The organism is Micromonospora sp. NPDC047548 (assembly GCF_040642975.1).
In the GTDB taxonomy this organism is placed as follows: Bacteria; Actinomycetota; Actinomycetes; order Mycobacteriales; family Micromonosporaceae; genus Micromonospora.
This window is the reverse complement of record NZ_JBEYTI010000020.1, coordinates 1-108,791: the sequence shown is the minus strand read 5'-3', so window position 1 is coordinate 108,791 and position 108,791 is coordinate 1. Positions and strand designations below refer to the sequence as shown.

General features: G+C 73.4%; 109 protein-coding genes, 1 rRNA gene, 1 pseudogene and 1 riboswitch. Of the genes and pseudogenes, 40 read left to right on the top strand and 71 right to left on the bottom strand.

Annotated features, from left to right (window positions below):
- Positions 1-202: 202 nt before the first annotated feature.
- On the bottom strand, positions 203-394 hold the full coding sequence (locus tag ABZ807_RS20890) for a DUF397 domain-containing protein (protein ID WP_357160278.1): 192 nt from the start codon (positions 392-394) through the stop codon (positions 203-205).
- On the bottom strand, positions 385-1,188 hold the full coding sequence (locus tag ABZ807_RS20885) for a helix-turn-helix transcriptional regulator (protein ID WP_357160275.1): 804 nt from the start codon (positions 1,186-1,188) through the stop codon (positions 385-387). Before ABZ807_RS20885 ends, ABZ807_RS20890 begins: the two co-directional genes overlap by 10 nt.
- Before the next feature lie 214 nt (positions 1,189-1,402).
- Between ABZ807_RS20885 and ABZ807_RS20880 the strand changes: the two genes are divergently transcribed.
- From ABZ807_RS20880 to ABZ807_RS20865, 4 genes are all read left to right on the top strand, one after another.
- Positions 1,403-1,621 carry a hypothetical protein gene (locus tag ABZ807_RS20880; protein WP_357160272.1) on the top strand — a complete coding sequence of 73 codons (219 nt, stop codon included), beginning with the start codon at positions 1,403-1,405 and terminating at the stop codon, positions 1,619-1,621.
- Positions 1,621-1,866: a flavin reductase gene (locus ABZ807_RS20875; RefSeq protein WP_357160269.1), complete on the top strand. Its 246-nt coding sequence runs from the start codon at positions 1,621-1,623 to the stop codon at positions 1,864-1,866. Before ABZ807_RS20880 ends, ABZ807_RS20875 begins: the two co-directional genes overlap by 1 nt.
- Before the next feature lie 228 nt (positions 1,867-2,094).
- Complete coding sequence (locus ABZ807_RS20870) at positions 2,095-2,619, top strand: SigE family RNA polymerase sigma factor (RefSeq protein WP_357160308.1); 525 nt, start codon at positions 2,095-2,097, stop codon at positions 2,617-2,619.
- The gene (locus ABZ807_RS20865) at positions 2,616-3,527 is read left to right on the top strand and encodes a hypothetical protein (RefSeq protein WP_357160266.1); all 912 of its coding nucleotides are present in this window, start codon (positions 2,616-2,618) and stop codon (positions 3,525-3,527) included. The genes ABZ807_RS20870 and ABZ807_RS20865 overlap by 4 nt, the downstream gene beginning before the upstream one ends.
- A gap of 111 nt (positions 3,528-3,638) precedes the next feature.
- Here the strand turns inward: ABZ807_RS20865 and ABZ807_RS20860 are convergent, their stop codons facing one another.
- Positions 3,639-4,571 (bottom strand): ABC transporter ATP-binding protein, encoded by a 933-nt coding sequence (locus ABZ807_RS20860; protein WP_357160264.1) that lies wholly within the window; start codon positions 4,569-4,571, stop codon positions 3,639-3,641.
- 363 nt (positions 4,572-4,934) lie between these two features.
- On the opposite strand from ABZ807_RS20860, the gene ABZ807_RS20855 reads away from it, so the two are divergent.
- The 4 genes from ABZ807_RS20855 (at position 4,935) to ABZ807_RS20840 (ending at position 8,991) form a co-directional block, all read left to right on the top strand.
- A complete protein-coding gene (locus ABZ807_RS20855) occupies positions 4,935-5,138 on the top strand; it encodes a hypothetical protein (protein WP_357160261.1) in 204 nt (67 codons plus the stop codon).
- Positions 5,139-5,201: 63 nt separating this feature from the next.
- On the top strand, positions 5,202-7,637 hold the full coding sequence (locus tag ABZ807_RS20850; protein WP_357160257.1) for a nitrate- and nitrite sensing domain-containing protein: 2,436 nt from the start codon (positions 5,202-5,204) through the stop codon (positions 7,635-7,637).
- Positions 7,634-8,026, top strand: a complete 393-nt coding sequence (locus tag ABZ807_RS20845; RefSeq protein ID WP_357160254.1) for a roadblock/LC7 domain-containing protein — start codon at positions 7,634-7,636, stop codon at positions 8,024-8,026. Before ABZ807_RS20850 ends, ABZ807_RS20845 begins: the two co-directional genes overlap by 4 nt.
- Positions 8,023-8,991, top strand: coding sequence for a TAXI family TRAP transporter solute-binding subunit (locus ABZ807_RS20840; protein WP_357160252.1), 969 nt, complete (start codon positions 8,023-8,025; stop codon positions 8,989-8,991). The genes ABZ807_RS20845 and ABZ807_RS20840 overlap by 4 nt, the downstream gene beginning before the upstream one ends.
- Before the next feature lie 12 nt (positions 8,992-9,003).
- Here the strand turns inward: ABZ807_RS20840 and ABZ807_RS20835 are convergent, their stop codons facing one another.
- From ABZ807_RS20835 to ABZ807_RS20815, 5 genes are all read right to left on the bottom strand, one after another.
- Positions 9,004-9,540 carry a hypothetical protein gene (locus tag ABZ807_RS20835; protein WP_357160249.1) on the bottom strand — a complete coding sequence of 179 codons (537 nt, stop codon included), beginning with the start codon at positions 9,538-9,540 and terminating at the stop codon, positions 9,004-9,006.
- Positions 9,540-11,414, bottom strand: a complete 1,875-nt coding sequence (dnaG, locus tag ABZ807_RS20830; RefSeq protein ID WP_357160246.1) for a DNA primase — start codon at positions 11,412-11,414, stop codon at positions 9,540-9,542. Before dnaG ends, ABZ807_RS20835 begins: the two co-directional genes overlap by 1 nt.
- A 263-nt stretch (positions 11,415-11,677) precedes the next feature.
- A complete protein-coding gene (locus tag ABZ807_RS20825) occupies positions 11,678-12,511 on the bottom strand; it encodes a siderophore-interacting protein (protein WP_357160243.1) in 834 nt (277 codons plus the stop codon).
- Positions 12,512-12,564: 53 nt separating this feature from the next.
- A complete protein-coding gene (locus ABZ807_RS20820; protein ID WP_357160240.1) occupies positions 12,565-13,857 on the bottom strand; it encodes a deoxyguanosinetriphosphate triphosphohydrolase in 1,293 nt (430 codons plus the stop codon).
- 3 nt (positions 13,858-13,860) lie between these two features.
- Positions 13,861-14,211, bottom strand: a complete 351-nt coding sequence (locus ABZ807_RS20815; RefSeq protein ID WP_357160237.1) for a VOC family protein — start codon at positions 14,209-14,211, stop codon at positions 13,861-13,863.
- 248 nt (positions 14,212-14,459) lie between these two features.
- Between ABZ807_RS20815 and ABZ807_RS20810 the strand changes: the two genes are divergently transcribed.
- Entirely contained in the window at positions 14,460-14,933 is a 474-nt protein-coding gene (locus ABZ807_RS20810; RefSeq protein ID WP_357160234.1) for a roadblock/LC7 domain-containing protein, read from the top strand.
- A 94-nt stretch (positions 14,934-15,027) separates the two neighbouring features.
- On the opposite strand, the gene ppdK is transcribed toward ABZ807_RS20810, so the two are convergent.
- Entirely contained in the window at positions 15,028-17,736 is a 2,709-nt protein-coding gene (gene ppdK, locus ABZ807_RS20805) for a pyruvate, phosphate dikinase (RefSeq protein WP_357160231.1), read from the bottom strand.
- Positions 17,737-18,129: 393 nt separating this feature from the next.
- Between ppdK and ABZ807_RS20800 the strand changes: the two genes are divergently transcribed.
- Both ABZ807_RS20800 and ABZ807_RS20795 read left to right on the top strand, forming a co-directional pair.
- Positions 18,130-19,968, top strand: coding sequence for a family 20 glycosylhydrolase (locus ABZ807_RS20800; RefSeq protein ID WP_357160305.1), 1,839 nt, complete (start codon positions 18,130-18,132; stop codon positions 19,966-19,968).
- 882 nt (positions 19,969-20,850) lie between these two features.
- Positions 20,851-21,513 carry a C39 family peptidase gene (locus tag ABZ807_RS20795; RefSeq protein WP_357160228.1) on the top strand — a complete coding sequence of 221 codons (663 nt, stop codon included), beginning with the start codon at positions 20,851-20,853 and terminating at the stop codon, positions 21,511-21,513.
- Positions 21,514-21,580: 67 nt separating this feature from the next.
- Here ABZ807_RS20795 and dusB read toward each other — a convergent pair whose 3' ends face one another.
- From dusB to ABZ807_RS20760, 7 genes are all read right to left on the bottom strand, one after another.
- Complete coding sequence (gene dusB / locus ABZ807_RS20790; protein ID WP_357160225.1) at positions 21,581-22,756, bottom strand: tRNA dihydrouridine synthase DusB; 1,176 nt, start codon at positions 22,754-22,756, stop codon at positions 21,581-21,583.
- Positions 22,757-22,860: 104 nt separating this feature from the next.
- A complete protein-coding gene (locus ABZ807_RS20785) occupies positions 22,861-23,688 on the bottom strand; it encodes a hypothetical protein (protein WP_357160222.1) in 828 nt (275 codons plus the stop codon).
- On the bottom strand, positions 23,681-24,604 hold the full coding sequence (locus tag ABZ807_RS20780) for a hypothetical protein (protein WP_357160219.1): 924 nt from the start codon (positions 24,602-24,604) through the stop codon (positions 23,681-23,683). The genes ABZ807_RS20785 and ABZ807_RS20780 overlap by 8 nt, the downstream gene beginning before the upstream one ends.
- Before the next feature lie 74 nt (positions 24,605-24,678).
- Positions 24,679-25,506 (bottom strand): hypothetical protein, encoded by an 828-nt coding sequence (locus tag ABZ807_RS20775; RefSeq protein ID WP_357160216.1) that lies wholly within the window; start codon positions 25,504-25,506, stop codon positions 24,679-24,681.
- Between the two features lie 161 nt (positions 25,507-25,667).
- Positions 25,668-27,047 (bottom strand): glycine--tRNA ligase, encoded by a 1,380-nt coding sequence (locus tag ABZ807_RS20770; protein ID WP_357160213.1) that lies wholly within the window; start codon positions 27,045-27,047, stop codon positions 25,668-25,670.
- Between the two features lie 114 nt (positions 27,048-27,161).
- Entirely contained in the window at positions 27,162-27,635 is a 474-nt protein-coding gene (locus ABZ807_RS20765) for a hypothetical protein (protein ID WP_357160302.1), read from the bottom strand.
- A gap of 117 nt (positions 27,636-27,752) precedes the next feature.
- Positions 27,753-28,094 carry an antibiotic biosynthesis monooxygenase gene (locus ABZ807_RS20760; protein ID WP_357160210.1) on the bottom strand — a complete coding sequence of 114 codons (342 nt, stop codon included), beginning with the start codon at positions 28,092-28,094 and terminating at the stop codon, positions 27,753-27,755.
- Positions 28,095-28,121: 27 nt separating this feature from the next.
- Between ABZ807_RS20760 and ABZ807_RS20755 the strand changes: the two genes are divergently transcribed.
- From ABZ807_RS20755 to ABZ807_RS20720, 8 genes are read left to right on the top strand one after another with little or no spacing between them, the layout of a single operon-like run.
- Positions 28,122-28,379 (top strand): DUF6703 family protein, encoded by a 258-nt coding sequence (locus tag ABZ807_RS20755; RefSeq protein ID WP_357160207.1) that lies wholly within the window; start codon positions 28,122-28,124, stop codon positions 28,377-28,379.
- A 54-nt stretch (positions 28,380-28,433) separates the two neighbouring features.
- Positions 28,434-29,378: a metal ABC transporter substrate-binding protein gene (locus ABZ807_RS20750; protein WP_357160204.1), complete on the top strand. Its 945-nt coding sequence runs from the start codon at positions 28,434-28,436 to the stop codon at positions 29,376-29,378.
- Positions 29,375-30,136: an ABC transporter ATP-binding protein gene (locus ABZ807_RS20745; protein ID WP_357160201.1), complete on the top strand. Its 762-nt coding sequence runs from the start codon at positions 29,375-29,377 to the stop codon at positions 30,134-30,136. Before ABZ807_RS20750 ends, ABZ807_RS20745 begins: the two co-directional genes overlap by 4 nt.
- 2 nt (positions 30,137-30,138) lie before the next feature.
- Positions 30,139-31,005: a metal ABC transporter permease gene (locus ABZ807_RS20740; RefSeq protein ID WP_357160198.1), complete on the top strand. Its 867-nt coding sequence runs from the start codon at positions 30,139-30,141 to the stop codon at positions 31,003-31,005.
- Between the two features lie 43 nt (positions 31,006-31,048).
- Positions 31,049-31,348 (top strand): metalloregulator ArsR/SmtB family transcription factor, encoded by a 300-nt coding sequence (locus ABZ807_RS20735; protein WP_357160195.1) that lies wholly within the window; start codon positions 31,049-31,051, stop codon positions 31,346-31,348.
- A 53-nt stretch (positions 31,349-31,401) separates the two neighbouring features.
- Positions 31,402-31,794, top strand: a complete 393-nt coding sequence (locus ABZ807_RS20730; protein WP_357160299.1) for a Fur family transcriptional regulator — start codon at positions 31,402-31,404, stop codon at positions 31,792-31,794.
- Between the two features lie 51 nt (positions 31,795-31,845).
- Positions 31,846-32,451 (top strand): hypothetical protein, encoded by a 606-nt coding sequence (locus tag ABZ807_RS20725; RefSeq protein ID WP_357160192.1) that lies wholly within the window; start codon positions 31,846-31,848, stop codon positions 32,449-32,451.
- Positions 32,452-32,460: 9 nt separating this feature from the next.
- Entirely contained in the window at positions 32,461-32,628 is a 168-nt protein-coding gene (locus ABZ807_RS20720) for a hypothetical protein (protein ID WP_357160189.1), read from the top strand.
- 133 nt (positions 32,629-32,761) lie between these two features.
- On the opposite strand, the gene ABZ807_RS20715 is transcribed toward ABZ807_RS20720, so the two are convergent.
- The 3 genes from ABZ807_RS20715 to ABZ807_RS20705 all read right to left on the bottom strand — a co-directional run bounded on the left by ABZ807_RS20715 (position 32,762) and on the right by ABZ807_RS20705 (position 36,740).
- Positions 32,762-34,732 (bottom strand): acyl-CoA dehydrogenase family protein, encoded by a 1,971-nt coding sequence (locus ABZ807_RS20715; RefSeq protein WP_357160186.1) that lies wholly within the window; start codon positions 34,730-34,732, stop codon positions 32,762-32,764.
- A gap of 317 nt (positions 34,733-35,049) precedes the next feature.
- Complete coding sequence (locus ABZ807_RS20710; RefSeq protein ID WP_357160183.1) at positions 35,050-35,799, bottom strand: SIS domain-containing protein; 750 nt, start codon at positions 35,797-35,799, stop codon at positions 35,050-35,052.
- Between the two features lie 110 nt (positions 35,800-35,909).
- On the bottom strand, positions 35,910-36,740 hold the full coding sequence (locus ABZ807_RS20705; RefSeq protein ID WP_357160180.1) for an alpha/beta hydrolase: 831 nt from the start codon (positions 36,738-36,740) through the stop codon (positions 35,910-35,912).
- An 84-nt stretch (positions 36,741-36,824) separates the two neighbouring features.
- Positions 36,825-36,930: riboswitch (TPP riboswitch) on the top strand.
- 73 nt (positions 36,931-37,003) lie between these two features.
- Between ABZ807_RS20705 and ABZ807_RS20700 the strand changes: the two genes are divergently transcribed.
- From ABZ807_RS20700 to ABZ807_RS20690, 3 genes are all read left to right on the top strand, one after another.
- The gene (locus ABZ807_RS20700) at positions 37,004-37,588 is read left to right on the top strand and encodes an ECF transporter S component (protein WP_357160177.1); all 585 of its coding nucleotides are present in this window, start codon (positions 37,004-37,006) and stop codon (positions 37,586-37,588) included.
- Between the two features lie 120 nt (positions 37,589-37,708).
- Positions 37,709-39,124 (top strand): ABC transporter ATP-binding protein, encoded by a 1,416-nt coding sequence (locus ABZ807_RS20695; protein WP_357160296.1) that lies wholly within the window; start codon positions 37,709-37,711, stop codon positions 39,122-39,124.
- 132 nt (positions 39,125-39,256) lie between these two features.
- Positions 39,257-40,057, top strand: a complete 801-nt coding sequence (locus ABZ807_RS20690; RefSeq protein WP_357160174.1) for an energy-coupling factor transporter transmembrane component T — start codon at positions 39,257-39,259, stop codon at positions 40,055-40,057.
- Positions 40,058-40,144: 87 nt separating this feature from the next.
- Here ABZ807_RS20690 and ABZ807_RS20685 read toward each other — a convergent pair.
- Together ABZ807_RS20685 and ABZ807_RS20680 are read right to left on the bottom strand one after the other, a co-directional pair.
- Positions 40,145-40,477: pseudogene (locus ABZ807_RS20685) on the bottom strand (response regulator transcription factor); the annotation flags it as partial.
- Positions 40,474-41,376, bottom strand: a complete 903-nt coding sequence (locus tag ABZ807_RS20680; protein ID WP_357160171.1) for a sensor histidine kinase — start codon at positions 41,374-41,376, stop codon at positions 40,474-40,476. The pseudogene ABZ807_RS20685 and the gene ABZ807_RS20680, both read right to left, overlap by 4 nt.
- Before the next feature lie 71 nt (positions 41,377-41,447).
- On the opposite strand from ABZ807_RS20680, the gene ABZ807_RS20675 reads away from it, so the two are divergent.
- Complete coding sequence (locus ABZ807_RS20675) at positions 41,448-41,645, top strand: hypothetical protein (protein ID WP_357160168.1); 198 nt, start codon at positions 41,448-41,450, stop codon at positions 41,643-41,645.
- A gap of 120 nt (positions 41,646-41,765) precedes the next feature.
- Here ABZ807_RS20675 and ABZ807_RS20670 read toward each other — a convergent pair whose 3' ends face one another.
- Positions 41,766-42,014, bottom strand: coding sequence for a hypothetical protein (locus tag ABZ807_RS20670; protein WP_357160165.1), 249 nt, complete (start codon positions 42,012-42,014; stop codon positions 41,766-41,768).
- Between the two features lie 237 nt (positions 42,015-42,251).
- On the opposite strand from ABZ807_RS20670, the gene ABZ807_RS20665 reads away from it, so the two are divergent.
- On the top strand, positions 42,252-42,566 hold the full coding sequence (locus ABZ807_RS20665; RefSeq protein WP_357160162.1) for a hypothetical protein: 315 nt from the start codon (positions 42,252-42,254) through the stop codon (positions 42,564-42,566).
- Entirely contained in the window at positions 42,533-43,975 is a 1,443-nt protein-coding gene (gene gndA, locus ABZ807_RS20660; protein WP_357160159.1) for an NADP-dependent phosphogluconate dehydrogenase, read from the top strand. Before ABZ807_RS20665 ends, gndA begins: the two co-directional genes overlap by 34 nt.
- 215 nt (positions 43,976-44,190) lie before the next feature.
- Here gndA and ABZ807_RS20655 read toward each other — a convergent pair whose 3' ends face one another.
- The 3 genes from ABZ807_RS20655 to recO all read right to left on the bottom strand — a co-directional run bounded on the left by ABZ807_RS20655 (position 44,191) and on the right by recO (position 46,302).
- Entirely contained in the window at positions 44,191-44,385 is a 195-nt protein-coding gene (locus ABZ807_RS20655; RefSeq protein ID WP_357160156.1) for a thioredoxin reductase, read from the bottom strand.
- Positions 44,386-44,617: 232 nt separating this feature from the next.
- The gene (locus ABZ807_RS20650; RefSeq protein ID WP_357160153.1) at positions 44,618-45,430 is read right to left on the bottom strand and encodes an isoprenyl transferase; all 813 of its coding nucleotides are present in this window, start codon (positions 45,428-45,430) and stop codon (positions 44,618-44,620) included.
- A complete protein-coding gene (gene recO / locus ABZ807_RS20645) occupies positions 45,427-46,302 on the bottom strand; it encodes a DNA repair protein RecO (RefSeq protein ID WP_357160150.1) in 876 nt (291 codons plus the stop codon). The genes ABZ807_RS20650 and recO overlap by 4 nt, the downstream gene beginning before the upstream one ends.
- 102 nt (positions 46,303-46,404) lie before the next feature.
- Between recO and ABZ807_RS20640 the strand changes: the two genes are divergently transcribed.
- Positions 46,405-47,181: a DUF4097 family beta strand repeat-containing protein gene (locus ABZ807_RS20640; protein ID WP_357160147.1), complete on the top strand. Its 777-nt coding sequence runs from the start codon at positions 46,405-46,407 to the stop codon at positions 47,179-47,181.
- Here the strand turns inward: ABZ807_RS20640 and ABZ807_RS20635 are convergent.
- From ABZ807_RS20635 to ABZ807_RS20600, 8 genes are all read right to left on the bottom strand, one after another.
- Entirely contained in the window at positions 47,168-48,307 is a 1,140-nt protein-coding gene (locus tag ABZ807_RS20635) for an acyltransferase (protein WP_357160144.1), read from the bottom strand. The two genes, ABZ807_RS20640 and ABZ807_RS20635, sit on opposite strands and share 14 nt — an antisense overlap.
- 161 nt (positions 48,308-48,468) lie before the next feature.
- The gene (gene era / locus ABZ807_RS20630) at positions 48,469-49,365 is read right to left on the bottom strand and encodes a GTPase Era (RefSeq protein WP_357160141.1); all 897 of its coding nucleotides are present in this window, start codon (positions 49,363-49,365) and stop codon (positions 48,469-48,471) included.
- Positions 49,362-49,748 (bottom strand): cytidine deaminase, encoded by a 387-nt coding sequence (locus ABZ807_RS20625; protein ID WP_357160138.1) that lies wholly within the window; start codon positions 49,746-49,748, stop codon positions 49,362-49,364. The genes era and ABZ807_RS20625 overlap by 4 nt, the downstream gene beginning before the upstream one ends.
- Entirely contained in the window at positions 49,741-51,147 is a 1,407-nt protein-coding gene (locus ABZ807_RS20620) for a hemolysin family protein (protein ID WP_357160293.1), read from the bottom strand. Before ABZ807_RS20620 ends, ABZ807_RS20625 begins: the two co-directional genes overlap by 8 nt.
- Positions 51,123-51,596 (bottom strand): rRNA maturation RNase YbeY, encoded by a 474-nt coding sequence (gene ybeY / locus ABZ807_RS20615; RefSeq protein ID WP_357160135.1) that lies wholly within the window; start codon positions 51,594-51,596, stop codon positions 51,123-51,125. The genes ABZ807_RS20620 and ybeY overlap by 25 nt, the downstream gene beginning before the upstream one ends.
- A gap of 15 nt (positions 51,597-51,611) precedes the next feature.
- Entirely contained in the window at positions 51,612-52,670 is a 1,059-nt protein-coding gene (locus ABZ807_RS20610) for a PhoH family protein (protein WP_357160132.1), read from the bottom strand.
- Between the two features lie 217 nt (positions 52,671-52,887).
- Positions 52,888-54,261, bottom strand: coding sequence for a serine hydrolase domain-containing protein (locus tag ABZ807_RS20605; protein WP_357160129.1), 1,374 nt, complete (start codon positions 54,259-54,261; stop codon positions 52,888-52,890).
- Positions 54,258-54,617: a histidine triad nucleotide-binding protein gene (locus tag ABZ807_RS20600; RefSeq protein WP_357160126.1), complete on the bottom strand. Its 360-nt coding sequence runs from the start codon at positions 54,615-54,617 to the stop codon at positions 54,258-54,260. The genes ABZ807_RS20605 and ABZ807_RS20600 overlap by 4 nt, the downstream gene beginning before the upstream one ends.
- 46 nt (positions 54,618-54,663) lie before the next feature.
- Between ABZ807_RS20600 and ABZ807_RS20595 the strand changes: the two genes are divergently transcribed.
- Positions 54,664-55,425, top strand: coding sequence for an SDR family oxidoreductase (locus tag ABZ807_RS20595; protein WP_357160123.1), 762 nt, complete (start codon positions 54,664-54,666; stop codon positions 55,423-55,425).
- A 51-nt stretch (positions 55,426-55,476) separates the two neighbouring features.
- On the opposite strand, the gene ABZ807_RS20590 is transcribed toward ABZ807_RS20595, so the two are convergent.
- The 3 genes from ABZ807_RS20590 to hrcA form a co-directional block, all read right to left on the bottom strand.
- Complete coding sequence (locus ABZ807_RS20590) at positions 55,477-56,211, bottom strand: 16S rRNA (uracil(1498)-N(3))-methyltransferase (protein ID WP_357160120.1); 735 nt, start codon at positions 56,209-56,211, stop codon at positions 55,477-55,479.
- Between the two features lies 1 nt (position 56,212).
- A complete protein-coding gene (gene dnaJ / locus ABZ807_RS20585) occupies positions 56,213-57,355 on the bottom strand; it encodes a molecular chaperone DnaJ (RefSeq protein WP_357160290.1) in 1,143 nt (380 codons plus the stop codon).
- A gap of 75 nt (positions 57,356-57,430) precedes the next feature.
- The gene (hrcA, locus tag ABZ807_RS20580; protein WP_154942492.1) at positions 57,431-58,453 is read right to left on the bottom strand and encodes a heat-inducible transcriptional repressor HrcA; all 1,023 of its coding nucleotides are present in this window, start codon (positions 58,451-58,453) and stop codon (positions 57,431-57,433) included.
- A 214-nt stretch (positions 58,454-58,667) separates the two neighbouring features.
- Between hrcA and ABZ807_RS20575 the strand changes: the two genes are divergently transcribed.
- Positions 58,668-59,282, top strand: coding sequence for a DUF4870 domain-containing protein (locus ABZ807_RS20575; protein WP_357160117.1), 615 nt, complete (start codon positions 58,668-58,670; stop codon positions 59,280-59,282).
- 43 nt (positions 59,283-59,325) lie between these two features.
- Here the strand turns inward: ABZ807_RS20575 and hemW are convergent, their stop codons facing one another.
- Positions 59,326-60,549, bottom strand: a complete 1,224-nt coding sequence (gene hemW / locus ABZ807_RS20570) for a radical SAM family heme chaperone HemW (RefSeq protein ID WP_357160287.1) — start codon at positions 60,547-60,549, stop codon at positions 59,326-59,328.
- A gap of 19 nt (positions 60,550-60,568) precedes the next feature.
- On the opposite strand from hemW, the gene ABZ807_RS20565 reads away from it, so the two are divergent.
- Both ABZ807_RS20565 and ABZ807_RS20560 read left to right on the top strand, forming a co-directional pair.
- Positions 60,569-61,378: an enoyl-CoA hydratase-related protein gene (locus tag ABZ807_RS20565; protein WP_357160114.1), complete on the top strand. Its 810-nt coding sequence runs from the start codon at positions 60,569-60,571 to the stop codon at positions 61,376-61,378.
- Between the two features lie 107 nt (positions 61,379-61,485).
- Positions 61,486-62,349 carry a hypothetical protein gene (locus ABZ807_RS20560; RefSeq protein WP_357160285.1) on the top strand — a complete coding sequence of 288 codons (864 nt, stop codon included), beginning with the start codon at positions 61,486-61,488 and terminating at the stop codon, positions 62,347-62,349.
- Between the two features lie 33 nt (positions 62,350-62,382).
- Here ABZ807_RS20560 and ABZ807_RS20555 read toward each other — a convergent pair whose 3' ends face one another.
- Entirely contained in the window at positions 62,383-63,027 is a 645-nt protein-coding gene (locus tag ABZ807_RS20555; RefSeq protein WP_357160111.1) for an MOSC domain-containing protein, read from the bottom strand.
- 121 nt (positions 63,028-63,148) lie between these two features.
- Between ABZ807_RS20555 and ABZ807_RS20550 the strand changes: the two genes are divergently transcribed.
- Positions 63,149-63,628 carry a hypothetical protein gene (locus ABZ807_RS20550; RefSeq protein ID WP_357160108.1) on the top strand — a complete coding sequence of 160 codons (480 nt, stop codon included), beginning with the start codon at positions 63,149-63,151 and terminating at the stop codon, positions 63,626-63,628.
- Positions 63,625-63,933 (top strand): transcriptional regulator, encoded by a 309-nt coding sequence (locus tag ABZ807_RS20545; RefSeq protein ID WP_357160105.1) that lies wholly within the window; start codon positions 63,625-63,627, stop codon positions 63,931-63,933. Before ABZ807_RS20550 ends, ABZ807_RS20545 begins: the two co-directional genes overlap by 4 nt.
- A gap of 124 nt (positions 63,934-64,057) precedes the next feature.
- Here the strand turns inward: ABZ807_RS20545 and ABZ807_RS20540 are convergent, their stop codons facing one another.
- The 3 genes from ABZ807_RS20540 to ABZ807_RS20530 form a co-directional block, all read right to left on the bottom strand.
- Positions 64,058-64,345 (bottom strand): GlsB/YeaQ/YmgE family stress response membrane protein, encoded by a 288-nt coding sequence (locus ABZ807_RS20540; protein WP_357160102.1) that lies wholly within the window; start codon positions 64,343-64,345, stop codon positions 64,058-64,060.
- A gap of 303 nt (positions 64,346-64,648) precedes the next feature.
- Positions 64,649-66,526 carry a translation elongation factor 4 gene (lepA, locus tag ABZ807_RS20535; protein WP_357160099.1) on the bottom strand — a complete coding sequence of 626 codons (1,878 nt, stop codon included), beginning with the start codon at positions 66,524-66,526 and terminating at the stop codon, positions 64,649-64,651.
- A gap of 150 nt (positions 66,527-66,676) precedes the next feature.
- Positions 66,677-67,213 (bottom strand): DUF4240 domain-containing protein, encoded by a 537-nt coding sequence (locus tag ABZ807_RS20530; protein WP_357160097.1) that lies wholly within the window; start codon positions 67,211-67,213, stop codon positions 66,677-66,679.
- Positions 67,214-67,333: 120 nt separating this feature from the next.
- Between ABZ807_RS20530 and ABZ807_RS20525 the strand changes: the two genes are divergently transcribed.
- Positions 67,334-68,386 (top strand): phosphotransferase, encoded by a 1,053-nt coding sequence (locus ABZ807_RS20525; protein WP_357160095.1) that lies wholly within the window; start codon positions 67,334-67,336, stop codon positions 68,384-68,386.
- A 113-nt stretch (positions 68,387-68,499) separates the two neighbouring features.
- Positions 68,500-68,766 (top strand): 30S ribosomal protein S20, encoded by a 267-nt coding sequence (gene rpsT / locus ABZ807_RS20520; protein WP_357160093.1) that lies wholly within the window; start codon positions 68,500-68,502, stop codon positions 68,764-68,766.
- A 180-nt stretch (positions 68,767-68,946) separates the two neighbouring features.
- Here rpsT and ABZ807_RS20515 read toward each other — a convergent pair whose 3' ends face one another.
- The 12 genes from ABZ807_RS20515 to pepN all read right to left on the bottom strand — a co-directional run bounded on the left by ABZ807_RS20515 (position 68,947) and on the right by pepN (position 81,556).
- Positions 68,947-69,429 (bottom strand): hypothetical protein, encoded by a 483-nt coding sequence (locus ABZ807_RS20515; protein ID WP_357160090.1) that lies wholly within the window; start codon positions 69,427-69,429, stop codon positions 68,947-68,949.
- Positions 69,426-70,406, bottom strand: a complete 981-nt coding sequence (gene holA, locus ABZ807_RS20510; RefSeq protein WP_357160282.1) for a DNA polymerase III subunit delta — start codon at positions 70,404-70,406, stop codon at positions 69,426-69,428. The genes ABZ807_RS20515 and holA overlap by 4 nt, the downstream gene beginning before the upstream one ends.
- 143 nt (positions 70,407-70,549) lie before the next feature.
- On the bottom strand, positions 70,550-72,913 hold the full coding sequence (locus ABZ807_RS20505; protein ID WP_357160087.1) for a ComEC/Rec2 family competence protein: 2,364 nt from the start codon (positions 72,911-72,913) through the stop codon (positions 70,550-70,552).
- A gap of 185 nt (positions 72,914-73,098) precedes the next feature.
- Positions 73,099-74,019, bottom strand: coding sequence for a helix-hairpin-helix domain-containing protein (locus tag ABZ807_RS20500; RefSeq protein WP_357160084.1), 921 nt, complete (start codon positions 74,017-74,019; stop codon positions 73,099-73,101).
- Between the two features lie 137 nt (positions 74,020-74,156).
- Complete coding sequence (locus ABZ807_RS20495; RefSeq protein ID WP_357160081.1) at positions 74,157-74,282, bottom strand: hypothetical protein; 126 nt, start codon at positions 74,280-74,282, stop codon at positions 74,157-74,159.
- A 708-nt stretch (positions 74,283-74,990) separates the two neighbouring features.
- Positions 74,991-75,629 carry a methyltransferase domain-containing protein gene (locus ABZ807_RS20490; protein ID WP_357160078.1) on the bottom strand — a complete coding sequence of 213 codons (639 nt, stop codon included), beginning with the start codon at positions 75,627-75,629 and terminating at the stop codon, positions 74,991-74,993.
- 144 nt (positions 75,630-75,773) lie between these two features.
- Positions 75,774-76,118 carry a hypothetical protein gene (locus ABZ807_RS20485; RefSeq protein ID WP_357160075.1) on the bottom strand — a complete coding sequence of 115 codons (345 nt, stop codon included), beginning with the start codon at positions 76,116-76,118 and terminating at the stop codon, positions 75,774-75,776.
- Positions 76,119-76,273: 155 nt separating this feature from the next.
- Entirely contained in the window at positions 76,274-77,122 is an 849-nt protein-coding gene (locus ABZ807_RS20480; protein ID WP_357160072.1) for a DegV family protein, read from the bottom strand.
- 48 nt (positions 77,123-77,170) lie between these two features.
- The gene (locus tag ABZ807_RS20475; protein ID WP_357160069.1) at positions 77,171-77,800 is read right to left on the bottom strand and encodes a histidine phosphatase family protein; all 630 of its coding nucleotides are present in this window, start codon (positions 77,798-77,800) and stop codon (positions 77,171-77,173) included.
- Positions 77,797-78,207, bottom strand: a complete 411-nt coding sequence (gene rsfS, locus ABZ807_RS20470) for a ribosome silencing factor (RefSeq protein ID WP_357160066.1) — start codon at positions 78,205-78,207, stop codon at positions 77,797-77,799. Before rsfS ends, ABZ807_RS20475 begins: the two co-directional genes overlap by 4 nt.
- A 110-nt stretch (positions 78,208-78,317) precedes the next feature.
- Positions 78,318-78,914, bottom strand: a complete 597-nt coding sequence (nadD, locus tag ABZ807_RS20465; RefSeq protein ID WP_357160063.1) for a nicotinate-nucleotide adenylyltransferase — start codon at positions 78,912-78,914, stop codon at positions 78,318-78,320.
- A gap of 71 nt (positions 78,915-78,985) precedes the next feature.
- Positions 78,986-81,556, bottom strand: a complete 2,571-nt coding sequence (gene pepN, locus ABZ807_RS20460) for an aminopeptidase N (RefSeq protein ID WP_357160060.1) — start codon at positions 81,554-81,556, stop codon at positions 78,986-78,988.
- A gap of 66 nt (positions 81,557-81,622) precedes the next feature.
- Here pepN and ABZ807_RS20455 point away from each other — a divergent pair, with 66 nt between their 5' ends.
- On the top strand, positions 81,623-81,841 hold the full coding sequence (locus ABZ807_RS20455) for a DUF397 domain-containing protein (RefSeq protein ID WP_357160057.1): 219 nt from the start codon (positions 81,623-81,625) through the stop codon (positions 81,839-81,841).
- A 103-nt stretch (positions 81,842-81,944) separates the two neighbouring features.
- On the opposite strand, the gene ABZ807_RS20450 is transcribed toward ABZ807_RS20455, so the two are convergent.
- The 3 genes from ABZ807_RS20450 to ABZ807_RS20440 form a co-directional block, all read right to left on the bottom strand.
- Positions 81,945-82,346 (bottom strand): hypothetical protein, encoded by a 402-nt coding sequence (locus tag ABZ807_RS20450; RefSeq protein WP_357160054.1) that lies wholly within the window; start codon positions 82,344-82,346, stop codon positions 81,945-81,947.
- A gap of 216 nt (positions 82,347-82,562) precedes the next feature.
- Positions 82,563-83,741, bottom strand: coding sequence for a zinc-dependent alcohol dehydrogenase (locus tag ABZ807_RS20445; RefSeq protein ID WP_357160051.1), 1,179 nt, complete (start codon positions 83,739-83,741; stop codon positions 82,563-82,565).
- Positions 83,738-84,379, bottom strand: a complete 642-nt coding sequence (locus ABZ807_RS20440; protein ID WP_357160048.1) for a cyclase — start codon at positions 84,377-84,379, stop codon at positions 83,738-83,740. The genes ABZ807_RS20445 and ABZ807_RS20440 overlap by 4 nt, the downstream gene beginning before the upstream one ends.
- Positions 84,380-84,663: 284 nt before the next feature.
- Here ABZ807_RS20440 and ABZ807_RS20435 point away from each other — a divergent pair, with 284 nt between their 5' ends.
- Positions 84,664-85,149, top strand: coding sequence for a DUF4383 domain-containing protein (locus ABZ807_RS20435; RefSeq protein WP_357160046.1), 486 nt, complete (start codon positions 84,664-84,666; stop codon positions 85,147-85,149).
- 125 nt (positions 85,150-85,274) lie between these two features.
- Here ABZ807_RS20435 and ABZ807_RS20430 read toward each other — a convergent pair whose 3' ends face one another.
- The 8 genes from ABZ807_RS20430 to ABZ807_RS20395 form a co-directional block, all read right to left on the bottom strand.
- Positions 85,275-85,724: a GNAT family N-acetyltransferase gene (locus ABZ807_RS20430; RefSeq protein WP_357160043.1), complete on the bottom strand. Its 450-nt coding sequence runs from the start codon at positions 85,722-85,724 to the stop codon at positions 85,275-85,277.
- Positions 85,725-85,794: 70 nt separating this feature from the next.
- Positions 85,795-87,279 carry a GTPase ObgE gene (gene obgE, locus ABZ807_RS20425; RefSeq protein WP_357160040.1) on the bottom strand — a complete coding sequence of 495 codons (1,485 nt, stop codon included), beginning with the start codon at positions 87,277-87,279 and terminating at the stop codon, positions 85,795-85,797.
- Positions 87,280-87,369: 90 nt separating this feature from the next.
- Positions 87,370-87,624: a 50S ribosomal protein L27 gene (gene rpmA / locus ABZ807_RS20420; RefSeq protein WP_013288010.1), complete on the bottom strand. Its 255-nt coding sequence runs from the start codon at positions 87,622-87,624 to the stop codon at positions 87,370-87,372.
- Between the two features lie 11 nt (positions 87,625-87,635).
- Entirely contained in the window at positions 87,636-87,950 is a 315-nt protein-coding gene (gene rplU / locus ABZ807_RS20415) for a 50S ribosomal protein L21 (protein ID WP_088975625.1), read from the bottom strand.
- Positions 87,951-88,117: 167 nt separating this feature from the next.
- Positions 88,118-88,594, bottom strand: a complete 477-nt coding sequence (locus ABZ807_RS20410; RefSeq protein WP_357160037.1) for a hypothetical protein — start codon at positions 88,592-88,594, stop codon at positions 88,118-88,120.
- 118 nt (positions 88,595-88,712) lie between these two features.
- Complete coding sequence (locus ABZ807_RS20405; RefSeq protein ID WP_357160034.1) at positions 88,713-91,724, bottom strand: Rne/Rng family ribonuclease; 3,012 nt, start codon at positions 91,722-91,724, stop codon at positions 88,713-88,715.
- Positions 91,725-91,855: 131 nt separating this feature from the next.
- Entirely contained in the window at positions 91,856-92,575 is a 720-nt protein-coding gene (locus ABZ807_RS20400) for a TIGR03936 family radical SAM-associated protein (protein ID WP_357160280.1), read from the bottom strand.
- A gap of 189 nt (positions 92,576-92,764) precedes the next feature.
- Positions 92,765-94,750 (bottom strand): TIGR03960 family B12-binding radical SAM protein, encoded by a 1,986-nt coding sequence (locus ABZ807_RS20395; RefSeq protein WP_357160033.1) that lies wholly within the window; start codon positions 94,748-94,750, stop codon positions 92,765-92,767.
- Between the two features lie 125 nt (positions 94,751-94,875).
- On the opposite strand from ABZ807_RS20395, the gene ABZ807_RS20390 reads away from it, so the two are divergent.
- A complete protein-coding gene (locus ABZ807_RS20390) occupies positions 94,876-96,222 on the top strand; it encodes a hypothetical protein (protein ID WP_357160030.1) in 1,347 nt (448 codons plus the stop codon).
- 60 nt (positions 96,223-96,282) lie between these two features.
- On the opposite strand, the gene ABZ807_RS20385 is transcribed toward ABZ807_RS20390, so the two are convergent.
- Both ABZ807_RS20385 and ileS read right to left on the bottom strand, forming a co-directional pair.
- Positions 96,283-96,972: a lysophospholipid acyltransferase family protein gene (locus ABZ807_RS20385; protein WP_357160027.1), complete on the bottom strand. Its 690-nt coding sequence runs from the start codon at positions 96,970-96,972 to the stop codon at positions 96,283-96,285.
- A 171-nt stretch (positions 96,973-97,143) separates the two neighbouring features.
- Positions 97,144-100,314 (bottom strand): isoleucine--tRNA ligase, encoded by a 3,171-nt coding sequence (gene ileS / locus ABZ807_RS20380; protein ID WP_357160025.1) that lies wholly within the window; start codon positions 100,312-100,314, stop codon positions 97,144-97,146.
- A gap of 684 nt (positions 100,315-100,998) precedes the next feature.
- Here ileS and ABZ807_RS20375 point away from each other — a divergent pair.
- Positions 100,999-101,439, top strand: a complete 441-nt coding sequence (locus ABZ807_RS20375; RefSeq protein ID WP_357160022.1) for a carboxymuconolactone decarboxylase family protein — start codon at positions 100,999-101,001, stop codon at positions 101,437-101,439.
- 121 nt (positions 101,440-101,560) lie between these two features.
- On the opposite strand, the gene ndk is transcribed toward ABZ807_RS20375, so the two are convergent.
- Positions 101,561-101,986, bottom strand: coding sequence for a nucleoside-diphosphate kinase (gene ndk / locus ABZ807_RS20370; protein ID WP_357160019.1), 426 nt, complete (start codon positions 101,984-101,986; stop codon positions 101,561-101,563).
- Between the two features lie 142 nt (positions 101,987-102,128).
- Between ndk and ABZ807_RS20365 the strand changes: the two genes are divergently transcribed.
- On the top strand, positions 102,129-103,400 hold the full coding sequence (locus ABZ807_RS20365) for a VOC family protein (RefSeq protein WP_357160016.1): 1,272 nt from the start codon (positions 102,129-102,131) through the stop codon (positions 103,398-103,400).
- A 9-nt stretch (positions 103,401-103,409) separates the two neighbouring features.
- Here the strand turns inward: ABZ807_RS20365 and ABZ807_RS20360 are convergent, their stop codons facing one another.
- The 3 genes from ABZ807_RS20360 to ABZ807_RS20350 are packed head-to-tail and all read right to left on the bottom strand — an operon-like array spanning position 103,410 to position 107,757.
- Complete coding sequence (locus tag ABZ807_RS20360) at positions 103,410-103,811, bottom strand: DUF4233 domain-containing protein (RefSeq protein ID WP_357160013.1); 402 nt, start codon at positions 103,809-103,811, stop codon at positions 103,410-103,412.
- Complete coding sequence (locus ABZ807_RS20355; RefSeq protein ID WP_357160010.1) at positions 103,808-105,142, bottom strand: folylpolyglutamate synthase/dihydrofolate synthase family protein; 1,335 nt, start codon at positions 105,140-105,142, stop codon at positions 103,808-103,810. Before ABZ807_RS20355 ends, ABZ807_RS20360 begins: the two co-directional genes overlap by 4 nt.
- Entirely contained in the window at positions 105,139-107,757 is a 2,619-nt protein-coding gene (locus tag ABZ807_RS20350) for a valine--tRNA ligase (RefSeq protein ID WP_357160007.1), read from the bottom strand. Before ABZ807_RS20350 ends, ABZ807_RS20355 begins: the two co-directional genes overlap by 4 nt.
- A 69-nt stretch (positions 107,758-107,826) precedes the next feature.
- Here ABZ807_RS20350 and ABZ807_RS20345 point away from each other — a divergent pair, with 69 nt between their 5' ends.
- Complete coding sequence (locus ABZ807_RS20345; protein WP_357160004.1) at positions 107,827-108,510, top strand: hypothetical protein; 684 nt, start codon at positions 107,827-107,829, stop codon at positions 108,508-108,510.
- A 188-nt stretch (positions 108,511-108,698) separates the two neighbouring features.
- Here the strand turns inward: ABZ807_RS20345 and rrf are convergent.
- Positions 108,699-108,791 (bottom strand): 5S ribosomal RNA (gene rrf / locus ABZ807_RS20340); the annotation flags it as partial.

Here is a 108,791-nt window from a genome sequence, read left to right as displayed (position 1 = left end):
CGGCCGAAACCACCCCACCACGCCGAACACTGGACCGACTGGCGCCGCCGCCACCAAGCCCGCTCACGCTGGTTCCACCAACGCACCCGACTCGGGCGCGAATACACCCTGGTCAACTAGCCAATGGCGGCTGCCGTACTAGAACAACGAAAGCGCGCTCCAAGCACGCTTGGGAGCGTGCGCTTTCGTATGGGAGGAACGGCTACGGGCGCTCGGCAACCCGCGCGACGAACGCGCGCCAGGCGTCGGGGCCGAAGGTCAGCACCGGACCACTCGGGTCCTTGGAATCACGCACGGCGACCACGCCGGGGAGGTTGTCGGCCACCTCCACACAGGCGCCGCCGCTGCCGTTGCTGCGGGTGCTCTTGCGCCACCGGGCGCCGCTCAGGTCCATGTCTCCGCCACTTCCGCTATCAGGTCGAGGGACTGCTGCTGCGATAGTGCCTCACCCCGGATCGACTCCCAAACCTCGACCATCTGCCGCATGTACTCGGCCCGGTCGATCACCTGCCCGTGGCGCTGCCCCTCCAGGTAGACGACGTCCTCCCCGGCGGGCGAGGTGGCGATCACGAAGGGGCCGTCGAGGCCAGGGTACGCACCCGCGGAGAGCGGCACGACCTGGATTCGGACCCGGGGCAGGGTCGAGCCGAGCTTCACCAGCTGCTGCAACTGCTCGCGCATCACCTCCGGCCCGCCGATCCGGCAGCGCAGCACGTACTCGTCGATGACGGCGGTGAGCAGCGGCGGCCGGTCGCGGGTGAGCACGGCTTGACGGTCGAGCCGCGCGGTCACCTGCTGCTCGATCTCGTCCACGCCGAACAGCCCGGCGCCGACCAGGATGGCCCGGGCATACCCCTCGGTCTGCAGCAGGCCCGGCACGTAGAGCGGTTCGAACCAGCGCAGCGCCGTCGCCTCCGCCTCGATCCCGGTCCAGTCGCGGACCCACGGCACCACGGTCTCCCGGCTGATCCGCCGCTGGATGCGCTCGAACCGCCCGTCCGTCCCGAGCACGGTGTCACACCGGCGCGCGAAGTCGAGGCTCGGGCGGCGCTCGCACGTCTCCACCTTGGCGACCAGGGCACCCGAATAGCTCAGCGCCTCGGCCAGTGCGGTCTGGGACATGCCGCTGACGGCCCGGGCAAGCCGCAACTCCTCGGCGAAGTGGTCCAGCATGGACGCGTTTTCCACGGGCAGCCTCCGTACATCTTCGTACCGCCTGGAAGGTGTCTCCATACGCGCTGGTCGTCGGCGCGCGGAATCTCCCACCGTAGTCGGGTCCTCACCAGACTGTCACGCAGCGGAACCGCTCACGGGATCGGACGGCGGGCGGAACCAGGCCGGAGGCGTCCTGCGACAACGAGGTCCGGGACGCCTCCTTCCCACCTTTACGGAGGCTCACCGCATGCGACTCAGGTTCTGGCGCTGCCGGCGCCCGACGCCACCCGCCACGCTCCCCCGGCGTACGCCCAACGAACGCCCGGCGTGGGCCACCGCGCCGACGGAGGTCTTCCCGACCGACGGCCCGGGACGCCCGGGGCGGCTGACCCGGGCGCAGGAATGGCGTGCGAACGGCGGCCACTGGCTGCCGTCGCCGCGCCGGGCCGGGGAGGGCACCCGCTGATGCCGCGCTACCGCCCGCACGTCGCGGCGCGCCCGTCGTGGCGCTGCCGGGTCTGCGGCGCCGCGTGGCCCTGCTCCCCGGCCCGGCTGGCGCTGCTCGGCGAGTACCGCGAGAACCGGACGGGCCTGTTGATCTACCTCGGCACGCTGATGCACGAAGCCATGACCGACCTCGCCGTGCTGAACGGGCAGGACGCGCCGGAGGTGCTGGCCGATCGCTTCCTGACCTGGGCAAGGACGCGTTGACCAGCACGGCCGACCGGTTCAGCTCGCGTGGCACCGCATGGCCGGACGCGGGCGGCTCAGCCGCGGACCGCCCGGACCAGCGACCGGAGCGCGTAGCCGAGCAGCAGCGGGCAAACGCCTCGTGGTCCCAGGCGGGCAGCTCCGCACCCGACTGGTTTGCTGTTGGCCGGCTGCTGCCGGTTGGCCCACGGTGTAGACCATTTCGAGGATCCCAGGCGTGTGAGAGGCATGACCAAGGAAGTTGCCGATCCGGCGTCGAGCAACGCCAGCTACGCGAGCTTCGTCGCCGAAGCATGGCCCCGTCACCTGCAGTTCGCCACGTTGCTCATCGGTGACCGGCAACGGGCTGAGGATCTGCTGCAGGAATGTCTGGTCAAGCTGTATGTCCGCTGGCGAAAGGTCGGCCACGGCGACCCGCACGCATACCTGCGCCGGATGCTGATCAACGGCAACGTCAGCTGGTGGCGGCGTTTCCGTCGAGAAACGCTGACGGCGGACCTGCCCGACCGGGTCGACCCGCACGCGGGGTTGGACGGGGCACGCCAGGACCTACGCGATGCCCTGATGACGCTGTCGCACCAACAGCGGGCGGTGATCGTGCTGCGGTACTACGTCGACCTGACCGAGCGGCAAGCGGCTACCGAGCTGGGTTGTTCGTTCAGCGCAGTCAAGACGCAGCACAGCCGCGCCATGGCGAAGTTGCGTGACCTCATCCCCCATCCCCGCGCGTCCACCTTGGAGGCAGTGCAGTGAACATCGACGAAAGGGACCTCTCCATGGCACTTCGAGATCTGGCCGACGCACAGCCGCCGAACGAAGCGCCGACCGCCGACCTGATCACCCGGGGCCGGCGGGCGCGACGGAGCCGGACGGTGGCTACCACCGGCGGTGCGCTCGCGCTCCTCGGCATCGTGGCCGTAGCCACCGTCGGCCTGGTCGGCCCGGGCGGCGATCCGGCCAGTACCTCTGCTCAGCCGGGCCCCGCCGCCGCCGCCGTAACCCCGGAACTTCGGCTGGTCGCGGCGGCACAGGCAACCGCAAAGAGCAGCTTCCGGTTCCGCGTCTCCACCAGCCGCAACTGGGTCGACGTCGGCAAGACGGGTTCCGCCAAGGAGTCCTTCGAAGGGGAGTTCGATCCGAACGGGCCCACCGGGCGGGTGACCAAAGAGTTCAAGGGGCGGATCCCGCCCAATGGGGAGGAGCGGATCGTTGACGGCGATCTCTACCGCCCGAAGGGCGGCAGGTGGCGAAACTACGGTAAGCCAGCCATCTTCCGCAGCCTCGACGACATCTACGTCCCCTTCGCCGACCCGGCCACCACGGTCAATCCGGCGTCCCAACTCGAGGCCCTGAGAAGCGTTGGCACGGTCACCGCGCTCGGCACGGCTGGTAGCGGTGAATCGGCCGTCGAACGCTACGCGTTCAGCTACGTCAGCACGCCCAGCGACCCCGACCGGCCGAAGAGAGTTCCCGGCAAGGGGATCATCGAGATCGGCGTGAAGTCGCAGAAGATCACCAAGATCTCCTTCAACACCACCATCGAATATCCGAACTATCACGGGGGTGACCAGCCGAGCTACCACGAGGAGATTGAGGTGACCTGGCTGTACTCGGACTACGGGCTCGACGTCGACGTCAAGGTCCCTCCCGTCGCCCGCTGACCGAGTTCGATAGGTCAAGTCAGGCCCGGGTGTCCGGCCAGCCCCCGCGGCAACCCCCGTCGGCAGGATGGGGGTTGCCGCGATCATCGCTTCGCGCGAGGAACCCGCTGATCAGTCGACCAGGGTGCGCCCGGTGAGGTGCAGGAAGACGTCCTCCAGGCTGCTGCGCCGGACCAGGACACTGGCCGGCGTCAACCCGCGCGCCTCCACCTGGCCGAGGGCGGCGTCCCCGTCGGTCACGTAGAGCAGGATCCGGTCGGGCAGCACCTCGACCCGCTCCCCCAGGCCGTCGAGCTTGCCGGCGAACGCCTCCTGTGACTCGGCGGCGAAGCGCAGCTCCACCACCTCCCGGGTGGAGTGTCGCTCGATCAGCGCCCGGGGCGAGCCCTCGGCGACGATCCGCCCGCCGTCCATCACCACCAGGCGGTCGCAGAGCTGCTCGGCCTCGTCCATGTAGTGGGTGGTCAGCACCAGGGTCACGCCCTGCTGCTTGAGCCGGAACAGCCGCTCCCAGACCAGGTGCCGGGCCTGCGGGTCGAGCCCGGTGGTCGGCTCGTCGAGCAGCACGATCTCCGGCTCGTTGACCAAGGCGCGGGCGATGGTCAGCCGGCGCTTCATGCCGCCGGAGAGCGGCTCGACCTTGCTGTCGGCTCGCTCGGTGAGCTGCACGAAGTCGAGCAGCTCGGCGGCGCGCGCCCGGGCCACCGCGCGGGGGACGCCGAAGTATCGGGCGTAGGTGGTGAGGTTTTCCCGGACGGTCAACTCGGGGTCGAGATTGTCCAGCTGGGGGCAGACGCCGAGCCGCGCGCGGATGGCGGGGCCGTCGCGCACCGGGTCCATGCCGAGGATGCGCAGCTCGCCCCCGCCCGGCGGGGAGATGCAGCCGATCATGCGCATGGTGGAGGACTTGCCGGCGCCGTTGGGCCCGAGGAAACCGAACGCCTCGCCGGGGCGCACCTCGACGTCGATGCCGTCGACCGCGGTGAAGTCGCCGAACCGCTTCACCAACCCCCGCGCCTGGATGAGTGGTTGAGCAGTGGTCACCGGCCGACCCTACCGGCGGCCTCCGACAGCCTCGACGGATTTCCATATCCGGCACAACGGGCGCGGATCACGCGACGCAGAGTAGTTGACACTACGGACAGTCATTGGTCGCCCCGGCTGGGCGGCCCTCCCTGTTGGAGCGGTCCGCGGGGCAGGCGGAGGGCGATGCCCATCATATTGGACAGATCGTTTTCGGACCGGACCCGATAGCCCATGATTGTCAACCGTTCCGCCCCATGTGGTTGTTTAATCCGTCCTTTATCCAGCTGTCTCTGCATAATTGGCAACCGGCCACCATTACCGACCGCAATCGTATTCGGCAATATTTCCATGGCGTACGTCATTCGCGTATCGTGCCCCCTCATGTCATCCGTACGCTCCTCCAACGGTCCCACCCCGCAGGCGCCGCACGACGGCTCCGCCGGGGCGGGAGCCGTCATGGAGGACGCCCTGGCCCAGGCCAACCCGGCCGCGAAGGGCATCAGCCTGGACAACGCCCGCAGGACCGACCCCGTACCGCTGCACCGCGGCGCGGCCAAGGCCCTGCAGGACCTCGGCGCGAGCTGACCCACGACGCCGGGTCCGGGCCACCGCCCGGGCCCGGCGTCCCCGACCACCCCGGGAGACCCCGTGCCGCTCCCCCGCCCCGCCCGCGTGCGCCGGCACAACCGGCCGACGGACCGTCCCGACCGGCTCTGGTCGGTCCGTACCCAACTGCTCGCGCCCATCCTGGTGGCCACCGTGGGCCTGGTGGTGCTGGGCGCCACCCAGACCAGCACCGCGCTGGACGCCTCCGCCGACGCCGACCGGGCCCGGGTCCTCGCCGGCACCGCCACCGCCACCGTGCGGCTGGTGCACGAGCTGGAGCGGGAGCTCGGCGAGACGGCCGCCCTGCGGCAGCGGGGCGGCTCGACGGGCCGGCCGCTGGTGGACGCCCAGCGGCGGCGGGTGGACACGGCCGTCGACCGGTACCGCACCGCCAGCCGGGAGGCCCACCGGGCCGCCCCGGACCTCGGGCGGGTGCTCGACACCGCCGACGAGCAGCTCCACCAGCTCGACCCGGCCCGCCGGTCGGCGCCCGAGTCGGAGCGAGCGGACCCCACCTACCTGGCGCTGGTCGAGTCGCTGCTCACCGTCGCCGACGCGCTGCCGGCGCAGCTGCGCGACGCCGAGCTGGCCAACGCGGCGCGGGAGGTGGCCACGGTCGCCAGCCAGGAACACCTGGCCTCGCTGGAACGCGACCTGCTCCGGGCGGTCTTCGTCCGGGGCACGCTGGCCCAGGGGGAACTGGTCCGGCTCGGCGAGCTCCGGGGCGCGCGGGAGCAGCGCCAGGCCGAGTTCTCCCGGATCGCCGACGGCGCGGCGCAAGCCGCGTACGCCCGGCTGGTCGCCGGCACGGACGTCGCGACCGCGCAGCGGATGCGGGACAGCGCGGTCAAGGGCGAGACTCTGCCCGCCGCGCTGAAGATCGACGGCGACGCCTGGTACGTGGCCCAGAGCGGGACGATCCGGCGGTACAACCTCCTCGGCCGGGAACTCTCCGAGAACCTGGACCAGCGGGCCACCAGCCTGGCCCGGGACGCCCGGCGGCGGGCCCTGGTCACCGGCGGGGCCACCACCGCCGTCGCGGCGTCCGCGCTGCTCGCCGCCGCGCTGCTCGCCGTACGCACCAGCCGCCGGCTGCGCCGGCTGCGGGTGGCGGCGCTCACCATGGCCAACTCGGAGCTGCCCGAGCGGATCACCGCGATCGCGGCCGGCGAGGGCGCGCCGGCCGAGGGCGCGGCCACCCGGCTCACCGCCCGTATCCGGCAGGGGCGTGACGAGGTCGCGCAGGTGGCGGAGGCGTTCGACACGGTCAACCGGGCGGCGCTGCGGCTCGCCGGCGAGCAGGCCGAGCTGCGGCTGGACGTGACCCGGATGGCCGAGGCGCTGGCCCGCCGAATCCGCACGCTGATCACCCGGCAGCTGCGGCTGCTCGACGAGTTCGAACAAGAGGAGACCGACCCGGACGCGCTGGAACGGCTCTTCGCGCTGGACCATCTCGCCGCCCGGATGCGCCGCAACGGGGAGAACCTGCTGGTCCTCGCCGGCGGCGAGCCCGGCCGGGCGTACGAGGGGGACCACCTGCTGGCCGACGTGGTCGGCGCGGCCTCCTCGGAGATCGAGGACTACGCCCGGGTGGAGATCGACGTACCGGCCGCCGCGGTGCGCGGCTCGGCGGTCGGCTACCTGGTCCACCTCCTCGCCGAGCTGCTGGAGAACGCCACCACCTACTCGCCGCCGCAGGCTGCCGTGCAGGTCGACGGCCGGCGTACCATCGACGGGCTCACGGTGCGCGTGCACGACCACGGCATCGGGATCAGCGAGGCCCGGCTCGCCGCGATCAACGAACGGCTCCTCGCCCCGGCGGTGCTCTCCAGCGCCGCGGCCGGCAGCATGGGCCTGCACGTGGTGGCCCACCTGGCCGCCCGGCACGGGATCCGGGTGCAGCTGCACAACACCGGCACCGGCACGGTCGCCCAGGTCGAGGTGCCCGAGGCGGCGCTCACCCGGGTCGAGGCGGTGTCCCGCCGTGCCGGTCCGACCCGCCAGTCCTCCCCTTCGGCGGCCTGGTTCCGGCCCCCGGGCGGCGCCTCGGCCCTGGCAACGGCCGTGCCGAACGGGATGGCCACGCCCCTGGTGGGGGCGGCGTACGCCGCCAGCCGGCCCCGGCCCGAGCCGGCCGACGTCCACCACGCGCCCACGGTGACGTTGCCGGTGATCAGCCCCGGCACGCGCGCCGGGGCCTCGGCCCGACCGCTGGTGGCCCAGGGCGCCGAGCCGCCCCTACCCGGTCCCGGCGGCCCGTCGTCGACCGGGCCGGCCGCGGCCACCGGCACCGGCCTGCCGCGCCGGACCCGGGGCGGCCAGCTCCCGGCCGGGCCGCCCCACACCCCGCCGGCCCGGCCGGCGGAGGACCTGCTCGAACCCGAGGTGGTGCGGGCCCGGCTGTCCGCGCTCGCCGAGGGGGTGGCCAGCGCGATGCGACGTAACCAGCAGACCAGACCAACCGGGAGACCCCAATGACCCCACCCGTGATCGCCGGCCTCGACTGGCTCCTGGCGAACTTCGCCGAGCAGGTGCCGGACGTGTCGCACGCCCTAGCCGTCTCCGAGGACGGGCTGCGGCTGGCCTCCTCGCCCCACCTCTCCCCCGACCAGGTGGACCAGCTCGCCGCCGTGATCAGCGGCCTGGCCAGCCTGACCGTCGGCGCCGCGCGACTGATGTCCGCCGGCCGCGTACGCCAGCAGATCGTCGACATGGACGGCGGGGTGATGCTGGTGATGGCGGTCGGCGAACGCGCGCTGCTCGGGGTGCTGGCGGCGCCGGGCTGCGACCTGGGTCAGATCGGCTTCGAGACCGCGACGCTGGTGCAACGGGTGGCGGAGGCGCTGGAACCGGCGGTCCGGGCGTGACCGGCCGGCCACCGCGGTGGCTGGTCGCCCTGCTGGTCCTGCTGCTCGTCGCCGGTTGCGGGCAGCCGGCGGCGGCGCCGCAGGCCTGGCACGGCGGGCGGATCTTCCTCGCCACCGGCAACACCACCGGCGTGTACTACCAGCTCGGCGGCGGCTACGCCGACGTGATCAGCCGCCACCTGCCCGGGTACGAGGCGCGGGCCGAGCCGACCGGCGCCTCGGTGGAGAACGTCACCCGGCTGGCCAGCGGCGACATGGAGGTCGCCTTCAGCCTCGCCGACACCGCGGCGGACGCGGTCGCCGGCCGGGGCGCCTTCACCGGCCAGCCCCAGCCGGTCCGGGCGCTGGCCCGCGTCTACAGCAACTACACCCACGTGATCGTGCGGGCCGACGCCAAGGTGACCGGTTTCGCCGGGCTGCGCGGCAAGCGGGTCTCCACCGGTTCACCGAGGTCCGGCACGGACATCATCGCCCGGCGGCTGCTGAACGCCGCGGGAATGGACCCGGACCGGGACGTCCGCCGGTTCACGCTGTCGCTGCCGGAGACGGTCAAGCGGATGCGGGCCGGCACGCTGGACGCGATGTTCTTCTCCGGCGGCCTGCCCACCCCGGGCATCGCCGACCTGCTCTCCAGCGCGCCGGGGAAGTTCCAGCTGCTGCCGATCGCCGACCTGATCGAGCCGCTCAACGCCGCATACGGCTCGGTCTACACCACGGCCGAGCTGCCGAAGGACGCCTACGGCACACCGTCGGGCACGCCGACCGTCACGGTGTCGAACATGATCCTGGTCAACGCCGACATGCCGGACGGGTTGGCGTACGACCTGACCCGGCTGCTCTTCGCATACCAGGGCGACCTGATCGGGGTGCACCCGGAGGCGGGCAACTTCACCCGGCACAGCGCGTCGGGCACCGACCCGATCCCGCTGCACCCCGGCGCGGCCCGGTTCTACCAGGGCCGGTGAGCCGGGCGTGGGTCAGACGTCCGCCGGGGCGGTCGCGGCGCGGGCCTCCGCGACCAGTCGGTCGGCCTCCGCCAGCACGGCGTCGTCGTCCGAGGGGGTGCCCGGGTCGAAGCGGACCGTCCAGCTCAGTCCGTCCACACCGGCCACCCGCCGGGCCGCGACCCGCCCGGCGCCGCCCGGCACCGGGTGGTGCGCGGTGAACGCCACCGAGCGGGTGACCCGGGCACGCACCTGGTGCGGCACGTCACCCGGGTCGACCAGCAGGTACGTCTCGGCCGGGCAGTCCGCCACCACCTGGTAGCCGTCCCGCTCGGTGACCCGCTCGGCCGGGGTGACGGTCAGCTCGCGACCGGACCACACGGCCTTGAGGAGTTCGTGCCAGCCCAGCCGGTGCCCCCGGCCGGGCAGCCAGAGCCCGAGGTTGCTGGCCACCACCACGCCGTCGCCCTCGCCGTTGCCGGCGACGGCCCAGGCGAGCACCCGTTCGTCGTCGGCGAGCGGGGGCCGGGCGGCGGGCGGCAGCTTCGGCTTGCGGCTGAACAGTCCCATCACAGTCCTCCCGCGGCCTGCTCGCGCAGCGCCCGCGCATGCTGCTCCAGCGAGAGCAGTTCCCCGAAGAGGGCGAAGTACTCGTCCTTGTTGTTCACCGGGTTGACCCGCTGGATCCTGGACTTGAGGTCCCGGATCCGGGCGGTGACCGAGCCCCACTGCAACCGGGCGATGGTGATCGAGACGTACCGCGGGTCGGGCTCCCCGTCGATGCGCAACGGCTCCACGGCCAGTTGACCGACGAGCGCCCGGGCGACGAGGTCCTCGCAGGCGTCGCGGACCGACTCGATCCAGACCGCGCCGCCGGCGGCGGCCGCGGCCCCGCCCGCCGCGGCGATCGCCGCGCGTACCGCCCCGTGCACCGGATGGCGGTATTCCGGGGCCTCGACCGCGTCGAACATCGGCCCGGCGAGCACCGGCTCCTGGAGGGCCAGCTTCAACGCCTCGCGCTCCACCATCGACTGCGGGCTGTCCACCGTCGGCTCGGGCGCGGCCGTCGACCGGGCCGGCGCGGGCGCCCGCCGCTCGGCGGTCGGGGCCGCGTCGGCGGCGAGCACCGCGCGCTGCACCGGCTCGATCTCCAGGCCGAGGTCGCCGGCGAGCTTGCGGACGTACTCCGGTCGCTTCTCCCGGTCCTTGATCTTGGCGACCAGCGGCGCGGCCCGGCGCATCGCCTCCACCCGGCCGTCGACGGTGTCCAGGTCGTACCGGTTGATCACGTGGCGCAGCGCGAAGTCGACCAGCGGCTCGCGGCGGGCGACCAGGTCGCGCACGGCCAGGTCGCCCTTGGCCAGGCGCAGCTCGCACGGGTCCATGTTGTCGGGGCTGACCGCGATGAAGGTACGCCCGACGAAGCGCTGGTCGTCCTCGAAGGCGCGCAGCGCGGCCTTCTGCCCGGCGGCGTCCCCGTCGAAGGTGAAGATGATCTCGCCGGCCACCGCGTCGGTGTCCAGCAGGAGCCGGCGCAGCACCCCGATGTGGTCGGCACCGAAGGCGGTGCCGCAGGTCGCCACGGCCGTCGGCACGCCGGCGAGGTGGCAGGCCATCACGTCGGTGTAGCCCTCGACGACGACCACCTTGCCCTGCTTGGCGATCTCCCGCTTGGCCTGGTCGATGCCGTAGAGGACGTGCGATTTCTTGTAGATCGGCGTCTCGGGGGTGTTGAGGTACTTCGGGCCGTCGTCGTCGTCGAAGAGCTTGCGGGCGCCGAAGCCGATCACGTCGCCGGCCAGGTCGCGGATCGGCCAGAGCAGCCGGCGGCGGAACCGGTCGATCAGCGAGCCAGAGCGGGCCGGCCGGGACAGCCCGGCGGTGACCAGCTCGTCGTGGCTGAAGCCCTGCTGGCGCAGGTGCTTGGTGAGCAGGTCCCACGCGTCCGGGGCGAAGCCGCAGCCGTACCGCTCGGCGGCGGCCCGGTCGAAGCCCCGCTGCGCCAGGAACTCCCGGGCCGGCCGGGCGGCGGCCGTGGTGAGCTGGGCCCGGTAGAACTCGACGGCGGCGGCGTGCGCGGCCACGAGCCGCTGCTTCTGCCCCTGCTGGGGGCGGCTGCGCGGGGCAGCCTGGTCGTTCTCGACGTAGCGCAGCTGGATGCCGGCGCGGGCGGCGAGCCGCTCGACGGACTCGACGAAGCTGAGGTGCTCGGCGTCCATCAGGAACTTGATCGCGTCCCCGCCGGCCCCGCAGCCGAAGCAGTACCAGACGTTGCGGGCGGGCGAGACGTTGAACGACGGGCTCTTCTCGTCGTGGAACGGGCAGAGGCCCTTGAGGTTGCCGCCGCCGGCGGACCTGAGGGTCACCGTGTCGGAGATGACCTCGGCGATCGAGGTGCGTTCCCGGACCAGCGCGATGTCCTCGTCCCGGATCCGCCCAGCCATCTGTGCCACCCCCCTCGGCGTACATCCTGCCCTGCCGGACCGACGATCCGCCGCCGGGGGGACGGGCGTGTGGCGAACGCCGCCGGCCGGGCGGTGTCAGCGCGGGCGGCGGCGGAACCACTCGGTCACCGGCGGGCGGTTTGACCGCCGCTCGGGCGTGTCGCGCCGAGGACGGGGACATGACCGTGCCCACCGCCACCGCGGTCGCGCTGTCCAGGCCGCCACCATGCCGTGCTGAAGCGCCGAGTGGAAGATCGGCGGGGTCAGGCGACGGGGGTGGCCTCCTCCGCCTCGACCTGGCGGTTCCAGTCCGCCTTGGCGGAGCGCCAGCCCTCGTCGTCCATGCCGCGACGCCAGTAGCCGGAGATGGACAGGGCTTCGCGGGGCACCCCGCGCTCGACGCGCAGCAGGCGGCGCAACTCCTTGACGAAGGTGGCCTCGCCGTGGACGAACGCGTGCACCGCGCCGGGCGGGAACTCCAGCGCCCGGACCGCCTCGACCAGCGCCTCGCCGACCGGCCGGTCGCCCCGGTGCAGCCAGGTCAGTGCCACCGCGCCGGGACTGGGCAGCGGCTGCTCGTCCGCTGGCCCGTCGACCTCGACGAACACGACGGCCGGGGCGTCCAGCGGTAGCCGCTCCAGGGCCGCGCCGATCGCCGGCAGGGCGCTCTCGTCGCCCACCAGCAGGTGCCAGTCCGCCGTCGGGTCCGGCGCGTACGCCCCGCCCGGGCCGGTGAAGAGCACCTCGTCGCCGGGGCGCAGCCGGGCCGCCCAGGGCCCGGCCAGCCCCTCGTCGCCGTGGTGCACCACGTCCACGGTCAGCTCGCCGGCCCGCGGATCCCAGGCGCGCACGGTGTACGCCCGCAGTCGGGGCCACTGCTCGCGGGGCAGGTCACGACGGATCGCGGCCAGGTCCAGCGGCCTCGGGTGCTCGACCCCGGACGCCGGGAAGACGATCTTGATGTAGTGGTCGGTGTACTCCCCGACCGGCAGCCCGGCCAGTTCCTCCCCGCCGAGGACCAGGCGGATCAGGTGCGGGGTGGGCCGCTCGGTCCGCAGGACCCGGGCGGACGTGACCTTCTTGGGGCGCTCCGTCATGCACTTAGGCTAGCCTAAGTCGCCGCGGGTCCCCCACACCGGTCGGGCGGCCCTCAGGACTGGACGAGCCGGCCGTGCCAGGCCACCGCCGCCGGGTCGGTGAGCGACGCCACCTGGTCGACCATCACCCGCAGCCGGGCGACGTCGTCCGGGGCGGCCCGCCACAGCGGCGCGAAGACCGGGTCGAGCACATCCGGCGCCCGGTCGCCCAGCGCGGCGACCAGCTCGGTCAGGATCTCCCGCTGCCGGTCGTACCGGGCGCGGACGCCCGGCCGGTTCATCACGTAGCGCCAGGCGATGCCCTTCAGCAACGCGCACTGCGCCCGGATCCGCCGCGGCACCACCAGGTCGGCGGCGTACCGGCGGTGCGGGCCGGGGCCGAAGCGCTCTCGGGTGGCGGTCACCACGGCGGAGACGAACCGACCGGTCAGCACACTCGTGGTGGCCTTCAGCGCGACCTGCGCCCGGTGGCTGCCGTCGTACCCGGCCAGCGGGGCGAGCACCGGCTCGTCGAGCAGGTCCACCAGCACCTCGCCGAGGTCGGCCGGGGACTCGCCGGAGTAGACGTCGGCCACGTCGACGCAGAGCCCGGCTCGCTCGTCCGGGTCGTCGAGCAGGGGGCGCAGCGAGACGTACCCGCCGTGGATGCCGTCCTCCACGTCGTGCACCGAGTACGCGACGTCGTCGGCCCAGTCCATCACCTGGGCCTCCAGGCAGCGGCGCGCGCCGCCGGGCAGGCCGGCGTCGTCGACGGCGGCGTCCCCCGGCGGTACGCCCTCGCGCAGCCAGTCGAAGACCGGCCGATCGTCGGTGTACACCCCGAACTTGCGCAGTCCCGGCTGCCGGGGCCACGGGTACTTGCCGACCGCGTCGAGCGAGGCCCGGGTGAGGTTGAGCCCGGCCGGTGCGCCGTCCGGGCCGATCACCTTGGCCTCCAGCCGGGTCAGCACGCGCAGCGTCTGGGCGTTGCCCTCGAACCCGCCGCAGGGCGCGGCGAGCCGGTCGAGGGCTTCCTCGCCGTTGTGCCCGAAGGGCGGGTGCCCGAGGTCGTGGGCGAGGCCGGCGGTGTCCACCACGTCCGGGTCGCAGCCCAGCCGGGCACCCATCTCCCGGGCGATCTGGGCCACCTCCAGCGAGTGGGTCAGCCGGGTACGCAGGAAGTCGTCGGTGCCGGCGACGTGCACCTGGGTCTTGGCGGCGAGCCGCCGGAACGCCGCCGAGTGCAGCACCCGGGCCCGGTCCCGCTCGTACGGGGACCGGCCGTAGCCGGTGTCCTTGGGCGCCTCGTCGACCCGACGCCGCGCGTCGGCCGCGTCCCACGGCCCGGCCGGTTCGGCGTCGCGCACCCGTCAGCCCTGCTGCCGCAGCACGCAGAACTCGTTGCCCTCCGGGTCGGCGAGCACCGTCCAGGAGGCGTCGCCCTGGCCGACGTCGACGTGCCGGGCCCCCATGTCGACCAGCCGCTCGACCTCGGCCTCCTGGTCCGCCGGGCGCAGGTCGAGGTGGAGCCGGTTCTTGGTCTCCTTGCCGGCGGCGACCGGGACGAAGACGATGCCGGGCAGCCGGTCGGCCGACTGGCGGATCTCCACCTCGTCCGACTTCTCCGCGACCACCTGGTAGCCCAGCGCCTCGGCCCACCAGTGGGCCAGCCGGGACGGGTCCCGGGCGTCGACGGTCAAGCTCTCCCAGACGCTGGTCATGCGGTCACCCTTCGCCGGTCGTACGCAACTCCTCGGGGAGCCCAGGTTACGCCGGGGCGTGCCGGAGGGCGCGGCGGCGAACGGGGCGCGGCGGGTCCACAACCGCCGATCAGACGACAGTTGTCGACCGATCGCCGACGGTCACGGGATCGCGGGCGCGGCGTGGCCTTCGGTAACGTGCCGGGAGCGGTAGGTGACGCCGACGACCGGAACGCGACGAACGGGGGACGCTCGTGCACGTTGACACGGTGCTGGACACGGAGCTGCGGGGGCTGCGCCGACGCCGCCCGGAGGTGGCCGGCACGGTGCTGGCCGGGCGGGACGGGATGCTCATCTCCAGCGACCTGCCGGCGACGGACGCCACCCACCTGGCCGCCCTCGCCGCGGTGAGTTTCGGGGTGGGCCACCAGGTCGCCCACACCGTGCGCGGCGGCAGCTTCCGGGAGTCGGTGGTGCACACGGCCACCGGCTGCGTGGTCACCTACCCGGCCGGGCGGCACGCGCTGCTCACCCTGGTCACCGGCGCGGGCGCCGACCTGGAGGCACTGCACGAGGAGGCGCGTGCGGTGGCCGAGCGGGCCGGCTCGGCGGTCGACTCGCAGCGGGTCATGGTGGGCGCGACGCCGGTGCCGCAGGTGCACGCCCCGCTCGCGGTGCATACCCCGCTGCCGGCGCTGGCCCGGCGGCGGCCGGGGTCGGCCTGGCAGCGCCCGCCGCTCTGAGCCGGACGCGGGACGGCCGACGATCGCCGGCCCGGCGCGCCCACGGACGACGACGGCGGCTCCGGAGCACCCGGAGCCGCCGTCGGTGCTGCGGTCAGCGGCTGTCGGAGCCGTCGGTCTCGACGGCCGCCCGGCCGGCCTCCAGCCGGGCCACCGGCACCCGGAACGGCGAACAGGAGACGTAGTCCAGGCCCACCTCGTGGAAGAAGTGCACCGAGTCCGGGTCGCCGCCGTGCTCGCCGCAGACGCCCAGCTTCAGCTCGGGCCGGGCCGCCCGGCCCTCCTCCGCCGCGATCCGGACCAGCCGGCCGACGCCGTCGCGGTCGATGGACTCGAACGGCGAGATGCCGAAGATGCCCAGCTCCAGGTAGCGCCAGAAGAACGCGCCCTCGACGTCGTCGCGGGAGAAGCCCCAGCCCATCTGGGTCAGGTCGTTGGTGCCGAAGGAGAAGAACTGCGCCGCCTCAGCGATCTGCCCGGCGGTCAGCGCCGCCCGGGGCACCTCGATCATGGTGCCGATCAGCACCTCGACACCGCTGTCCCCGACCACCTCGGCGATGATCTTCTCGGCCTCGGCGCGTACCGTCTCCAGCTCCTGCACCGCGCCGACCAGCGGGACCATGATCTCCGGCTTGGCCACCGCGCCGTCGCGGGTGACGGCGACGGCCGCCTCCGTGATGGCCCGGACCTGCATGGCGAAGAGGCCGGGGATGACCAGGCCGAGGCGCACGCCGCGCAGGCCCAGCATCGGGTTCTCCTCGTGCATCCGCCGGACGGCGGCGAGCAGCGCCTCCTCCTTGGCGACGTCCTCGCCGCGCTCCTGGGCGACGGCGACGTTGACCGCGAGCTGCTCCAGCGGGGGCAGGAACTCGTGCAGCGGCGGGTCGATCAGCCGCACGGTGACCGGCAGGCCGTCCATCTCGCGGAAGATCTCGATGAAGTCGGCCCGTTGCAACGGCAGCAGCGCGGCCAGCGCGTCCGCCCGCTCGCCGTCGGTGCGGGCCAGGATCAGCCGCTCGACCAGCTCCCGCCGATCGCCGAGGAACATGTGCTCGGTGCGGCACAGGCCGATGCCCTCGGCGCCGAACCGCCGCGCCCGGGCCGCGTCCGCCCCGGTGTCGGCGTTCGTCCGGACCGCCAGCCGCCGCGTGGCGTCGGCGTGCGTCATGATCCGGTGTACGGCCCGGACCAGCGCGTTGTCGATGTGCTCCGGGTCGACGCTGCCCTCGAAGTACTGCACCACCTCCGACGGCATGACCGGCACCTCGCCGAGGTAGACCTTGCCGGTGGTGCCGTCGATCGAGACGATGTCGCCCTCGGTGACGACGTGCTCGCCCACGGCGAACTTCTTCGCCGGGATGTTGACGTCCAGCTCGTCGGCGCCGGAGACGCAGGTCTTGCCCATGCCCCGGGCCACCACGGCGGCGTGGCTGGTCTTGCCGCCGCGCGAGGTGAGGATGCCCTTGGCGGCGATCATGCCGTTCAGGTCGTCGGGGTTGGTCTCCCGGCGGACCAGGATCACCGCCGTCCCCTCGGCGGCCAGTTCGACCGCCCGGGCGGAGGTGAAGACCACCTTGCCGGAGGCGGCCCCCGGGGACGCCCCGATGCCCTTGGCCACCGGCTGGAACTCGTGGTCGAGCTGGAAGCGCGGGAACATCAGCTGGGCGAGCTGCGCGCCGTTGACCCGGTGCAGCGCCTCGTCGAGGTCGATCAGGCCCTCGTCGACGAGCTGCCCGGCGATGACGAACGCGGCGGCGGCGGTGCGCTTGCCGACCCGGGTCTGCAACATCCAGAGCTTGCCGCGCTCGATGGTGAACTCGATGTCGCAGAGGTCCTTGTAGTGCCCCTCCAGTCGGGCCATGAAGTCGAGCAGTTGCTCGTAGGACTTCTTGTCGAGCCGCTCCAGTTCCTGCAACGGCACGGTGTTGCGGATGCCGGCGACGACGTCCTCGCCCTGGGCGTTGGCCAGGTAGTCGCCGTAGATGCCCTGCGCGCCGCTGCCCGGGTCACGGGTGAAGGCGACACCGGTGCCGGAGTCGGGGCCGAGGTTGCCGAAGACCATGGAGACCACGTTGACCGCGGTGCCGAGGTCGGCCGGGATGCGCTCCTGGCGGCGGTAGAGCACGGCCCGCTCGGCGTTCCACGACTCGAAGACCGCGCGGATGGCCAGGTCGAGCTGCTCGCGCGGTTCCTGCGGGAACTCCCGGCCGGTGTGCGTGAGGAAGATCTTCTTGTACGCGTCGACCAGCCCGCGCAGGTCGTCGGCGTCGAGGTCGAGGTCGTTGGTGGTGCCCTTGGCGCGTTTGGCCTCGTCGAGCGCGTGCTCGAACTGCTCGCCCGGCACCTCGCAGACGGTCTTGCCGAACATCTGGATCAACCGGCGGTACGAGTCCCAGGCGAACCGGTCGTTGCCGCCGGCCTGGGCGGAGAGCCCGACGACGCTGCGGTCGTTGAGGCCGACGTTGAGGACGGTCTCCATCATGCCGGGCATGGAGAACTTGGCGCCGGAGCGTACGGAGACCAGCAGCGGGTCCGCCGGGTCGCCGAGCCGGCGGCCCATCTCCCGTTCCAGGTCCGCCAGGTGGGCGGCGATCTGGTCGGCCAGCCCGGCTGGCTCCTCCCCGGTGGCGAGATACGCCTTGCATGCCTCGGTGGTGATGGTGAAGCCGGGCGGCACCGGCAGCCCGAGATTGGTCATCTCGGCGAGGTTGGCCCCCTTGCCGCCGAGCAGGTCCTTGAGGTCCTTGTTGCCCTCGGCGAAGTCGTAGACGTACTTGTGATCCACCGTCTCTTGCGCTGCCACCAGAGCCTCCCACGCGCGCCGGAATTGACACTTAACGAAGGTTCAGTTGCCTCATACCCCGGGGCGGACCACCGGTAATCCCGGTGTCGACACCGATCGGTGGGCGAAGGTTAAGCGAACATCGGATGGCCTGGGACCGTTCGGTGACAATAGGCACAGCTATCGCGACTATCCGCGTTCGTGGTGGTTTCTGGGAACGCTTCCATGCGCACGATCACGCAAGTCCGGGTCTCCTCGTACTCTTGACGACACTGGTTCTGCTGAACCTGACTTTTGCCATATCCGCCGCGAATACACCCCGGAGCCGCCGCCGTGCCGCCCACCCCCTCCATCAGCCCGGAGACCGGCTCGACCAGCGCCGCGACCGGCCGGGAACCGGTCGGCCAGGTCGACCTGCCCACTTACCGGCCGGCCTCCACCGAGCTGGCCCGGGCCGCCGCGCGGGCCGCCGGAGAGCTGCTCGCACCGCCCGCACCGGCCCGACTGACCGACGTGGTGCCGGCCCCGGAGCAGGCCTGGCCGGACCCGGCGGCCGACTTCACCCTTCCCGCCGACGCGGCCGTGCGGATTCACCCGGACCCGGACGCCCGGGACGTGGCCGAACAGCTCGCCGAGCTGCTGCGACCGGCCACCGGGTACCCGCTGCCGGTGGTGGTCGAGGCCACCGCCACCGACGGCCCGCTGGTGCTCACGCTGGCCGCCGCGGTGCCGCCCCCCGGCGTACCGCGGCCCCGGACCGCCGCCGACGACGCGGTGGGCGCGGCTGCCCCGGGCGGCGCCGGCCAGGACGCCGGTGTCGTGGCCACCGTGGGCGGTGCCGGCCCGGTCGACGCGACGCCAGACGCGGTCCGTGCCGTGGCCGCGCCGGGCGGCGCGACGCCGGACGCGGTGGACGCCGGTGCGCTCGGGGGCGAGGGCTACCGCCTGGACGTCACCCCCACCGAGGTACGGATCACCGCCGGCACCGCCACCGGGCTTCACCACGGGGTGCAGACGCTGCGGCAACTCCTGCCGGCGGCGATCGAGAGCCCGTCCCCGGTCGCCGCGCCCTGGGTGGTGCCCGGCGGCATGATCGTCGACGGGCCCCGCTTCCCGTACCGGGGCGCGATGCTCGACGTCTCCCGGCACTTCTTCGGCGTGGCCGACGTGCTGCGGGTGATCGACCACCTGGCCCGGTACAAGCTCAACCACCTGCACCTGCACCTCACCGACGACCAGGGCTGGCGGATCGCCGTCAACTCCTGGCCGGCGCTGGCCACCGTCGGTGGGGCCACCGAGGTGGGCGGCGGTCCGGGCGGTTTCTACACCGGCGCGGACTACCGGCGGATCGTCCGGCACGCGGCCCGCCGGCACATCACCGTCGTCCCCGAGGTCGACCTGCCCGGCCACACCAACGCCGCACTGACCGCGTACCCGGAGCTGGCGCCGGACCGGATCGCGCCGCCGCCGTACACCGGCACCGAGGTCGGGTTCAGCTACGTCGACCCGGCCAGCGAGCGGACGTACGACTTCGTCGCCGACGTGCTCGGCGAGGTGGCCGCCCTCACCCCCGGCCCGTGGCTGCACATCGGCGGCGACGAGGCGTTCAAGGTGAAGGGGGAGGCGTACACCGGCTTCGTGGAGCGGGCGCAGCGGATCGTCGCCGGCACCGGCAAGACGGTCATCGGGTGGCACCAGATCGCCCCGGCCGGGCACGCCGAGGGACGGGTGCTGCAGTGGTGGGGCACCAACGGCGACGACCCGGTGGTCGCCGAGGCGGTACGCCGGGGCGCCCGGCTGATTCTCTCCCCCGCCAACCACGCCTACCTGGACATGAAGTACGCCCCGGACACGCCGATCGGGCACGACTGGGCCGGCCTGATCGACGTGCGGCGCGCGTACGAGTGGGACCCGGGCGCGCACGTGGCCGGCGTACCGGCCGACGCGTTGCTCGGCGTCGAGGCGCCGCTCTGGACCGAGTCGGTGACCACGGTGGCCGAGATCGAGTTCATGCTCTTCCCCCGGCTGCCCGCCATCGCCGAGCTGGGTTGGTCGCCCCGGGCAAGGCACGACTGGGCCGGCTTCCGCGAGCGCCTCGCCGGCCACGCCCCGCGCTGGACCACCGCCGGCATCGCCTTCCACCGCGCCCCGGAGATCCCCTGGCCGGCCGACCGGGACGAGGCTGCCACCCCGACCACCCTGACCCCGAACACCCCACCCACCCCGACCACCACCTCGACACCCGCCAGCTGACCCGACGACGAGGGGGATCCGGACGCCGCCCAGCGAGAGGGTCTCCCGGAACGTGGTCGCCCCCGCCGTCAGCGGGGCCGTTTCGCCGGCCAGCGCAACGCGAACCCGGCGATACGCCCCACGCTCTGCCCGCCGCGCACGGAGCGGCACCATCCGGACCTCGAAAGAGGCCGCCGTCCCCGCGCCCGCTCACCCCCTCCTGCCGCAGATCTTGGACAGTTTCCGTTCCCCTCGAACCGAAACTGTCCAAGATCTCCGCGCCAACAGCGTGCGCGGCGGGTTTGCGTCTGGAGACGGGCGCGTCGCGGGTGTGAACTTCTTGATCAACCCGGCGGCCGGGGCTGGGGCGGGTGTCCGCGCCAGGGGTCAGGTGGGCGGACTGGGTCGAGGTCCGACAAGCCGCCACGGGTGGGGCGGCGTGGACGCCGTGGGCCGCGAGAGCGGGTGTCGACCCGGGCCGTCGGTTCGCGAGCCGGGTGTCCGGTTCGGGATGGCTGGTTGCCGCTTTGATGTCCGGTCTGAGCCGCGGAATCCCGTGGCCGGGGCCACCCCGGCGGTGGAATGGCCGATGGGCCAGGGTCGTTGTACCTGGCATACCCACGGGGAACCCTGCCCCGAGGGTGGCCCGAAGCCAGCGCCCGCGGAATGCATGGCAGGCCGGGGCGGTTACATCCCCCGGACACCCGAGCAGGTCCCCCGGGCACCCGGGCAACCCCCGGAAGATCCGCGGAATGCGGAGCCCACCGGGTTGGTTACACCCCCCGGACACCCGAGCAGAGCCACCCCCGGCCGCCGGGCAGATCCCCTTCCTGACTTTCCCTTTCGCGCACACCGTCACCCCCGACGGGCCGTCGCGCACCCCCGAACAGAGAGGCACACATCATGCGTACCGATCTGATCCGCAAGACCACCCTCACCGCCGCCGGCCTCGCCTTCACCGCAGGCGCCATCGCCGGCCCCATGACCGCCGCCCACGCCGCCCCCGCCGAGAAGCCCTCGACCTCGATGACGCAGGCCGACCGCAAGCCCGACAACGAGCGTGAACTGAAGGTCAACTACGAGGCCCAGCCGAACTTCTACTACTGCGGCCCCGCCGCCGCCCGCAACGCCCTCAGCGTCCAGGGCAAGGCCATCAGCGTCGACGCCATGGCCAAGGAAATGGGCACCACCGAGAACGGCACCAACAGCATCAACGACATCACCCCGGTCCTGAACAAGGAAACCGGTAAGAACGACGCCTACCGCTCGGTGGAGATCCGCGACAACAAGGCCGACGACACCCAGACCGACACCCTGCGCGCCGACATCGTCCGCACCGTCGACGACGGCCGCGCCGTGGTCGCCAACATCGCCGGCACCACCGCCGACACCGACGGCAACACCCACGCCTTCGAGGGCGGCCACTACATCAGCGTCGTGGGCTACCGCGACGGCGGCAAGACCGTCACCATCGCCGACTCGGCCAACCCGAACATGGCCTCCTACCGCATCAGCGTCGACAACCTCGCCGACTGGATCGCCACCCGCGGCTACTCCGCCTCCTGATCCGGCGAAAGCAACCAACGACAAGGGCCGGCCCCACCAGGGGCCGGCCCTTTCGCCGTCTTCAGGATCAGCCGCCGGAGTCGTCCAGCTCAGCGCCCTCGGGCACGGTGTCGTCGTCCCGGCTGGCCAGCCAGCCGTCGGGCAGGTACACCTTGCCCGGGGAGTTGGTGCGACCCCGGGGCTGGCCGAGGGTGGCCACCGGGAACGGCTCGGTCGGGTCCAGCTTGCCGAGCAGGTCGTCGAGCTGCGCCAGGCTCTCGATCATCGCCAGGTCGCGGCGCAGCTCGCTGCCGACGGGAAAGCCCTTGAGGTACCAGGCGACGTGCTTGCGGAAGTCGGTGCAGCCGTCCCGCTCGCCCCGGGCCGGGGTGCGCGAGCCGGCGGTGAACTGGTCGACCAGCAACTCGGCGTGACGGCGCATGGTCTGCGCGACCTCGCCGAGGGTGGGCAGCCGCCGCTCGGGGCGGCCGTCGAAGGCGGCCTCCAGGTCGGCGAAGAGCCACGGCCGGCCCAGGCAGCCCCGGCCGATCACCACCCCGTCCACGCCGGTGTGCGCCACCATCCGCAGCGCGTCGTCGGCCTCCCAGATGTCGCCGTTGCCGAGCACCGGCACGTCGAGTGCCTGCTTCAAGGTGGCGATCGCGTCCCAGTCGGCGGTGCCCGAGTAGCGCTGCGCGGCCGTCCGCCCGTGCAGGGCGACCGCCGCCACCCCGGCGTCCTGCGCGGCCAGCCCCGCCTCCACGTACGTCAGGTGGTCGTCGTCGATGCCCTTGCGCATCTTCACGGTGACCGGCACTCCGGCCGGTGCGGCGGCGTCCACCGCGGCCTTCACCAGGCGGGCGAAGAGCCGCCGCCGCCACGGCAGCGCCGAGCCGCCGCCCTTGCGGGTGACCTTCGGGACCGGGCAGCCGAAGTTGAGGTCGATGTGGTCGGCGAGGTCCTTCTCGACCACGATCCGCACGGCCGCGGCGGTGATCTCCGGGTCGGTGCCGTAGAGCTGGAGGCTGCGCGGCCGCTCGTCGGCGCCGAAGGCGATCATGCGCAGCGTCTTCGGGTTCCGCTCGACCAGCGCGACGGTGGTGATCATCTCGCAGACGTAGATGCCGCCGCCCTGCTCCCGGCAGAGCTGCCGGAAGCCGACATTGGTGATGCCGGCCATCGGGGCGAGCACCACCGGCGGCCACACCTGGTGCCGCCCGAGGGTGAGCGGGCGGAGCGCGACGGGGGGAACAGGACTGGTCACGTACCCAAGAATTCCATGCCCACCGGGGTGGCCCGGGGCCCGGTGGCCGGTCGCCGCCGCGATGGTGAGCGAACTCGCACCGCGACGGCGACCGGCGTAACGGGTCAGTACGTGCCGGGGCTGGACAGGATCAGGCCCGAGACGTCCACGATCACCGACGTCGCGCTGCTGACGTGGATGGCGAACGCGAGCTGGTTGCCGTTGTAGGCCCCCAGCTGCACCTCGACGAGGTTGGAAAGGATCTGGTTCGGCCCCCACCAGTTCAGCGACGAGGTCTGCGGCTTGGCGATCGAGGAGCTGAACGCGGTCAGCACCCCGGCGGAGACCGTGTTGGCCACCGTGATGTTGACGTACGCCGCGGTGGCCCGCTCCGCCAGCGCCGGCTTCACGTTCTTGACGGTCAGGTGGATGATCTTGCCGGCGTTCAGTTTGCCCGAGGTCACCACGGTGGTGGAGCTGACCACGTGCGCGGTGTAGCTGGAGACCGACCGGGTGTCCAGGATCCGCTGCGGCGGGACGGCCATCGTCCGGTTCGCCCACCGCGAGGTGTTGACGTACGCCCGGATGCCGCCCTTGCCGCCGATCACCAGCTCACCGGAGGGGGTGACCGCGAGCGAGCCGGTCGTCAGCTCCTGCGGGATGTCCTTCGACGGGGTGGGGGTCAGCACCAGCGGGGGGCGGGTGCTCGGGGCGTCGACCTTCAGCGTCGGGGCCAACGCGGAACCGCCGCGCAGCACGGTCTCGGTGCCGCCCGCGTCGTTGATGGCCCCGATGAGCACCGGCTGCCCCGGGTCGGCGCTGGCCGGGGTGGCGACGACCGCCGCCGCGCCGACGCCGGCGCCCGCGGCGACACCGGCCTTGATGATCCGGCGACGGGTGGGCGACGACGTCTCGTCGGTGGTCACGTTGCTGGTCTCCTCGGTCTCACGCACGGGGCTGCACCTCCCGGTCACCGCGCTCGGCGTTGGCCTTGATCACGTCGGCGCGTACGCCGCTGGTGCCCGAGTCGGCGGTCAGGCGCTTCGGGTTGTTGATGACGGCGGACTCCGGGTGGAACACCAGCAGGCCGGTCACGTCGAGGATGATCGCGCTGGCGCTCTTCTGCACCCAGATGGCCACGGTGTCCGGGTAGTAGGCACCGTTGGCGGTCGACCAGGCGCGCGTCTGCGTGATCACGCCGTTGGACAGCAGCTGGCCGGCGCCCCACCAGTTGATGGTGGACGCGGCCGGGGCAGCGCCCCGCCCGTAGACGGTGGCGAAGCCGCCCTTCTCGGTCTTGGCCACGGTCACGTTGCCGATCATGCCGTCGCCGTACTCGACGATGCCGTCGAGGTGGACCAGCAGCCAGGCGCCCGCGACCGCGCGGCCCTGCGAGTCGATCTGCCCGGCGCCCTCCAGCAGCCGGGCCCGGCCGGCGGCGGTCCGGGTGTCGAGCACCCGGGTGGGCGGGATCGGCACCAGCATGGTGGCGTTCGCCGTGGTGAACGTCTCGTAGCGCCGGACGACGCCGCCCGCGTCGGTGCCGGAGGCGCCGAGACCGAGGGTGGTCGACTCCAGCGAGCCGGGCAGCACCGGCAGCTTCGACTCCGAGCGCTTGAGCAGCAGCGCGGGGCCGTTGTCGTTCTGCACGACGAGGGTGGCCGCGCCGTTGCCGGCGCGGCTGGTCACCGTGGTCTTGCCACCGCTGTTGAGCGCGCCCAGCACGACCGGGTCGCCGGGGGCGGCGCTGGCCGGGGCGGCGTTCGCGGCGGTGACGGCGGTGGCGGCGACCGCCGCGCCGCCGGTGACGGCGGCCCGCCGCAGCAGGGTACGCCGCGAGGCGGAACGGTCGGGTTCGGACGAAGTCATCTCATTCCCCCGTTGGATGGGTTGACGGTCTGCGATGGGCGGCTGTCGAGGTGGGCCGGGATTGGCCGGGCCACCTACGCCCCACCGCCCAGCAGGACCTGGCTCGGGTGGCCGACCAGCAGGCTGGTCATGTCGACGATCACGTGGGTCGGCGACGCGGTGGCCTGGAGGGTCAGCACGCTGCGGTACGCCCCGACCGCGCCCAGCTTGGTGAAGAGGAAGTTGGACAGGATCGTGCCGGCGGTCGACCAGTTGACCGTGGACGCGGTGGGCTTGGCACCGTTGCCCCAGACGGTGAGCACACCGGAGCCGGTCATCCCGACCACGGTGACGTTGCCCTTGATCGCGTAGCCGTCGCGGACATACGGGTCGAGGGCGAGCACGACCGGCACGCCGGGCTGGAGCCGGCCGAGGGAGTCCAACGACCCGGAGACGATGTTGCGCCGCAGGTTGGCGTCGCGGGTGTCGAGGACCCGGGTCGGCGGCACGGCGACAGAGGTGGTGGCCCACTCGGTGGTCCACGCCCAGCCGTTGGTGGGCGCGGCGGCGGTGCCCGCCCGGACGAAGAGGTCGCCCTGGTCGTCGACCGCCACGGTGCCGGCCTCGGCGTCGAGCACGTGCGGGTAGAGGCCCGAGCTCGGCACCAGCCGCAGCGGCGCGCCGGCCGGGTTGGCCAGCACCAACGGCGAGTCGGTGTGGGTGAGCGTCGTGCTGGCCCCGCCGGCGTCGTTCGTCGTACCCATGACGAGCTTGTCGCCCGGGGCCGCCTGGGCCGCGCCGGGCATGCCCACCGCGGCGGCGACACCGGCCCCGGCCGTGGTGGCGGCGACCGTGGCGGCGCGGCGCAGCAGGCGCCGCCGCTTCGGGTCGTGGTCGTTGTCCTGTTGCGACGCGCGCGTCATGCACACACCCCCGTGATGAGATTCAACGATGGGAATGCTCGCACGAGATCATGCCTGGCTCAACCATCGGGCCGGCCCGGCCGCCCAATGGTCCGGATGGCCCGGAAACGCGCCGGCCCCGCCCCGGCATTGCGGGGGCGGGGCCGGCGGGACCTGTCGTCTCAGCAGCCGGGCAGGCGCTCGATCAGGTAGCGCTCGACCTGGTCCAGGGCGACCCGCTCCTGGGCCATGGTGTCCCGGTTGCGCACGGTCACCGCGTCGTCGTCGAGGGTGTCGAAGTCGACGGTCACGCAGAACGGAGTGCCGATCTCGTCCTGGCGGCGGTAGCGGCGGCCGATCGCCTGCGAGTCGTCGAACTCCACCACCCAGCGCTTGCGCAGCTGCGCGGCCAGGCCCTTCGCCTTCGGCGAGAGCGCCTCGTTGCGGGACAGCGGCAGCACCGCCACCTTGACCGGGGCCAGCCTCGGGTCGAAGCGCATCACCGTGCGCTTGTCCACCCCGCCCTTGGTGTTGGGGGCCTCGTCCTCGTCGTACGCCTCCAGCAGGAACGCCAGCACCGCGCGGGTGAGGCCGGCCGCCGGCTCGATCACGTACGGCATCCAGCGCTCCTGCTTCGTCTGGTCGAAGTAGGACAGGTCGACGCCGGAGTGCTTGCTGTGCGTGGAGAGGTCGAAGTCGGTGCGGTTGGCGACACCCTCCAGCTCGGCGAACTCGCTGCCGCCGAACTGGAACCGGTACTCGATGTCGACGGTGCGCTTCGAGTAGTGGGAGAGCTTCTCCTTCGGGTGCTCGTAGAGGCGCAGGTTCTCCGCCGACAGGCCCAGGTCGAGGTACCAGTTCCAGCGCTCCTGCAGCCAGTACTCGTGCCACTGCTCGTCGGAGCCCGGCTCGACGAAGAACTCCATCTCCATCTGCTCGAACTCGCGGGTGCGGAAGATGAAGTTGCCCGGGGTGATCTCGTTGCGGAACGACTTGCCGGTCTGCGCGATGCCGAACGGCGGCTTCTTGCGGGCGACCGTCTCCACGTTCTTGTAGTTGACGAAGATGCCCTGGGCGGTCTCCGGACGCAGGTAGTGCATGCCCTCGTCGCTCTCCACCGGGCCGAGGAAGGTCTTCATCAGGCCGTTGAACATCTTCGGCTCGGTGAAGGTGCCCTTGTTGCCGCAGTTCGGGCAGTTCAGCTCGGACAGCGAGGTCAGCGGCTTGCCGTGCTTCTCGGCGTACGCCTCTTCCAGGTGGTCGGCGCGGTACCGCTTGTGGCACGACTGGCACTCGGTGAGCGGGTCGACGAACTCGGAGAGGTGGCCGGAGGCCTCCCACACCTTGCGGGCCAGGATGACCGCGGAGTCCAGGCCGACGACGTCGTCGCGCTCCTGGACCATGTTCTTCCACCACTGCCGGCGGACGTTCTCCTTGAGCTCCACGCCGAGCGGACCGTAGTCCCACGCCGACCGGGTGCCCCCGTAGATCTCACTGGAGGGGAAGACGAAGCCTCGACGCTTGGCGAGGCTGACGACGGCGTCGATACGGTCGGCTGGCATGTTTCCTCCTACGCCGGCTGGCGGTCGGCGGGGACGTGATGTGGACGGAACGAACAGTTCGGGACAACGGTACGACCAGCGGCGTCCCGAGCCCAGCAGAATACCGGGCACGGCTCAGCTGATCCCGCAGACCTCCATGTCGCCGGTCTGCTGGTCCGGCGCGAGGGTCACCTTCTGGGTCTCCCGGAAGCCGCCGCTGAACGTGACGTCCACCGGCACGGTGAGCGCGTTCGGGTCGACCTTGCCCACCCGGTAGGCGGCGACCGCGGGCTCGGCGGCCACCCGCTGGGTGAACTGCGCCCGGGACTCACGTCGCCGCGCGTCGTCGCAGAGCTTGTCGTACGCCGCGCCGTACTCCTTGCGCTCCAACGCGCGGTAGTAGGCGTCGGTGACCGTGTGCCCCTGCTCCTCGATCGCCCGGACGTTGCTGACGGTCAGGCCGACCAGGGCGGCGCCGCCCCCGCCGCAGCAGATCAGCAGGGCGAGCGCCCCGACGCCGAGGCCCAGCAAGAGCCGCTTCCGGCCGCCCTCGGTGGGCGGCGCGGCGAACGGCGGGGCCACTCCCGGGCCGGGCGGCGGGCCGGGCACGCCCGGATCGGCCGGCATCGCCGGTGGCGGGGAGCCGTCCGGGCCGGGCGTCGCGGGGTACGGCGGTGGGGCTGCCGGGCCGGGTGCGGTCATAGGTGAAGGGTAGTGCCCGCAGGTTCAGCGGTGCGGACTCGCGGCCCGATCGCTGCTGACCACCACGACGTCGCCCTCCGGGGCGGCGCTGGCGAGCGTCTCGTACGCGGACGGCTCGTCGAGCGACTCGGCGAGCAGCGGCACCGCCGCGATCTTGACGTCGAACCCGCCCAGCGCCCGCCGGTACGCCCCGACCGACTCCCACTCGGTGACCAGGCACCAGTGGGCCGGGTCGTCGAGCGCGCGCAGCAACTCGCCGCGCAGGTAGCCGGGGCGGGCGGCGAGCGCCGCGAGGGCGGCGTGCGCGCGGGCGACGAAGTCGTCCGCGCGCACGACCTCGACCACGAACCGGTTGGTCACCAGCACCGGCGTCCTCCTCGTAGAGTCTGTGGGATGCAGCGTACGCAGAGCCCCCTGCTGGTCCGGCTGGCCCGGGCCAATCCGACGTCGGTGTTCCTCGCCACGCTGGTGCTGGTGCTGGCGGCGCTCTTCGCGCCCGGCCCGGTGGGCGGCGTGCTGCTGCTGGCGCTCGCCGCCGGGCTGAGCTGGCTGCTGGTGACCACCTGGCCGGTGCAGGCGCCGCAGACCCGGATGATCCGGCTGCTGATGCTGACCCTGCTGGTCGCGGTCGCGCTGGCCAAGCTGCTCTGACATGCACTCATGCGTTTTTGACAATCATTTCCGTTATCACGGACAGTTGCAGTCATGAACATCCGCTCCGCTCCGCGCGCCCTGGCCGCCGTCACCGCACTGCTCACCCTCGGCGGCGCCGCCGCCTGCTCGCCGGGCGGGGCGGGCGGCGACCCGCAGCGGGTCGACGTGGTGGCCGCCTTCTACCCGTTGCAGTTCCTCGCCGAGCGGATCGGCGGCGACGCGGTCACCGTCACCAACTTGGCCAAGCCGGGCGCCGAGCCGCACGACCTGGAGCTCAACCCGCGCCAGGTCGGGCAGGTCGGCGAGGCGGAGCTGGTCGTCTACCTCAAGGGCTTCCAGCCGAACGTGGACGAGGCCGTGGACCAGAACGCCGGCGACCGCGCCTTCGACGTGGCGACGGTGCAGCCGCTGCTGACCGCCGCGGCCGGCGGCCACGACCACGAGGGTGAGGCCGGTCACACCGAAGAGCGGATCGGCGGCCTCGACCCGCACCTCTGGCTCGACCCGACCCGGCTGGCCGCCGTCGGCGACCAGCTCGCCCAGCGGCTCGGCCGGGCCGACCCCGACCGGGCCGCCGACTACACCGCCCGGGCCGGAACGCTCCGCGGCGAGCTGGCGACGCTCGACGCCGAGTTCGCCGCCGGGCTGAAGACCTGCCAGCGCCGGGAGATCGTGGTCAGCCACACCGCCTTCGGCTACCTCACCGAGCGCTACCAGCTGGAGCAGGTCGGCATCACCGGCCTCACCCCCGACACCGAACCCTCCCCGAAGCGCCTCGCCGAGGTCGCCGCGGAGGCCCGCGCGCACCGGGCCACCACGATCTTCTTCGAGACGCTGGTCAGCCCGAAGATCGCCGAGACCATCGCCGCGGAGGTCGGCGCGAAGACCGCGGTGCTGGACCCGATCGAGGGGCTGTCGAACGACTCCGGCGGGGACTACCTTTCGGTGATGCGCACCAACCTGCAGACCCTGCGTACGGCGTTGAGCTGCTCGTGACCGCGCCCGTCATCACCGTCACGCACGGGGTGATCGGCTACGACGGCCGACCCGTGCTGCGGGACGTCTCGCTCACCGTCACCGCCGGCGAGGTGGTCGCCGTCCTGGGGGCCAACGGCTCCGGCAAGTCCACCCTGATCCGCGCCGTACTCGGGCTGGTCCCGCTGGTCGCCGGCTCCGTCGAACTGTTCGGCACCCCGCTGCGCCGGTTCCGGCAGTGGCGGCGCATCGGGTACGTCCCGCAGCGGCTCGGCGCCGGCGGTGGCGTACCGGCCACGGTGCGCGAGGTGGTCGCCTCCGGCCGGCTGGCCCGCCGGGGCATGCTCCGCCCGCCGGGGCGCGCCGACCGGGAGGCGATCGACGACGCGCTGCGCGCGGTCGGGCTCGCCGACCGGGCCGCCGACCCGGTCGCCACCCTCTCCGGCGGCCAGCAGCAGCGCACCCTGATCGCCCGGGCCCTCGCCGGCCGGCCGGAGCTGCTGGTGCTCGACGAGCCGACCGCCGGGGTCGACGCGGCCAGCCAGGAGGCGTTCGCCACGGCGCTGCGCGACTTCGTCGCCGACGGCGGCACCGTGCTGCTCGTCGCCCACGAGCTGGGCCCGCTGCGACCGCTGATCAGCCGGGCGGTGGTGGTGCACCAGGGTGGGATCTGCCACGACGGCGCGGTGCCCGAGCCCGCCGGACACCACGCGGAGCCCGACCACGACCACGTGCACCCGCACGGTCCCGACGAGCCCGCCGGGCTCTGGAGCAGCTGACCATGGAACTCTTCCAGCACACCTACATGCAGCGCGCGCTGATCGGCGCCCTGGTCATCGGCCTGGCCGCCCCGGCGCTCGGCATCTACCTGGTGCAGCGGCGGCTGACCCTGATCGGCGACGGCATCGGTCACGTCGCGCTGACCGGTGTCGGCGCCGGGCTGCTGCTCAACCGCTCCCCGGTGCTGGTGGCGGTGGTCGTGGCGACCCTCGGCGCGATCACCATCGAGCTGGTTCGGGCCCGCGGGCGTACCTCCGGCGACCTGGCGCTGGCGTTGCTCTTCTACGGCGGCATCGCCGGCGGGGTGATGCTGGTCGGGCTCTCCGACGCCACCAGCGCCAACCTCGTCGCGTACCTGTTCGGGTCGGTCCTCACCCTCTCGGCGGCCGACCTGATCACCATCGTGGTGCTCGGCGCGGCCATCCTGATCACCACGCTGGCGCTGCGCCCGGCGCTCTTCGCGGTCTGCCAGGACGAGGAGTACGCCCGGGTCTCCGGGCTGCCCGTCCGGACGCTGAACCTGCTGCTGGCCGTGGCCACCGCGGTCACCGTCACCATCGCCATGCGGGCGGTCGGGGTGCTGCTGATCAGCGCCCTGATGGTGGTGCCGGTGGCCACCGCGCAGCAGGTCACCCGGGGTTTCCGCAGCACCATGACGGCGGCCATGGCGCTCGGCCTCTTCGCGGCCGGGGCCGGGGTCTGGGTGGCGGCCACCGCCGACACCGCCCCGGGCGCCTCGGTGGTGCTGCTGGCGATCGCCTCGTTCCTGGTGGTCGCGCTCGCCGCCGCCGGCTGGCGGCTGCTGCGCCGGCGGGCCACCCCGGCCGGCGCGCCGGCGCCCGAGCCGCACGAGGTCGTGCTCCGGTGACGCCGCTCCGCGACCTGTCGGTGGTATTGGTTACCGTTGCAGGGTGACCGGCACGAACGGGTACGAGGCCTACGAGGGCGCGGGTGAACTGCTCCGCGCCCTCGCCGCCCCGATCCGGCTGGCGATCGTGAGCGAGCTGGCGCAGGGTGAACGGTGTGTGCACGAGCTGGTGGAAAAGCTCCGGGCCCCGCAGCCGCTGGTCTCCCAGCACCTGCGGGTGCTGCGCGGCGCGGGGGTGGTCCGCGGCTCGCGGCGCGGCCGCGAGATCGCGTACGCCCTGGTCGACGAGCACGTCGCGCACATCGTGGCGGACGCGGTGAGCCACGCCGGGGAGGGGTCATGAGCGAGCGCAGCGAGCGAATCATCGGGCGCAGCGCGGTGCAGCCTCGCGACGGCATGAGCGAGGGGACGCTGCGCAACACCCGGCAGCGCACGGCGGTGAGCGCGCTGCTCGCCGAGGTGGAGGGCTTCCACAGCGCGCAGGACCTGCACGCCATGCTCCGTGACCGGGGCGAGCGGGTCGGGCTGACCACCGTCTACCGCACCTTGCAGGGCCTGGCCGACGCCGGCGAGATCGACGTGATGCGCCCGCCCGGCGGGGAGCACCTCTACCGCCGGTGCAGCGAGGGCCACCATCACCACCTGGTCTGCCGGGCCTGCGGCCGTACGGTCGAGGTGGCCGGACCGGCCGTGGAGACCTGGGCCGAGCGGGTCGCCGCCCAGCACGGGTACGCCGACATCAGCCATACCCTGGAGATCTTCGGCACCTGCCCGGAGTGCGCCGGCTGACGTCCCCGTTCAGGGGTGCCGGCCGCGCCGCCCCGTGGCACGCTGTCCGGCGTGAAGATCTACGCCGATCGCTTCCCCGTCGCCCTCCGCCAACTCCTCACCGACCTGCTCGTCGTCGCGTGGGTGTACGCGGCGGTCCGCTTCGCCTGGTGGGTGCACGACCTGGTGCAGAAGCTCGCCGTACCCGGACAGAAGCTGGAAGGGGCCGGCGGTGGCCTCGCCGACAACCTGGCCGACGCCGGCGGCAAGGTCGGCCGGGTGCCGCTGGTCGGCGACGAGCTGACCGCGCCGTTCGAGCGCGCGGCCGAGGCGGCCCGCGCGGTCGCCGACGCCGGCCGCGACCAGCAGGAACTGGTCGGCCAGCTAGCCCTGGCGCTGGCCATCGCCGTGCTGGTCTTCCCGCTCGGCCTGGTGCTCTTCGGCTGGCTGCCGCTGCGGGTGCGCTGGATGCGCCGGGCCGCCTCGGCGAAGGCGCTGGCCACCGCCCCGGCCGGGCGGGACCTGCTGGCGCTGCGCGCGCTCGCCGGGCAGCCGCTGCGCAAGCTGACGAGGATCGATCCGGACGTGGCCGAGGCGTGGCGACGTGGCGACGACGCCACCGTCGACGCGCTCGCCGCGCTGGAGCTGCGCCGACTCGGCCTGCGCGGCGGCCGCTAGGGTGTGGCGGTGCTGTACTTCCTGATCGTCGTCGCCGTGCTGCTGCTCGGGTACGCCGCCGTCCTGGTGAGCTTCGTCCGCAAGGGGCGGAAGATCCCACCCGCGGCCTATCTGGTGCTCGCCGCCCTCAACGGGTTGATCCTGGCCGGGGTGCTGGCCTGGGCGATCGCCCGCTGACCGCTCGCGACGCCCCCGTCCGGATCGCGCGCCGTCGCGGTATGCGCCTGCAGGATGCGGCAGGTCGCGGTGTCCAGACGGCCGGACAGCGCGACCTGCCGCATGCCGTGACGGGCCGCCAGGGCCGACGGTGTCAGCCCTGTCGGGGGATGCGGCGGCGGACGTCCGGCGTGGTCGACGGGCCGGGTGACCAGTGCGCCACCCAGGGCGCGTCGGCCGGCGGGGTGAGCACGCCCTCCTCCAGGGCGGCGTACCGGCCGGCGAGGATCCGCTTCGCCGCCGCGACGTCGAGGGAGTCGGTGTTCTCCCACAGCGCACGGAACAGCTGGTCGACCCGGACCCGGGCCTGCCGGCAGAACAGGTCGGCCAGCTCGAGGTTCTCCGGGCGGGTGTCCCGCTCCGCGTACGCCCGGACGCAGACCGCGGACATCGCGAACAGCTCCGCGCCGATGTCCACCACCCGGCCGAGGAACGCCTGCTTGCGTTCCATCTTTCCCTGCCAGCGGGACATCGCGTAGAACGTCGAGCGGGCCAGCTTGCGGGAGTACCGCTCCACCTGCCGCAGGTGGCCGGCGAGCGGGCCGAACTCGCCGTACGCGTTCGGGCTCTGCCCCCTGCCCACGGCGAGGGTGGGCAGCCACCTGGCGTAGAAGGCCCCGGCCCGCGCCCCCGCCCTCGCCTTGCGGCCGAGGCCGGCGTCCGGGTCGATGATGTCGCCGGCGACCGAGAGGTGCGCGTCGACCGCCTCCCGGGCGATGAGCAGGTGCATGATCTCGGTGGAACCCTCGAAGATCCGGTTGATCCGCAGGTCCCGCAGCAGTTGCTCGACCGCAGCCGGGCGTTCGCCCCGGGCGGCGAGCGAGTCGGCCGTCTCGTAGCCGCGCCCGCCCCGGATCTGGATCAGCTCGTCGGCGATCTTCCAGGCCATCTCGCTGGCGTAGAGCTTGACCAGGGCCGCCTCGATCCGGATGTCGTTGCGGTCGTCGTCGGCGAGCAGGCAGCAGAGGTCGAGCATGGTCTCCATGCCGTACGTGGTGGCGGCGATGAAGGCCAGCTTCTGGGCGACCGCCTCGTGCTCGCCGACCGGCCGGCCCCACTGAACCCGGTCGACGGCCCACTCCCGGGCCACGTTCAGCGACCACTTTCCCGCGCCGACGCACATCGCCGGCAGTGACAGCCGGCCGGTGTTCAGCGTGGTCAGGGCGATCTTCAGCCCCTTGCCCTCGCCGCCGATGACGTTCTCTGCGGGCACGAAGACGTCGTGGAACCGGGTGAGGCTGTTCTCCAGGCCGCGCAGGCCGACGAAGGCGTTGCGCCGCTCGACGGTGATGCCCTCGCTGTCGCCGTCGACCACGAACGCGGTGATGCCGCCGCGCCGCCCCTCGGCGGCCGGCACCCGCGCCATGACCACCAGCAGGGTGGCCACGGTGCCGTTGGTGGCCCAGAGCTTCACGCCGTTGAGCCGGTAGCCGGTGCCGTCGCCGGTCGGCTCGGCGGTGGTGGCCAGCCGGGCCGGGTCGGAGCCGACGTCGGGCTCGGTGAGCAGGAACGCGGAGACCTCCCCGGCGGCCAACCGGGGCAGGAAGCGCTGCTTCTGCTCGTCGGTGCCGAACATCTTCAGCGGCTGCGGCACGCCGATCGACTGGTGGGCGGAGAGCAGCGCGCCGATCGCCGGGCTGACCGAGCCGGCCAGCATCAGCGCCCGGCAGTAGTGCAGGTTGCTCAGCCCGAGGCCGCCGTACTTCCGGTCGATCTTCATGCCGAACGCGCCGAGCCGGGCCAGCCCCTGGAACACCTCGTCCGCGATGGACGCGTCCCGCTCGATGGCGGCGCCGTCCACCTCGGACCGCAGGTACGCCCCGAACTCGCCGAGGAACTGCTCGGCCCGCGCGTCGTCGTCCGGGTCGGAGTGGGGCCAGGGCTGGATCAGGTCGAGCCGGAACCGGCCGAGGAAGAGTTCCTTGCCGAAGCTGGGCCGGTCCCAGGCGGCCTCGCGGGCCGCCTCGGCGACCTGGCGGGCCTCCTTCTCGGAGACCTGGCCCGCCTCGCCGGGGAGCGGCCCGGCGCCGTCCTGGGCGGGTCGGCTGTTGTGCGTCGTGGTCACGGCTGCCCCCTCGAACCTCGGTCCGGATGCGTCAACGTGCTCGACACGAGCAACGCTACCCCCGGGTGTTACCCAGGGGTAGCGTTGCGTGCACGTCGGATTTCCCGGCCTGTGACCGGTGCGGCCCGGTCAGCCGCCGGCCGGCACCTGCGGGTCGTCATCGTCGTCGTCGATGTCGTCCTCGCCCCAGTTGCGCCCGGCGAACGGCAGGAACACCCAGGAGGTCAGGAACCACAGCGCGGTGAGCGCGACTGTCGGCGGGGCTCACCCCGCCGGCAGCAACGCCATTGCCCTGGCCGGGCGGGCGCGAAACCGGCTCACGAACCCCGGCGGATCCGGCCGGCGTACCGGGCCTCCAGCGCGGCGTTGTGCTCGTCGCCGCCGGTGATGTTGGCCGACAGGTAGACCGGGGGCCGCTCCCCCGCCGCGATCAGCCGGGCCACCGTCTCGGCCACGATCTGCTGGGCCAGCAGGGCCGCCGTGATCGAGGAGACCGCGCCGACCGCGCCGCCGTCGGGCAGCGGCAGGGTCGCGTCACCGTACGGGGCGCCGTTGTCCAGCACCACGTCGGCGAAGTCGGCGAGCTTGCGCCCGGACGGGTGGCGCGAGTCCATCCGTCCGGAGTGCAACGCCGAGGTGATCGCCACCAGTCGGTGCCCACGCTCGGCGACCAGCGACGCGAACTCCACCATCGCCCCGTTGACCCCGGAGTTGGAGGCCAGCACGAAGATGTCCGACGGGCGGACCGGGGCCAGGTCGTAGAGGCGGTGCGCCACCGCGGGGTCGCGCTCCAGGTGCGGCCCGAGGATGCTCGCCGGTTCCCCGCCCAGCAGCACCAGGTCGCGCAGCGCGATCCGGTTGGTCGGCACCAGTCCACCGGCCCGGCCGGCGATCTCCATCGCCAGGGCCTCGGAGTGGCCGGTGCCGAAGGCATGCACCACCCCGTCGGCGCGCAGCGCCTCGGCGATCAGGTCGGCCGCCCGGCCCACCGCCTCCCGCTGGCTGGCCGCCACCCGGCCGATCGTCTCGGTCACCACCGCCAGGTATGCCTCGGCGCTCACCGTCATGCGTTCCTCCGTCCGTTCGTCGGTCCTGCTCGTCGCCCGGGTCGGGCCCCGCCGCCGGGCCGCCCCGGCCGGGAGTACGCCACCCGCCGTGGCGCGCCCCGCCGGGCGGCTCAGGCCAGGTCGCGTACCCGGGCCAGGATCGCCTCGGCCAGCGGGGCCGGCGCCTCGTCGGGGATCCAGTGGGTGACGCCGGAGAGCGCGACGAACCGGTACCGGCCCGTCACGTGGCTGGCACAGGCCTCGGCGGCGGTCCGACCGATGGCGACGTCCCGGTCGCTCCAGACGAAGGTGGTCGGCACCGCGACCGGCCCGGTCCGCGCCAGGTCGGCACCGGACATGGCCCGGTACCAGTTCAGCGCGCCGGTCAGCGCGCCCGGCTCACGCATCGGCTCGGCGTACCGGGCCACCCGCCCGGCGTCGCCCACCCCGGAGAGCAGCTTGCGCAGGGCGGCCGCGTTCAGGGCCAGCAGCACCTTCTCGGCCCTGCCCGCCTGGCGGAACAGCACCATGTACGACGAGCGCGCCTTCTGCCGTGGGTCGTTGGCCAGCGCGTACGACATCGCGGCCGGATGCGGCACGGAGACGGCGGTCAGCGTGCGGACCCGCTCGGGGTGCCGCGCGGCGAGACCCCAGGCGACGACGGCGCCCCAGTCGTGCCCCACCACGTGGGCCGCCTCGACACCCAGCGCGTCGAGCACCGCCGCCGCGTCCTCGACCAGCTCCGGCAGCCGGTAGGCGGCCACCTCGGCCGGCCGGGCGCCCGGCGAGTAGCCCCGCTGGTCCGGGGCGTACGTGCGCAGTCCGGCGGCGTGCAGCGCCGGCACCACGTCGTCCCACTCCCCGCCGTGTTGCGGGAAGCCGTGCAGCAGGAGGACGGGATCGCCGCCCTCCGGGCCGCCGGTGCGTACCTCGAACGTCAGCCCTCGCGCCTCGACCCGCATGATCGGCAGCCTACCCAGCCCGGCGGTCGTCCACCCGGGCTGACGGTGGCCGGGGCCGAGCTGTTAGCGTCGACGAGACAACTTCATATCCGACAGGGGAGCGCACAGCGCTGAGAGTGCGGGCACCGCCCGCAGACCCTCGAACCTGATCTGGGTAATGCCAGCGCAGGGAGTTCGGTCGACCTCCAGCCGCGCCGCCGTCCGGTCCCAACCGGGCGCGGCGTGCGTCTTCTCCTGGTTCATGCATCTGGACTGGGAGCAACATGAACATCACCGACAGCAACCGGTGGCGCACCATCGACATCGTCATCGCGGCGGTCCTCGGGGTAGCCTTCGGCATCATCTTCTGGGCCTGGGGCCTGCTCTGGAACGGCCCCGCCGACGCGATCCCGCTGCCCGGCCGGGCGGTCATCTACGGCGTCTGGCTGGTCCCCGCCGTCCTGGGCGGGCTGATCATCCGCAAGCCAGGTGCCGCCTTCTTCACCCTCACCGTCGCGGCGCTGCTCTCGGTGGCGCTGGGCAGCAGCTGGGGCTGGACGCTGGTCGTCCAGGGTCCACTGGAGGCCGCTGCGGCGGAACTCGCCTTCGCGGCCTTCGGGTACCGCAACTTCCGGCTGCCGGTCGCCCTGCTGGCCGCCACGCTGGCCGGCCTGGCGGCGGCGATGTACGACGTCTTCGTCTGGTACCCGGAGACCGCGTGGGGCAGCTTCCGGCTCCCCTACATCCTGATCACCAGTGTCAGCTCGCTGGTGGTCGCCGGCCTCGGCGGTCTGGCCCTCACCCGCGCCCTCGCCCGCACCGGCGTGCTGGACCGGTTCCCCGTCGGCCGCGAACGCGCCGCCATCTGACCGCGCTGCTGCGCCCCCGCTTCGTTGATCAATGAGGTTGCGTCAACGGGAGCCACCGTCGTGACGCAACCTCTTGATCACCGGCCGGGAGCCGGGGTGGCCTGTGAGAAGGGGGTGCCGGTGGGCGCGGTGGAGGTCCGGGGGTTCGGCTGGCGGCACGCCGGGCGCAAGGCGTGGGCCGTGCGGGGAGTGGACCTGCGGGTCGAGACCGGGGAGCGGGTGCTGCTGCTCGGCCCCTCAGGGGCGGGCAAGAGCACCCTGCTCGCCGCGCTGGCCGGGCTGCTTCCGGAGGACTCCGGCGACCAGGAGGGCACCGTCGAGATCGACGGGATCGACCCGCGCAAGGACCGGGAACGGGTCGGCATCGTCTTCCAGGACCCGGAGTCCCAGCTGGTCATGGCCCGCTGCGGCGATGACGTCGCGTTCGGGTTGGAGAACCGCGGGGTGCCGGCCGGGGAGATCTGGCCGCGGGTGGACGAGGCGCTGCGCCGGGTCGGCTTCCCGTACCACCGGGACCGGCCCACCGCCGCGCTCTCCGGCGGCGAGCAGCAGCGGCTCGCCCTGGCCGGCGCGCTCGCCCTGCGCCCCGGCCTGCTGCTGCTCGACGAGCCGACCGCCAACCTCGACCCGGCCGGCGCGGCGCTGGTCCGGCAGGCCGTCGCGGGAGCACTCGACGCCGAGACCACCCTGCTCCTGGTCGAGCACCGGGTCGCCGAGGCGTTGCCGCTGGTCGACCGGGTGGTCGTCCTCGAACCGGGCGGCGGGGTCCGGGCCGACGGCCCGCCGGGCGCAGTCTTCGCCGCGCACGGCGACGCGCTCGCCGCCGCAGGGGTCTGGGTGCCGGGTCACAGCGTGCCGCGCCGCCGGGCTGCCGGCCCGGCCGGGGAGCTGTTGCTCACCGCCGACCGGCTCGGCCTGCCGCCCCGGCTGGCCCCCACCGACCTTCCGGTACGCGCCGGCGAGGCGCTCGCCGTGCTCGGGCCGAACGGCGCCGGCAAGTCCACCCTGGCCCTGCTCGTCGGTGGTCTGCTCCGCCCCGGCACTGGCCGGGTCACCGCGACGGCCGCGCTGGCCGGGGCGGATCATCGCACTCCCCCGCACCACTGGCGGGCGCCCGCGCTGGCCCGCCGGATCGGCTCGGTCTTCCAGGACCCGGAGCACCAGTTCGTCACCGCCACGGTCTTCGACGAGCTGGCGCTCGGTCCACGCCGGATCGGCCAGTCCGAGTCGGCGGTGAAGTCCACCGTGGACGGTCTCCTGGACCGGCTCGGCCTGGCGCGGCTGGCCGGGGCCAACCCGTTCACCCTCTCGGGCGGCGAGGCGCGGCGGCTGAGCGTGGCGACCGCTCTGGCCACCGCGCCCCGCCTGCTGATCTGCGACGAACCCACCTTCGGCCAGGACCGGCGGACCTGGGCGGAGCTGGTCGACCTCTTCGCCGAGCTGCGCGACGCCGGGCACGGCGTCGTCACGGTCACCCACGACCCGGACTTCGTCGCCGCCCTCGCGGACCGGACGGTCACCCTGGAGCGCCCATGATCAGCCGAGATCCCGTCGCCGCGCCCAGCACCGGCACGGACCGGACGGTCACCCTGGAGCGCCCATGATCAGCCGAGATCCCGTCGCCGCGCCCAGCACCGGCACGGACCGGACCGCCATGCTGGAACGCCCATGATCAGCGTTGAACCGGTCGCCGCGCCCGGGGCGCCGCTGGCCCGCCGCAACCCGGTGGCGAAGCTGGCCGCCGCCCTGGTCTTCTCGTTCGTCCTCATCGCCACCCTGGACCCGGTGGCCCCGGCGATCGCCATCGCGATCGAGCTGGCGGTGCTGCCGCTGTTCGGCATCCGCTACCGGGTGCTGGCCGGGCGGGCCTGGCCGGTGCTGGCCGGTGCCGCCGGCATCCTGGTCACCCTGGTGCTCTTCGCCGCCGACCGCTCCGGCCGGGTTTTGGTCGAGGCCGGCCCGGTCCTGGTGACCGAAGGGGTGCTGCTCACCGCGCTCGGCCTGGTGCTGCGAATGCTCGCGGTGGCGCTGCCCGGGATTATCGTCTTCGCCACCACCGATCCGACCGACCTGGCCGACGCGCTGATCCAGAACGCGAAGGCGCCCGCCCGGTTCGCCATCGGCACGCTGGCCGCATTCCGCCTGGTGCCGCTGCTGGAACAGGAATGGCAGATGATCAGCATGGCCCGGCGGGCCCGGGGCGTGGACGCCGGCCGGAATCCGCTGGCCAAGCTGCGGCTCTTCGTGTCGACCGCGTTCGCCCTGCTGGTCGGGGCGATCCGCCGGGGCACCCGGCTGGCGGTCGCGATGGACGCCCGCGGCTTCGACGCCGGCACCCCGCGTACGGTCGCCCGGCGGCAGCGCTTCACCACCGCGGACGGGCTGCTGGTGGTCGGGGCGGGGGTGCTGGCCGGCGCGGCGCTGGCGGTCAGCATCGTCCTCGGCACCTTCCGCCCGCTGCTCGGCTGAGGACCGAGCGGCAGGACCGGCGGCGGAGGTCGTGATCGACGGGGACAGCAGGGCGTCACCGCGTGCGGCCGTGCGCAGTGCGTCGGCCAGATCCTTCGGCGGGGTGGTCTTCAGCATGAATCCGGACGCGTCGGCGCGCAGCGCGCGGTAGACGTACTCGTCGAGGTCGCAGGTGGTCAGCATGATGATGCGGACGTCGGCGCGCTCGGCCAGGATCTGCTCGGTCGCGGCTATCCCGTCCAGCCGCGGCATGTGGATGTCCATCAGCACCACGTCGGGCTCGAACCGGGCCGCGAGCCGCACGGCATCCTCGCCGTCGGCCGCGTCAGCGACCACCTCGATGTCGGGCTGCGCACCGAGGATCATCCGGAGTCCACCCCGGACCAGCGCCTCGTCGTCGGCGATCAGGACCCGGGTCACCTGGTGGTTCCCGTCGGGGAGAGCGCGGGCGCCGACGCCTCGGGGTCGAAGGGCAGCTCGACCCGCACCTCGAAGCCGCCGGAAGCGCGTGGGCCGGCGGTGACCGTGCCGCCGAACAGCTCCGCCCGTTCCCGGATGCCGGTCAGGCCGTGACCGGTGCCGCTGCTCCGGCGGCCGGGACCCGGTCCGTCGTCGACGACGTGCAGCCGCAGCCCGCTGCCGCCGACCTCGATCGAGACGTCGACGGTCGCCCCCGGGGCGTGCCGGGCGGCGTTGGTCAGCGCCTCCTGGAGAACGCGGTAACCGCTGACGTCGGCGGCCACCGGAACGCTGGCGAGATCGCCGGTGACGCGCACGTCGACCCGCCCGCCGGCGGCCCGTACCCCGGCCGTCAGTGCCTCGATGCGCCGCAACGGCGGGAGGCCCTCCGGAGCCGCCTCCGCGCCGCGGAGGATGACGAGCAGCCGGCGCAACTCGTTGACCACCTCGCGCCCGACCTCCTGCACGGCCTCGAGTGATTCGCGGGCCTGGCCCGGGTCCGCGCCGAGCACGGCCTGCGCCGCACCGGCCTGCAGCACCATCACCGAGACACCGTGGGAGACGATGTCGTGCAGTTCCCGGGCGACCCGCAGCCGCTCGTCGGTCCGGGCGGCCGCTTCCCGCTCGGCGGCGAGCGCGACCAGCCGGGCCGCCTGCGCCCGCCGCATCCGCACGGCGTAGGCCGGACCCAGCACCGCGAGCGCGACGAAGATGATGAACACCCAGTCGGAGTCGCCCGCGGCGGTGTTCTCGATCCCGAGCGAGACGAAGTAGCTGACCGCCGCGACGGCCGGTGCGGCGCGACCGCCGACGGCGACACAGCCGAAGCAGGCGCCGAGCAACGCCACCAGCGGCACCACCGGCCACTCCGGGAGGACCGGCGTGAAGCTCTGCGCGGCGAAACAGCCGCCGGCGAGGACGGCGGCCGCTCGTGGGTACGACGTGCAGCCCGCCGGTCGTGCTCACCGGTGGGCAGGTCCTCGACTTCGTCACCGAGGGGGCCCCGCTCAGGATCGCGGTCAGCGTGCTGATGGTGGCCGGGCTGTTCGGCCTGGCCCTCGGTGTCGACCGACGTCGCTCGGCAGACTCGCCCGGCGAGGCGAAGGCGCCGGTGGCCGCACACTCCTAGCCGGGGCGGGGGGGACGTGGGCGGGGTCGCGGCAGCACGCACGACCCCGCCCACTGGCGTCCCGGCCCGGCCCTCGACGCGATGGCGGGATCATCGGCCGGCCGCTGGTCGCCGCGCCGGTCAGCTGCGGCGGAAGGCGTACCGGCGGGTCTGGCCGGCGCGCTGGCTGCGCCCGGCGAACCGGGCGTCCCGACCGGGCGGCGGGCCGGCCTTCGGCGGTGGCGGGGTCTCCGCCTGCGTCGACGCCGGCAGGGCGACCGGCGCGGCCGATGTCACCGCGGGGATGTCGACGTCGGGCAGGGTCACGTCCATCTGGGACAGCCCGGCGGACGGCTTGCGGGATTTCTTCGGATTGCGTTTGGTGGGCATACGCTGCCTCCTGTCTGTGGCGCCGGTGGCGCGGCGAGCGGGAACGGGGCTGCCCCGGCGGACCCGACCACGGAAGGCGCCGAGACGACGGCGGCGGGTGGAATGCGGACGCCCGGAGCAGCGGCCCGCGGCGACGGCGGCGGGCCAGCTTCCGAATGATGGCGTCAGTTACGCATACCGGCAGGCTAACCGACGGGCCGGGCGACCCGCAGCCGAATTACCGGCACGGCCGGCGGCATGCTGATCGCGTTCTCGATCACCCCGCTCGGCGTGGGTGAGTCCGTCGGTGACCTGGTCGCCGAGGCCGTCCGGGTGGTCCGCGAGTCCGGACTGCCGAACATCCGGCCCGGGGTCACCGACGCGATGACCGCGAAGGTCGCCCACGTCGAGGCCCGCCTCGCCGAGGCTGAGAACGGACCGCCACCGCCCGCTCACCGGCCGCCGACGAGCAGGCCCGGACCGCCGCCGACCGCGATACGGTCGCCGTACGGGCAGTCCGACGAGAGGTGGCGGTACGGATGGCACAGCAGGCGACGGCGCAGATCGGCGTGACCGGTCTGGCGGTGATGGGCCGCAACCTGGCCCGGAACCTGGCCCGCAACGGCTTCACCGTGGCGTTGCACAACCGCTCACCGGAACGCACCCGCAGCCTGGTCGCCGAGCACGGCGACGAGGGCACCTTCGTGCCGTCGGAGTCCATGGCCGACTTCGTCGCCTCCCTCGAACGCCCCCGGGCGGTGATCGTGATGGTCAAGGCGGGCGCGCCGACCGATGCGGTGATCGACGAGCTGGTTCCCCTGCTGGAGTCCGGCGACATCGTCGTCGACTGCGGCAACGCGCACTTCGCCGACACCCGCCGCCGGGAGGAGGCGCTGCGCGGGCACGGGTTGCACTTCGTCGGCACCGGCGTCTCCGGCGGGGAGGAGGGTGCGCTGCACGGCCCGAGCATCATGCCCGGCGGCTCCGCCGAGTCGTACCGGAAGCTCGGGCCGATCTTCGAGAAGATCGCCGCGCAGGTGGACGGCACCCCGTGCTGCCGGCACATCGGCCCGGACGGCGCCGGCCACTTCGTCAAAATGGTCCACAACGGCATCGAGTACGCCGACATGCAGCTCATCGCCGAGGCGTACGACCTGCTGCGGGCCGGGCTGTCGGCGAGCCCGGCGGAGATCGCCGACATCTTCCGGGAGTGGAACACCGGCGAGTTGGAGTCTTTCCTGATCGAGATCACCGCCGACGTGCTCGCGCACACCGACGCGGCGACCGGCCGGGCCTTCGTCGACGTGGTGCTCGACCAGGCCGAGCAGAAGGGCACCGGCCGGTGGACCGTGCAGAGCGCGCTCGACCTGGGCATCCCGATCACCGGCATCGCCGAGGCGACGTTCGCCCGGTCGCTCTCCGGCCACGCCGACCAGCGCGCCGCCGCCCGCCGGGCCTTCGGCGACGCCGGCGAGAAGTGGCCGGTCGAGGAGCGGGACACCTTCGTCGAAGACGTCCGGCGCGCGCTGCTGGCCAGCAAGATCGTCGCGTACGCGCAGGGCTTCGACCACATCCGGGCCGGCAGCCAGGAGTACGACTGGGGCATCGACCTCGGCGGCACCGCCACCATCTGGCGGGGCGGCTGCATCATCCGGGCCCGCTTCCTGGACCGCATCCGCGAGGCGTACGACACCCAGCCCGACCTGCCGACGCTGCTGGTGGCGCCGTGGTTCACCGAGGCGGTCGGCGCCGGCGTGCCGAGCTGGCGGCGGGTGGTGGCCGACGCGGCCCGGGCCGGCGTGCCCACCCCGGCGTTCTCCTCGTCGCTGGCCTATTTCGACGCGCTGCGCGCGGAGCGGCTGCCGGCGGCGCTGATCCAGGGGCTGCGGGACAACTTCGGCGCGCACACCTACCACCGGGTCGACCGGGAGGGGTCGTTCCACACGCTCTGGGCCGGCGACCGCTCCGAAGTGCAGGCCTGAGCCACCGACCCGCTCGGCGCGCTCGGCGCGCTCGGCGCGGTTTGCGGCATGTCGCGGTGTCCTCGCCCGGGGAGACCGCGACATGCCGCAAACCGGGGGGCGCGGGCGGCCGGCGGCGCGGGTCGAGCCCGGTCAGGCGACGAGCCAGGACAGCCGGGTGGCGAACCGGTCGGCGGCCCGGCGTACGTCCACCACCGGGCTCGGCGCCGGGCCGGTCACCAGGCCCGCTGCCCGGTCTCGGTCGGCGCCCAGGCCAGCGCCGGGTCGCCGGTGGCCAGCTCGGCGATCTCGCCGGAGCGCACGCTCGGGGTGTGCCCCAGCTCGGCGCAGTGCTGCTCGGCGATCTCCGCACAGATCTCGGCCACCTGGTCACAGATCGGGCTGCCCAGGTCGGCCGCGTTCAGCCCCATGATCATTTTATCCCGGAGATCCGGCATCCCCACCCCCGTGGCCGACGCGCCCGGGCGGCGCGCCCTGGGCCGATCGTACGCGGGCGGGCCGCGCCGACCGGCCGGAACGCGTCAGCGCCGCCCCGAAGGGGACGGTGCCGACGAGGGTGGGACGTCAGTGGTCACCAGAACCGGCGACGCTTGGCGCTGCCGGAAATGTGGTACCCACACCGCCGCGTCGCTGAGCGTGACCTCAGACCTGCGGGGCGACCGGGTTCGGCAGCGCGCCGCCGAAGCGGCGGTCCCGCTGCGCGTACAGCTCGCAGGCGTACCAGAGGTGCCGGCGGTCGAAGTCCGGCCAGAGGGTGTTGAGGAACACCAGCTCCGCGTACGCGGTCTGCCAGAGCAGGAAGTTGGAGATCCGCTCCTCACCGGAGGGACGCAGGAACAGGTCCACCTCCGGGATCTCCGGGTGGTAGAGGTACTTCGCCACGGTCTTCTCGGTGACCTTCGCCGGGTCGAGCCGGCCGGCCGCCACGTCGCGGGCGATCGCGGCGGCGGCGTCGGCGATCTCCGCCTGGCCGCCGTAGTTCACGCAGAACTGCAGGGTCAGCGTCGAGTTGCCCCGGGACATCTCCTCGGCGGTCTGCAGCTCCGAGATGACGCTCTTCCACAGCCGCCCCGCCCGGCCCGACCAGACCACCCGCACGCCGAGGTCCACGAGCTGGTCGCGGCGGCGGCGGATGACGTCCCGGTTGAAGCCCATCAGGAACCGGACCTCGTCCGGCGAGCGCCGCCAGTTCTCGGTGGAGAACGCGTACGCCGACAGGTAGGGAATGCCCAGCTCGATCGCGCCCTCGATGGTGTCGAAGAGGCTGTGCTCGCCCTGCTCGTGACCCTTCGTGCGGGGCAGGCCGCGCTCCTTGGCCCACCGGCCGTTGCCGTCCATCACCACGGCGACGTGCTTCGGCACCGCCTCGGCGGGCAGCGCCGGCGGCCGGGCGCCCGACGGGTGCGGTGTCGGCGGCGCCGGCTCACGCCGGCCGGCCCTCAACGATCGGATCACTCGGTCATCCCCCTGTCCGCGCCGTCCACGCCGGCCCCCGCGCCGGGCGGCGGCGGGACCGGGCCGGCCCCGCCACCGCCAGGTGCCGGGACCGCACCGGCCGCCGGAGCACCCCGGTCGACCAGCGGCAGCGAGCGTAGCGCGCGCTCCAGGTGCCACTGCAGGTGCGCCGCGACCAGGCCGCTGCACTCCCGGCGTACGCCGGTCTCGGTGGCGTCGGCGACCCGCCAGTCGCCACTGGTCAGCGCGGACATCAGGTCGATGGTGGCCGGCGCGGGGTGGGCCGCGCCCGGTGGCCGGCAGTCCGGGCAGACCGCGCCGCCGGCCGGCACGGAGAACGCCCGGTGCCGCCCCGGCGTGCCACAGACCGCGCAGGCGGTCAGCGCCGGTGCCCAGCCCGCGAGGACCATCCCGCGCAGCAGGTACGCGTCGAGCACCAGCGTGGTGGCGTGGCTTCCCTCGGCCAGCGCCCGCAGCGCGCCGAGGGTGAGCTGGAACAGCCGCAGCGAGGGCTCCCGCTCGACCGGGGTGAGGCGTTCCGCGGTCTCGGCGATCGCGCTGGCCGCGGTGTAGCGGGGATAGTCGCCGAGGAACCGCTTGCCGTACAGGTCGATCCCCTCGACCTGGCTGACCGTGTGCAGCGAGCTGCCCAGGTTGCCCTTCGGGTCACCGGCAAGCTGGAGGTCGACGTGGCCGAACGGCTCCAGCCGGGCACCGAACCTGCTGGTGGTGCGCCGGACGCCTCGGGCCACCGCCCGCAGCCGGCCGTGCCGGCGGGTCAGCAGGGTGATGATCCGGTCGGACTCGCCCAGTTTCTGCACACGCAGGACCACCGCGTCGTCGCGGTAGAGCTGTCGGCGGTACCCGGGCATCGGGCCATTCTCTCTCGGGGTGGGAAATCAGGGTCGGTTCGGGGTGGACCGGCGCCGGGCCCCCGATGTGCGGCGGGCGGGACCGGTCGTAGGTTGCTGACCATGGCTCTTTCCCGCACCGCCGTTGCCCTGGGCGCGGCCGCCACCGTCATCCTCGCCGCCGGGTGCGACACGCTCTCCTTCCGGCGGCTGGACTTCGACCACACCGAGGCGGTACGGATCAGTACCGTCACCGTACGGGCGGGCGCGGGCGACGTGGTGGTCCGGGCCACCGGTCCGACCACCGAGGTACGGATCAAGCGGGTGCTGCGCTACCAGGGCGACCAGCCCCGCACGACGTACGAGGTCCGGGGCGACGAGTTGGTGCTGGACGCGGAGTGCGGCCCCCGCTGCACGGTGTCGTACGAGGTGACCGCACCGGAGGGGGTGCGGGTGCGGGGTGAGAACGGCTCGGGCGACGTCGAGCTGACCCGGGTCGGCGCGGTGGAGTTCACCCTGGGCTCGGGCAACATCCGGGTCGCCGGCGCCACCGGCCCGGTACGCGCCGAGACGAGCTCCGGGAACATCGAGGTGGAGGACGTGGCCGCCCCCGTCAACCTGCGCGCCTCGTCGGGCGACATCACCGGGCTACGGCTGCGCGGCCAGGTGGACGCCGAGGCCAGGTCGGGCAACGTCACGATCGAGCTGGACGAGCCCGTCTCGGCGCGGGCGCACGCCGCCAGCGGCGACGTCGAGCTGGTGGTGCCCGCCGGCCGCTACCGGGTGCGGTCCAGCACCGGGTCGGGCGGCAGCGAGCTGGGCGTGCCGAACGATCCGGGGGCGTCCCTGGTGCTCGACCTGAGCACCGGTAGCGGGAACGTGCGGCTCAGCCAGCGTTGATCTCGACGGTGGCGACCTCGGGCACCCGTGGAGCGGGGATCGTCGCCCGGCCGGCGGCGCCGGCCGTCGACCGGCGCGGCGGCTGGGTGCCGTCGCCGGTGCGGGTCGGCCGGGGCGCCGGTGGGCGCCGGCCGCCCGGCACCAGCTCGGGCGGCCGCCGGGCGGCCACGTCCTCCACCCAGCCGACCAGCAGGGTGACCACCCCGACCAGGGCGAAGACCAGCACCACCCGGATCGCCAGGCCGAGCGGATCCTGGTGCGACCAGCCGACCACGTCGACCAACGGGGTGAGCAGCACCACGAACGACATGTGCCACAGGTAGACGGTCAGCGCGCGGCGGTTGAACACGGTGACCACCCGGCTGAACAGCGGGCTGCGCTCGATCCAGTCCGCTGTGGCCGGGGCCCGGCCCAGCAGGACCAGGATGAACCCCGCGGACCAGAGCGCGTTGCCCAGGGGGATGTCGTTGAGGTCGAAACCGCGCGGCCCCGGATGGGTGAGGATCCAGGCGCCCCCGGCACCCGCCAGCGCGAGCGCGGTCGGGACGAGCACCCGGTTGGCGAGCCGGCGCAGCAGGCCGTCGTGGTGGGCGAAGCCGAGCAGCCAGGCGCCGAAGTAGATGCCGAACTCGCGTAGTGGCGCCGGTGCGGCGGGCAGCAGACCCAGCTCGATCACCAGCAGCAGCGCGTACGGCACGGCCAGGGTGGCGACCGGCGCCCGGCGGAACAGCCAGAGGGCGACCGGCGAGGCGAGCAGGAACCACAGGTAGTCGCGCAGGTACCAGATGACGCTCAACGCCAGCGCGCCCCAGTGGTTCGCCGGAGGGTCGGCGACCGGGAAGAGCCAGAGCAGCACCTTCGGGGTCAGCGGCAGGCCGGTCAGCAGCATGGCGGGCACGAAGACGACCGCCGCCACCCAGAGCGAGGGCAGCAGGCGGCGCAGGCGGCGCAGCACGGCCGAGGCGCGGGAGCGGTCCAGGGAGGCGGCCATCAGCGATCCGGCCAGGGCGAACATCACCGCCATCGCCGGGAAGACGAGGGTCAGCGACGCCCAGCCGGTGACGTGGTAGACCACGACCCGGACGATGGCCAGGAAGCGGAGCAGGTCCAGATATCGGTTGCGCATGAGCCTGCATCTGTGTCGGGGGCAGGGGAGCAGGAACGCTCCCTACCCTCCGACTTCGCCCCGCCAAACGGCCAGCGCCCCGGCCGAAAGTGAACCTTCCCATACCACTGCCCGCAAACCGGTCAGTGATCGGCGTCACCCGGCGACCGCCGGCGGTGGCGTCAGAAGCCGAGCTTGCGCAGCTGTTTCGGGTCCCGCTGCCAGTCCTTCGCCACCCGTACGTGCAGGTCGAGGTAGATCCTGGTGCCCAACAGCTCCTCAATCTGCTTCCGGGCCGCGGTGCCGACCGCCTTCAGCCGGCTGCCCCGGTGACCGATCACGATCGCCTTCTGGCTGGGCCGCTCGACGTAGACGTCGGCGAAGATCTTCATGACCTGACCCTCGGGGATCATCTCCTCGACGACCACCGCGATGGAATGCGGCAACTCGTCCCGGACCCCCTCCAGGGCCGCCTCCCGGATCAGCTCGGCGACCAGCACCTGCTCCGGGTCGTCGGTGAGCATGTCGTCCGGGTAGAGCTGCGGCGACGGCGGCAGGTAGCCGGTCATCACGTCGACCAGGGTGTCCACCTGGTGCCCGGAGACCGCGCTCACCGGCACCACCTCGGCGAACTCGCCCAGCTCGCTGACCGCCAGCAACTGCTCGGCCAGCCGCTTCCGGTCGACCAGGTCGGTCTTGGTCACCACCGCCAGCACGGTGGCCTTCAGCTCGGCCAGCTCACCGGTGATGAACCGGTCGCCCCGGCCGATCGGCTCGTCCGCCGGGATGCAGAGGCCGATCACGTCGACCTCGCTCCAGGTCGAGCGGACCAGGTCGTTGAGGCGCTCGCCGAGCAGCGTGCGGGGGCGGTGCAGCCCGGGGGTGTCCACCAGCACCAGCTGCGACTCCGGGCGGTGCAGCACGGCCCGGATGACGTGCCGGGTGGTCTGCGGCTTGCTCGAGGTGATCGCGATCTTCTGCCCGACGATCGCGTTGGTCAGCGTCGACTTGCCCGCGTTCGGCCGCCCGACGAAACAGGCGAACCCGGCCCGGTAGGGACGCTCCCCGATGGCGGTCACTCGACCACCGTGCCGAGGACGGTGCCGTCCGGCCCGGCGACGTGGATCGGCGCGTCGGCGGAGAGGTCCCGCACGGCGGCGTGCCCCGCCCCGTCCAGCGTCGACGCCTCGGTCACCACCACGGCGGCCTCCAGCCGGCTCGCGCCCGCCGCCACCGCGGAGGCGACCGCGAGCTGGAGCGCGGTGATGGTCAGCGAGGGCAGCGAGACGCTCGCCGCGGCGTACGTCCGGCCGTCCTGGTCACGGACCGCCGCGCCCTCCACGGCCGCCGCCCGGCCGCGGGCGCCACGCGCCAGGACGACCAGCTTGCCGTCCTCGGCGCTCAGCTGCGCCGGGTCGGACGGGGTGGGCCGGGCGGCCGGTACGGCGGCTGTCTCAGGCATCGGCGGGTTGCCTCTCCTCGGTTGTGGTCTGGTTGGTGCGGGACTCGGCCTGTTCGCCGCGCCCCGACCCGTCCGGCGCGTCGGTCGGCTCGACCCGGCTGACCAGCACGGTGTCTATCCGGTTGCGCCGCCCGGTGGTGCCCTCGGCGATCAGCCGCAGCCCGGCCACCTCGGCGCGGGCCCCGGGGATCGGCACCCGGCCCAGGGACTGGGCCAGCAGGCCGCCGACCGTCTCCACCTCGTCGGTGGGGAGCTCGGTGTCGAACAGCTCGCCCAGGTTTTCCACCGGGAGCCGGGCGGTGACCCGCACCGACCCGTCCTCCAGGTGTTCCACCGGCGGGCGTTCGACATCGTACTCGTCGGTGATCTCACCGACGATCTCCTCCAGGATGTCCTCGATGGTGACCAGGCCGCCGGTGCCGCCGTACTCGTCGACGACGATGACCAGGTGGTTGCGGGCGGCCTGCATCTCGGAGAGCAGGTCGTCGACCGGCTTGGACTCGGGCACGAAGGTCGCCGGGCGCATCAGCTCCCTGACCGGCGTCCGCTGGTCGCGCGGGTCGCCGCCCTGGGTGCGCCGGATGAGATCCTTGAGGTAGAGCACGCCGAGCACGTCGTCGACGCTCTCCCCGATCACCGGGATACGGGAGAAGCCGGAGCGCAGGAAGAGCACCAGCGCCTGGGGGAGCGTCTTGCCCTCCTCTATCCAGACCATCTCCGTGCGGGGCACCATCACCTCGCGGGCGATGGTGTCGCCGAGCGCGAAGACCGAGTGGATCATCTGCCGCTCGCCGTGCTCCACGACGCCGCGCTGCTCGGCCAGGTCGACCAGCTCCCGCAGCTCCACCTGGCTGGCGAACGGCCCCTCACGGAAACCGCGCCCCGGGGTGACCGCGTTGCCGATCAGGATCAGCAGCGAGGCGAGCGGATTCAGCGCCCGGCCCAGCCAGCGGACCAGCGGCGCCACCGCCCGGCCCACCGCGTACGCGTGCTGCCGGCCGATGGTGCGTGGCGCCACGCCGACCACGACGAAGCTGACCACGGTCATCGCGCCGGCGGTGACCAGCGCCGCCCACCAGCCCGCGCCGAAGGTGTCCACCGCGACGAGGGCCACCAGCGTGGTGGCGGTCAGCTCGGCCAGCAGCCGGAGCAGGAGCAGCAGGTTGAGGTGGCGTACCACGTCGCCCGCGACGGCCTGGAGGGTACGCGCGCCGCGCGCCCCGTCCCGGGCCAGCTCGGCGGCCCGGGCCGGGGAGACGGCGGCCAGCGCCGCCTCGGTCATCGCGATCAGGCCGGCGAGCACCACCAACCCCGCGGCGAAGAAGATCAGCTGGAGGTCGGGTAGGTCGGCGGCGGTCGCCGCCTGGGTGGTCATCACCGGGTCCGGGTCGACCGCCAGCTGCCCAGCAGTCGGGCCTGGAGCGCGAACATCTCCCGCTCCTCCTCCGGCTCGGCGTGGTCGTACCCGAGCAGGTGCAGTACGCCGTGCACGGTGAGCAGGTGCAGCTCGTCGGCGGTGGTGTGACCGGCGGTGACGGCCTGCTTCGCCGCCACCTCCGGGCAGAGCACGATGTCGCCGAGCAGGGCGGGCTCACCGCCGGCCGGGGCGCTCTCGCCCGGCCCGTGATCGACGCTTCCCTCGTCCATCGGGAAGGCGAGCACGTCGGTCGGCCCGTCCCCACCCATCCAGCGGTGGTTCAGCTCGGTCATGTAGTCGATGTCGACCAGCAGCACGGAGAGCTCGGCGAGGGGGTTGACCCCCATCTCGTCGAGGGCGTGCCGGGCGACGGCGAGCACGGCGTCGGTGTCGACCTCGACACCGGACTCGTTGGCGATCTCGATGGACAACTGTCTTCCTCTGGGTTAGCGGCGCCGGCCGGCCCGGCCGCCCTGGGCGGTCCGCCCGGGCACGGCGTGCACGCTCTGCGCCTGCTGGTTCTCCCGCTCGGCGTCCCAGCGGGCGTACGCGTCGACGATCTCCCCGACCAGCTTGTGCCGGACCACGTCCGAGCTGGAGAGCTGGGCGAAGTGCACGTCCTCGACGTTCTCCAGGATCTCCCGGACCACCCGCAGGCCGCTGGTCGTCCCGCCGGGGAGGTCCACCTGGGTGACGTCACCGGTCACCACGATCTTGGAACCGAAGCCGAGCCGGGTGAGGAACATCTTCATCTGCTCCGGCGTGGTGTTCTGCGCCTCGTCCAGGATGATGAACGCGTCGTTCAACGTACGCCCCCGCATGTACGCCAGCGGCGCGACCTCGATCGTGCCGGCGGCCATCAGCTTGGGGATGGTCTCCGGGTCGAGCATGTCGTGCAGCGCGTCGTAGAGCGGCCGCAGGTAGGGGTCGATCTTCTCGTTGAGGGTGCCGGGCAGGAAGCCCAGCCGCTCCCCCGCCTCGACCGCCGGCCGGGTCAGGATGATCCGGTTGACCTGCTTCGCCTGGAGCGCCTGGACGGCCTTCGCCATGGCGAGGTAGGTCTTGCCGGTGCCGGCGGGGCCGATGCCGAAGACGATGGTGTGCGCGTCGATCGCGTCGACGTAGCGCTTCTGCCCGAGCGTCTTGGGGCGGATGGTGCGCCCGCGCCGGGAGAGGATGTTGAGGGTGAGGACCTCGGCGGGCCGCTCCGCGCTGCCCTGCTCGAGCATGCCGACGGTACGCCGGACGGCGTCAGTGGTCAGGGTCTCGCCTTTCTCGATCAGTTCGAGCAGCTCGCTGAAGAGGCGCTCGGCGAGGGCGTTGTCCGCGGGCGCGCCGGTGATGGTGATCTCGTTGCCGCGCACGTGCACGTCACTGTCGACCGAGCGTTCGACGAGGCGCAGGATCTCGTCGCCCGCGCCGAGCAGGTTGACCATGATCTTGGAGTCGGGAACCGTGATCCTGGTCTGCACCCGGGGCGGGCCGGGAGGTGGGGTGCCGGTCATGGATTCGGGCCGTCGGGCCCTGTGCCACCTGCTTCCGATCTCGGCGCCGGGCCCTGCTGGCGCGGCGTGCGGACGTTACACCCATCGTATCTGCTCAACACCGGCGGTACCGCGCCCATTTCCGCGGCCCACGGGGGCGGGGGCAGGGCGGGCGATACCTCGCAGCGGCACCGACACGACGCACCCGCACCCCGCCCGCGGGCGGCCGGCGGCCCGGTCAGCCGGCCCGGAAGTCGTACCGGTCGAAGGTCTCCTGGTGGCGGGTGAACCGGTAGGTCGCCCAGTGCATCCGGACCACCGTCCCGTGCTCGTCGCGGGTCAGCCGCAGCAGCTCGCCGACCTCCCGCCCGGCGACCGTCCGGAAGACGTCCGGAGAGTCCGGCAGCGGCACGAAGACCGCCGGGGGCCGGCCCACCGGGTCCTCGGCGCCCCGGGCGCGCAGGGTCCCGTCGTGCCAGCTGAAGACGTACTCGAAACCCTCGCCCCACCAGCGGCCCAGCATCCCGCGCAGCGGCCCGGGCGCGGAGCCGCCCGGCCGCCAGGGCGCGATGTCCGCCGGGTCGTGCTCGGCGGACGCGGCGAGCAGCCGGTGCGGCAGGTCGAAGACCTCCGCCGCCGTGCTGGAGGAGCCGAGCACCGCGCAGCCCATCGCGCCGGCCGTGCCGTCGCCGCCGCGCCGGCCGTAGACCGCGGCCAGGAAGCCCGGCATCGCGCCGTCATGACCGACGTGCACCACCCGGTCCGGGTACGGGACCAGGATCAGGCCGAGCCCGAAGCCCGCCGCCCAGAGCGTCTCGTCGGTGGTGGTGAGCGGCCAGCGCATCTCGTCCAGGGTGGCCGGGGCGAGCACCGCGCCGGCCGGGTCCAGCGCCGCCGGGTCGGCCAGGAACGCCGCCCACCGGGCCATGTCGGTCGCGGTGCTCCACAGCTGGGCGGCCGGGGCGATCGCGCCGAAGTCGGTCGGCGGCTCCGGGTGCGCCTCGTCGGAGTACGCGTCGACCAGGAACCCGGTCGCCGCCTGCGGCCCCGGCGTGACCGAGGTGCCGGCCAGCCCCAGCGGGGTCAGCACCCGCTCACCCAGCACCTCGGCCCAGGAGCCGCCGCGCAGCTCGCCGACCAGCCGGCCGAGCAGCGCCATGCCCAGGTTGGAGTAGTGGTAGCGGCGGCCGGTCGGCAGCACCTGCTCCGCCCGGGCCAGCTCGGCGACCAGCTCGTCCGCGCCAGGAGCGCGCAGCGTGTCCCAGACGTCGCCGTACGGCTCGCGTTGCAGGCCGGCGGTGTGCGACAGCAGCCGGCGTACGGTCAGCTCCCCGTGCGCGGGCAGCGCCAGGTGGCGACCGATCGGGTCGTCCAGGTCGAGCAGTCCGTCGTCGCGGCACTGCAGCACCAGCACCGAGGTGAAGGTCTTGGTCACCGAGCCGATCCGGAAGCGGGTGCCCGGACCGAGGTCGGCGTCGGTGCCAGTCCCGCCGACCTCGCAGGTCCACAGCGGCCGGTCGGCCCGGTGCAGGGCCGCCGAGAGGGCCGGCACCCGGGCCTGGGCCTGCACCCGGCGCACCATCCGGGCCAGCCGGTCGTGTCCAGCGGTCACGCGACGTCCCGGGCCAGCATCGGGCCGAGCGGCGCGCCGCCGAGCAGGTGCGCGTGCACGTGGAAGACCTCCTGGCCGCCGTACGCGCCGGTGTTGAACATCAGCCGGTAGCCGTCGCCGAGCAACCCCTCGTCCTCCGCCACCGCCGCCGCCGTGGCGAGCAGTTCGCCGGCGAGCGTCGGGGCACCCTGCCCGAGCGCGGCCACGTCGGCGTAGTGCTCCTTCGTGATCACCAGCACGTGCACCGGCGCCTTCGGGTCGATGTCGCGGAAGGCGAGGGTGGTGTCGGTCTCCCGGACGATGGTGGCCGGGATCTCCCCGGCGACGATGCGGCAGAACAGGCAGTCGGATCCCATCGGGGCATGGTAGGCCGTGCCGTCCGGCTGGGGCATGATGTGCCGCGTGACTTCACGGGCGGTACTGGTGACGGGGGCCTCGCGCGGCATCGGCCGCGCGGTGGCGCGGGCGTTCGCGGCGAGCGGGGACCGGGTGGCGATCCACCACCGGGACTCGGCGGAGGCGGCCGAGGCGGTCCGCGCCGCACTCCCCGGCGACGGGCACGTCGTGGTCCGCGCCGACCTCACCGACCCCGACGCGGTCCGCGCCATGGTGGACGAGGCTGCGGCGCGGCTCGGCGGCCTGGACGTGCTGGTCAACAACGCCGGGGTGTACGGCGAGCGGGACGCCCCGCACCCGGTCTTCGGCGCCTCCTACGCCGAGTGGCAGCGGCAGTGGCGGCTGGTGCTGGAGACCAACCTGACCGGGGCGGCCAACGTCACCTGGTGCGCCGCCCAGCACATGCGGGACTGCGGTGGCCGGGTGGTGAACGTCTCCTCCCGGGGCGCCTTCCGGGGCGAGCCGGACCAGCCCGCCTACGGCGCCAGCAAGGCCGGCCTGAACGCGCTCGGCCAGTCCCTCGCCGTCGCGCTCGCCCCGTACGGCATCGCGGTCGCCACCGTCGCGCCCGGGTTCGTGGCGACCGACATGACGACCGAGCACCTGGCCGGCGAGCGGGGCGACGCGATCCGGGCGCAGAGCCCCTTCGGCCGGGTGGCCCGCCCGGAGGAGATCGCCGCCGCGGTGTACTGGCTCGCCAGCCCCGAGGCCCAGTGGGCCTCCGGCACCATCGTCGACCTCAACGGCGCGTCGTACCTGCGCACCTGACCGGCGCGCCGACACCGTCGTGGCGGCGTGCCGGCCTGTCGGCGGGACGGCCTACCAGCGGCCGAGGCGGGTGGCCAGCACGCTCAGCGCGGCCACGCCGGCCGTGGACGTACGCAGCACGGACGGGCCGAGCCGGACCGGGCGGGCGCCCGCGTCGGCGAAGGCGGTCAGCTCGACCGGGGCGATGCCGCCCTCGGGGCCGACCACCAGCACGACCTCGCCCGTCCCGGGCAGCTCGACGGTGGTCAGCCGCTCCTCGGCCTCCTCGTGCAGCACGAACGCGGCACCGGCCCCGGTGATCCGCCGGACCACGGTGGCGGTGGACTCGTCCGGGGCGCCGGCCACCACCGGCAGCCACGGCCGGCGGGCCTGCTTGGCCGCCTCCCGGGCGGTCGCCACCCACTTGTCCCGGGCCCGTACGCCCCGGTCGCCGCGCCACTGCGTCACCGAGCGGGACGCCGCCCAGGGCACGATCTCGTCCACCCCGACCTCGGTCATCGCCTGCACGGCCAGCTCGCCCCGGTCCCCCTTGGCGATGCCCTGCACCACCACGATCCGGGGGACGGGCGCGTCGGCGTACCCCCGGGAGGTGACGTCGAGGTCGAGGGTGCCCCGGCCGACGGCGGTGACCACCGCGGCGGCCGTGCCGCCCCGACCGTCGGCGAGGAGCAGTTCCTCGCCGACGCGCAGCCGCTGCACGGTGGCCGCGTGGTGGCCCTCCGGGCCGTCCAGGGTCAGCGTGTCGCCGGTGGGCAGCGCCTCGACCAGGAACAGCGGCGCGGACACGTCAGGCGTGCCCGTTGAAGGCGTCGCGCATCCGGGAGAAGAAGCCGCCCTGCTTGGTCAGCTCGGCGACCTCCTCGCCCCGGGTCTTGGCGAAGTCGCGCAGCATCCGCTCCTGGTCGGCGTCGAGCTTGGCCGGGGTCCGCACGTCGAGGTGGACGTAGAGGTCACCCCGGCCGGTGCCGCGCAGGTGCGGCACGCCCCGGGCGCGCAGCCGCAGCGTGCTGCCCGGCTGGGTGCCGGCCTTGACGTCGACCGTCTCCTCGCTGTCCAGCGTCTTGATGGTCAGCCGGGTGCCGAGGGCGGCGGCGGTCATCGGCACGGTGACCCGGCAGTGCAGGTCGTCGCCCTTGCGGGAGTACACGTCGTGCGGCCGCTCGTGGATCTCCACGTAGAGATCGCCGGCGGTGCCGCCACCCGGGCCCACCTCGCCCTGCTGGGCCAGCCGGATCCGCATGCCGTCCTCGACCCCGGCGGGGATCTTGACGGTCAGCGAGCGGCGGGTGCGCACCCGGCCGTCCCCGGCGCAGGTCGGGCAGGGGTGCGGGATGGTGGTGCCGTACCCCTGGCAGACGGTGCAGGGGCGAGCGGAGACCACCTGGCCGAGGAAGGTGCGCTGCACCGACTGCACCTCGCCCCGGCCGCCGCACGCCTCGCAGGTGGCCAGGTGGGTGCCGGCCGCGGTGCCGGCGCCCGAGCAGGTGGTGCAGAGCACCGCGGTGTCCACGGTGATCGGCGCCTCGACGCCGAACGCGGTCTCGTGCAGGTCCAGCTCCAGCCGCAGGATCGCGTCGGCGCCCGGCCGGGTGCGTGACCGCGGCCCCCGGGCGCCGCCCGCGGCACCGCCGAAGAACGCGTCCATGATGTCCTGGAAACCGACGAACGGGCCCGCCCCGCCGGGACCGCCCGGGCCGGCGCCGCCGCCACCCGGGGCGAGCGGGTCGCCGCCGAGGTCGACGATCTGCCGCTTCCGGTCGTCCGATAGGACCTCGTACGCGGCGTTGATGTCCTTGAACTTCTCCTGTGCCTCCGGGTCCGGATTGACGTCCGGGTGGAACTGCCGCGCCAGCTTGCGATAGGCGCGCTTGATCTCGTCGTCGGAGGCCTCCCGGCTCACGCCGAGAATGCCGTAGTAGTCCCTGGCCACTGCGTTCGGTGTCCTCATGTTCGTCTCGCGTTGCGCGGTCGTCGGCCGGAGCCGGCCACCGGCCCCTGCCCTGGGTCAGTTCTGGGCCAGCAGCTCGCCCACGTAGCGTGCCACGGCCCTCACCGTGGCGATGGTGCCGGGGTAGTCCATCCGGGTGGGTCCGAGCACGCCCAGGCCGCCGACGATGGTCGCGCCCGGGCCGTACCCGGTGCTGACCACCGAGGCGGCCCGCAGGTTGTCGATCTCGTTCTCGTCGCCGATCAGCACCCGGGTGGTGCTCGGCTCGGCCTCGCCGATGAGCTTGAGCAGCACCACCTCCTCCTCGAGCGCCTCGAGGATGGGGCGAAGCGAGCCCTGGAAGTCGAGCAGGCCGCCCCGGGTCAGGTTGGCGGTGCCGGCCAGCGCGATGCGCTCCTCGTGCCGTTCGACCAGCGTCTCCAGCAGCACCGTGGAGAGCGTGGTCATCGCCCCGCGCAGGTGCGGGGCGGACTCGTCGACCAGCGCCTGGACCAGCGGCGGGGTCTCCGACAGCCGGCTGCCGACCAGCTTCTCGTTGACCAGCCGGCGCAGGTCGGTGACGTGGTCGGCGGGGATCGGCGCGGGCAGCTCCACCAGCCGCTGCTCGACCCGGCCGGTGTCGGCGATCATGACCAGCATCAGCCGGGTGGTGGAGATCGGCACCAGCTCCAGGTGGCGTACCGACGAACGGGCCAGGCTGGGGTACTGCACCACGGCGACCTGCCGGGTCAGCTGGGCCAGCAGCCGGACGGTGCGGTGCACCACGTCGTCCAGGTCGACCGCGCCGACCAGAAAGCGCTCGATCGCCCGGCGTTCGGCCGGGCTCAGCGGCTTGACCCGGGAGAGCCGGTCGACGAAGAGGCGGTAGCCACGGTCGGTGGGCACCCGGCCGGCACTGGTGTGCGGCTGCCGGATGTAGCCCTCCTCCTCCAGCACGGCCATGTCGTTGCGCACCGTCGCCGGGGAGACGCCGAGCTGGTGCCGCTCGACCAGGGCCTTGCTGCCGACCGGCTCCTGCGTGGCGACGTAGTCCTCGACGATCGCGCGCAGCACGGCGAGCTTGCGGTCGTCGAGACCCATCTCCACCTCCTGACGCAGGTCGGCCCGGGGCAGCTGGCCCGCCCCGGGCGAGCGCACTGGCACTCGACTGTAGCGAGTGCCAGTCTACGTCGGCGCCCCCGCCAGCGCGATGATCAGCGACAGACCACCGGTGCGGCGACAGGGCCGAACAGCCGGACATCCCGCGCGATGTCGCTCTGGTGCACCCTTGCCACCAGCCCCTACCGTGACATCCATGACTGAACCACCTCGCCCTCCCGGAGCGGGGGACCCCGGCGACCGGCCGGACCCGACCGCCCCCTCCGGCTCGTCGTACGAGCCGCCCACCGCACCACTGTCCGGGGCACCGGCCGCGGGCGGCTATCCCCCGCCCGGCGGCTATCCGCCACCCACCGGTGGCCAACCGCCGTCGGGCGGCTACCCCCCGCCGGGCGGCTACTCCGCGCCGGGCGTCGGCTATCCGACCGCCGGCGGATACGGCGCTCCCGGCGGCGGCTACGCCACCAACGACGACAAGACCTGGTCGCTGATCGCGCACTTCGGCGGCCCGGTCGGCGTGATCGTCGGCGGCAGTCTGCTCGGCTGGGTGGCGCCGCTGATCGCGCTCTCCGCCAAGGGTCAGCAGTCGCCCACCGTGCAGGCGCACGCGACGGCCTCGCTGAACTTCCAGATCACCTGGGCGATCGCCAGCGCCATCGGCTTCGTCCTGGCCATCATCACCTGCGGGATCCTCTTCTTCATCCCGCTGCTGACCGCCCTGGTGCCGATCATCTTCGGCATCATCGGCGGCGTGAAGGCCACCGAGGGTGTGGTCTACCGCTACCCGATGAGCTACGCCTTCAAGAAGTGACCGGTCCCGGCCGGCCCGCGTGGGCCGGCCGGCCCGCGGCAGGTCAGGGCAGCAGGTCCCGTACCACGGCGTCGGCGAGCAGCCGGCCGCGCAGGGTGAGCACGGCGCGGCCGGCCGCGTACTCCGGGCCGGCCAGCAGGCCGTCGGCCAGCGCCCGCTCGGCACCCGCCCGGCCCGCCGGGTCGAGGGCGTCCAGCGGCAGCCCCGAAGCGAGCCGCAGCCGGAGCATGACGTCCTCCATGTGCGCCTCGTCGGCGCTCAGCACCTCCCGGGCCAGGCCGGGTGACTCCCCGGCGGCCAGGCGCTTCGCGTACGCCGTGGGGTGCTTGACGTTCCACCAGCGCACCCCGCCGACGTGGCTGTGCGCCCCCGGGCCGAGGCCCCACCAGTCCGCGCCGGTCCAGTAGAGCAGGTTGTGCCGGCACCGGGCCGCCTCGGAGCGGGCCCAGTTGGAGACCTCGTACCAGGAGAAGCCGGCCGCGCCGAGGGCGGCCTCCGCGGCCAGGTACCGGTCCGCGGCCACGTCGTCCGAGGGGTACGGCAGCTCGCCGCGCCGCATCCGGGCGGCGAGCCGGGTGCCGTCCTCCACGATCAGGGCGTACGCGCTGACGTGGTCCACCCCGGCGGCGACCACCTGGTCGAGTGAGGCGGCGAAGTCCTCCGCGCGCTCCCCCGGCGTGCCGTAGATCAGATCCAGGTTGACGTGGTCGAACCCGGCGTCGCGGGCCTCCAGTGCGGCGGCGGTGGCCCGGCCGGCGCTGTGCTTCCGGTCGAGGATCGCCAGCACCCCGGGCGCGGCGGACTGCATGCCCAGCGAGATCCGGGTGTACCCGGCCGTCCGCAGCGTGCGCAACGACTGCGGGGTGACCGACTCGGGGTTGGCCTCGGTGGTCACCTCGACGTCGGCGGCCAGCCCCCAGGTGCGGTCGATGCCGTCCAGGATGCGGGCCAGGTCGTCGGCGGGGAGCAGGGTGGGCGTGCCGCCGCCGACGAAGACGGTGTCCACCCGCGGCGGCGGGGTGTCGCCGAGGACCCGGGCGGCCAGCGCCAGCTCGGCCAGGACGGTGTCGGCGTACGACTCCCGGTCGGCGCCGCCGCCGAGCTCAGCGGCGGTGTAGGTGTTGAAGTCGCAGTACCCGCAGCGGCTGGCGCAGAACGGCACGTGGACGTACACGCCGAAGCCGCGCGCGCCGACCGCGCTCAGGGCGGTGGCGGGCAGCGACCCGTCGACGGGGACGGTCTCGCCTTCTGGAAGGACGCCGGGCATGGCCACTAGTGTGCCCGGCATGACGTCTCCCGACCGCCTCGTGCGGGTCGCCACGGCCCGTGGGGTGACCACCCTCACCCTGGACAGCCCGCACAACCGCAACGCGCTCTCCACTCCCCTGATGACCGAGCTGCTGGCCGGGATCGCCGCGGCGGTCGCCGACGACGCCGTACGGGTGATCGTGCTGGACCACACCGGGCCGGTCTTCTGCTCGGGCGCGGACCTGAAGGAGACGTCCGCCGCGTACGCCAGCGGGACCGTGCCGGCCGGGATGCTGGGCGACGTGCTGGCAGCGGTCTGGGAGTGCCCGAAGCCGGTGCTGGCGAGGGTGGCCGGGCCGGCCCGGGCCGGCGGGCTGGGCCTGATCGCGGCCGCCGACCTGGCGGTTTGCGCGCAGGAGGCGACGTTCGCCTTCACCGAGGTGCGGATCGGGGTGATTCCCGCGGTCATCTCCGCCACCGTGCTGCCCCGGTTGCACCCGCGCGCGGCGGCCGAGCTGTACCTGACCGGGGACATCTTCGACGGCCGGCGGGCCGCCGAGATCGGCCTGGTGACCGCGGCCGTCCCGGCGGACGGGCTGGACGCGGCGGTGGAGCGCTGGTGCGCCTCGCTGGTACGGGGGGCGCCGCGGGCGCTGACCGGCGCGAAGGAACTGCTGCGCCGCCCGGCCGCCACCGACCTGCGCGGCGAGATCGCCGAGCTGTCCGCCCTCTCCACCGGCTACTTCCTCTCCGAGGAGGGCCGCGAGGGAGTGCTGGCCTTCCGCGAGAAGCGATCTGCTCGATGGGTGGCCGCTCTGGACGGTGGTCCGGCAGAGCAGGCACGGTAGCGCCCACCTCGGGCGGTTTTCTTCCTTTTATCCCGGGAACGTGAACCGGTCGGCCGACCCGGCTCGCGTTTCGGAGACGTACGCTGGTGTGGACCGTGAGACAGGAGGTGCGGGTGCGAACCAGGGCAATAGTGGCAGCCGGTGTCGTGTTCGCGGTCGTCGCCCTTCTCGGGGTCTGGGTCGTCGTCCGCCAGCTCGGTGGACAGCTCCGGCTCCCCGTCGCCAGCCGCACCTGCACCGTCCAGGCCGACGGCACGGTGGTGCTGGACGCCGACCAGATGGCGAACGCGGCGACCATCGCGGCGATCGGCATCCAGCGGCAGATGCCCGAGCGGGCGGTGGTGGTGGCCCTGGCCACCGCGTACCAGGAGTCCGGCCTGCGCAACCTCGCCGGCGGCGACCGGGACTCGGTCGGCCTGTTCCAGCAGCGACCCAGCCAGGGCTGGGGCACCCCGGAGCAGATCCGCGACCAGCGGTACGCGGCGAACCGGTTCTACGCCGCACTGAAGAAGGTGCGCGGCTGGGAGACGATGCGGGTCACCGACGCGGCCCAGGCGGTCCAGCGGTCGGCCTTCCCGACGGCGTACCAGAAGTGGGCGGACGAGTCCGAGGTGCTGACCCGGGCCCTGCTCGGCGAGGCGACCGGCGCCGTGGCCTGCACGGTGGGCCGGACGCCGGCGATGCGGGGCGAGGCCGCCGCGGCCGCGCTGACCCGCGGCCTGACCCTGGACTGGGGCCTGACGGGCACCGGCACGGTCGCCGCACTGACCGGGCTCACCGTGCCCGCCGCCGACCGTCGCGACGGCTGGCGGTACGCCCACTGGCTGGTGTCGCACGCGCCCGACCACGGCGTGAAGCGGGTCCGCTTCGCCAACCTGGAGTGGACCGCCGAGGAGGGCACCTGGGCCAAGGTGTCCGACGGCCGTCCCGCCGACGCCCAGGTGTTGGCGGAGGTCTTCGCCGAGGGGTGACCCCGGCCGCCCGCCGCGCGGACGGCGACCGGGTCAGGGGCGGCTGCCCGCCACCCGGCGGCGCACCTTCGCCAGGATCGGCTCCGGCAGCTCGGCGGCGTCGAGCAGCCGGGGCAGCAACTCCGGTTCGAGGCTCGTCGCCCGGAACACCTCGCCGATGGTGACCCCGTGCGCCGGGCGGTCCACCACCTCGACCGGGTCGCCCGCGCCGACCTCGCCCTCGCGCAGCACCCGCAGGTACGCCCCGGGCGCCGCCCGCACCGTGAACCGCCTGATCAGGTCGGGTACGCCCCAGAAGCCGGCGAAGGTGGTGCACGGGGTGCGCGGCTTGGTCACCTGGAGCACCGCCGAGCCGATCGCCCACTGCTCGCCGATGACCGCCCCGGTCACGTCCACCGCCCAGGTGGTCAGGTTCTCGCCGAACCCGCCGGGCGGGACGGTGCGCCCCAGCTCGGCCGACCACCACTCGGCGTCCTCCGCCGCGTACGCGTAGACCGCCTGGTCGGGGCCGCCGTGGTGGGCGCGTTCGCCGATGAAGTCTCCGGTCACCCCGTCGGCGCGCAACAGCACCGCGCCGTCGACCGGCCGCTTGTCGATGCCGCTGCGGCCGCTCACGTCGCCCGCCCACTCCGCCTCGGTCACCACGCCGAGGTTCACCGCCGCCAGCCTGCCCGTCATGGCCGTCAGCCTAGTCGGTTACTCGGGTGACGGCTTCCCCGGAAAGTACTTGCCTACAAGGAAAGCAAGTTGTTTACTTTCCTTATAGGCAAGTACTCGCCTCACTCTCAAGGAGAACGCCGTGTCCGAACCCGCCGTCTCCCCCGCGGCCGCCGCCGACGCGCTGGCCGAGATCCACGCCCGCCGGGACCAGGCAGTCACCGCCGCCCTCGTCCCCGGCTGGTACTGGCCCGCCCTGGGCGGCCTCATGGTCGCCTTCACCGCCGCCGTCGAGACCCACCGGCCGTGGGTGGTCGCGGTCGGATCGGTCGGGTATGCCCTGGGCCTCGGCGCCCTGGTCGCCCGGGTCGCGCTGCGGCACCGCGCCCAGGTGCGCAACTCCCTGATCGGGGTCCGCGGGGCGGTCGCCATCGTGGGCTACGCGCTCGGCCTGGTCGCCCTCGGCCTGGTCACCGGGTTCGCAGCGGAGTCGGCGGGACTGGCCTGGCCGGCGACCATCGGCGCGGCGGCCACGGCGGGTGCGATGACCGCCACCGGGCAATCGCTGATGGGGTACCTTCGCGGCGTGATGACCGCCCGGCCGATCGGCGGTGGCCGGTGACCGCACCCCGGTTCGACGAGCTGATCCACGCGCCGACCCGACTCTCCCTGGTGAGCCTGCTCGCCGCCACCGAGTGGGCCGAGTTCCGCTACCTGCGCGAGCAGCTCGGCCTCTCCGACTCGGCGCTGTCCAAGCAGCTCTCCACCTTGGAGCAGGCCGACTACGTCGAGGTGCGCAAGAGCTTCGTCGGCAAGCGGCCGCGCACCTCGGTCAAGCTGAGCCGGCGCGGACGCGGCGCGTTCGACGGGCACGTCGCCGCGCTGCAGCAGATCGTCGCGCAGGCCGGCGCGAGCGTGCTGCCCTGACGGGAGCCCGGCAGGGTGAACAGCGCCGAGGCGGCAGGCGTACGCGAATTCCCGGCGCGGACGCGAGCGGGCGCCCGTCCCCGAGGGGGTACGGGCGCCCGCTGAGCGTGCGTGCGGTGCGGGATTACCGGTGGGTGACGCCGCGGTGGCGACCCACGCCGGACACCAGGGCCACGCCGATGGCGGCGAGCACGACCTGGACCAGCAGCTCCATCCAGTCGATGCCGGCGGTCTCCGTCGCGATGCCGATCGCGCGAGCCAGCACGGTGCCCAGCAGGGCGGCGCCGACACCGATCAGCATGTGCAGCCAGATCGGCATGTCCTGGCGGCCCGGCACGACCAGGCGGCCCAGAGCGCCGACGATGAGACCGACGACGATAGCGGTGATGATGCCCCAGACGGTGAGCTCCACGACCGTCCTCCTTCTGAAGATGAGTCACACGGTGTGTGGTTCCTGTCGTGACCGCTAAATTCCCGACCGTCCGAAAATCCAAACCGATTCAGCGGAACAGCGGTCGCCGCCCGTCGATGCGCGCCCCCGCGTCCATTGCCACCAGGGACGAGCAACCCCGCCGCTCAGGGCGCGTACGGCGACCACCGGGCAGGGCCGCCCGGCCGCCGGAGAATTCCCGGGTACGACGTGGGAGCGCGCACGCGAAACGGCCGGCACCCACCTGTCGGGGGGTGCCGGCCGTGGCCGTCGCGGCGGCGGGCGCTACTTCTTGCCGGGCGCCTTGCCGTCCCCGGAGTCGGAGGAGAGCGCGGCGATGAAGGCCTCCTGGGGGACCTCCACCCGGCCGACCATCTTCATCCGCTTCTTGCCTTCCTTCTGCTTCTCCAGCAGCTTGCGCTTACGACTGATGTCACCGCCGTAGCACTTGGCGAGCACGTCCTTGCGGATCGCCCGGATGGTCTCCCGGGCGATCACCCGGCTGCCGATGGCGGCCTGGATCGGCACCTCGAACTGCTGGCGCGGGATCAGGCTGCGCAGCTTCGCCGCGATGGTGACCCCGTAGTTGTACGCCTTGTCCTTGTGCACGATCGCGCTGAACGCGTCCACCGGCTCGCCGTGCAGCAGGATGTCGACCTTGACCAGGTCGGACGCCTGCTCGCCGGAGGGCTCGTAGTCCAGCGACGCGTAACCCTTGGTGCGGCTCTTCAACTGGTCGAAGAAGTCGAAGATGATCTCCGCGAGGGGCAGCGTGTAGCGCAGCTCCACCCGGTCGGCGGAGAGGTAGTCCATGCCGAGCAGGCTGCCCCGGCGGCCCTGGCAGAGCTCCATCACAGCGCCGACGTAGTCGGTCGGGGTGAGCACGGTGGCGCGCACGACCGGCTCGTACACCTCGGCGATCTTGCCGGTGGGGTACTCGCTCGGGTTGGTCACCACGAGCTCCTGGCCGTCCTCGGTGATGGCCCGGTAGACCACGTTCGGCGCGGTGGAGATCAGGTCGAGGTTGTACTCGCGCTCCAGCCGCTCCCGGATGATCTCCAGGTGCAGCAGGCCGAGGAAGCCGCAGCGGAAGCCGAAGCCGAGCGCGCCGGAGGTCTCCGGCTCGTAGTCGAGCGCGGCGTCGTTGAGCTTGAGCTTGTCCAGCGCCTCGCGCAGGTTGGGGTAGTCGGAGCCGTCGATCGGGTAGAGCCCGGAGTAGACCATCGGCTTCGGGTCCTTGTACCCGCCCAGGGCCTTGGTCGCCGGCCGCGAGTTGATGGTCACCGTGTCACCGACCCGGGACTGCCGGACGTCCTTCACGCCGGTGATCAGGTAACCCACCTCGCCGACGCCGAGCGCGTCGGCCTTCACCATCTCGGGCGAGATGACGCCGATCTCCAGCAGCTCGTGCACCGCGGCGGTGGACATCATCTTGATCCGGTCGCGGGCACTGATCCGCCCGTCGATCACCCGGACGTAGGTGACCACGCCCCGGTAGACGTCGTACACCGAGTCGAAGATCATCGCCCGGGCGGGCGCGTCGGCGTCGCCCACCGGCGGCTGGAACTGTCGGACGATCTCGTCGAGCAGGTACGGCACGCCCTCGCCGGTCTTGCCGGAGACCTTGATGCAGTCCGCCGGGTCGCCGCCGATCAGGTGGGCCAGCTCCTCGGCGTACTTCTCCGGCTGGGCGGCCGGCAGGTCGATCTTGTTGAGCACCGGGATGACGTGCAGGTCGTTCTCGAGCGCCAGGTACAGGTTGGCCAGCGTCTGCGCCTCGATGCCCTGCGCGGCGTCGACCAGCAGGATCGCGCCCTCGCAGGCGGCCAGCGAGCGGGACACCTCGTAGGTGAAGTCGACGTGGCCCGGGGTGTCGATCATGTTGAGCACGGCCTGCTCGCCGGCCCGCTCGCCCTCCCGGATGGTCCACGGCATCCGGACGGCCTGGCTCTTGATGGTGATGCCACGCTCGCGCTCGATGTCCATCCGGTCGAGATACTGCGCGCGCATCTGCCGGGGGTCGACCACGCCGGTGAGCTGCAACATCCGGTCGGCCAGGGTCGACTTCCCGTGGTCGATGTGGGCGATGATGCAGAAGTTCCTGATGCGCGCCGGGTCGGTGGCACCAGGAGCGTTCGCGCCGGGATCGAGCGTCGGTGGCACAGCGGTCCGTTCTGGTCGGCTGACGTGAGCGGGCCGGCGCGCGCCGGCCCCCTCTATGCTCCCACGTCGCTCCGGACGCGCTCCGATCACTCCTGGGTGCCGCGGCTCACGGTCCGGTGCTCCGCCGCCGCCTTCCCCGGCCGGGCCGGGTCACTCCTCGGGCGGCTCGACGAAGAGCGCCGCGAGTCGGGGCAGCCGACGCCGTGCCTCGTCCTCGTCGTCGAAGTCCCAGAAGTCGTTGAGGTCGGGCGCGACGACCGGGTCCCGCTCCGCCGGCAACTCAGTCGCGGTCGCCTTCCGGTGCGCCTCCCACGGCACCGCCAGCATGTCCTCGCACTCGAACTCCTCGCCGCTGAGCGCGGCGGCCCGCACCCGGGGCAGCTCCGCCAGGGAGTCGGGGTCACCGACCGCCCGGGCGAACACCGCCCGGCCCTGGGTCATCAGCCAGCCACGGAAGTACTCGAAGCCGTCGTCGGAGGCGCCCCCGTTGATCAGGTAGGCCGCGCCCCAGAGGTCGACCTGGTAGGAGGCGGACAGCACCCGCTGCTGGTGGCGCGCGTACCCGACGATGTCCTTCGGGTCCCGCTCGGCCAGCAGGGCGACGGCGCGGGCGGCGACCGCGTCGGGCTCTCCCCCGCCACCCGCGCGGGCCTGGTCGATCAGCTGCCAGAAGTCGTCGGTCCTCATGGCCTGGCAGTCTCCCAGACCCACTCCCGGCCGCGAGCCGGCAGCGGGAACAGCGCGGCGAGTCGCGGGTACCGGCGGACGGCGGAGTCCACCGCCTCGCCGACGACGGGGACGCGTCGGATGGGCGCGCACGCACCGGCAGGGCAGCATGGTGGGGTGCCCGCGATCTCGCCGCCCCCGGTGCCGTACCACGCCACCGCCGTCCGACCGGACTGGTCGGCGCTGCCGGCCGGGCTGCGCGACGCGGTGGTCACCCGGCTCGGCGCGCCGGTGGTGTCGGCGCGTACCGCGGGGGCCGGCTTCACCGGCGGGTTCGCCGCCCTGCTGACGGCCGCCGACGGCGGCCAGGTCTTCGTCAAGGCCGCCGACCTGACCCACCAGCGGCACCTCGCCGACTGGTACGCCCGGGAGGCGGCGGTCCTCGCCCGGCTCCCGGCCGGCCTGCCGGTCCCCCGCCCGGGCTGGGCGCTGACCGCGTCCGGCTGGTACGCGCTCGGCCTGGACGCCCTCGACGGCCGCACGCCCCGGCTGCCCTGGGACCCGGCCGAGCTGGACGCCGTCCTCGCCGGGTACGCCGAGCTGGCCACCGCGCTGGCCGATCCGCCCGCCGGCCTGGTCGCCCTCGGGCTGCCCCGCCTGGCCGACCTGGCCCGCGACGACATCCTCTGGTGGGGCGAGGTCGCCGCCGGCCGCGAACCGGCGCCACCGATGCCAGCTGCGGCGCGCGACCGGCTGCCCGAGCTGGTCGCGCTGGAGTCCCGACTGCCCGGGTACGCCGCCACCGGCCGCGGCCTGGTCCACGGCGACCTGCGGGTGGACAACGTGCTGCTCGACGCCGGCGGCCGGGCCTGGTTCTGCGACTGGAACTGGCTCTGCCACGGCCCCGCCTGGTTCGACCTGGCCGGCCTGCTGATCACCGGGTACGCCAGCGGCCGGCCCGTGGACACGATCTTCGCCGGCCATCCGGCCACGGCCGACGCCCCGCCGGACGCCCTCGACGTGACGCTGGCCGCGCTGGCTGGCTACTACCTCACCTCCGCCGCCACCGGCCCGCCCCCGGCCCCGCCGGCCCCGAGACCCGCGCCGCCGGTCTCCCCGCACCTGCGGGCGCACCAGCGGTTCAGCGGGGAGCAGGCGCTGCGCTGGCTGGCCGCCCGGCGGGGCTGGAGCTGAGTCGTTTTGGCTCGTCCCGGCCGACCTGGTAACCTGGCTCTTCGCGCAGCGATGACGCCTGCTCGTCGCGTGCGGAAGCAGACCAAACCGAGCTATCAAGACGAGGCTGTCGCGTGGCGAACATCAAGTCCCAGATCAAGCGCAACCGGCAGAACGAGAAGCGCCGGCTGCGCAACAAGTCGGTCAAGTCGTCGCTGAAGACCGCCATCCGGAAGTTCAACGAGGCTGCGGAGGCCGGTGACGCCGAGAAGGCCACCGTTCTCATGCGTGACGCGGCCCGCAAGCTGGACAAGGCCGCCAGCAAGGGCGTCATCCACTCCAACCAGGCGGCGAACCGGAAGTCGGCGATCGCCAAGCGCGTCGGCTCGCTCTCGGCCTGACCGAGCGACCTCAGACCTGACCTGAAGCCCCGGGCGTCGCCCGGGGCTTCAGGCTGTCCGCCTTCCGCCGCATGGTCCACCCCGTCTACGGCAGGTGGCGGCGTCGCGATGGCACGGACACCGCAACATCGCGCGAGCGGAGTCGATCACGGTCGCGGACGCCGACGACCATGGGACGGGTCAGGGTCGGTCGGCGGGATCGCCGTCCGTGCCGGCGGGCCAGCGGGTGGCCCCGGACCGCCACGCCTGCGTCCCGTCCCGCCGCTGCCCCGCCGGGGCCGGCGCCGGTTCGGCGGCGACCACCACGCCCGGCACGGTCCGGGGCACCCGTACCCGGCCGACCACCGGCTCCATCTGCCGCCGGAACCGGTCCCGCTCCTGCTCCGGCACCAGTGCCGCCGAGCGCACCACCTGCTCGGCCACCATGTCGTTGAGCTTGACCATCAGTGCCACGGCGGCGGGCAGCACCACCACGGCCCACCAGCTGACCAGCTCGGCCAGGGCAAGCAGCACAGCGAGCGCCACCACGCCTTCGAAGAAGAGGAAGCAGAGCACCCCACCCGGGTCGACGACGCGCAGTCCGAGCGCCCGGGCGTAGAGCGCTCGGTGCCGCTCCTCCTCCCTGGGCACGGTGCTCCACGCCGTCCGGGTGAGGCCGGTCACCGGGCGCCGCCCCGCCGGGCGGCGGCGACGGAGAAGACCGCCTTCTCCAACGCGTACGCCCGGTCGTCCGCGCCGCCCTTGACCGCCGCGTTGCACTCGGCGGCCGCCCGCATCGCCTCGACCAGGCCCTCCGGGGTCCAGCCCCGGGCCCGTTGCTGCGCGTTCTTGATCTTCCAGGGGGGCATGCCGAGGGTGCTGGCCAGCTGGTACGGGTCGCCCCGGCCGGCGGCGGCGACCCGGGCCACGGTGCGAACCCCGTCGGCGAGGGCGTCGGCGATCGGCACCGGGTCGACCCCGACGTGCAGGGCCCAGCGCAGCGCCTCCAGCGCCGCCGGAACGTCACCGATCATGGTCGCGTCGGCGACGGTGAAGCCGCTCACCTCGACCCGGCCGCGGTAGTACCGGGCAACGGTGTCCGCGCCGATCCGCCCGTCGGTGTCGGCGATCAGCTGGGAGCAGGCGGCGGCCAGCTCCCGCAGGTCCCCGCCGACGGCGGCGATCAACGCCTCGGCCGCGTCCTCGGTGCACCTGCCGCCGCCCCGGCGGATCTCGTCCCGCACGAACGCGACCCGGTCGCGGTGCCCCTTGAGCTTCATCGCGGGCACCACGGTGGCACCGGCCGCCTTCAGGCCGTCGGCGAACGCCTTGCCCTTGGCCCCGCCCAGGTGCAGCACCACCAGCTGGACGTCCGGGTCGGGACTCTTCGCGTACGCGAGCAGCGCGGCCACGAGGTCCTTGCGGGCGTCGTGGCCGGCCCGCAGCACCAGCACCCGGCGCCCGCCGAAGAGCGACGGGCTGAGCATCTCGTCGATCTCGCCGACCGTGAGGGACCCCGCCTGGTACTCCCGGACGTCCACGTCGGGGTCGACGCTACGGGCCATCGCCACGGCTTCGCTCACCGCGCGCGTGGCGAGCAGCTCCTCGTCGCCGAGGACGAGCAGGATGGGAGCGAGGCTGGCGGCGGTCACGTGGCCCATCTTGGCACGCTCCACAGCGGGATCGTGCCTGCTCATCGGCGGCTGTGACGGCGGACCCCGCACGCAGCGCAAATCCCGACATTTGCATCGATTACCGGGCCGACCCCGACAATGCGGCTCGATCCCGTGGCCACCGATTCCGTTCACCGGCGTCCCGGCGCGATGCCCCGCGTCACCACCGCCAGACCGTGCCGGCCGGTCACCACCGCCACGTCCCCGTCCGTGTCGGTACGCAACACCCGGACACCGCCCCGGGCCAGCCGGGCCAGCACCGACGGGCTGGGGTGCCCGTAGTCGTTGTCGACGCCGACCTCGACCAGCGCGACGGCGGGCCGGACGGCGTCGAAAAAGGCCGGATCCTGGTACGCGCTGCCGTGGTGGGCGACCTTGAGCACCTCGGCGCGCAGGGCGTCGGGCGGCATCCGGTCCAGCAGGGCCCGCTGTTCCTCTGTCTCGGCGTCCCCGGCGAGCAGGATGCGCACCCCGGCCACGGTGGCGCGCAGCACCAGGGAGTTGTTGTTCGGGTCGGACCGGGTGCCGTGCAACGGGTACGGCGGACCGAGCGCGACCAGCTCCAACCCGCCCGCCCGGTACGACCAGCCTGCCGGCGCCGCTCGCAGCACGGCGGCTCCGGCCGCGGCGGCAGCCACCAGGTCACGCCCGGCCTCCGGCTCGGCAAGCCCCGGGGTGAGCACCTCGGCCACCCGCCGGCCCCGGAAGACCCCGTCCACGCCGCCCACGTGGTCGGCGTGGAAGTGGCTCACCACCAGCAGCGACACCTCCCGTACGCCGAGCCGGCGCAGGCAGCCGTCCACGGCGGACGGCTCCGGGCCGGCGTCGACCACCACGGCGCGACCGGCCGCCACCGGCAGCACCAGCGCGTCGCCCTGGCCAACCGCGCAGCCGACGACCACCCAGCCGGCCGGCGGCCACCCGCTGGCGAGGATCCGGACCGGGAGGGTGCCGAGGATCACCGCGGCGGTGCCGACCGCCACCAGCCGACGTACCACCGGCCGCCGCGTGGCGAGCAGCAGCGCCACCGTCAGCCCGGCCAGCAGCAGCGCGCCCGGCACCCCACCGGGCCAGGGCACCGTGCCGGCCGGCAACCGGGCGCCGACCCGGGCCACGGTCACCAGCCACCAGGCCGGCCAGCTCGCCAGCCAGGCGGCGAACTCCGCGCCGGCCGGCCAGACCGGGGACACGACGGCAGCCAGCACCCCGAGCACCGTGGCCGGCGCGATGGCCGGCACCACCAGCAGGTTCGCCGGCACCGCGACCAGGCTCACCGTGCCGGAGATGCCGGCCACCACCGGCCCGCAGGCGAGCTGCGCCGCCGCCGGGACGGCCAACGCCTCGGCCAGCCCGGCCGGCACACCCCGCCGGCGCAGCGCGTCCCGCCACCTCGGCGCCAGCAGCAGCAACCCACCCGTGGCCAGCACGGAGAGCGCGAACCCGGCGTCCCCGGCCAGGTCCGGGTCGACCATGACCAGGACGCCCACCGCGGCACTCAGCGCGGGCAGCGCCGCCCGGGGCCGCCCGGCGGCCAGCGCTGCCAGCCCGATCGCACCCATGGTGGCGGCCCGCACCACGCTCGGCGACGGGCGGACCAGGACCACGAAGCCGACCAGGGCCAGCCCGCAGAGCACCGCCGCCGCCCCCGGGCCGGCCCGGGCCCAGCGCACCAGGAGCAGCACCGCGCCGACCACGATGGCCACGTTGGAGCCGGAGACCGCGTTGAGATGTGTCATCCCGGTGGCCTGGAAGTCCTCCTCCACCGTGGCCGGCAGCCGGCTCGTGTCCCCCACGATCAGTCCGGGGAGCAGGCCGCCCTGCTCGTCGGGAAGCGGGGCGCAGGCCCGTTGCAGGCCGGCGCGGAGCGTACCGGCGGCGCGCTGGAGCCACGGCGGTGGCCCGTGCGCCACCGGCGGGCCCGGCACGATCAGCACGGCGGCGGTCAGGTCTCCCCCGCGCGGCGCGGTCAACCGCCCCTCGGCGGTCACCCGCTGCCCCGGCAGCCGCCCTCGCCAGGCCGGGTCGGTGGCCAGCACCAGCATCCGCACCGGGGCGCTCACCCGCCGGCCGTCGGGGCCGGTGAGGCGGGTCAGCTCGGCGGCCACCAGCAGGGTCGCCGGCCGGCCGGGAGCGCCGCGGACCGGGCGGGGATCGTCGCGGACCACCAGCTCGGCGGTGACCCGGACCCGCTCGTCGACCAGCGCGCGCAGCGGGGCGGCGTCGCGGACGTGCAGCCGGGCGGCGGTGGCGCTGGCGCCACAGACCACCCCGATCAGCACCGCCACGACGATCCAGCCGTAGCGGCGGGCGGTGCCGGCGGGACGGCCGAGCACGCCGAGCAGGTGCCCGACCACCAGGGCGGCGAGACCTGCCGCGGCGGCCGCCAGCAGCGCCGCCGTCGGCGCGGTGAGGTGCAGGCAGGCCAGCGCGGCGAGCCACGCCGCCACCGCCAGGCCGGCGAGCCGCAGGTCCGGCGGATCACCGGCCGCCTCCACGCCGGGGGCCGACCCACCACCCTGGTCCGGTCCGGTTGCGGCCCCAGCGGCACGATCCGGCCCTCCCCCGGCCACGTCGGCCGCAGATCCACCCGCACGATCCGGCCTGGCCCCGCTTGCGGCCACGCCGGACGCGGACCTACCAACCCGAGCCGACGTGCCGCCGGCACCGTCCACCGTCGGCCTCACACCGTCACCAGGTCCTTGAGCTGCTCGTAGCGGGTGTCACCGATGCCCTCGACCTGGCGCAGGTCACCGACCGAGCGGAACCCGCCGTGCTGGTCACGGTGGGTCAGGATCCGCTGGGCGAGCACCGGCCCGACCCCGGGCAGCCCGTCGAGCTGCGCCAGCGTCGCCGTGTTGAGGTTGACCAGGCCGCCCAGGGCGGGCGCGGCACCGGCGGCCGGTGGCGCGGCGGCGCCGGGCTGGCCGGGCGGCGTGGCGACCCCGACCAGGATCAGCTCCCCGTCGGCCACCTTGCGGGCCGGGTTCAGCAGGGCCACATCCACGCCGGGGAGGGCACCGCCGGCGGCCTGCACCGCGTCGGCGACCCGCGCGCCGGCCGGCACCCGGACCAGGCCGGGGCGGCGTACCTTGCCGGCGACCGCGACGACCAGTTCGCCGGAGGGGGTCCCGGTCGCCTCGGGAGCGGCGGACGGGTCGGGCGCGGACACCGGCGACACCGGGCGGACCGGCTCGGCCTGCGGCCGGGACCGCCAGGCCCAGAAGCCGGCCCCGAGCACCACGACCACCGCGACGGCCGCCAGCGCCCGTACGCCGCGGCGACCCGGATCGAAGGCGCCGGGCCCGGGCAGCCGCGACGCCGGGGCGACGGGAGGAGCGTCCTCGTCCGGTACCGGCACTCCGTGGTCGACCTTTCCGGCCGACGTCCAGGGAAAGGATTTCTCGGAGGCGGAATGCACCGGAAGGCCCGGCCGGACCGGCGGCGCCTCCGGCTCGGCGAACGACCCCGACGCGGACAGGGGAGCCGGGTCGGTGCGTCCCGGCGTGGTCGGCCGGAGACGTGATGTCCCGCCCTCCGACGGCGCCGCCCCGAGCATGCGGAACAGCCGCTGCCGCACCATCGTCTCCTCGTCCTGTGACACGACGCGAGGCTAGGAAGCGAAGGGCCGGGGCGGCAGGCCGACGGTCACGGCCTGTGGACAAGGCAGGCCCCTGTGGACAATCGCCTGATCATGCGCCGCCGTGCTATGGCGAGCTCGCGTGCTGTCGAGCCGGCGGATCAGCTGGCCTCCGGGTCGAGGCCGAGCACCGCCCGTCCCCCGTCGACTGGCAGGGTCAACCCGTTCACAAAGCTCGCCGCGAGCAGGTACGCCACGGCATCCGCCACCTCGTCAACGCGCCTCATCCGGCCGGCCGGATGCAATCGGGCGAGGTCCGCCTCGATCCACTCCCCTCGGCGGTCTCCCGCTCGGCCACGAAGGCGGTGCCGCTCGGTGCGGATGGAACTCCGGGTCCGCCGAGGACCAGGACGCCCACCGCCGCGCTCAGCGCGGGCAACACCGCCCGGGGCGGCCAGCGGCCACCGCCGCCAGTCAGGCCCCGGTCAGCCGCCTGCCGTTTGGCCGGCTGCCGCCGGACACGGCTGGTGTCCAGCGTGTCTGGACAGGACAGGTAGGCGCGGACACCTGGGCAGCCAGCGGGTGGCGGCACCCTCGATGGCGCTCTCGTTCGGACCGTTGACCAAGGGAGCCGCGGAACGTGCCCAGGTAGGTACGACCGAAAGGTGCCCAGTGGCGCGAGGTATATCCGACAGACACCAGGACTGGACACCCGCCGGCAGTCTCGCAGTTCGTCCCAGTCGGCGGGTCCTGCTGCGGTCAGGCCGTGTCGATCCTTGGTAACGGCTGCGTCACCGGACGGCGGTAAGGGCTCCGCACGCATTCGCAGGACACTCAATTGCCGAGAAGCAGGCACCGGGACAGAGCGGGGATGGCGTGCCGCATAGGCATCCTGATATTGAACGCACGCCTCGGACCGAGCCAGAAAGTCGAAGGTGGTCAGCAGGCCGCGCGGCCGATCTGTGACCCCGATCACCGGCGCTTCCCCGCGTACTTCACCTGTGGGCGAAGACGAAGCCACCCTCGACATTTGGGGCCGGCCGATGCAACATCTCGGCCTCGACGGTGAAGCCGGCGGCATCCAGCCAGGCCGCCACCCGGGCCGGTGAGCGACGGTGCACGTAGACGTTCATCGGGTGGCCGCCGTACCCCTCCGTCTTGAGCTTGCTGCCGTCGCCGGCATGGAAGCCCAGCAGCAGGGCCCCGCCAGGCCGCAGCACCCGGAAGAACTCGGCGAGGACCGTGGGTACCTCGTCGTCGGGGACGTGGATCAGGGAGAACCAGGCGAGCAGGCCGGTCAGGGAACCGTCGGCCAGTTCGAGAGCCGTCATGGAGCCGACCTCGAACCGCAGGCCGGGATGGTCCCGGCGGGCCACGTCGATCATCGCGGGCGACAGGTCGACGCCGAACGCATCCAGGCCGACGCCCTGCAGGTAGGCGGTGATCCGGCCCGGACCGCAGCCGACGTCGCCGACCGGCCCGTTCCCCTGGGCGCGCACCAGCTCGGCGAAGAGCGCCAGGATGCCCCGCTGGAACGGCTCGCCGGCGAGGGCGTCGCGCAGCAGGTCGGCATAGCTGACCGCCACAGTGTCGTAGGAAGTCCGAGCGTCGTCGAGCCAACCGGGAACGCGCATGCGAAGACGCTAGCCCCGACTCAGGTGCTCGCGTCGCCCTGGGCAACGCCACCATCGATCCGCGCGAGTGAAACGGTCGGGACCGTCATGTAGATGCCAGACCATGAACGCACGCACGAATCTGCCGGAGATCAGGTGCGCCGGTCACTGGCCTGTTCGCCACCATGCACACCAGTCATGGGCCTGCCTGAGGACGCGCCACCATGCCAGGTGCCTGGGAGTCATGCTTGACCGGTCGATCAACCCCGGCGGCGTGAGTCGGCCGGCCTCGTAGGCGGTCAGCCGTCGCAGTATCTCCGCGCGGTCGAAGCTCGGGAAGCGAACCAACAGGAGCCGTAGCTCGAACTGCGACTCGCACAGCTGGTTGAAGGTTGCCCGGTCCATCGGCCGGGCGGACACGTGCCACGAGTCCGGTGCTGCCCAGTGCGTCATCCGCAGATAGAAGGCGTCGCGAGGGCCGGCTTGGGCGAGCGCAGCCAGGAACGCCAACGACTGCTCAGCTCCGCCAGGTCTGCCGGAACATCGGCACCGCCCTCAAGCCACAAAGGCGGACTGACGGCACGTCACCAGTCGTAGCGGACGCGGAGCCGTTTGAAGTGGTGCAGCCAGGCGAACGCGCGCTCGACCACCCTGCGGACCTTGGATCAGGGCCGGCGGTGCACGACCACGCTGGCCAGGCCCGGCCCGGCGTGGGCGGCGACGACCGCGCCCGCCTCGGAGACGTACGTGTCGTGCAGCCGGTCGCCGAGCCGCCCGGTGAGCGCGTCGAGAAGCTGCTGGGCCCGCTGCGGCGCGGCGAGGTGGTGCACCCCGAGGTCCACCTCGGCGTCGCCGGCCGCCTCGACGGCCAGGTCGACCAGGCGGGCCACACCCCGGCTGGCGGTGCGCACCTTGTCCTTGACCACGATCGCCCCGTCCGGCATATGCATGATCGGCTTCACCGAGAGGGCGGTGCCGAGCAGCGCCTCGGCCGCGTTGATCCGGCCGCCCCGGCGCAGGAACTCCAGCGTGTCGACGTAGAAGTAGATGGTGGTCCGGTCGACGGCGTCCCGGGCCGCCTGCCGTACCCCGGGAAGGTCGGCGCCGGCCTCGGCGGCGGTGGCGGCGGCGAGCACCGGGAAGCCCAGGCCCATGCCGGTGGATCGGCTGTCGACCACCTCGACCCGGTCGCCCAGCTCGGCGGCGGCCAGCCGGGCCGCCTCGACGGTGCCGGAGAGTTCCGCCGACAGGTGCACCGACACCACGCCGTCCGCGCCGCCGTCCAGCAGTTTCCGGTACGTCCGCGCGAACTGCTCCGGGGCCGGGCGGGAGGTGCTGACCGAGACCCGCCGACCGCCGAGCACCCGGGTGGCGTCTGCGGGGAAGGTCTCCACCCCCTCCAGCCCTTCCGCCCCGTTGAGCACAACGGTCAGCGGCACCACGGTCAGCCGGTGCGCCTGCACCAGCTCGGGCGGAAGGTAGGCGGTGGAGTCGGTGACGACCGCGACGGGCATGCCCGGCACGCTAGCCGATGACGGCGCTGACCGCCCGGGCCGGAGGGCTCAGACCGACTCCGCGGATGCCGGCCGGGTGATCAGGCCGACGTTGTGGGCCCGCAGGTGCCAGCCCCGGACGTCGTCGTGGCGCAGCTCGGTCCAGTGGCAGTTCTGCAGGGAGCCTACGGTCCGCAGCACTGCGTGGTCCCAGCCGAGCAGGTGGCCGACGCCCTGCCGGGCCCCGCCCCCGTGGGTGGCGACCACGACGGTGCCACCGGCGACGAGGTCGGCCGCGTCCTGGAGTGCCGCGCCGACCCGCTTGCCGAGGTCGTCGAGGGTTTCGATCTCCGCGCCCGGGTCCGGGTCGCCGGCCCGCCAGCGCGCGTACTCCTCGGGGAAGCGGGCGGCGACCTCGGTGAGGGCCAGCCCCTGCCAGCGGCCGAAGTACCGCTCGCGCAGGCGGGCGTCGGTGCGTACCGGCAGACCGGTGAGCGCGGCGAGGGCGGCGGCGGTGGCCGAGGCCCGGCTGAGGTCGGAGGCGACGATGGCGTCCGGACGCAGGGCCGCGAGCAGCGGCGCGACCTCGCGCGCCTGCTCGCGGCCCAGGTCGTTCAGCGCCACGTCGGTCTGCCCCTGGACCCGGCTGGCGGCGTTCCAGTCGGTGTTGCCGTGCCGCCAGACGATCAGGCGGGTCATTCCGCGCTGGCGGTGCCGGCGGAGGCGTCCGCCTCGACCAGGTCCCGGTCCACGAACGGGACCTGGGGGCAGTCCTTCCAGAGCCGGTCGAGGGCGTAGAACTCGCGCTCCTCGGTGTGCTGCACGTGCACCACGATGTCGACGTAGTCGAGCAGCACCCAGCGGCCACCCCGCTCGCCTTCGCGCCGGACCGGCTTGGCCTTCTCCGGCAGCTCGAGCAGCCGCTCCTCGATGGCGTCGACGATGGCCAGCACCTGACGCTCGTTGGGGGCCGCGGCGAGGACGAACGCGTCGGTGATGGCGAGCTGGTCGCCCACGTCGATGATGACGATGTCCTGCGCCTTCTTGTCGGCCGCGGCCTGGGCGGCGGCCATCGCCAGCTCGTGAGCGCGTTCGGAAACTGTCACCGTTCTCCTTCGATCAACCGTACGACCCTCCAAGGGTCTCACACCCGGCGGCGCGACGACTTGTCAGTTCTGGTCGATTACCTGGACAGACACCCACATACCCGGCGGATTCACTGCTGGTAGAGCCGCCGTTTCGCGATGTACTGCACCACACCGTCGGGCACCAGGTACCAGACCGGCTCCCCCCGGGCCACCCGGGCGCGGCAGTCGGTGGAGGAGATCGCCATCGCCGGGACCTGTACCAGGCTCACCGTGTCGGCGGGCAGGTGCTTGTCGGTGAGCTCGAACCCGGGGCGGGTCACCCCGATGAAGTGGGCCAGCTCGAAAATCTCGTCCAGATCCTTCCAGGAGAGGATCTTCTCCAGCGCGTCGGCGCCGGTGATGAAGTACAGCTGCACCTTCGGGCCGTACTCGGCGTGCAGGTCGCGCAGGGTGTCGACGGTGTAGGTGGGGCCGCCCCGGTCGATGTCCACCCGGTTCACCTGGAAGCGCGGATTGGAGGCGGTGGCGATCACCGTCATCAGGTAGCGGTCCTCGGCGGGGCTGACCGGCTCGTCCGCCTTCTGCCACGGCTGACCGGTCGGGACGAAGACCACCTCGTCCAGGCCGAACCGGTCGGCCACCTCGCTGGCCGCCACGAGGTGCCCGTGGTGGATCGGGTCGAAGGTGCCGCCCATGATGCCGATCCGCCGGATGTCTTCCTCCACCTGACGATCGTAGGCCGGGGACGGCCGGCGACCCGTCGGGGCCGCCGGACCATCCCGTCCGCCGACCCGGCTCAGGCGGACGCGGCGGCCACCGCCGTCCGGGCGACCAGCGCGCGGCGCAGGTCGTCGTCCAGGTCGGTGACCCAACGGCGCAGCCCGGGCGTGAGGTCGTCGCGGGCCAGCAGCGCCGCGGCCAGGTCCCGGGTGGGCTGCGCCGCCGCGTAGCGGGGGAACGCCAGGATGGTGACCTCGTCGGCCGTCCAGGCCGTACGCAGCCGCGCGGCGGCCGGCATGTCGGCGAAGTACCGCTCGACGTACGGCGCGGTCAGCTCGGCCTGCTCGGGCTGCCAGAATCCCTCGGCGGTCGCCTCGACCAGGCGGTTGGACAGTTCGGTGCTGCTGGTCACGATCTCCCAGGCGGCCCGCTTGGCGGCGGCGTCCGGCAGCGCCGCCCGGCAGCACGCGGCCCGCTCCGCCCCGGTGGCGCTGCGGTCGGCGGCGGCCTCGGCGGCGATCTCCGGCTCACCGGCCGCGCCCAGCACCACCAGCCGTAGCAGCAACGCCCAACGCAGATCGGTGTCCACCGCCAGCCCCTCCGGCACCCCGTCCCCGGCCAGCCAGCCGCGCAGCAGCGCGGTGTCGGTGGTGGCGGCGATCAGGCCCCGGGCCGCGGCGAGCTGCAACGAGCCGCCAGCCGGGGCTCCGGCGAGCAGCGCGGCGCACGCCCCGGCGACCCGCAGCAGCGCGGCGTCCCGGGCCAGCGGGTCGAGGTAGCGGTCGATCAGGCGGCGGCTCAGGGTGAGCACCTCCTCGGCGATGATCACCTCGGTCTCGGCGGGCAGGGCCGCCGCGATCAGCGAGACCACGCCGGTCACCGGCCGCTCCCCGTCGGTGGCCGCGTCCATCGCCTCCCCCCAGAGCAGCGCCCGGGCCAGCGGGTCGTCCAGGCCCGGCAGCAGCATCGGCACCGCGTCGGCGGAGGCGGGGTCGAGGCGGATCTTGGCGAAGGTCAGGTCGCCGTCGTTGGGCAGCAGCAGGCCGGTGGCCGGCTCACCGATCAGCTCGGTCAGCTCGGTGCGGCCCTTGCCGGCGTCCGGATCGAGGTCCACGTCGACCCGGCGCGCCGTGCCGTCGGTGGCGTACCGGCCCACCCCGATCCGGTGCGGACGCAGCACGGGGTGGGCGTCCGGGGCGGTCTGCACCACGGCCGCGTCGACCCAGCGGCCGTCGGCGTCCACCGCCGTCTCCATCCGCAGGGTGTTGACCTGCGGCCGGCGCAGCCAGCGCTCCGCCCAGTCGGTGAGGTCCCGGCCGGTGGCGGTGCCGGCTCCGTTCGCGGCTGCGGGGCTCGCAGGCTCACTCCTCGCGCCCCCGGTGCTCAGGCTGGCGAGCAGGTCGGCCAGGGTGGCGTTGCCGAACCGGTGGGCGGCGAAGTGGGCGTTGAGGCCGGCCAGGAAGGCCTCGTCGCCGAGCCAGGCGACCAGCTGCCGCAGCACGCTGGCGCCCTTGGCGTACGAGATGCCGTCGAAGTTGAGCAGGGCCTGGGCGGCGTCGGCGACCTCCTCCGGGGCCACCGGGTGGGTGGAGGGCCGCTGGTCGGCGGTGTACCCCCACGCCTTGCGGCGGATCGCGAAGGTCGTCCAGGCCTGGTCGAAGCGGGTCGCCTCGGCGGTCACCCGGGTGCCCAGGTACTCGGCGAAGGACTCGTTCAGCCAGAGGTCGTCCCACCAGCGCATGGTGACCAGGTCGCCGAACCACATGTGCGCCATCTCGTGGGCGATGGTGGTCGCCCGCAGCTCGCGCTGGGTGTCGGTGACCGCCGACCGGAAGACGTAGTCGTCACGGAGAGTGACCAGGCCCGGGTTCTCCATCGCGCCGGCGTTGAACTCCGGCACGAACGCCTGGTCGTACTTGCCGAACGGGTAGCGCTCGGCGAAGAGCTCGTGGAAACGGTCGAGGCACTGCCTGGTGACGGTGAAGATCTCGTCGAGGTCGGCGTCCAGGTGCGCAGCGAGGGAGCGGCGGCAGTAGACGCCGAGCGGAATGCCGTCGTGCTCGGCGCGCCGCACGTGCCAGGGGCCGGCGATCAGCGAGACGAAGTACGTGGCCAGCGGCGCGGTCGGGGCGAACTCCCAGCGCCCCGGCCGGGGGTTGGCGGCGAGCTGCCCGTTGGCGGCCACCGTCCACTCCGGTGGCGCGCTGACCGACAGGGTCACCGGCGCCTTCAGGTCGGGCTGGTCGAAGGCGGCGAAGAGGCGCTGCACGTCGTCCAGGAAGGACATCGCGTAGAGGTAGGTCTCGCCGTCGGCGGGGTCGACGAAGCGGTGCATCCCCTCGCCGGTGTTCGAGTACGCCATCTCGGCGGTGACGGTGAGCGTGTTCTCCCCGGCCAGCCCGGTCAACGGCAGCCGGTTGTCGTCCAGCGAGTCCGGGTCGAGGTCCCGGCCGTTGAGGCGTACCCCCAGCAGTCGCGCGGGTTTGACCTCGACGAAGGTCCCGGCTCCGGGGGTGGCCCGGAACCGGATGGTGGCGGTGGAGTGGAACCGCTCGCCGCCGCCGGTCAGGTCGAGGTCCACCTGGTAGGACTCGACGGTGATCAGCGCGCGACGCGCGGTCGCCTCTACACGGGTCAGGCTCGGCATCCGCTTATCCTGCCCGACGGGGAACCGGACGGGTTCCCCATGACGCGTGGTGATGGAGGACGAACAATGGGTCAGCACCCCAAGGGCGATTTCGACGTGTCCCGGGCGGTCTGGCAGCGGGCCGAGGGTGACACCTCCGACAGCGCGGTCGAGGTGGCCTTCGTCGACGACCTGATCGGCATGCGCAACTCCGCCGAGCCGGACGGGCCGGTGCTGGTCTTCACCCAGGCCGAGTGGGACGCCTTCGTCGCCGGCGCGCAGGACGGCGAGTTCGACCTGGACTGAACGCCGGGGCGTCACGAGGCGGGCCGCGCCCCGTCGACTCCGGGCCGGCGATCCGGCGGTGTCACCTCCACCGGGACACCGCCGGGTCGCCGGCCCGGGGCGTTCAACCGTCGCCCTCGCCCCAGCCGAGGCCACCAGGGCCGGGGGCGTGGTGGAAGCCGGGATGACCGGCCACGTCGGCGCAGCGCTCGCCGTCCGGCCCCGGCGCGCCGCAGAAGAGCCGCTCGGCCCGGTGCCAGGCGTCGGCCGGCGAGAGCGCGGCCGCGCCGAGCGCCACCTCCGGGCGGAGCAGGCTCAACGCCTCGGCGTACGCGACGGCGAGGTCGTGGGCCTGTTCCGGCCCGTCCGCCTCGAAGCCGAGGTGGGCGGTGAAGCGCCGGGGCGGCCGGGGTGCCCGCCGGGCGGGGGTGATCAGCGGCCCGGCGTCCGCCTCGCCGGACCGGGCGCTCCCGAACGCCTCGATCACCCGCCGCTGCCGCCGGTACGGCAGCCTGTTGTCCCCCATCGGCCCTCCCCGTCGTCACGCCGGCCGCACACCCGTGGCCGGCCCGGTGACGAGCCAACCAGGTTTCTGGCGCCCTGGGAGGGGCCAGCGGACGGCTCGTCAACTGGCCCACACCCCCGGCGGTACGCCCGCCCACCGCCCGGACGGCGGCCCCGGCGGGATTCGGCGGGCCAGCGGACGCTGACCGGCCGGGTCGCCGCAGTGGAACCGGCCCGGTCAGGCCGTCGCCGGGTGCAGGACAGTGCGCAGGCAGGCGTCCTGCTTCTTCTCGAAGATCTCGTAGCCGCGCACGCCCTCGGCCAGCGACATCGGGTGGGTGGCCAGGTAGCGGGGGTCGACCTCGCCGGCGGCGAGGCGGTCCAGCAGCATCGGAATGTAGCGCTGGGCGTGCAGCTGCCCCATCCGCAGCACCAGGGCCTTGTTCATCGCCGCGCCAAGCGGGAACTTGTCGACCAGCCCGCCGTAGACGCCGACGATGCTCACCGTGCCGCCCTTGCGGCAGGCCATGATCGCCTGGCGGACCGAGGTGGGGCGGTCGGTGCCCAGCCGGGCGGTCTGCATCGCCTTGTCGTACGCGTACACCGGGCCGACATCGTGTGCCTCCATGCCGACCGCGTCGATGCAGGCGTCCGGCCCCCGGCCGGCGGTCATCTCCCGCAGCGCCTCCAGCACGTCGGTCTCGGCGTAGTTGATTGTCTCCACCCCGAACCGCTCGGCGGCCGTGGAGAGCCGCTCCGGCAGCCGGTCGATGACGATGACCTGCTCGGCGCCGAGCAGCTGGGCGGCGCGGGCGGCCATCTGGCCCACCCCGCCGGCGCCCCAGACCGCCACCACCTCGCCGCCGGAGAGCCCGCAGAAATCGGCGGCCATCCAGCCGGTGGGCATGGTGTCGGAGGCGAAGACCACGGCGTCGTCGGGCACCCCGTCGGGGACCTTGAACGCGCCGACGTCACCGAACGGCACCCGGATGTACTCGGCGTGGCTGCCGGAGTAGCCGCCAGCGGCGTGCGAGTAGCCGAGGATGCCGGCCGGTGAGTGGCCCCACAGCTTCTCCGGGCCGACGGGCTGTGGGTTGGAGTTGTCGCAGAGCGAGAACTGCTCGGTGCGGCAGTACCAGCAGCCGCCGCAGGCCACCACCGCGCCGACCACCACCCGGTCGCCGACGCGCAGCCGCCGCACGCCCGGCCCGGTCTCCACCACCTCGCCCATGAACTCGTGGCCGAGGATGTCCCCCTCCCGCATCGCCGGCAGGAACCCGTTGATCAGGTGCAGGTCGGAACCGCAGACGCTGCTCGCCCGGACCTTGACCACGATGTCCCCCTCGGCCCGGACCCGCGGCTCGGGCACGTCCCGTACCGCCAGCTTGCCGACCCCTTCCCAGCACAGCGCCCTCACGCCCGCCCTCCCGCCGTCAGCCTCTCGCGGACCATGTCGGTCGCCTCCTCCTGTGCCGGGGTGCGCCCGGAGGGGTCGTGCCGGGTGTCGATCATCTGGCCGCTCTCGATCAACGACTTGATCCGCCGTAGCGCGTCCCGCAGCGCCAGGTCGGGTTCGTCGCCCCGGGCCAGGCCCAGCAGCCGGCCCAACGGCCCGCCGGGGCGGTAGCGCAGCTCGGCCCGGATCTCGGTGCCCCGGTCCTGCGGCGCGGGGGTCAGGTCCACGTGTCCCTGCTGCGGCACGGGGCCGTCGGTGACCCGCCAGCTGAGCCGGCCCGGGCCGTCGACGGCGATCTCGGCCCGCCACTCGGCGCCGCCGCCGGCAGGATCGCTGGCGACGCAGCGCCACCTGTTCTCGCCGAGCTGTTCGAGGGTGGCCCACTCGGCCAGGGCCCGGTCCAGCCGTTCCCGGTCGGTCCAGAAGCCGATGACGGCGTCCATCGGCCGGTCCACGGTGATCCCACGGCGCACCACGTACCAGCCGCCCTGCCGGTCGGGCTGGTGACGGCGCCGCCGCCGGGCCACCAGCCGCCCGACCCCGACGGCGGCCACCGTGGTGGCACCGAGCAGGGCCCACCTCGTTCCGTTGCTGGTCATCACGTCTCCTCCGCCGGGGCGCCCCGGGACGGCCGCCCGCATCCCGGTGCGCTACCCGCGGTGAACCGGTCGAAACGCCCGGTTTGGCCGGCCGATTCGCGAGCCTGGCCGAGCGGTTCTGGGCTGGGGTTTCGACCGACGGTCACGCCGGCGTCACCGCTGGCCCACCCTCGGTCGTCGGGTCCATGCCTGATTCGCCATTTCTCTGCACCCCGTGTCCGGACGGCCACAGAATGAAGGATCGTCCGGCTGTGATCGGCAGCTGCTCCGTGGAGGTGACATCAATGGCACGTGGCGTGCGCGGACGTGGCGCGGCCGGGCCGAGACCCCGGATCCAGGTGGTCGCACTGGCGGTGGCCGCGATCTTCCTGGTGATTGGCGTGCTCGGCTTCGTCCCGGGCGTCACCACCGGGTACGGCGACATGACCTTCGCCGGTCACCACTCGGGCGCGAAGCTGCTCGGCCTGTTCCAGGTGTCGGTCCTGCACAATGCGCTGCACCTGCTCTTCGGCCTGCTCGGGCTGGTGCTGGCCCGCGGGGTCGGCGGCGCCCGGCTGTTCGTGGCCGGCGGCGGCGCCGCCTACCTGGGACTGTGGCTGTACGGTTTCGCGATCGACGGGAAGGCCGGGCCGGTCAACTTCATCCCGCTCAACGACGCCGACAACTGGCTGCACCTGGGGCTCGGTTTCGGCATGCTCGTCCTCGGGTTGCTGCTCTCCAACGACGCGGGCACCGGCGGCCGGCTGGACACCCCGGCCGACCGGCCCTGAGTGCCGCGCCGCCCGGACCGCCCGGCGTGTCCGAGTTTGATCGCTCTCGGAGCCGCTGAGCAGCAGAGCGGGGCCGCCCCGATCAGCGCCTGGCAGTTCCTCGGCACCAGCGACCTGGCGCAGGCTCAGGCGGCCACCGGCAGTCGCTTGGCGAAGCAGACGCTGTACGGGTTGTCGACGTACTCGCCGTAGACCGGGATCGGCTCGTACCCGCAGGAGGTGTAGAGCCCGACCGCCGCCGGCAGGTACACGGCGGTCTCCAGGCAGACCACCGAGTGCCCCCGCTGGAAGGCCAACTCCTCCAGCGCGGTCAGCAACTGCCGGGCGATGCCCCTGCCCCGGCAGGCGGGACGGACGTACATCCGCTTGAGCTCCCCGGTGGCGGCGTCCAGCGACTGGATCCCCCCGCAGGCCACCGCCCGACCGTTGACGACCACCGCCAGGTAGCGGATGTCGTCGTGTGTGACGGTGACCTGCCCGTCCAGCCCGCCGTCGGCCTCGCGCAGCTCACGCTGCTGGGCGACGACGAGGGCGTCGATCTCCGGGTCGGTGGAGGGACGGGACTCGATCAGCATTCACCCACGCTATGCCGGCCCGATTTCACGGAGGTTTCCGGCGAACGACCCGGACACGGACATTGCCGAGCTATTCGGCGTCGTCGTCCAGGTCGTCGTCCAGATCGTCGGAGAGGTCCGCGTCCAGGCCGCCGGCCTCCACCTCGTCGGTGGGACGCTGCCGGCGCGCCTTGCGGGCGGCCAACCGCTCGGCCGCCGAAGCCCGGGTCGACTTCTCCTCCAGCCGCACGTCGGTGCCCCGGTTGCCCGGGACGAAGTCGACGCCGGCGTAGAGGGTGGGCTGCCAGTCGAACTCCCGCTCGCCGATGCGCACCAGGTCACCCGGGTTGGCGCCGGTCCTGGCCAGCTTCTCCTCGACGCCGAGGCGGGCGAGCCGGTCGGCGAGGAAGCCGATCGCCTCGTCGTTGTCGAAGTTCGTCTGCCGGACCCAGCGCTCGGGCCGCACGCCGCGCACCGTGAAGGAGCCGTCCACCTCCGCCTCGATGGTGAAGCCGGCGTCGTCCACCGCCTTCGGGCGGATGACGATCCGGGTCGGCTCGGCCGGCGGGGCGGCGGCGCGGGACTGCTCGACCAGCTCCGCCATCGCGTACGTCAGCTCCTTGAGCCCCTCCCGGGTGGCGGCGGAGACCTCGAACACCCGGAAGCCCCGGGCCAGCAGGTCGGGCCGGACGATGTCGGCGAGGTCCCGCCCGTCCGGCACGTCGACCTTGTTCAGCGCGACCAGCCGGGGCCGGTCGGCCAGACCGCCGTACTCGGCCAGCTCGGCCTCGATGGTGTCGATGTCGGCCAGTGGGTCCCGGCCGGGTTCCAACGTCGCGGTGTCGACCACGTGCACCAGCACGGCGCACCGCTCGACGTGGCGGAGGAACTCCAGCCCGAGCCCCTTGCCGGTGGCCGCGCCCGGGATCAGGCCCGGCACGTCGGCCACGGTGAAAGTGTGGTTGTCGACCCGGACCACGCCCAGGTTGGGCACCAGGGTGGTGAACGGGTAGTCGGCGATCTTCGGCTTGGCGGCGGAGATCACCGAGATCAGCGACGACTTGCCGGCCGATGGGAAGCCCACCAGACCGACGTCGGCGACGCTCTTGAGCTCCAGCACCACGTCCAGCCGGTCGCCGGGCTCACCCAGCTCGGCGAAGCCGGGCGCCTTACGCCGGGCGTTGGCCAGCGAGGCATTGCCCCGGCCGCCCCGGCCGCCCCGGGCCGCCTCGAAGGTGGTGCCGGCACCGACCAGGTCGGCGAGCACCTCGCCGTCGAGGGTCTGCACCACGGTGCCGTTCGGCACCTTGATGATCAGGTCGTGGCCGTTGGCGCCGTCCCGGTTCGAACCGGCGCCGCCCTTGCCGTTCTCGGCCTTGAGGTGCGGACGGAAGTGGAAGTCCAGCAGCGTGGTCACCTGCGGGTCGACCACCAGGGAGACGCTGCCGCCGTGCCCGCCGTTGCCCCCGTCGGGGCCGCCGAAGGGCTTGAACTTCTCCCGGTGGATGGAGACACAGCCGTGCCCGCCGTCGCCGGCCTGCATGTGCAGGACGACCCGGTCAACGAACGTCGTCACGACGCCAATCCTTCCAGCGGGGTCTGCCCCCGCACGCGAAAAGACGAAGCGGGCCGGGACACGAGGTCCGCGGCCCGCTTCGCCTTCGAACTACTGCTGCGGCACGATGCTGACGGTCTTGCGACCGCGCTTGGTGCCGAACTGGACCGAGCCGGCAGCCAGCGCGAAGAGCGTGTCGTCGCCGCCGCGGCCGACCAGGTCACCGGGGTGGAACTTGGTGCCACGCTGACGGATGAGGATCTCACCCGCGCTGACGACCTGACCACCGAAGCGCTTCACGCCAAGTCGCTGGGCCGCGGAGTCACGGCCGTTACGCGAGCTGGACGCACCCTTTTTGTGAGCCATTGGAGGACGACCTACTTCCCGCTGGAGATGCCGGTCACCTTGACCTGGGTCAGCGGCTGGCGGTGACCCTGGCGCTTGTGGTAGCCGGTCTTGTTCTTGAACTTGTGGATCCGGATCTTCGGGCCCTTGGTGTGCGCGGCGATCTCGCCGGACACTGCGACCTTGGCGAGCTTCGCCGCGTCGGTCACCAGGTCGTCACCGTCGACGAGGAGCACCGCGGTGAGCTTCACCGCGTCGCCGGGGGCACCGACGAGCTTCTCGACCTCGATCACGTCGCCCTCGGCGACCTTGTACTGCTTGCCGCCGGTCTTGACGATCGCGTACATCGGAGGCGGACTCCCTGTCGTTGAGGCTGCTGGCTGGTCGTTCCCACGGCGACTCGCCGGGTAGCAGTGACACCGGCGGCGCGGGCACGCGGGAACTCGGCACACCAAAGTGCGCCGCAGGCAAGCGTACGCCATGCACCGGCCGACACCAAAACCGGGCCCACCGGTCAGCGGCCGCAGAGCTGGTCGAGGCGCTGCTGGAGGCGGTCGAGCTCGGTCTCGTCGATCGACTCGACGTCGGCGCCGAGCGTGCCGACCTCAGTGGCCAACTCGGTGAGCAGGGTCTTCAGCTGCGGGTCGGTGGCCCGGGCGGACTGCTCGCGCAGCGCCGACCGCCAGGTGGTCAACGCCGACTCCGCCCGCTTGCGGGCGGTTTCCGCCCCGGTGCTGTCGTTCGCGCCGACCGCGGCGATCATCTTGCCCAGTTCCTCGACGTACGTGCGGACGGCCGCCGAGGAGGCCTGCTCGGCCTCGGCGCAGACCTGCGGCCCGTTGCCCCCGGCCGGGGCGATGCTGACCGGGACAGACGGCAGGACAGGCGGGCCGGAGGTGGCCGGGGCAGCCTCGTCGGATCGGTCGCCGGAACAGCCGGAGCCGGTCAGCAGGACGGCGGTCACCAGGGTGGCGGCGAGCAGGCGGCGCATTGTCTTCTCCTAGCCGGGGGGACCGATCGTAGCCGGGGCCGGAGAACGCAGCAGGGCCCCTCCCGCCGGCACTGATGCCGGGGAAGGAGCCCCGCGAAACGTCGGGCTGGTCAGCCGGTCACGGGCGGGTACGCCGCCGGGGACCGCCCCGGCGGGACCGGCGCCGGCCGGTGCCGCCCTCACCGCTCTCCTCCCCGGTGTCGCCGTCGCCCAGCGCGTCCGGGTCGTCCGCCCCGGCCAGCCGGGCCGACTCGCCCTCCAGGCTGTCGGCGATTGCCGGCGCGGCCGGCGTCTCCGACTCGTATCGGGACAGGTCGTAACCCATGGTGTCGTGGTAGTCGGGCTCGGCCGGAATGCCGGCGTCGCTGTCCTCGGTCGTCTCCACCACGATGCGCTCCGGCGCGGCGGCCTTGCGGGAGCGCCGCCGCGACGACCCGCCGGTCGGCTCGGTCGCCGCTGCGGGGCCGGCCACCGAGGAGGCGACCGCCTTGACCTTCTCCCCCGCGCCGCCGGCACGCGGCTTCTCCGGCACCGGCTCGGTGTGGATGATCAGGCCGCGGCCCTTGCAGCACTCGCAGGTCTCGCTGAACGCCTCCAGCAGGCCCGCGCCGATCCGCTTGCGGGTCATCTGCACCAGGCCGAGCGAGGTGATCTCGGTGACCTGGTGCTTGGTCCGGTCCCGGCCCAGGCACTCGGTCAGCCGGCGCAGCACCAGCTCGCGGTTCGACTCCAGCACCATGTCGATGAAGTCGATCACCACGATGCCGCCGAGGTCGCGCAGCCGGAGCTGGCGCACGATCTCCTCGGCCGCCTCCAGGTTGTTGCGGGTGACCGTCTCCTCCAGGTTGCCTCCGGAGCCGGTGTACTTGCCGGTGTTGACGTCGATGACGGTCATCGCCTCGGTGCGGTCGATGACCAGCGACCCGCCGGAGGGGAGGTAGACCTTCCGGTCCAACCCCTTGATGATCTGCTCGTCGATCCGGTACTCGGCGAAGACATCGGTGGTGCCGACGTGCCGGCGCAGCCGGGCCACCAGGTCGGGCGAGACGTGCGACAGGTACGACTCGACCATGTCGTACGACTGCTCGCCCTCGATGACCAGGTCGCGGAAGTCCTCGTTGAACAGGTCCCGGACGACCCGGATGACCAGGTCCGGCTCCTCGTAGAGCAGCACCGGGGCGCCGCCCTCGGCCGCCTTGGCCTGGATGTCCTCCCACTGCGCCTGCAGCCGCTTGACGTCGCGGGCCAACTCGTCCTCGCTCGCCCCCTCGGCGGCGGTCCGGACGATCACGCCGGCGCCGTCCGGCACCAGCTTCTTGAGCACGTCCCGCAGCCGCTTGCGCTCGGTGTCCGGCAGCTTCCGGCTGATGCCGGAGGCGTTGCCGTTGGGCACGTAGACCAGGTGCCGGCCGGAGAGCGCGATGTGGCTGGTCAGCCGGGCGCCCTTGTGCCCGATCGGGTCCTTGGTCACCTGCACCAGCACCGAGTCGCCGGAGCGCAGCGCCTGCTCGATCGAGCGGGCCCGCCCCTCCAGGCCGGTGGTGTCCCAGTTGACCTCGCCGGCGTACAGCACGGCGTTGCGGCCGCGCCCGATGTCGACGAACGCCGCCTCCATGCTGGGCAGGACGTTCTGCACCTTGCCGAGGTAGACGTTGCCGGCCATGGTGCCGGAGGAGTTGCGGGTGACGTAGTGCTCGACCAGCACGCCGTCCTCCAGGACCGCGATCTGGGTGCGGTCGCCGCGCTGGCGTACCGCCATCACCCGGTCGACCGCCTCCCGGCGGGCCAGGAACTCCGACTCACTGAGGATCGGCGGCCGGGTACGGCGCTGCTCACGGCCGTCCCGGCGGCGCTGGCGCTTGGCCTCCAGCCGGGTCGAACCGGAGACGCCCTGCACCTCGTCGACGGCCTTGCGCGGCTCGCGGATCTTGACCACGGTGGGCACGCCGTCGTCGGCGCCCCCCTCGACGTCCCCGGCGCCCCGGCGGCGACGACGACGCCGGCGGCGGGTCATCCCGTCGCCCTCGCCCTCCTCGTCCTCGGGCTCCTCGGCCTCGCCACCTTCGGCCTCGGCCTCGGCGGCCTCCTCGGCCTCCTCCTCGTCGCTGTCCTCGGCGCCGCCCTTGCCGCGACCGCGGCCCCGGCGACCACGGCGGCGCCGACGGCGGGCCGCCGCGGTCTCGTCCTCGTCCTCGGTCTCGAGGGCCTCCTCGGCCTCGCCGGTGGGCTCCTCCTCGACCTCGACCTCGACCGGCTCGACCGGCTCGGCCTCGCGGCGGCCCCGGCGACGCCGGCGACCGGTCTCGGCCGGCTCCTCGACGGCCTCCTCGGCCGCCGGACCGGGCTCGACCACGCGAACGGCCGGCAACTCCTCGGGCAGCGGGGCCATGAAGAGCACGGTGGGCGCGGAGAGCGCGGCCCGCCGGCGGCGGGTACGCGGCTCCGGCGCGGCCTCCGCCGGCTGCTCGCCGGTCGTCACCGCGACACCGGGCGGGACCTCGCCGGCCCGGCTCTCGGCGCCGGACGCGGCGACGGTCGGCCCCGCGGTGCCCGGCTCGGCCTCGGCGGGCTCGGCTGCCGCGGGCTCGGTGGCCTCCTCGTCGACCGCGGTGGGCTCGGTGGGCGCCGCCGCCTCGACGGCGGGCTCCTCCTCCTCGACCGGCTCGACCGCCGGCGGGGTGACCTCGACCGGCTCGGCCGTGGTCTCGGCGGCCGGAGCGGCGGCCTTCTTGCGCCGGGTCCGGGTGACCTTCACCGGCGGTACGACCTCCGCGGAGTGCTCCTCCGCACCGGTGGCCACCACCGGCTCCTCGGCCGCCTTGGCGGGCGTCGCCTTGCGCCGGCGACGGGTGGTCTTCGGCGCGGTGTCCAGTTCACCGGCGACCGGGGTGACCACCTCGGCCTGATGCGCCTCGTCGGTGGCCGAGGCGCCGGTCGGGGACGCCTCCGCGGGGGCGTCGACCTGCTCCGGCTGGTTCAGCGGGGCCGCCTTGCGCCGGGTGGTGCGCCGACGCTTCGGCGCGGCGTCGGCGGCGCTGTCGGTGGTGGCGCTGTCGGTGGTGGCGTCGGCGGTCTCGCCGGCCGGCTGTGAGCCGGTCCGTTCGCCGCCCTCGGGCTCGTTCTCGAGCATGGACGTTCTCCAGTTCTGGCCGCCCCGGGCGCGGGTGAGCGCTGCCACGCAGGGTTGCCGCAAAAGTGTTTCCGCCGGCGCGCGAGGTGCGCGACCGCCGAAGTCTGCCTGCCTAGAACACTGACCGACGGTCAGCGCTCACCGATGGTTGCCCCGTCGCGATCCGCTTCCAACGGATCCACGATCGCACCCTGCGCGGTCACCGTGCCCTGCGCCAGCCGGATCACCCTCGGCGAGACCGGCGGCTCCAGGTCGGCCACCACGCGGAGGCCGGAAAGGACGTCATCGGGTCGTACGGACGGGGTGACCTGCCGCACGACCAGTTCGAGTATCGCACACGACACGCCCGGTACCCCGGAAGGCGTCTCCACGGGCGGCACCACATCGATGCGCATGACGGCGGCGCGGGCGTCGAAGGTACGCCGGCCCTGCTTGGTCATCCGCTCGACCTGGATCTCGTCGGCGGCGGTGAAGGCGGCGACGGCGCGTTCCAGCACGGCCGGCTCGACCTCGGGCAGCTCGATGCGCCAGTGCGAGGCCTCGATCCGGTCGGCCAGGCTGCCGCTCGCGGCGACCACCGCGTCGAGCACGTCCAGCCCCGGGGAGAGTGCCGCGTCCAGCGCGGCGCGCAACTGCCCCGGGTCGACCGGCTCGCGCAGGCCGATCTCGAGGTACTCCGCCTCGCTGGCGACGCCGGTGGGGGCGGCGCTGGCGTAGGAGATCTTGGGGTGCGGGGTGAAGCCCTGGGAGAAGGCGATCGGGACGCCGGCCCGGCGCAGTGCGCGCTCGAAGGCCCGGGCGAAGTCCCGGTGCGAGGTGAACCGGAGTGGTCCGCGCTTGGCGTACCGGATCCGGATGCGCTGGACGACCGGCGCCTGCCCGCCCTCCGGCTGTGGTTTCCTGCTGATCGTCGTGCTCCTCGGTGTCAGGACCGGTCGGTCAGGAAGGTGTCGCGGACTGCCCGTGACGATAACTTCATGATCGCCGGGGCGGGGCGGGCGGCGCGCCGTCGCGCGCGGCGCGCCCACCGCGCGGGACGATCACTGCTGGGCGCCGGTGGGGACCCTCAGGCCGTTGACCGGGGTGAGCGGAAGCAGCTTCCTGCCGGTCGGGCCGATCTGGATCTCGGTGTCCATCGACGGGCAGACGCCGCAGTCAAAGCACGGGGTCCACCGGCAGTCGTCCTGCTCGTACTCGGACAGCGAGTCCTGCCAGTCCTGCCAGAGCCAGTCCTTGTCCAGGCCCGAGTCGAGGTGGTCCCAGGGCAGGACCTCCAGCTCGTCGCGCTCCCGGGTGGTGTACCAGTCCAGGTCCACGCCGAAGGTCGGCAGCACCTCGGCGGCGGCGTCCACCCAGCGCTGGTACGAGAAGTGCTCGCTCCAGCCGTCGAACCGGCCGCCGTTCTCCCAGACCTTGCGGATCACCGCGCCGACCCGGCGGTCACCCCGGCTGAGCAGGCCCTCGATCAGCGACGGCTCGCCGTCGTGGTAGCGGAAGCCGATCGCCCGGCCCAGCGAGCGGTCCGCGTTGATCGCCTGCTTGAGCAGCCTGAGCCGGTGGTCGATGACCTCCGGCCGCGCCATGGACGCCCACTGGAACGGGGTGTGCGGCTTCGGCACGAACCCGCCGATGGAGACGGTGCAGCGGATGTCCTTGGACCCGGTGGCCGCCCGGCCGGCCCTGATCACCTCGTGCGCCATGTCGGCGATCTCGAGGACGTCCTCGTCGGTCTCGGTGGGCAGGCCGCACATGAAGTAGAGCTTCACCTGCCGCCAGCCGTTGGTGTACGCGGTGACGACGGTGCGGATGAGGTCTTCCTTCGACACCATCTTGTTGATGACCTTGCGGATCCGCTCCGACCCGCCCTCCGGGGCGAAGGTCAGGCCGGTGCGCCGGCCGTTGCGGGACAGCTCCTGGGCCAGGTCGATGTTGAACGCGTCCACCCGGGTCGACGGCAGCGAGAGCGACACGTTGGTGCCCTCGTACTGCTGGGCGAGGCCGGAGCACATGTCGCCGATCTCGGAGTGGTCGGCCGACGACAGCGACAGCAGGCCGACCTCGTGGAAGCCGGAGAACTCCAGGCCGTCCCGGACCATCTGGCCGACGGTGGTGATCGAGCGCTCCCGCACCGGGCGGGTGATCATGCCGGCCTGGCAGAACCGGCAGCCCCGGGTGCAGCCCCGGAAGATCTCCACCGCGAACCGCTCGTGCACGGTCTCGGCCAGCGGCACCAGGGGCTTCCTCGGGTACGGCCAGGCGTCCAGGTCCATCGTCGTGCGCTTGTGCACCCGGAACGGCACGTCCGCCCGGTTCGGCACGACCCGCTGGATCCGCCCGTCCGGCAGGTAGTCCACGTCGTAGAAGCGCGGCACGTAGACGCTCTCGGTGCGGGCCAGCCGCAGCAGCAGCTCGTCCCGGCCGCCGGGCGAGCCCTCGGCCTTCCACTCCCGGACGATCGCGGTGATCTCCAGGACCGCCTCCTCGCCGTCGCCCAGCACGGCGGCGTCGACGAAGTCGGCGATCGGCTCCGGATTGAACGCGGCGTGACCGCCGGCCACGATCACCGGGTCGGCGTCCGTGCGGTCGGCGGCGAGCATCGGGATACCGGCCAGGTCGATCGCGGTGAGCAGGTTGGTGTAGCCCAGCTCGGTGGAGAAGGAGAGGCCGAACACGTCGAAGTCGCGCACCGGGCGGTGCGCGTCGACGGTGAACTGCGGCACGCCGTGGGCGCGCATCAGCTTCTCCAGGTCCGGCCAGACCGCGTACGTGCGCTCGGCGAGCACGTCCGGCAGCTCGTTGAGCACCTCGTAGAGGATCTGCACGCCCTGGTTGGGCAGGCCGACCTCGTACGCGTCGGGGTACATCAGCGCCCAGCGCACGGTCGCCGCGTCCCAGTCCTTGACCACCGCGCCCAGCTCGCCACCGACGTACTGGATGGGCTTGGTCACCTGGGGCAGCAGTGGCTCCAGCCGGGGCCAGACGGAATTGGCCGCGGCGGGGCGCGGCGTCGTGGACGGGGCACTCATGATGCCCAAGGGTACGCGCCCGCCGGCCGGCCGCCGCGCCGCCACGGGCGTCGGCGGCGGACGGGTTCGTCGGCGGTGGCATGCCGGTACTAACCTCGCAACCGGCGCGAGAGGAGATTGCCGCGATGCCGCAGCCGCAGCCGGGTGCAGACCGGCCGGCCGACGGGAGCACCCCGGTCACCGATGTGGGCCGGGAGCCGGCGGTCGCCGGGGAGCCAGCCCCCTCTCCCGTACCCGAGGACGCCGGGCCCCGCTCGGGCCCGGAGGGCACCCTTGAGCTGCCCGCCGACCGGGCCGACGGCCCAGGCGGCCCGGAGCGGACGGCGGCGGAGCCGGTCGCCGCGCCTTCGGACGAGGCCACCGCGCCGACGTCGCCCGCCCCGGTCGACGCCGCTGTGCCGCCCACGCCGGCGGAACCGAGCCAGAACGGCCCGGAGCCGACCCGGGTCGAGCCGGAGCCCCCCGCACCGCGGTGGAGCGGTTCGGCGGCCGTCCCGCCCCCGCCGCCGCGTCGGCGCGCCTGGGGCGAGTCGGCGGAGCCGACCCCCGTCCCGCCCGCCCCGGTCGAACTGCCCGAGCACCGCACCCCGGTGGACCCGTGGGCGGGCGCGGACACCGGCTCCTGGGAACTGGAACACCACCACCATCTCCCCGCGCTGCCGCCGACGCTGCCCCACCCGGTGCCGCCGCCGACCCGGCCCTACTCGGCCGCGCCGCCGCCGAGCCGCCCGTACCCGGCGCCGCCGGCCGCCGCGCACCCGGTGTCGCCGCCGCCGGTCTCCCCGTCCCGGCCGGCCCCGCCACCCCCGCCGCCCGCGCCGCCCCGGCCGCCGACGCAGCGCCGGGGCCGCCGGCCGGAGGCGGTCGCCCCGCCGCCGGGGTGGCAGGCCCCCCGCGGGTACGTCCCGGTGCCGGTACGGCGCCGCCGGCGCTGGCCCTGGGTGCTGCTGCTGAGCCTGCTCTGCTGCTGCGGCTGCCCGGCCTGGTTCGGTAAGCCGTTGTGGGAGCAGTACCCGGCCGACGCCGCGCTGCCCGGCCAGGTGGCCGACCTCACGCTGCGGCAGGACGCCGGCAGCCAGGCCACCGCCGAGCGGCTCAAGGCCGAGGTACGCGCGGCGAACCTGCTCTCCGAGGACGTCTTCGCCGGCGTCTACGGCACCGGCGACGGCAAGCGGGTCACCGTGTTCGGCGGCACCGGCTTCCGGTTCAATCCCGAGTCAGGCGCAGACGACGAGATGACCCGGCTGGCCGGGACCTACCGGCTCGACACCCCCCAGCCGGCGGAGACCGGCGTGCGCGGCCGGTACGAGCGCTGCGCCACCGGCCGGTCGGACGGCACCGACGTGGTGGTCTGCACCTCGGCCGACCACGGCAGCATCACCACCGCGGTGTTCACCCGGCTCTCTGTCGACGACAGCGCCCGCCTGCTGGACACCCTGCGGAAAGAGATCGTCACGCCGAGGCAGTCCTGAGGTTCGCCGAGGGGTTCTCGCCTTCCGGTTCGCGGGCAACCGCCCGCCCGCCCGGGTTGGTCAGGTGGGGGTGTCGCCGGGGGCCGGGGCGCGCGGCGGGGCGTAGCGCGCGACGTACTCCTGGCCGGTGAGCTTCTGGATCTCGGTCATCAGCTCGTCGGTTATCGCGCGCAGCGAGGTGCGGTCGTCGGACCGGCCGGTGAAGTCCAGCGGCTTGCCGAACCGTACGGTGATCTTCGCGCGGCCGGGCCGGGGCACCCGGGTGCCGATCGGCTGGGCCTTGTCCGTGCCGATCATGCCGACCGGGATGATCGGCACGCCGGCCGCCACCGCCAGCCGGGCCGCGCCGGTACGCCCCCGGTAGAGCCGCCCGTCCGGCGAGCGGGTGCCCTCCGGGTAGACCGCGACCAGGTCCCCGCCGCGCAGCGCGGGGATGGCGGCGTCGAACGCGGACAGCGCCGCCCGGCCGCCGGCCCGCTCGACCGGGATGGCCCCCAGGCCGGTGAGGACGAACTTGGAGAAGGCGCCCTTCGGCCCGGTGCCCTTGAAGTACTCCGACTTGGCCCAGAAGGCCAGGTGCCGGGGGACGACGGTGCCGAGGAAGAGCTCGTCGGCGACCGAGAGGTGGTTGCCCGCGAAGATCGCACCACCGGTCTCCGGGATGTGCTCCAACCCCTCCACGGTCGGACGGAAGGCCAACCGGAGCGCGGGCGCCACGGTGAGCTTGCCGATGGTGTAGAGCAGGGGCACTGGTCCTCCGGCGGTCGTGCGTGAACAGGCGGTGTCACGGTAGCGGACGGGTCCACGGAGCCCCGCGCGGGTGGCCGGCCGACCAGCCGGTGAGCGGGCCTGCCGGGGCTCGGGCGTGGCCGGTGGTGGCGGCCCGGCGCGACACCGCCGGACCGCCACCGCCGCACTGCCTCATACCCGGCGGACGGCCACCGTCACCCGCTCACCCTCGCCGACCTCGCCGGCGAAGCCCGCGACCCCGTCAGCGAAGTCGATGGTGTCGGCCAGCACCTCGCGGGCGACGAAGTCGGCGTACGCCGCCACCGCCGCGCGCACCTCCTCGGAGGCGGACAGCAGCACCACGATCCGGTCCGAGACGTCCAGGCCGGCGTCCCGGCGAGCCTGCTGCACGACCCGGACCACGTCCCGGGCCAGCCCCTCGGCAGCCAGCTCCGGGGTGACCTCGGTGTCCAGCACGACCACGCCCTCGCCGGCGGGCAGCGGCGCGGAGTGCTCGGCGTCGGCGGCGACCAGGCGCAGCTCGTACTCGCCCTCGGCGAGGGTCACCCCGGCGGCGACCGGGGCACCGTCGACCAGCTCCCACTCCCCCGCCTTGACCGCCTTGATGACCTGCTGGACCTGCTTGCCGACCCGGGGGCCGAGCGCCCGCGGCACCACGGTCAGCACCTGCTGGCAGTACGCGGACACCTCGCCGGTGAACTCCACCGCCTTGGCGTTGACCTCGTCGGCGACCAGGTCGGCGAAGGGCCGCAGCTGGTCCGCGACCGGCGAGGCCACGGTCAGCTTCGACAGCGGCAGCCGCACCCGCAGCCCCTTGGCCTTGCGCAGCGACAGCGCCGCCGAGCAGACGTCCCGGGTGGCGTCCATGGCCGCCACCAGCTCGTGGTCGGCCGGGAACTGCGCCGCGTCCGGCCAGTCGGTGAGGTGCACCGACCGCTCCCCGGTGAGGCCGCGCCAGATCTCCTCGGCGGTCAGCGGCGCCAGCGGCGCCACCACCCGGCAGAGCGTCTCCAGCACCGTCCACAGGGTGTCGAACGCGTCGGCGTCCCCGGACCAGAACCGGTCCCGCGAGCGGCGCACGTACCAGTTGGTCAGCGCGTCCAGGTAGGACCGGACGGTGGCGCAGGCACCGGAGATGTCGTACGCCTCCATCTGCGCCTGGACCGTGGACACCAGCTCGTTCGTCTTCGCCAGCACGTACCGGTCGAGCAGGTGCGTCGAGTCGGTGCGACGGCGAGCGGTGTACCCGTCGGCGTTGGCGTAAAGCGAGAAGAAGTACCAGACGTTCCACAGCGGCAGCAGCACCTGGCGCACCGCGTCCCGGATGCCCGCCTCGGTGACCGACATGTCCCCGCCACGCAGCACCGGCGAGGACATCAGCATCCAGCGCATCGCGTCCGACCCGTACGAGTCGAAGACGTGGTACACGTCCGGGTAGTTGCGCAGGCTCTTGGACATCTTGCGGCCGTCCGAGCCGAGCAGGATGCCGTGGCTGAGGCAGTTGCGGAACGCCGGCCGGTCGAACAGCGCGGTGGCCAGCACGTGCATGGTGTAGAACCAGCCGCGGGTCTGTCCGATGTACTCGACGATGAAGTCGCCCGGGTAGTGGTGCTCGAACCACTCGCGATTCTCGAACGGGTAGTGCACCTGGGCGAACGGCATCGAGCCGGACTCGAACCAGCAGTCCAGCACCTCGGGCACCCGGCGCATCATCGAGCGCCCCGTCGGGTCGTCCGGGTTGGGGCGGACCAGCTCGTCCACCGCCGGCCGGTGCAGGTCGGTCAGGCGTACGCCGAAGTCCCGCTCGATGTCGGCCAGCGAGCCGTACACGTCCAGCCGGGGGTAGTTCGGGTCGTCCGACTTCCACACCGGGATCGGCGAGCCCCAGAACCGGTTCCGGCTGATCGACCAGTCGCGGGCGTTGGCCAGCCACTTGCCGAACGAGCCGTCCTTGATGTGCCCCGGGGTCCAGTTGATCTGCTGGTTGAGCTCGACCATCCGGTCCTTGAACGTGGTCACCGCCACGAACCAGGAGGACACCGCCTTGTAGACCAGCGGGGTGTCGCAGCGCCAGCAGTGCGGGTAGGAGTGGGTGTAGGTGTCCTGCTTGAGCACCACCCCCCGCTCCTTCAGCTCCCGGATCACCGGCTTGTTCACGTCGAAGACCTGCTCGCCCTGGTACGGCGGGACGAGCGCGGTGAACCGGGTGCGGTCGTCCACGGTGACCACGGTGGGGATGCCGGCGGCGTTGCAGACGTTCTGGTCGTCCTCGCCGAAGGCCGGGGCCAGGTGCACGATCCCGGTGCCGTCCTCGGTGGTGACGAACTCCGCCCCGAGCACCTGGTACGCGTTCTCCCCGGCCTGCTCGACCAGGAAGTCGTAGAGCGGGGTGTACCGGCGCCCGACCAGGTCCGCGCCGCGCACGGTGCCGACCTGCTCGTACCCCTCCAGTTCCTTGGCGTAGGCCCCGAGCCGCGCGGCACCCACCAGGTAGCGGTCCCCACTGCGCTCGCTGTCGGGGGAACCCCGGTGCTCCAGCACCGCGTACTCGATGTCCGGGCCGACGGCGAGCGCCAGGTTCGACGGCAGGGTCCACGGCGTGGTGGTCCAGACGCCCAGCTTCACCGCGCCGCGCACCAGCTCCGGGGCGGAGGGGTCCGGGGTCAGCCCGAACCAGACCGAGAGGGTCGGGTCGTGCCGGTCCCGGTAGACGTCGTCCATCCGGGTCTCGGTGTTCGACAGCGGCGTCTCGCAGCGCCAGCAGTACGCCAGCACCCGGAAGCCCTCGTAGACCAGACCCTTGTCGTGCAGGGTCTTGAAGGCCCACATGACGCTTTCCATGTAGTCCAGGTCGAGGGTCTTGTAGTCGTTGGCGAAGTCGACCCAGCGGGCCTGTCGGGTGACGTACCGTTCCCAGTCCTGGGTGAACTCCAGCACCGAGGTGCGGCAGGCCTCGTTGAACCGGGCCACGCCGAGGTCGAGGATCTCCGCCTTGCTGGTGATGCCGAGCTGCTTCTCGGCCACCACCTCGGCGGGCAGGCCGTGGCAGTCCCAGCCGAAGCGCCGCTCGACGTGCCGGCCGCGCATGGTCTGGTAGCGCGGCACCACGTCCTTGACGTACCCGGTGAACAGGTGGCCGTAGTGCGGCAGGCCGTTGGCGAACGGCGGGCCGTCGTAGAAGACGTACTCGTTCTTCCCGTCGGTCCCGGCCGGGCGGGCCTCGACGGACGCCTCGAAGGTCTTGTCGGCCGTCCAGTGCTCCAGGACCCGGCGCTCGACCGCGGGCAGGTCCGGGCTCGCCGGGACGCCGGCGGCGGTCGGGTCGTGCATCGGATAGGCCATCGGGGGTCGCTCTCCTCGCGCAGCTCACTGTCGTGTGGGTCTGCGAGGACGAGCCTTCCGGGTACGCCTCGACGGCGTCGCCCGAACGGCCCGCGGTACCACCCCGCTTGGCGGTCGAGGTGCGACCGCCCGCTCGTTGGCCGGCTGTGACGGGCCGGACCCGTCCGGTTCTACTGGGCCGGTCACCCGGCTGTTCTTCCGGAGGCTCGCCGGTGATGGCCGGATCATCGCCTGTGTGCCGACAAGCGTACTCGACTCCCCGGGTGCCCCGCCGCCGAGTATCGGCCTGGGTCGACCGGTGGCCCGGCGTACCCGACCCACCGGGAGGGGAACCGTCCGCGCCCGCCGCCGCCAGGCTGCGCTGGTGATCCGGATCGAGTTGGACGAGCCGACGCTGGCCGGCACCCGGATCGCCACCAGCCCGCTCTGGGAAGCCAAGTGCAGCCTCTACCCGCTCGACCGGCACCCGGATGAGGCTCCCTGGCCGTACACGGGCTGGGCCCGGCACGCCCGTCGGGTGCACGCCGAGCTGCCCGAGGCGGCCCCGGCGAAGCTCAGCGCCGCCACCGGTGGGTCGCGTGTCCGCTCCGCCCGGCGTGGTGGGGGTCACAGGGGTTCGCTGTCACGTTCATGTCCCCTGGGTTCGTCGTCCTGGCACAGGTCTTCTGGACAGGGGAGGTTGTCGTGGGTCGGATCAACATGGCGGCGGTGGCGCCGGAGGCGTACCAGGCGGTGCTCGGGCTGGAGAAGTACGTCCGGGCGAACCTGGACCACACCGTGCTCGAGCTGGTGAAGCTCCGGGCGTCGATGCTGAACGGCTGCGCGTTCTGTGTGGACATGCACAGCCGGGACGCGCTCGCCGCGGGCGAGTCCAGCCGGCGGCTCTTCGCGGTCGCCGCGTGGCGGGAGGCGCCCTTCTTCGACGGGCGGGAGCGGGCCGCGCTGGCGCTGACCGACGCGGTCACCCGGCTCGGCGAACACGGCGTGCCGGACGAGGTCTGGGATGCCGCCGCCAAGGTCTGGTCGGACAAGGAGCTGGCCGACCTGGTGATCGCGATCGCCACGATCAACGTGTGGAACCGGATCGCGGTGACCAGCCGGGCCGAACCGCCGGCCGAGGGGTGACCACCACCGGGCCGACCGGACGGCGGGAGGGTCGGTCCCCGGCGCCGGCCGCCTGACCGGCGGAGAACGCGAAACGGCCCCGAGCCTGTCCAGGGTCGGGGCCGTCGGCGCGACGACGGGCTCAGCCCAGCTCGGGGAACCAGAGGGCGATCTCGCGCTTGGCGCTGTCGGTGGAGTCCGAGGCGTGCACCAGGTTCTCCCGGTTGGACAGCGAGAGGTCGCCCCGGATGGTGCCGGCGGCGGCCCTACGGCCGTCCGTGCTGCCGATCATGCCGCGTACCACCTCGATGACCTGGTCGCCGGAGAGCACCATGCCGACCAGCGGGCCGCCGGTCATGAAGGCCTTCAGCGGCGGGTAGAACGCCTTGTCGACGTGCTCGGCGTAGTGCTGGTCGGCCAGCGCGGCGTCCATCGTCCGCGTCACCATGGCGTCGATCTGCAGCCCCTTGCGCTCGAAGCGGGAGATGATCTCGCCGACCAGACCGCGGCGGACCGCGTCGGGCTTGATCAGTACGAGCGTGCGCTCATCCGGGCTGCTGCTGGACACGCTGGTTTCCTCCTGTGCGCGGAAGACGGCCGGGCTGGGTACGGTCAGCCTAGCGACCCGGTCCCGGCGTCGGCGCGGCGGCTGCTCTTTCCAGCGGCCGCCGATCCGGCCTAGCCTGGCCCTGACCCCTGGGAGGTCCACTGTGGCGAATGGCGGGAACCGACCCATCGCGCCGGTACGCAAGCTGATCGCCGCGGTCCTCGGCACCGTGGCGACCTTCGTGGTCCTGTTCGGGCTGGGCATGACCAGCTGGGCGATCGTGGCCCTCGGCGTGGCCCTGCTGGTGCTGGCGGTCGCCCTGGCCACCGTCCGCGGCGGCGGGCGCACCTGGGTGATCGGCGTGGGGCACGTGCACAGCGCCTCCGAGCCCCCCACCCAGTACGCCTTCGGCCGCTGCGAGCTGCAACTGGTGATCGACGCGCCGGGCCTGCCACCCCGCTCCAAGAAGATCATCGAGCCGCGGGTGCCGGTGTCCAAGTGGCCCTCGCTGGGGCAGACCCTGCCGATCCGGGTGGCCCTGGACGACCAGCGGCACGTCCGGGTGCTCTGGGACGAGGTCCCCACCCACGCCGAGAGCGCCGCCGCCACCGCCGACCTGCCGCCCGAGTACGCCGACGCCGAGCCGGTCGACGAGGTGCTCATCGCCCAGGAGGCCCCGCCGTGGGCCGGCCGTACGGCCGACGACGACTTCCACGACGACCTGCGGGACGAGTTCCGCGACCCACCCCCGGCCGACCCGCTGCGCGCCGGGCCCGTGGTGCTGCCCGAGGAGCGGGAGCCGGTGGTGGTGCACCAGCGCCCCGGCGGCCCGGTCGTGCTCGAAGGCACCCTGGTCGAGCCGCCGCCGTCCAGCGGGCTGCCCCGCCGGGTGGCCACCCCGTCCCCGCGCCCGCCGGTGGACGAGCGCTTCGACGCGCCGGTCGCCGACCCGGTGGACGTGCCGCTGGACGACCCGGAGCCGCAGGACCGGATCAGCCCCGACGAGCTGGACGAGGCGATCTTCGGGTACGACCCGGACGCGGGCCGGGTCGACGAGGCCGCCCCGATCAGCGGGGTCGGGCTGACCCTGCTGGTCACCGACCTGTCCCGCTCGCTGGGCTTCTACCGGTCGCTGGGCTTCAACGAGATCGACCGGGGCTCGGGCAACGCGGCGCTCGCCTCCGGCGCCACCCGGCTGGTGCTGCGCGAGGTCACCGGCGCCGCCCCGATCAGCCGCCGGCTGGTGCACGTCAACCTGGAGGTGGACGACATCGACGCGGCGTACCGGCGGCTGAAGGGATCGGGCGTGCGGTTCACCTACGCGCCCCGGGTGGTCAATCGGGGCACCAAACTGGAAGTCTGGGCGGCCGCCTTCCGCGACCCGGACGGCCACGGCATCGCGCTGACCCAGTGGCGGGAACGCGCCGAGGCCTGAGGCGGCCGGTCAGCCGAGGACGACCCGGCGGACGTGCAGGGCGTACGCCCAGACCAGGCCGAAGATGATCCCCAGCACCAGCAGCGACCAGTGCAGCAGCCCGGAGAGCAGCAGCAGGCCCTGCACGGCGGTGCCGGCGTGCCAGGCCCACGGCCGCCCCATCCGGCCGGCCAACACCACGCAGGCGACGGCCAGCGCCACGATCGCCGCGATGGCGGCCGCGCTCAGGTTCCCGCCGACCAGCCGGATGGGCTGGATGGCGAGCAGCAGCACCAGGGCCTCCAGGGCCAGCGTCCCCGCGCCCAGGCCACGCACCGCCTTCTCGGGGTTGCGCAGTCCCGACCGCCGCTCCCCCGGCACGCCGTCCCCGCCCTCGGGTGCCGGCTCCCGCTCCTCCACCGGGCCGGTCATCGCTTGAGCAGCCGTCGGGCGTCGGCCACGGTCACCACCGAGCCGGTGATCAGCACCCCGACCCCGGCCAGCTCGCCCGGCACGTCGGACTCGGCCTCGGCGACGGCCGCCTCGATGGCGTCGGGCATCTCCTCGGTCACCTCCACCCGCTCCGGCCCGAACACCTCGCGGGCCAGCGCGGCCAGCTCGTCGGCCGGCATCGCCCGGGGCGAGCTGTTGCGGGTCACCACCAGCGAGTCGAGCACCGGCTCCAGCAGCGCCAGCAGGTGGGGGGCGTCCTTGTCGGCCAGCACGGCGAGCACGCCGACCAGCTTGCTGAACGCGAACTCCTCCTGGAGGGCGGCGACCGTGGCAGCCATGCCGTGCGGGTTGTGCGCCCCGTCCAGCAGGATCGTCGGGGCGGTACGCACCTTTTCCAGCCGGCCCGGGGAGCTGGCCGTGGCGAAGCCCTCCCGGACCGTCTCCACGTCGAGCTGCCGCTTCGTCCCGGCCCCCAGGAACGCCTCGACGGCGGCGAGCGCCACCGCCGCGTTCTGCGCCTGGTGCGCACCGTGCAACGGGATGAAGATCTCGTCGTACACCCCACCGAGGCCCTGGATGCTCAGCACCTGCCCGCCGACGGCGACGGCCCGGCGCAGCACCCCGAACTCGGTGCCCTCCCGGGCGATGGTCGCGCCGACCTCGACGCAGCGCGCCAGGATGGGCCGGGCCGCCTCGTCGTCCTGCGCCGCGCAGATCACCGTGGCGCCGGGGTGGATGATCCCGGCCTTGTGCAGGGCGATGTCCTCCAGGGTGTCGCCCAGCCACTCGGTGTGGTCCAGTCCGATCGGGGTCAGCACGGCCACCCCGGCCTGGACCACGTTGGTGGCGTCCTCGGCCCCGCCGAGCCCCACCTCGACCACCGCGACGTCGACCGGCGCGTCGGCGAAGGTGGCGAAGGCCAGCGCGGTGGTCAGGTCGAAGTAGGTCAGCGGCTCCGACGAGCGCTGGTCGACCAGTTCGGCCAGCGGCTCCACCTCACGGTAGGTGGCGACGAAGCGTTCCTCGCTGACCGGCTCCCCGTCCAGGGCGATCCGCTCCCGCACCGTCTCCAGGTGCGGGCTGGTGTAGCGGCCGGTGTGCAGGCCGAAGGCCCGCAGCAGCGAGTCGATCATCCGGGCCGTGGAGGTCTTGCCGTTGGTCCCGGTCAGGTGGATCGACGGGTACGCCCGCTGCGGGCTGCCGAGCAGATCGAGCAGGGACTCGATGCGGTCCAGCTCGAAGACCATGCGGGTGAAGCCCCGCCCGGCCAGCTCGGCGTCGACGGCGGCGAAATCGGTGCGGTCGGTCACGAGGGAAGCGCCTCCAGTGCGGCGTCGATCCGGAACAGGTCCGCCTCGGCCACCGCCAGCCGGTCGCGGATCTTGGCGACCACCGGTTCGGGGGCCTTGCCGACGAAGGCCGGGTTGTCCAGCTTCGCCCGGGCCTGCGCGACCTCCTTCTCGGCCGCCGCGCGGTCCTTGGTCAGCCGGGCCCGCTCGGCGGCCACGTCGATCGAGCCCCGGGTGTCCAGCTCGACGCTGACCTCGCCGGGCATGGCGAGGGTGGCGCTGGCCTGGAAGTCGGCGGCCGGGGCGTCGAGCCGGACCAGCGAGCGGATCAGCGGCTCGTGCGCGGCGATCCCGGCCACCTCGAGGCCGTCCAACCGGGCCGCGACCCGCTGCGTCGGGCGCAGCCCCTGGTCCGAGCGGAACCGCCGGATCTCGGTCACCACCCGCTGGACGGTGCCGACCTCGCCCTCCGCGGCGTCGTCGACCAGCGTACGGTCGGCCACCGGCCAGGCGGCGGTCATCACCGTCTCGCCGCCGGTGAGCGCGATCCACAGCTCTTCGGTGACGAACGGGATGACCGGGTGCAGCAATCGCAGCAGCTGGTCCAGCACGTGTCCGAGGACCCGTCGGCTGGCCTCGGCCGCTGGCCCGCCCTCGGCGAGCACCGGCTTGCTCAGCTCGACGTACCAGTCGCACACGTCGTCCCAGGCGAAGTGGTACAGCAGGTCGCAGACCTTCGCGAACTCGTACGCCTCGAACTGCTCGTCCACCTCGGCGGTGACGTGCGCCAGGCGGGACAGGATCCACCGGTCAACGGTCGACAGGTCAGCGGCGGCGGGCAGCGGCCCGTCGGTGTGCGCGCCGTTCATCAGCGCGAACCGGGTGGCGTTCCAGAGCTTGTTGCAGAAGTTCCGCGAGCCCTGGCACCACTCCTCGCTCACCGGCACGTCCTGGCCCGGGTTGGCGCCGCGGGCGAGGGTGAACCGGGTGGCGTCGGCACCGAACCGGTCGATCCAGTCCAGCGGGTCGACGACGTTGCCGAACGACTTGGACATCTTCTTGCCGTACTGGTCGCGGACCATGCCGTGCAGGGCAACCACGTCGAACGGCGGCCGGCCGTCCATCGCGTACAGGCCGAACATCATCATCCGGGCGACCCAGAAGAAGAGGATGTCGTACCCGGTGACCAGCACGCTCGTCGGGTAGAACTTCGCCAGGTCCGGGGTCTGCTCCGGCCAGCCGAGGGTGGAGAACGGCCACAGGCCGCTGGAGAACCAGGTGTCCAGCACGTCCTCGTCCTGCCGCCAGCCCTCGCCGGTGGGCGGCTGCTCGTCCGGGCCGACGCAGACGATCTCGCCATCCGGCCCGTACCAGACCGGGATGCGGTGGCCCCACCAGAGCTGGCGCGAGATGCACCAGTCGTGCATGTTGTCGACCCAGGCGAAGTACCGCTTGGCCAGCTCCGCCGGCTCGATCCGCACCCGCCCGTCGCGGACTGCGTCGCCGGCCGCCTTGGCCAGCGGCCCGGTGTTGACGAACCACTGCAGCGACAGCCGCGGCTCGACCGTGGTCCGGCACCGCGAGCAGTGCCCCACCGCGTGCACGTACGGCCGCTTCTCGGCCACGATCCGCCCCTGCTCGCGCAGCGCGGCGACGATCGCCGGGCGGGCCTCGTACCGGTCCAGGCCCTGGAACGGGCCGTGCGCGGTGATGATGCCGCGCTCGTCCATGATCGTCAGCGAGGGCAGGTCGTGCCGCTGGCCGATCTCGAAGTCGTTGGGGTCGTGCGCCGGGGTCACCTTCACCATGCCGGTGCCGAAGCTCGGGTCGACGTGCTCGTCGGCGACGATCGGGATCCGCCGGTCGGTGAGCGGGACGGGGACCTCGGTGCCGATCAGGTGCCGGTAGCGCTCGTCGTCGGGGTGCACGGCCACCGCGGTGTCGCCGAGCATCGTCTCGGCGCGGGTGGTGGCCACCACCACGTCGTCGCTGTACCGGATCGAGATGAGCTCACCCTCATCGTCGGTGTGCTCGACCTCGATGTCGGACAGCGCGGTCAGGCAGCGCGGGCACCAGTTGATGATCCGGTTGGCCCGGTAGATCAGCCCGTCGTCGAAGAGCTTCTTGAACATGGTCTGGACGGCCCGGGACAGGCCATCGTCCATGGTGAAGCGCTCGCGGTCCCAGTCGACCGAGTCACCGAGGCGGCGCATCTGGCCGAGGATCGCCCCGCCGGACTCGCCCTTCCACTGCCAGACCCGCTCGACGAACTTTTCCCGGCCGAGATCGTGGCGGGAGAGTCCCTGGGTGGCGAGCTGCCGCTCGACCAGGTTCTGGGTGGCGATGCCGGCGTGGTCCATGCCGGGCAGCCAGAGCGCCTCGAAGCCCTGCATCCGCTTACGCCGGGTGAGGGCGTCCATCAACGTGTGCTCGAACGCATGGCCCATGTGCAGCGAGCCGGTGACGTTGGGCGGTGGGATGACGATGGTGAAGGGGGGCTTGTCGCTCTGCGCCGACGCCCGGAAGTGGCCGCCGGCTACCCACTGCTCGTACCGTCGCTGCTCTACCTCGCCGGGCTGGTACTGGCCGGCAAGGGTCGGGGCGTCGGGGCGTCGGGCATCCAGTCTCTCGGTCACCCTGGAAGTCTACGGAGCGCTTCCGCGGACCTGACGTGCGCCACCTGTCATTCGCGTACGGTGGCGGACATGTCCGACGCACATCTCACCGAGCGTCAGCTCATCGAGGGGCCCGACCCGGTCGACCTGACCGACGAGCCGATCCAGCTGAGCAACCGGGATCCGGAGAGCGACCGGCGCGGCCGGCCGGCGGCGGGACGCCGCCGGCGGGTCGTCCTGGCCGTGGCGCTCGCCGTCGGCCTGGCTGGCGCCGCAGCCCTGGGCACGGCCGGGTGGCGGGTGGTGCAGGAGAAGGACACCCGGCTGGACGCGCCGGACCGGGTCGCCGGTCTGACCCGGGACGACTCGGAGCGGGCCCACAGCACGGCCGACTACCTGCGCAGCGGCTTCGCGGCCGACATCGACCTGGACCGCAGCTTCGGCACGGTCTACCGGGACCCGGCCGACGAGACGCGCGCGGTGCTGCTCTTCGGCGGCACGACACTGCTCTGGCAGCCGGAACGCGACCTGGACAGCCTCTTCGGGCTGATGGCCGACGAGACCGGCAAGGTGGCCGGGCTGCGCGAGGTGCCGGCCGGCAAACTGGGCGGGGTGATGAAGTGCGGCACCACCAGCGGCGACGGGGGCGACTTCGCGATCTGCGGCTGGGCGGACCACGGCAGCGTCGCGATGGCGATGTTCCCCAACCGGTCCGTCGACGACGCCGCCGGGCTGTTCCGCCAGATCCGCGAGGGCGTTCAGACCCGGAGCTGATCGTCGGTCAGGGCCGCGGTCGCCTCCCGCCACGCCGGGGCGCCGCGGCCCTTTTCGGGTACGCCCACCGCCCCGCTCCGCCGTCGCGCCACATTCTTCGACGGCCTGCGGATGAGCCCGCAGCTGCGGAAACGGCCGGTGAACGCAGTCAGGGCCACCCCGGATGGGGTGGCCCTGACTGAATGTTTGTCCGGCGGTGTCCTACTCTCCCACACCCTCCCGAGTGCAGTACCATCGGCGCTGGAGGGCTTAGCTTCCGGGTTCGGAATGTTACCGGGCGT

Excerpts from the sequence above, each read along its gene's own strand:
- ABZ807_RS20635 (WP_357160144.1), bottom strand. The coding sequence starts at position 48,307 with ATGCGCAACCGATATCTGGACCTGCTCCGCTTCCTGGCCATCGTCCGG.
- ABZ807_RS20825 (WP_357160243.1), bottom strand. The coding sequence starts at position 12,511 with ATGACGGAGCGCCCCAAGAAGGTCACGTCCGCCCGGGTCCTGCGGACC.
- ABZ807_RS20450 (WP_357160054.1), bottom strand. The coding sequence starts at position 82,346 with ATGGGGGACAACAGGCTGCCGTACCGGCGGCAGCGGCGGGTGATCGAG.
- ABZ807_RS20600 (WP_357160126.1), bottom strand. The coding sequence starts at position 54,617 with ATGGGATCCGACTGCCTGTTCTGCCGCATCGTCGCCGGGGAGATCCCG.
- ABZ807_RS20575 (WP_357160117.1), top strand. The coding sequence starts at position 58,668 with ATGACTGAACCACCTCGCCCTCCCGGAGCGGGGGACCCCGGCGACCGG.
- rpmA (WP_013288010.1), bottom strand. The coding sequence starts at position 87,624 with ATGGCTCACAAAAAGGGTGCGTCCAGCTCGCGTAACGGCCGTGACTCC.
- ABZ807_RS20750 (WP_357160204.1), top strand. The coding sequence starts at position 28,434 with ATGAACATCCGCTCCGCTCCGCGCGCCCTGGCCGCCGTCACCGCACTG.
- ABZ807_RS20835 (WP_357160249.1), bottom strand. The coding sequence starts at position 9,540 with ATGGGACTGTTCAGCCGCAAGCCGAAGCTGCCGCCCGCCGCCCGGCCC.
- ABZ807_RS20880 (WP_357160272.1), top strand. The coding sequence starts at position 1,403 with ATGCGACTCAGGTTCTGGCGCTGCCGGCGCCCGACGCCACCCGCCACG.
- ABZ807_RS20610 (WP_357160132.1), bottom strand. The coding sequence starts at position 52,670 with ATGACCGGCACCCCACCTCCCGGCCCGCCCCGGGTGCAGACCAGGATC.
- ABZ807_RS20665 (WP_357160162.1), top strand. The coding sequence starts at position 42,252 with ATGCTGATCGCGTTCTCGATCACCCCGCTCGGCGTGGGTGAGTCCGTC.
- ileS (WP_357160025.1), bottom strand. The coding sequence starts at position 100,314 with ATGGCCTATCCGATGCACGACCCGACCGCCGCCGGCGTCCCGGCGAGC.
- ABZ807_RS20710 (WP_357160183.1), bottom strand. The coding sequence starts at position 35,799 with ATGACGGTGAGCGCCGAGGCATACCTGGCGGTGGTGACCGAGACGATC.
- ABZ807_RS20690 (WP_357160174.1), top strand. The coding sequence starts at position 39,257 with ATGATCAGCGTTGAACCGGTCGCCGCGCCCGGGGCGCCGCTGGCCCGC.
- ABZ807_RS20775 (WP_357160216.1), bottom strand. The coding sequence starts at position 25,506 with ATGACGCGCGCGTCGCAACAGGACAACGACCACGACCCGAAGCGGCGG.
- ABZ807_RS20480 (WP_357160072.1), bottom strand. The coding sequence starts at position 77,122 with ATGCCCGTCGCGGTCGTCACCGACTCCACCGCCTACCTTCCGCCCGAG.
- ABZ807_RS20740 (WP_357160198.1), top strand. The coding sequence starts at position 30,139 with ATGGAACTCTTCCAGCACACCTACATGCAGCGCGCGCTGATCGGCGCC.
- rplU (WP_088975625.1), bottom strand. The coding sequence starts at position 87,950 with ATGTACGCGATCGTCAAGACCGGCGGCAAGCAGTACAAGGTCGCCGAG.
- ABZ807_RS20525 (WP_357160095.1), top strand. The coding sequence starts at position 67,334 with ATGGGCGCGCACGCACCGGCAGGGCAGCATGGTGGGGTGCCCGCGATC.
- holA (WP_357160282.1), bottom strand. The coding sequence starts at position 70,406 with ATGGGCCACGTGACCGCCGCCAGCCTCGCTCCCATCCTGCTCGTCCTC.
- dnaG (WP_357160246.1), bottom strand. The coding sequence starts at position 11,414 with ATGGCTGGGCGGATCCGGGACGAGGACATCGCGCTGGTCCGGGAACGC.
- ABZ807_RS20345 (WP_357160004.1), top strand. The coding sequence starts at position 107,827 with ATGTCCGACGCACATCTCACCGAGCGTCAGCTCATCGAGGGGCCCGAC.
- ABZ807_RS20410 (WP_357160037.1), bottom strand. The coding sequence starts at position 88,594 with ATGCGCCGCCTGCTCGCCGCCACCCTGGTGACCGCCGTCCTGCTGACC.
- ABZ807_RS20430 (WP_357160043.1), bottom strand. The coding sequence starts at position 85,724 with ATGCTGATCGAGTCCCGTCCCTCCACCGACCCGGAGATCGACGCCCTC.
- hemW (WP_357160287.1), bottom strand. The coding sequence starts at position 60,549 with ATGCCCGGCGTCCTTCCAGAAGGCGAGACCGTCCCCGTCGACGGGTCG.
- ABZ807_RS20780 (WP_357160219.1), bottom strand. The coding sequence starts at position 24,604 with ATGACTTCGTCCGAACCCGACCGTTCCGCCTCGCGGCGTACCCTGCTG.
- ABZ807_RS20440 (WP_357160048.1), bottom strand. The coding sequence starts at position 84,379 with ATGACCAGCAACGGAACGAGGTGGGCCCTGCTCGGTGCCACCACGGTG.
- ABZ807_RS20845 (WP_357160254.1), top strand. The coding sequence starts at position 7,634 with ATGACCCCACCCGTGATCGCCGGCCTCGACTGGCTCCTGGCGAACTTC.
- ABZ807_RS20730 (WP_357160299.1), top strand. The coding sequence starts at position 31,402 with ATGAGCGAGGGGACGCTGCGCAACACCCGGCAGCGCACGGCGGTGAGC.
- ABZ807_RS20555 (WP_357160111.1), bottom strand. The coding sequence starts at position 63,027 with ATGACGGGCAGGCTGGCGGCGGTGAACCTCGGCGTGGTGACCGAGGCG.
- ABZ807_RS20655 (WP_357160156.1), bottom strand. The coding sequence starts at position 44,385 with ATGGGGCTGAACGCGGCCGACCTGGGCAGCCCGATCTGTGACCAGGTG.
- ABZ807_RS20770 (WP_357160213.1), bottom strand. The coding sequence starts at position 27,047 with ATGCCAGCCGACCGTATCGACGCCGTCGTCAGCCTCGCCAAGCGTCGA.
- ABZ807_RS20565 (WP_357160114.1), top strand. The coding sequence starts at position 60,569 with ATGACGTCTCCCGACCGCCTCGTGCGGGTCGCCACGGCCCGTGGGGTG.
- ABZ807_RS20815 (WP_357160237.1), bottom strand. The coding sequence starts at position 14,211 with ATGACCAGCGTCTGGGAGAGCTTGACCGTCGACGCCCGGGACCCGTCC.
- ABZ807_RS20670 (WP_357160165.1), bottom strand. The coding sequence starts at position 42,014 with ATGCCCACCAAACGCAATCCGAAGAAATCCCGCAAGCCGTCCGCCGGG.
- recO (WP_357160150.1), bottom strand. The coding sequence starts at position 46,302 with ATGCCCGGGTACCGCCGACAGCTCTACCGCGACGACGCGGTGGTCCTG.
- hrcA (WP_154942492.1), bottom strand. The coding sequence starts at position 58,453 with ATGGGTCTCGACGACCGCAAGCTCGCCGTGCTGCGCGCGATCGTCGAG.
- ABZ807_RS20530 (WP_357160097.1), bottom strand. The coding sequence starts at position 67,213 with ATGAGGACCGACGACTTCTGGCAGCTGATCGACCAGGCCCGCGCGGGT.
- ABZ807_RS20890 (WP_357160278.1), bottom strand. The coding sequence starts at position 394 with ATGGACCTGAGCGGCGCCCGGTGGCGCAAGAGCACCCGCAGCAACGGC.
- ABZ807_RS20390 (WP_357160030.1), top strand. The coding sequence starts at position 94,876 with ATGCCGCAGCCGCAGCCGGGTGCAGACCGGCCGGCCGACGGGAGCACC.
- gndA (WP_357160159.1), top strand. The coding sequence starts at position 42,533 with ATGGCACAGCAGGCGACGGCGCAGATCGGCGTGACCGGTCTGGCGGTG.
- ABZ807_RS20755 (WP_357160207.1), top strand. The coding sequence starts at position 28,122 with ATGCAGCGTACGCAGAGCCCCCTGCTGGTCCGGCTGGCCCGGGCCAAT.
- ABZ807_RS20405 (WP_357160034.1), bottom strand. The coding sequence starts at position 91,724 with ATGCTCGAGAACGAGCCCGAGGGCGGCGAACGGACCGGCTCACAGCCG.
- ABZ807_RS20625 (WP_357160138.1), bottom strand. The coding sequence starts at position 49,748 with ATGCCTGAGACAGCCGCCGTACCGGCCGCCCGGCCCACCCCGTCCGAC.
- ABZ807_RS20495 (WP_357160081.1), bottom strand. The coding sequence starts at position 74,282 with ATGAGGCGCGTTGACGAGGTGGCGGATGCCGTGGCGTACCTGCTCGCG.
- ABZ807_RS20855 (WP_357160261.1), top strand. The coding sequence starts at position 4,935 with ATGTCATCCGTACGCTCCTCCAACGGTCCCACCCCGCAGGCGCCGCAC.
- ABZ807_RS20700 (WP_357160177.1), top strand. The coding sequence starts at position 37,004 with ATGAACATCACCGACAGCAACCGGTGGCGCACCATCGACATCGTCATC.
- ABZ807_RS20705 (WP_357160180.1), bottom strand. The coding sequence starts at position 36,740 with ATGCGGGTCGAGGCGCGAGGGCTGACGTTCGAGGTACGCACCGGCGGC.
- ABZ807_RS20795 (WP_357160228.1), top strand. The coding sequence starts at position 20,851 with ATGCGTACCGATCTGATCCGCAAGACCACCCTCACCGCCGCCGGCCTC.
- ABZ807_RS20640 (WP_357160147.1), top strand. The coding sequence starts at position 46,405 with ATGGCTCTTTCCCGCACCGCCGTTGCCCTGGGCGCGGCCGCCACCGTC.
- pepN (WP_357160060.1), bottom strand. The coding sequence starts at position 81,556 with ATGCCGAGCCTGACCCGTGTAGAGGCGACCGCGCGTCGCGCGCTGATC.
- ABZ807_RS20870 (WP_357160308.1), top strand. The coding sequence starts at position 2,095 with ATGACCAAGGAAGTTGCCGATCCGGCGTCGAGCAACGCCAGCTACGCG.
- ABZ807_RS20875 (WP_357160269.1), top strand. The coding sequence starts at position 1,621 with ATGCCGCGCTACCGCCCGCACGTCGCGGCGCGCCCGTCGTGGCGCTGC.
- ABZ807_RS20435 (WP_357160046.1), top strand. The coding sequence starts at position 84,664 with ATGGCACGTGGCGTGCGCGGACGTGGCGCGGCCGGGCCGAGACCCCGG.
- ABZ807_RS20455 (WP_357160057.1), top strand. The coding sequence starts at position 81,623 with ATGGGTCAGCACCCCAAGGGCGATTTCGACGTGTCCCGGGCGGTCTGG.
- ABZ807_RS20360 (WP_357160013.1), bottom strand. The coding sequence starts at position 103,811 with ATGACCGGCCCGGTGGAGGAGCGGGAGCCGGCACCCGAGGGCGGGGAC.
- ABZ807_RS20490 (WP_357160078.1), bottom strand. The coding sequence starts at position 75,629 with ATGCGCGTTCCCGGTTGGCTCGACGACGCTCGGACTTCCTACGACACT.
- ABZ807_RS20475 (WP_357160069.1), bottom strand. The coding sequence starts at position 77,800 with ATGACCCGCCTGATCGTCTGGCGGCACGGCAACACCGACTGGAACGCC.
- ABZ807_RS20395 (WP_357160033.1), bottom strand. The coding sequence starts at position 94,750 with ATGAGTGCCCCGTCCACGACGCCGCGCCCCGCCGCGGCCAATTCCGTC.